This window comes from Roseateles sp. Mitsp63 (assembly GCF_059491535.1).
On the sequence record NZ_CP168509.1, the window covers coordinates 5,711,852 to 5,827,194 of the forward strand.

A 115,343-nucleotide genomic window follows, 5' to 3' on the forward strand; every position below is an offset into this window, starting at 1 on the left:
GGCAAGGCCAAGGCGATGCGCGCCCGCGGCGGCCGCATCGTCGTCATCGATCCGCGCCGCACCGAGACCGCCCAGGCCGCCGATGAACACCTGCCCATCCGCCCCGGCGGCGACGTGTTCCTGCTGCTGGGCCTGCTGCACACCATCTTCGACGAGGGCCACGAGCGCCTCGGCCCCCTGGCCGCCCACGTCGAGGGCCTGGACGCGCTGCGCGCCGCCGCGGCCGGCTTCCCGCCCGAGCGCGGCGCCGCGCATTGCGGCATTCCCGCCGAGGCCCAGCGGCGCCTGGCGCGCGAGTTCGCGACCACGCCCAAGGCCGTGCTCTACGGCCGCTTCGGCACCTGCACGCAGCGCTTCGGTTCGCTGAACAGCTGGCTGATCGACGCGCTGAACATCGTCACCGGCCACTTCGACGTCGAAGGCGGCCTGATGTTCCCCAAGGCCGCCGCCTTCGCCGCCAACACGATGGGCAGGCCCGGCCAGGGCAAGGGCGTGTCGACCGGCCGGCGCCACAGCCGTGTCGGCAAGGCGCCGGAGGTGATGGGCGAGTTCCCCATCAGCTGCCTCGCCGAGGAAATCGAGACCCCGGGCGAGGGCCAGGTCCACGCGTTGATCACGGTCGCCAGCAACCCGGTGCTGTCGGCGCCCAATGGCGCCCGCCTCGCCCGCGCGCTCGACCAGCTGGACTTCATGGTCAGCCTGGACCCGTACATCAACGAGACCAGCCGCCATGCCGACCTGATCCTGCCGCCGCCCTCGCCGCTCGAGGACTGGCATTACGACATGGTGTTCGCGCAGCTGTCGTGGCGCAATCACGCGCGCTGGTCGGGCCCGGTGATGCCGGCGGATCCGGACGCGGGCGACGCGCCTCGCGCCGAATGGCAGACGCTGCTGCGCCTGGCCGCGATCGCCGCGGGCCAGCCCGCCGGCGCGGACCTGCAGGCGATCGACGACGCGGCGCTGCGCGCCGAACTCAAGCGCTCGGCGGGCGATCACGCCGACGCCGTCTTCGCGATGCTCGAGGGCGGCGCCGGGCCGGCGCGCTGGCTCGATCTCGCGCTGCGTTCCGGCCCCTATGGCGACGGCTTCGGCGCGAAGCCGGACGGCCTCACGCTGGCCAAGGTGAAGGCCGCGCCGCACGGCATCGACCTCGGCGAGCTGCAGCCGCGGATTCCCGAAGTGCTGCGCACGCCCTCGGGCCGCATCGAGCTGGCGCCGCAGGCGCTGCTGGCCGACCTGGCGCATGCCGACACCGCGCTGCGCCATCCGACCGGCGACGAGCTGCTGCTGATCGGCCGCCGCGAGACCCGCAGCAACAACAGCTGGATGCACAACCTGCCGGTGCTCGCGAAGGGCCGCGAGCGCTGCACGCTGCTGGTCCATCCCGAGGATGCGGCGCGCGCCGGCCTCGCGGACGGCGGTACCGCGCGGCTGAGCAACGCGCGCGGCAGCCTGCTCGCGCAGATCGCCATCACGGCGGACATGCGGCCCGGCGTGGTCAGCCTGCCGCATGGGTGGGGCCACGACCTGGCGGGCAGCCAGCTCACCGTGGCCGCCCGCCACCCCGGCGTCAACATGAACCTGCTGCTCGATGACGAGGCGCGCGATCCCATCTCCGGCACCTCGGTGCTGAGCGGGATCCCGGTGCGGCTGAGCGCCGCGGAGGCCTAGCGGCGCCGCGGCACCAACGCCTCATCACCGCCGCATCACCGCCGCATCGGGTCGAGCTCCAGCAGGCTGCGCGGCCCGTCACCGGCCGGCGCCGGCGGGAAGCGCCCCGCGAGCATCCCGCTGACCAGTTCGAGGTGATGCATCACCTCCCACTGCTTGCTGAGCGCGCGCGAGGGCGTCGAGCCGTCGATCAGGCTGGTGAGGTAGCGCCGCGCCGCCTCGGTGGGACCGAAGCAGGCATCCTTGCGGTCGAGCGCCGCGTGGAACGCATGCAGCGCGTAGCGGAAACGCGCGTCGGCGCCGGCGCCCTCCGCGAGCTTGCCGTTCATGAAGTGCTCGAGCCAGACCGCCCCGCCCGCGGCCTGCGGCCGCAGGAAGCTGAGCCGGAACGCCACCGAGCGCGAAGGCAGCTCGGGCGCCTCGGGCCGCGAGGGCAGCGTCGTGTAGTCGGAGAACCCGGCCAGCCCCTCCTCGCGGAAAGTCGCGGGCCGGTCGGTGAACAGGTGCCGCTCGCTGGCCCGCAGGTCCTGGCTCTCCGGCAGGCGCCGGTTCTCGACCCACACGCAGCCGGCGCCGTTCAGCGCGGCGCGCGCCAGCGGCGCCGGCTCGGCGTCCTTGAAGAACACGCGCCGCACCTGCACACCGGCCAGCAGCGCCATCACGTCGGGCAGCGGTGGCGCGTCGCGGCCCACCACCAGGCCCATCGGCCGGCCGCCGAAGAGCTGCACGAAGCGCCGCACCACGTCGGGCGTCAGCGCCGGCCCCAGCATCAGCGTCGGATGGATCCACTGGCGCCGCGGCAGCGACGTGAACAGCTGCCGGCCCCATTCGAGCGTCTGCGCCGGGCGCAGCAGTTCGAAGTCCTGCCGCACCGGGTTGACCACCAGCCAGGTCTGCAGCCGGTGCGCCTCGCAGGCCTCGAGCGTGTGCCGCAACGAGGTCGCCGCCTGGCGCACCGGCTCCAGCACCGGCTGCACTTGTCCTTCCGATCCCAGCAAGGCCGCGAGGTGCCGCAGGGCCAGCACCTCCTTCTGTTTGCCATGGAGATAGGGGTAATACATCGTCTCCGCCTCCGCAGTGTCGATTGAGGGAGGCGGGATGATGGAGAGCGATGGTCGATCCGTCAGCAGCGATCGCCTTCATGTGTGAGGCGCGTCAAAGGATCCGCAAAAAAGGCTGAAAGCGCCGAGTTGACTTCGCACCGATCCGCGCGCTCGCCCACACTGATGCGCCCCTTTTCCGGGCCCTGTGCGGCCAATGAAAAAGGGGACCGCGATGCGGTCCCCTTCGAGGAGGAATGGCCCGGGCCGGCGCGCGCTTACTGGTCGCTCCTGGGCTTGCTCTGCTGCGGCGCCTGGCCCATGGCGGCGAGTTCGGCCTCGCTGATGATCTCCATCGCGCGCACAACCTTCTGCACGCCGCGCACGCCACGCGCGATGTCGGTGGCGCGGGCGGCCTCGCGTTCGGTCACGCGGCCCATGATGTAGACGTTGCCGCGTTCGACCACCACGTAGAACGCATTCGAGATCAGGTCCTTCGCATCGACCAGGCTGGCCTTGACCTTGGCCGCGATGGCGACGTCGTTGGCGCGGCTGGACAGCGAGCTCAGCATGCCGACGCCCACTTCGTTGAGCACGCTGTTGACGTTCTCGACGCCCTGCGCGATGCGCTCGACGCTGGCGCGGTCCTCGTCGTTGCGGGTCTCGCCGGTCAGCAGCACCATGCGGTTGTAGCTGTTGACGTTGATGTGCACGCGGTCGCCGAGCTGCTCGCGGATGCGGTTGCCGGTCTTGAGCTCGATGCCCTGGTCTTCGAGCTGCGTGCCGGAGGTGCGGCGGTCGGTCGCGACCAGCGCGCCGCCCACCGCCGCGCCGCCGACGATCAGCGGCACGCACGCGGTCTGCAGCAGCGCGCCGCCCAGCGCGGCGGCCAGGATCACGAGGCGGGTGCGGGAAGTCCAGCGGGTCTTGGTCATCATCGGGAAGTCCTTCATGGTCTGAAGTGGAGGCCGCGGAAGGTCACCGCGGCGCAGCCGCGGGCGTCATTCGCTCGCGCCGAGGAGTTGGAGGTCGATCGCGTCGCCCAGGCAGTGGGTGAGCAGCCGGTGCGCCTCGGCCACGCGCGCGAAGCGGCTGTGCGGCACGCGCAGCTGCACGTCGGTGTCGAGCAGCGTGGCGCGCCAGTCGTCGTCCTGCGTGCCGCTGAGGACGATGACGCTCATCTCCTGGCCATGCGCGACCTGCAGCAACGCGGCGGCGGCGCCGCTGGCCTGGGCCTCGAACAGCAGCAGCAGGTCGCCGGGATGGCCGAAGGTCTGGATCTGGCGCATCAGCGCGGAGGCCGGGTCGGCATAGCCCTGGGCTTGGGCGTCGAGCGCGATCGCGGCGAGGCCGGGACGTTCCTGTTCGAAACGGCCGGACAGCAGCGAGGCCATGTAGGTCGCGTCGGCGTGGGAGGGTCCGAGCCCGGCGGTCAGCACGCGGCCGCCGGCGGTGAGCGCGTCCACCATCATCTGCGCCGCGACCGCGAGCGGGCGCGAAAGCCCCTCGGCGACCTGGTACAGCAGGTCCGCGCTCTCGAAGAATTGTTGTTGTATGCGTTGTTCCAACATGAGCGCGGATGATAAAGGCTGCTGCACGGCCATCGCCGCTGGCCGTTGCCAACCTCAATGCCCGGCCGGCACGTCGAACGCGCCTTGCAGCCACTCGATGCGATCCCCATCGATGGCCACGACGTCGAACCGGCAAGGCGGCAGCACCCGCTGCGTGCGCAGGAAACATTCCGCCGCGAAGATCACCTTCCGTTGCTTGGCCCGCGTCACGCTCGCCGCCGCGCCGCCATGCGCGTCGTGTTCCCTCGAGCGCACCTCCACGAACACCAGCGTCCCGTCCGGCGCCCGCAGGATCAGATCGACCTCCCCGCCCCGGGCCGACGGCCCGCGCGCGACCCGATAATTGCGCGCCACCAGCCGCAGCCCCTGCCGCCCGAGGTAGTCCAGGGCGCGCTGCTCGGCGCCGGCGCCTCGTGCCAGCGCCTGCGCGCCGTCCCGTCCGATGGAGAGTTTCTTGAACATTCCGACGTCCCCGTCCGCCTCGCTGACTGCCGCCGCCGCGGCCGCGGCCGGGCATCAGCAGTATCCGGCCGGCACGCTCTACGTCGTCGCGACCCCGATCGGCAATCTCGCCGACCTCAGCCTGCGCGCGATCCACCTGCTCGGCCTGGTCGACGCGGTCGCCTGCGAGGACACGCGCGTCAGCGCGCAACTGCTGCGCTGGCTCGGCCTGCACAAGCCCCTGGTCGCGCTCCACCAGCACAACGAACAGCAGGGCGCCGAAGGCCTGGTGACGCGGCTGTTGAATGGCGAACGCATCGCCTACGTCAGCGACGCCGGCACGCCGGCGATCTCCGATCCCGGCGCGATCCTGGTCGCCGCCGCCGCGAAGGCCGGCGTGCGCGTCGTGCCGCTGCCCGGCGCAAGCAGCGCCGCGGCGGCGCTCAGCGTCGCCGGCGACACGCGCGCGCAGGGATTCCGCTTCATCGGCTTCCTGCCCACCAAGGCCTCGGAGCGCCGCGCCGCGCTTCAAGCGCTGACCGGCGCGCCCCACAGCCAGGTGCTGTTCGAGGCGCCCCATCGCATCCAGGAATTGATCGCGCTGCTGGCCGAGCTCGCCCCGGCGCAGACGCTGACGGTGTGCCGCGAGGTCACGAAGCAGTTCGAGACGATCCACACCGCCCCCTGCGCGACGCTGCCCGCGTGGATGGCCGAGGACAAGCAGCGCGAGCGCGGCGAGTTCGTGCTGGTGCTGCACGCCGCCGAGGCGCCGTCCGGCGCCGAGGGACTGCCCGACGAGGCGCTGCGCACGCTGCGGGTGCTCGTGCGCGACCTGCCGCTGAAGCAGGCGGCGGCACTGGCGGCCGAGTTGACCGGCGAATCGCGCAAGGCGCTGTATCAGCAGGCGCTGGACTGGAAGCAGGATTCAGCCGCCGGCGGCGAAGACGCCACGGACGGCGAGGATCGCTGACCATCTCGAACCCGATGCGGTGTTGAGCCCCGAACGACGAACGCCCCGAGGGGCGTTCGTTCATTCAGCGCGGATGTTCAGCGCGGATCACTTGCCGCCGGCGGTGCGCTTGTTGTGCTTCGCGCGGCGGATGTCGGCACTGGCGACATCCTGTTCCTTCTGCAGCTTGCGGCGCTCCTGGGCGGTGACCACGCCATCGGACTTGGCCTTGGCCTCGGTCTTGTCGACGCGGGCCTGCTCCTTCTCCAGGCGCTGGGTTTCCTTGGCCGTCAGCTGGCCGGAGGCGGCGCCGTTGGCGATGCGCTGCTGCTGGTTGGCCTCGCGCTGATCGACGCGCGGCGTGGCGGTCGAGGGCGCGGCGGCCGGGGTCTGGGCGAAGGCGGAGACCGCCATCAGGCTGGACACGAGGGCGATCGACAGGGACAGGCGCTTCATGGAGGTTCTCCTTGGGAGGGTTGGGGCGGTTTGTTTGCCGCTGGGGAGACAACGAATGTCGAACCGGACACGGCGACCGGGTGGCGGTAAAGATCGGTGAAGCGATTGCTACCGCCGGTCACCGCCCCCGGCGCCCGCTGGAAAAGACCGCGGTCCCCCTGCCAGGCCCAGGGTCGCGATGCGCTGCCTACAATCGCCCGATGATTTCGCGCGAACCCACCCTCGCCCGCCTGGTCACCGCCCGTGCCCAGCTGCTCGAACCCTTCGGCCTGACCGACGCCTCGCTGTCGCAGGCGCTGCGGCTGATCACCGAGCACCGCGTCGACGACGCCGACCTCTACTTCCAGACCACCCGCGCGGAGGGCTGGAGCCTGGAGGAAGGCATCGTCAAGAGCGGCAGCTTCTCGATCGACCAGGGCGTGGGCGTGCGCGCCGTCGCCGGCGAGAAGACGGCCTTCGCGTATTCGGACGACATCTCCGAGGCCGCGCTGCTCGACGCCGCGCGCACGGTGCGCGCGATCGCGTCGGCCGGGCAGAGCAGGCGGGTCAAGGTGCCGGCCGAGCCGGTGGTCTCCGGCAGCCGCGCGCTGTATGGCGACGCCGACCCGATCGCCAGCCTGGACAGCACCCAGAAGGTCGCGCTGCTGGAGCGCGCCGAACGCATGGCCCGCGCCAAGGACCCGCGCATCGCGCAGGTGATGGCCGGCCTGGCCGCCGAGCACGAGGTGGTGCTGATCGCGCGCGCCGACGGCACGCTGGCCGCCGACGTGCGCCCGCTGGTGCGCCTGTCCATCACCGTCATCGCCGAGAGCAACGGCCGCCGCGAGGTGGGCTCGGGCGGCGGCGGCGGCCGCTTCGGCCTGGCCTATTTCACCGACGAGATGATCGCGTCCTACGTCGAGCAGGCGGTGGGCGCGGCGCTGACCAACCTCGAGTCGCGTCCGGCCCCGGCCGGCGAGATGACCGTCGTGCTCGGCCCGGGCTGGCCCGGCGTGCTGCTGCACGAAGCCGTCGGCCACGGCCTGGAGGGCGACTTCAACCGCAAGGGCTCGTCGACCTTCTCCGGCCGCATCGGCGAGCGCGTCGCCGCCAAGGGCGTCACGGTGCTGGACGACGGCACCATCCCCGACCGCCGCGGCTCGCTCAACGTCGACGACGAGGGCTGCGCCTCGCAGCGCAACGTCCTGATCGAGGACGGCATCCTCAAGGGCTACATCCAGGACGCGATGAACGCGCGCCTGATGAAGGTCGCGCCCACCGGCAACGGCCGCCGCGAAAGCTACGCCCACGTGCCGATGCCGCGCATGACCAACACCTACATGCTGGGCGGCGACAAGGATCCGAAGGAGATCATCGCCAGCATCGACAAGGGCCTGTACGCAACCAACTTCGGCGGCGGGCAGGTCGACATCACCTCCGGCAAGTTCGTGTTCTCCGCCAGCGAGGCCTTCTGGGTCGAGAAGGGCAGGATCCTGTACCCGGTCAAGGGCGCGACCATCATCGGCAACGGCCCGGACGCGATGACGCGCGTCAGCATGATCGGCAACGACATGCAGCTCGACACCGGCGTGGGCGTGTGCGGCAAGGAAGGCCAGAGCGTCCCGGTGGGCGTCGGCCAGCCGACGCTGCGCATCGATGGCCTGACCGTCGGCGGCACGGCCTGACCCCATGGAAACCGGCGAGGCCCGTGATTCCGCGAAGGCTCGCTTGTCCGATGCCGTCGCGCGACACCCGCGTCGGTTCCCTCGCGGCGCTTGACGCGCCGCGACCCGCGCAGGCACTATTGCTCCTTATGCGTTCCGCACCGAAGTTCTACTTTGCTTATTTTTGGTTCTCGCACCGCCCCGGCGGAGGAGAGGCGAACGCATAAGCAAGCGTGCCAAGAATCCTCAAGAAACCGCCGGGCCCACAAGCCCGGCGGTTTTTTTTTGGCCGGGGCCCGAGCAGCACCACCACCAGCCCACAACGAAAGCGTGATCCCCATGAATGCCAAGTCGACCCCTTATCCCAGCGCTCAACAGGCGGAGCGCTGGTATTCGCCGCAGGACAAGACCTCCCAGACCGACGACGAACGCATCCTGGACATCACGCCCTTGCCGCCTCCTGAACACCTCATCCGCTTCTTCCCGATCCGTGGCACGGCCATGGAGCAACTGGTCGTCGGCACGCGCCAGCGCATCCGCGACATCATGCAGCGCAAGGACGACCGGCTGCTGGTGATCATCGGCCCCTGCTCGATCCACGACCCGGTCGCGGCGCTCGAGTACGCCAAGCGCCTGACCACGCTGCGGGAGCGGCACGCCGACACGCTCGAGGTCGTGATGCGCGTCTACTTCGAGAAGCCGCGCACGACGGTGGGCTGGAAGGGCCTGATCAACGATCCCTACCTCGACGAGAGCTACCGCATCGACGAGGGCCTGCGCATCGCGCGCCAGCTGCTGCTGGAGATCAACCGCCTGGGCATGCCGGCGGGTTCCGAGTTCCTGGACGTGATCTCGCCGCAGTACATCGGCGACCTGATCAGCTGGGGCGCGATCGGCGCGCGCACCACCGAGAGCCAGGTCCACCGCGAACTGGCTTCCGGCCTGTCGGCGCCGATCGGCTTCAAGAACGGCACCGACGGCAACATCAAGATCGCGACCGACGCAATCCAGGCCGCGGCGCGGCCGCACCACTTCCTGTCGGTGCACAAGAACGGCCAGGTCGCGATCGTCGAGACCAAGGGCAACCGCGACTGCCACGTGATCCTGCGCGGCGGCAAGGCGCCCAACTACGACGCCGACAGCGTGGCCGCCGCCTGCGCCGACCTGGAGGCCTCGAAGCTGGACACGCGGCTGATGGTGGACTGCTCGCACGCGAACAGCAGCAAGAAGCACGAGCGCCAGCTGGACGTGGCGCGCGACATCGCGGCGCAGATCCGCGGCGGCAGCACCCGCATCTTCGGTGTGATGGTGGAGAGCCACCTCAAGGGCGGCGCGCAGAAGTTCAGCCCGGGCAAGGACGATCCGTCGCAGCTCGAGTACGGCAAGAGCATCACCGATGCCTGCCTGGCCTGGGACGATTCGATCGAGGTGCTGGACGTGCTGAGCGAAGCGGTCCGCGCAGCCCGCGCGGAGACCGTCGCCCGCTGAGCTCGCTCACCCCTTGGCCGGAGGCCGGAACTCAGCGCACGCGGTTCCGGCCTTCGCGCTTGGCGGTGTAGAGCGCGTCGTCGGCCTGGGCGATGAGGCTCGCGAGGCTGTTCTCCTCGCCGGGCACGCAGGCGGCCACGCCCACGCTGACGGTCACCACCGGCCCGGCCGGCGAGGCGGGATGCGGCATCTCGAGCGACTCGATGCCGGCGCGGATGTGCTCGGCGACACGGGTCGCCGCTTCGAGGTCGGCGCCGGGCAGCAGCACGACGAACTCCTCGCCGCCATAGCGCGCGGCGAGATCGCCCGCGCGGCCGATCGACGCGCCAAGCACCGCGCCCACGGCGGCCAGGCACTCGTCGCCCTTCAGGTGGCCCATCTGGTCGTTGTAGCGCTTGAACGCATCGACGTCGGCCAGCACCAGCCCCAGCGAGCCGCCGCTGCGGCGTGCGCGGCGCCATTCCTCGTCGGCGGCCTCGTTGAAGCGGCGCCGGTTGGGCAAACCGGTCAGCGCGTCCAGGAAGGACAGCTGCTTCAGGTGCTCGTTGGCCTGACGCAGTTCCTCGGTGCGTTGCGCGACGAGGCGCTCCATCTCGATCTGGCGCCGGCGCAATTGCCGCATGCGCAGCGCCACGCCGCCAGCGAACAGGCCGATCGCCGCCAGCGCCACCAGGAAGTGGAACCAGCCGGTCTCGTGGAAGCGCGGCCGCACGGTGACGGGCAGCGGCGTCTGGGACTCGCGCCAGCGCTGGCCATCGGCCGAGGCCGCCAGGCGGAGCTTGTAGCGGCCATGCTCGAGCGCGGGGAAGGTCAGTTCGCGGTCGTTGCCGACGTCGGTCCAGCCGCGCGACAGTCCTTCCATCCAGAAGCGGAAGCGCACGCGGTCGGCTTCACGCAGGGTCGAGGCCGACAGGCTCACCGACAGCGCCACCGGTCCCGGCGGCAGGTCCAGCGGCTGGCCATCCATCGGCACCGGCTCGCCATCGACCTTGATCCGGTCGATGCGCACGGCGGGCGGCTCGCCGCCGCCCGGCAGCCGGGCCGGATCGACGACCACCAGTCCCGCCGAGGACGGCAGCCAGGCGCGCCCTTGCGCGTCGATGGCGCCGGCGGCCTGCAGGTTGCCGGCGAAGCTGGTCGCGCGCAGCGTGTCGCCAGGGCCGAAGCCGACCGAGCGCACCTGCTTCACGCGGCCATCGAGGAACGCGTCCAGGTCCTCGCGCGAAACGCGATAGAAGCCGCGGTTGCAGGTCATCCACAACTGGCCGGCGCGATCCTCGAGGAAGACCTGCGAGAGCCCGTCCCACAGCCCGTCGGCGGGCCGGATCGCGCCGATGCGGCCATCCTTGATCCGGTTGATGCCCTCGCCATTGGTACCGATCCAGAGCTCCCCCTTCGCATCCTCCTTGAGGGCGATGATCCAGTCGGAGAGCAACCCGTCGGCGGTGGTGAAGTGCCTGGCCTTGCCGTCCTGCCAACGCACCAGCCCTTGGCCGGTGGTGCCGAACCACAGCGCGCCGGACCGGTCCTGCAGGATCGCGGCGACGCCTTCATTGGGGAGTCCGGGCGCGGTGACCACGTCGAAGCCCTGGCCGTTGAAGCGCGCCAGCGCCGTGCGAGTCCCGACCCACACGGTGCCGGCCCGGTCCTCGAAGATCGACCGGACCTCGACGCCCGGGAGTCCCCGCTCGGCGCCGAAGGTCTCGAGGCGGCCATCGGGCAGCCGGCGCGCGACGCCGGCGGTGTAGGTGCCGATCCAGAGCGTGCCGTCGCGCGCCTCGTGCAGCGTCGAGATCTCGTCCGTCGGCAGCCCGTCGGCCTGGCGGAGGACGTCGATGCGGCCGTCCTTCAAGCGGTTGAGCCCGCCGCCGGAGGTCGCCGCCCAGATCGCGCCGTCGCGCGCGGCGAGCACCGAGCGGACGTTGTCGTGGCTCAGGCCCTCGGGGGTGCCCAGCACGGTGAAGGGACGGTTGCGCAGGCGGTTCAGGCCGTCGACCCAGGTGCCGACCCAGACGCTGCCTTCGCGGTCCGCCATCAGCGTCCAGATCTGGCTGCCCGCCAACCCCTGGCCGGTGGACACGGTGCTGAAACGCCCTTCGCGGAAGCGGCTCACGCCCGCGCCCCAGCTGCCGACCCACAGATCGCCGCGGGTGTCGCGGGTCAGCGCGGTCAGGTGATCGCTGGGCAGGCCGTCGGCGGTCGTGTAGATCCGCATCGCCGGCTGATCGGCCGCGTGCATGCGCACCAGTCCGCCACCCGCCGTCGCGGCCCAGATGCCGCCCTCGGGGTCCGGCACCAGGAAACGCACCTGGGCATGCGGGAAACCGTTCGAGGCGTCGAAGATCCTGACCTTGCCGTCCGGCGTTCTCGCGAACAGGCCGGCGCCGGTGGTCGCAAGCCACATCGTGCCCGCGGTATCGAAGACGACGGTCCTCAAGCGCGCGGCCGGCAGGCCGTCAGCCGGACCGAAGACCTTGACCTCGCCTTCCTTCCAGCGGACGAGACCTCCGTCGCCGGCGGCCCAGATCGCGCCGTCCTTGTCCTCGGCGAAGGACCAGACCCGGCGGTTGCCGGCCTGCGCCTTGGTGATCGCGGTGCGGAATCGGCCCCGCTCGTAGACGGCGGCGCCGGCGGGATGGCCGATCCAGACCCGGCCCTGGCGATCCTCGAGCAACGCGAAGATCGGCTGCGAGGCCGCTTCCGGCGATTGCGAGGCCCCGAAGGTCACGAAGCGCTTGCCATCGAAGCGCGCGAGCCCGCCGGCGGTGCCCACCCACAGGCCGCCATCGCGTGATTGCATCAGCGCCTGCACGGTGTTGAGCGGCAGGCCCTGTTCGGTCTGCCAGAGATCGATCTTGTACTGGCTGACCGCGCGCACCGGGTCGGCGAGATCGCCCGCGTCGACGGCGGCCCGGAATGCGGGCGCGGAGGCCGCTGACGCCGCGGACACCGCTGGTGCCGACCGGGCCGCGGAGGCCGCCGCCGCGGCGCCCGTCGCGCCCAGCGCGGCCGCGGCCAGCAAGGCCAACGCCCCCTGGCGCGCAAGCGTCGTGGGCAGGCGGGTCATGCGCGGCGGGGTGGACCGGTCGGAAGTCATGGGCGGAATCGTCGATTGTGACCGTTCCTTACGAGTCCACCTCTGCCGTACGGGGCACGGGGGCGGTTCGCGGGAAGGCGGGAACAGCTCATCGGACCGCCGCGATCCGATCCCAGGACAGCCCGAATTTCAGGAGGTATTTGCGCAGGCGGTCGGCATCGTTGACGACGCTGCGCGCCTGCCGGCTCGCCTGGAACAGGCGCCGGCCCGCCTCCGACAGCGAGGACGCCTCGCCGCACACGCGCAGCACGCTGGCGAGCTGCATGCGATCGAACAGGTCCAGGGTCTCGAGCGCCTGCGCATCGAACAACGCCGCCAGCAGTGCGTCCTCGCGCACGGCGGCGGCCCCGGCGCCGGTGTCGCGTTCCCACAGCCATTCGAGGCGGGAGATCTCGGCCTCGACCAGCGGCAGGCCGATGCGGCCCCCTTCGGCCAGCGTCACCAGCCGCGTCACCGACGCCGACAGGTCGCGGAAGTTGCCGCTCCACGGCGCGCGCGAGGACTGCGCGAATCCCAGATAGCGCGCCTTCGCCTCGGCGTTGAAGCGAACCGCGCGGCCGCTTTCGCGCCCGACCTGTTGCACCAGGTGATCGACGTTGGGCTCGATGTCCTCGGGCCGGTCACGCAGGCCGGGCAGGCTGTAGGTCCACAGGTTGATCCGCGCGAACAGGTCGTCGCGGAAGCGCCCGGCCGCCACCTCGGCGCGCAGGTCGCGGTTGGTGCCGGCTATGAGCTGGAAGTCGCTCTCGACCTCGCGGTCCGCGCCCACGGGCAGGAAGCGCTTCTCCTCGATCGCCTTCAGCAGCATGGCCTGCTCGTCCAGGCCGAGCTCGCCGATCTCGTCCAGGAACAGCAGGCCCCGGTCCGCGGTGCGCAGCAGGCCGGCGCGATCGGCCATCGCGCCGGTGAACGAGCCCTTCTTGTGGCCAAACAGCGTCGAGGCCGCGCCGTCGCCGCGCAGCGTCGCGCAGTTCACCTCGACGAAGGCGCCTTCGAGCTGATGCCGCGTCTGCTTGAGCTCGTACATGCGGCGCGCAAGGAAGGACTTGCCGGCGCCGGTGGGCCCGGCCAGCAGCATCGGCGCGCGCGAGTGCACGGCGACGCGCTCGATCTCCTCGATCAGCGCGTTGAAGCGCCGGTTGCGCGTCGCGATGCCGCTCTTCAGGAAGGCGACGGCATCGTGCTGCTCGGCCTCGAAGCGCCGGGCGATGCGGTCGTAGCGCGACAGGTCCAGGTCGATCAGCGTCATCGAGCCGGGCTCGCCCTCGCGCTGCTTGCGCGGCGGCGAGGTCTGCAGCAGCACGCCGGGGATGAAGCGCGCCTCCACCATCAGGAACATGCAGATCTGCGCGACGTGCGTGCCGGTGGTGATGTGGGCCCAGTACTGCTCGCGCGCCGGGTCGAAGCGGTAGGCGCGCACCCAGTCGTAGAGCGTGGCGTAGACCTCGCCGAAGTCCCAGGGATCCTCGACCGCCATCTCGACCAGACGGACGTCGGTCTCGGGGGAGAGCTTGGCGATGTCGCCGCGCAGCAGCTCCGCGACCGCCTTGTGCTGGGGCGCGTGGAACAGCTCCAGCCGATGAACGACCACGTCCGGCTGCATCACGAGCGAGATCGTCGGCCGCCATTTCTCCCAGCGCCCCGCGCCCAGCCCGCCATCCAGCTGGGAGCCGATGAATCCGATCACGACATTCTTCTTGGCCATGGCGCAGTCTATCCGCGCCGCAGCGGCGCCTATCCATATTGCTAGTCACATATCTTTTGAGATATCAGATAGCAGCGCCATGGATGAATGGCGGGCCGGCCCACACGGCTCGGAGCGAGAATTTTTCCTTTACGCATCAAGAAGTTATTCGACAAAGAGGCAAGACCTGGCACGGGCTGGCATGGGCGTTGCAATGAAGAAGGGGCGGCGCGTGTGCGCCGCCCCCGGGGAGCCGTGGCGGGAGCTCAACAATCACCGCCAAGACAATGATTCGCAACGAATACCGACAGGCCGCGAGCGCGGCTCTGGAGCTCAGCATGAAGAACTACAACGAGATGGAAGTCACCGGCGGCGTGCCGGTGAAGATGTGGACGCAGGGCGTGCCCGTCGAGGACGAGGCCCGCAAGCAGCTGGCCAACGCGGCGAAGCTGCCGGTCGTGTTCAAGCACATCGCGGCGATGCCCGACGTGCACGTGGGCATCGGCGCGACGGTGGGCTCGGTGATCCCGACGCTCAAGGCGATCATCCCGGCCGCGGTCGGGGTGGACATCGGCTGCGGGATGATGGCCTGCAAGACCACGCTGCGCGCCGAGGACCTGCCTGACAACCTGGCGCCGCTGCGTGCCGCGATCGAGGCCGCCGTGCCGCACGGACGCACGCCCAAGGGCCGCGACGTCGGCGCGTGGGAGAACCCGCCCGAGATGGTCGACCACGCCTGGGCCGAGCTGGCGCCCGACTTCGCCGAGCTGTGCCGCGACTACCCGAAGCTGAAGAACACCAACAACCACAAGCACCTGGGGACACTGGGCACCGGCAACCACTTCATCGAGGTCTGCCTGGATGAACTGGGCTTCGTGTGGTTCATGCTGCATTCGGGCTCGCGCGGCGTGGGCAATGCGATCGGCACGATGTTCATCGAGCTGGCCAAGAAGGACGCGATGCAGCACCAGGCCAACCTGCCCGATGCGAACCTGGCCTACTTCGAGGAAGGCGCGAAGTACTTCGGCGACTACGTGCGCGCGGTGAGCTGGGCGCAGAAGTACGCGGCGCTGAACCGCGAGGTAATGATGCGCCGCGTGATCTCGGCCGCGAAGAAGGTGATCGGCAAGCGTTTCGAGAGCCACCTCGAAGCGGTGAACTGCCACCACAACTACGTGCAGAAGGAAACGCACTTCGGCCAGGACGTGTTCGTGACCCGCAAGGGCGCGGTGAGCGCGAAGAACGGCCAGATGGGGATCATCCCCGGCAGCATGGGCGCGCGCAGCTACATCGTGCGTGGCAAGGGCAATGCGGACAGCTTCGACAGCTGCTCGCACGGCGCGGGCCGCACGATGAGCCGCACGGAGGCCAAGCGCCGCTTCACGCTGAAGGACCAGCGCGCCGCGACCGAAGGCGTCGAGTGCCGCAAGGACGCGGACGTCATCGACGAGATCCCGATGGCCTACAAGGACATCGACGCGGTGATGGCGGCGCAGCAGGACCTGGTGGAAGTCGTGCACACGCTCAAGCAGGTGGTGTGTGTGAAGGGATGAAGGGGATGAGGGGATGGACAACAAGAACAAGCTGATTGAACTGGACGGCTCGCAGGGCGAAGGCGGCGGGCAGATCCTGCGCACGGCGCTGGCGCTGTCGATGTGCACCGGCACGCCGCTGCGCATCGAGCGCATCCGCGCCCGCCGCCCCAAGCCCGGCCTGATGCGCCAGCACCTGACCTGCGTGCTCGCCGCGCAGGAGGTCTGCGGCGCCACCGTGGTGGGCGCCGAGCTCGGCTCGCAGGCGCTCGAATTCCGCCCCGGCCGCGTGCACGCCGGCGACTACCGCTTCGCGGTCGGCACGGCCGGCAGCTGCACGCTGGTGCTGCAGACGCTGCTGCCGCCGTTGATGCTGGCCGACGCGCCCAGCCGCCTGCATCTGTCCGGCGGCACGCACAACCCGATGGCGCCGCCCTTCCATTTCCTGCAGCGCAGCTTCGCGCCGCTGATGCGGCGCACGGGCGCGGGGCTGGACCTGACGCTGCGGCGTCACGGCTTCTTCCCCGCCGGCGGCGGCGAGATCGAGGCGCTGATCACGCCGGCCGACGGCGGTCTGCGTCCGTTCGACCTGCTCGAGCGCGGCGCGCCGCTGGACGCCTTCGCCGAGGTGATCGCGCCCGCGTTGCCGCGCGGCGTCGCGGAACGCGAGCTCGAAGCGCTCGCGCGCCTGACCGGCTGGGACGCCTCGCAGATGCGCACGCTTCCTGCCCGCCAGAACGAGGGCCCCGGCAACGCGCTGATGATCACGCTCGCCCACGAGCAGCTGACCGAGGTCTTCGTCGCCTTCGGCGAACGCGGCCTCGCCGCGGAGGACGTGGCGCGCCTGGTCTTCGCCGAGCTGCGCGCCTATCAGGCTTCGGCCGGCGCGGCGGGGCAGCACCTCGCGGACCAGCTGGCGCTGCCGCTCGCGCTGGCGGTGGCGGGTTCGGGCCGTCCCGCGGCGTTCACCTGCACCGAGCTGACCGAGCACAGCCGCACCAACTTCACCGTCATCGAGCGCTTCCTCGACGTGCGCTTCGATTCGCGGCTGGAGGTCTCCCGCGCCGGCAACGCGTGGCGTGTCGACGTGCTGCCCGGCTCCGCAGGACCGGCGTGAAACCGCGTTGAAACGCGGCGCCCGCGCGCCGCGTCACAATCCCGCCGCTCGGGTCCGCCCGCGTGCGAGCTTCCACGGCGCGCCCTTCAACGGGCGCGCCGTCCATTTCCGATCAAGGTCCCCTCCGCCATGAGCCACGCCCTTCCGCTGCAGCAGCACTTCCCGACCGTCAGCCCGCTCGCCTATGGCTGCATGGGCCTGGGCGGTCACTGGGACGACTCCCCGTGGACCGGCGCCCATGTCGACCACGCGCAGGCCGCCGTCGAGGCCGCGCTCGAGATCGGCATCACGCTGTTCGACCACGCCGACATCTACACGCGCGGCAAGGCCGAGTCGGTCTTCGGCGAACTGATGCGCCGCCAGCCCTCGCTGCGCGAGCGCATCGTGCTGCAGAGCAAGTGCGGCATCCGCTTCGCCGAGGGCGACCTGCCGGGACGCTACGACCTGTCCGGCGGCTACATCGTCCAGGCGGTCGAGGCCAGCCTGAAGCGGCTCGGCACCGAGCGGCTGGACATCCTGCTGCTGCACCGCCCCGACCCGCTGATGCAGCCCGCGGAGATCGCGGAGGCCTTCCAACGCCTGCGCGGCGCGGGCAAGGTCAGCCACTTCGGCGTGTCCAACATGAACGCCGGCCAGATGGCCTGGCTGGCGCGCGCGCTGGACCAGCCGCTGGTGGTGAACCAGCTCGAGCTGGGCCTGGGCCACCTGGAGCCGCTGGACGCCGCCACCTGCTTCAACGACCGCCAGGCCGCGGCCCGTCCCGGCGCGCTGGCCTGGACCGGCACGCTGGAGCACTGCCAGCAGCACGGCATCCAGCTGCAGGCCTGGGCCGCGCTGGCCCGCGGCCGCTTCAGCGGCGAGACCACCCGCGACCCCGCCGACGAGGCGGCCCGCGCGCTGGTCCAGCAGTTGGCGCAGCGTCACGGCGTCAGCGCCGAAGGCATCCTGCTCGCCTGGTTGATGAAGCATCCGGCCCGCATCCAGCCGGTCATCGGCTCGGCCAATCCCGATCGCATCCGCGCCTGCGGCGACGCGCTGCGCATCGAGCTCAGCCGCGAGGAGTGGTACGCGCTCTACGTGGCGGCGCGCGGCGCCCGCCTGCCCTGAGCGGCGCCCATCCCGCGGCCGGCCGCGCTCAGGCGGCGTCGAAGTCGGTGCCGCGCGCGACCGGCTCCCACTTGGCCATCTCGGCCAGCAGCGCCTGGGCATGGGCGCGCACCGCGTCGACCGAATCCCCGCCCAGCTGCAGCCGCAGCGGCGTGTCCGGCGCGGCGATGGCCTGCTCGATCGCGGCCGCGGCCTTGCGCGGGTCGCCGGGCTGGGTCTCATGCATGTTCCTCGCGAACTCACGCGTGCCGCCGATCGCCTCCTCGTAGACGCCCAGGATCGGCATGTGGCGCATCGCGCCGCCCGCCAGCTGCGTGCGGAACTGACCCGGCTCGACGATCAGCACCTTGATGCCGAAGGGCGCGACCTCCTGCGCCAGCGCCTCGCTCGCGCCCTCGATCGCGAACTTGGTCGCCGAGTAGGCGCTGAAGCCACCGAACGACAGCTGCCCGCCGAGGCTGGAGATGTTGACGATCGCGCCGCCGCGCTGTTCGCGCATCACCGGCAGCACCGCGCGGGTCACGGCCATCGCACCGAAGAAGTTGGTGTCGAAGATGGCCCGCAGCTCGTCATCCGGCGTTTCCTCGAGCGCCCCGAAGACGCCATAGCCGGCGTTGTTGATCAGCACGTCGATGCGGCCGAAGCGGCCGATCGCGGCGGCGACCGCGGCTTGCGGCGCACCGGCGGCGGTGACGTCCAGCGGCAGCGCCAGCACGCGGTCCGGCGCCAAGGCGACCAGGTCGGCCAGCGCCTCCGGCCTGCGGGCGGTGGCGACGACGCGGTGGCCCTGCGCGATCGCGTGCTCGGCGAAGGCGCGGCCCAGTCCGCTGGAAGTGCCGGTGATCAGCCAGGTCTGCACGGCGGCGGCGCGGGTCGTGGTCGAAGCGTTCATGTCGGTGTCCTTGTCGCGGTGGGTGATGAGGGATGGGTTTGGAGGCCCATGGCTGCACTGTCGCCGCGAACGACTCATCGATAAAGGTGACAGGACCGCAAACATCATTCGATACCATGCATGAATGGATCGATCGCTGCTCGCTCATCTGCCTGTGGTCCTGGAAGTCCACCGGCGCCAGGGATTCGCCGCCGCGGCGAACGCGCTCGGCATGAGCGCGTCGGCGGTGAGCCATGCGGTGCAGGCGGTGGAACGCGCGCTGGGCGAGCCGCTGTTCACCCGCACCACGCGCAGCGTGCGCCTGACCGCCAGCGGCGAGGCCTTCGTCGCCGCGCTGGGGCCGGCGCTGGACGAGATCGCCGAGGCCGTCGACCACGTCGGCGCGCAGCGCGGACGCGTGTCCGGCGTGCTGCGGCTCAACGTGCCGCGCATCGCGCTGCCCATCGCGGTCACGCCGATGCTGCGGCTGCTGACGGCGCGTCATCCGGCGTTGATCGTCGAGATCGCCACCGACGAAGGCCTGGCGGACATCGTCGCCGCCGGCTTCGATGCCGGCGTGCGTCTGGGCCACACGGTGGCGCAGGACATGGTGGCGGTGCGCCTGACGCCGCCACTGAAGATCGCGCTGGTGGCCTCCCCGGCCTATCTGGCGGCGCATGGCGAGCCGGCCACGATCGCGGAACTCGCGGCGCATCGCTGCATCGGCTACCGGTTCGTGAGCTCGGGCGCCGTCTACGACTGGGACCTGAAGGAACACGGCAAGCCAGTGAGCGTCGCCGTGCCCGGGCCGGTGCGGGTCACCGATTCGCTCTATGCGAAGGAGTTGGCGCTGCTGGGCGAGGGCATCGCCTATCTGTTCGAGCCGCTGGTGCAGGACGAACTGCGCGACGGCACGCTGCGGCAGGTGCTGCCGCGCGCCGGCGTCGAGGAGCCGGGCCTGTTTCTCTACTTCCCGCAGCGCGCGGGGCAGCAGACCAGGATGCGCGCGCTGATCGAGGTCGCGCGCGAGGTGGAGGCCGCCTCGCGGCCGGGCGCGAAAGCGGCGAAAGGCCCGGTCAGAACGCCGCGCTGAGCTCGTTCACCAGCGCGGCGGCGCCGATCTCGCGCACCGCCGAGAAGTTCTGCCCCGCCCATAGCGGCGAGAAGTCGCCGCTGCCCTGCGCCTCGGCCTTCGCGCGCAGCGGCGCGACGCCGGAGGTCGCCAGCGGGAACTGCGGCGCGGCATCGCTCAGCGGGCCGACCTCGCGCATGAGGCGGTTGACGATGCCGCGCGCCGGCCGGCCGGTGAAGAGATTGGTGACCGCGGTGTGGTGGCTGGCCGGGTCGCGCAGCGCCGCGCGATGGGGCGCGCTGGTCGTCGCTTCGTCGCAGAGCAGGAACGCGGTGCCGAGCTGCACCGCCGAGGCGCCGAGCGCCAGCGCCGCGCGGATGCCGCGCACGTCGGCGATGCCGCCGGCCGCGATCACCGGCACCTTCACCGCGCGCACGATCTGCGGCAGCAGCGCCAGGGTGCCGGGCTGGCGCGTCAGGTCGTCGCTGAGGAAATGGCCGCGATGGCCGCCTGCCTCCCAGCCTTGCGCGATCACCGCGTCCACACCTCGCGCCTCGAGCCAGCGCGCTTCGTCGACCGTCGTCGCATTGCCCAGGACCAGGCTGCCCCAACCCTTCACGCGCGCCAGCAGATCCGCCGGCGGCAGGCCGAAATGGAAGCTCACCACGGGCGGACGGAACGGCTCGACGAGGTCGGCGATCTCCGGCGTGAAGGGCTGACGGCCCGGGCCGGCCTTGATCTGCGCGGGGTCGATGCCGAACTCGGCGTAGTACGTGGCGAGCCGGTCGCGCCAGCGCGCCTCGCGGGCTTCATCGATCGCGGGCGGCGTGTGGGCGAAGAAGTTGACGTTGAATGGCTTGTCGGTGCCATCGCGCAGCGCCTTGAGTTCCTGGACCAGCGCCTCCGGCGCCAGCAGCGCCGCCGGCAACGAGCCGAGCCCGCCCGCGTTGCTGACCGCCAGGGCCAGCCGCGCGCCCTGCACGCCGGCCAGCGGCGCCTGGATCAGCGGCAGCCGGGTGCCGAGGAAGAACGGAGCGAAGGGCGCGCTGGACGTGGGCATGGCGGCGGATCCTGGTCTCGATGAACGAGCGGCCATGATCGCGCAAGGGCAAAGCCCCTGTCAGGCCTTCTCCATCTCGAAGGGCGGAATGCGGCGGCCGTCGACATCGGTGAAGCCGTATTCGGCGGCAAGGTCGCCGGCGCGCAGCACCTGGCCGCTGCGGTCCATGATGCGCGGATCGGCCGCGAGCGCGGCCACCGCGCGGCCGACGTAGCGGGGGGATTCGGTGGCGGCGAGTTCGGGCCGGGACTGCCAGTGCTGCTCGTCGGTGTGGTGGCCGGCGAGGACGAATTCAGTCCGCATCCAGCCGGGCGAAACCGCGACCGAGGCAACGCCGTGCGGCTTCAGGTCCTGCGCCATCCCGCCCGCGAGGCGCGTCATCGCGGCCTTCGCCAAGTCGTAGAGGAGGTTGCCCTTGAGGAAATGGCCGCGATCCCAGAACGTCGTCGTGACGATCAGGCCGGCGCCGCGCGCGATCAGCAGCGGCGCGGCGGCACGGCTGGCCAGCAGGTGGTTGCGCACGCCGCGATCCATCATCGCGTCCCACTCGTCCAAGGGGCGCTCCCAGAACGGGGCGTCGAACACGCCGCTGAAGACCTCGTGACCGCCCCAGGCGTTGTTGACCAGCAGGTCCAGGCGGCCTTGCTCGGAGTGCACGCGCTGGAAGAGTGCCTTCACTTGGGACTCGTCGGTGTGGTCGCAGCGCGCGGCGATGCCGCGACCGCCGAGCCGGGTGACCTCGTCGGCGGTGTCGTCGATGGTGCCGGGGATGGTGGGGAGGTCCGCCAGCGCCTGCAGGCGGGCGTACTGCGTGGCGGGGTGGGCGCGCGTGCTGCGGCCGGTGACGTAGACGGTGGCGCCCGCGGCGCCCAGCTCCAGCGCGATGCCGCGGCCGGCGCCGCGGCTGCCGCCGGTCACGACCGCCACGTGGCCGGCCAGCGGCCGGTCGGTTCGTTCGGTGCTCATGTCGTCTCCCGTTGGTGTTGAAGGGAAACGATACGCGGCGCTTGCGGGGAAGCGGGTCAAGTCCTGTCAGCAGACAGGGAGCATTCGAGACGCGTCGGAGGTCCTGCGAAGAGCCCCTCTCCCCTACCCTCTCCCCCTCTGGGGGCGAGGGAGTTGGTAAGCAGCGCTTGACACGTTGCTTCCCCCCCCCGGGCGAAGGAAAGCGACTCACGAGACCGACGCCTCAACTCCCTCGCCCCGCCTTGCGGGGAGAGGGCGGGGGAGAGGGGTCTCCCCGGCGGGAGCGACGCCTCAACTCCCTCGCCCCGCTTTGCGGGGAGAGGGTGGGGGAGAGGGGTCTCCCCGGCGGGAGCGGCGCTTCAACTCCCTCGCCCCGCTTTGCGGGGAGAGGGTGGGGGGAGAGGGGTCTCCCCGGCGATTCACTTGCAGGTGAAGCTCTTCGCGTTCACTTCCTTGACGTTGCCCGTGCCGCAGGTGGCGGCCGCCTGGTCGCTCATCTTGCGCACGTCGTCCATGCGCTGGGTGCTGGCCTCGGTGGTATTGGGCGCGATGACGCAGCCGGTGGACAGGATCGCGGCGGCGGTGGCAAGCAACAGGGCGGCGGGACGGATGGTCATGGAATGTTTCCCTCGAGGGTTGGTGTGATCGCGGCGCAGTCTAGGCGCTGCCCGCGCCCTTGATCCGCGTTCCGACGAACTGCATCCGCGCCGGCATGAACTGCATTGCCAGCCGACCCGCCGTGGACCTGCCCCGCGCCACCTCCCCTTCCCCGCTCAAGGCCTGGCCAGCGCCTCCACCGGATCGAGGCGCGCCGCATTGCGCGCCGGCAGGAATCCGAAGATCACGCCGATCAGCGACGACACCGCGAACGCGCCCGCGATGGCCGTCACCGACACCAGCATCCGGAACCCCGCCGCTCCCGCGAAGTGGTTGAAGACCAGGCTCGCCCCGACCGCCAGCGCCACGCCCAGCCCGCCGCCGATCAGACACACGAGCACCGCCTCGATCAGGAACTGCCGCAGGATGTCCGTCTGCCTCGCGCCCACCGCCATGCGCACCCCGATCTCCCCGGTGCGCTCCGTCACCGACACCAGCATGATGTTCATCACCCCGATCCCGCCCACCAGCAGCGAGATGAACGCGATCGCCGAGATCAGCAGCGTGATCGCCCCGGTCGTCTGCTCGACCGTCTTGCGGATGCTGTCCGTGTTGAACAGGAAGAAGTCGGTGGCCCCATGGCGCTGCGCCAGCAGCGTGCGGATGCCCTGCTCGGCCGCCGCGTTGGGCACCGCGTCGCTGACCCGCACGGTGATGCTGCTCACATAGTCCTGGCCGCTCATGCGGTTCATCGCGGTCGTGTACGGCACCCACACGTTGATCGAGTCGTCGTTGCCGAAGGCGCTGGACTTCTTCGCCGTCACGCCGACGATGCGCACCGGCACGCTGCCCAGCAGGATGACCTCGCCCAGCGCCGGCTCGCCATTGGGGAACAGCCGCTTGCGCGCGTTCTCGTCGATCACCGCGTCCTGCGCCCGCGCCCGCACCGCCGCGGCATCGAAGGCCCGCCCCTGCGCCAGCGTGTAGCCGCGCACGCGGAAGAACTGCTCGCCGACGCCGCTGACGCTCGCGCCCACGTCGACGTTGCGATAGCGCAGCCCCGCGCTGACCGCGACCGACGGCGTCACGCTGTCGACATAGCCGAGCTGCGCCAGCGCGTCCGCGTCGCCCGCGCGCAGCGTCCGGATCGCACCGGCGCGCCGGTCGCCGAAGCCCTCGCCCGCCATCACGTCGATGGTGTTGGTGCCCATCGCGTTGATGTCGGCCAGCACCTTCTCCCGCGTCCCCTGCCCCAGCCCGACCACCGACACCACCGAGGCGATGCCGATGATGATCCCCAGCATGGTCAGCAGCGTGCGCAGCCGGTGCGCCAGCATCGCCTTGAGCGCCATGCGCGTGGCCTCGGCGACGCGCGCCAGCACCGCCGCCCAGGCCGGCCCCGACGGCGCCGGATCCGGCTTGGCGAGCACCGCCGGCGGCGCCGCGTCCGGACGGCGCCGGTCGGCGACGATGACGCCGTCGCTGATCTCGATCACGCGCTGCGCGTGCCCGGCCACCTGCGCGTCGTGCGTCACCAGGATCACGGTGTGACCGTCGGCATGCAGCTCCTCGAGGATCTTCATCACCTCGCGGCCGCTGGCCTGGTCGAGCGCGCCGGTCGGCTCGTCGGCCAGGATCACGTCGCCGCCGTTCATCAGCGCCCGCGCGATCGACACGCGCTGCTGCTGACCGCCGGACAGCTGGCCCGGCCGGTGATGCAGCCGCTCCGCCAGCCCCAGCCGCGCCAGCAGCGCCTTCGCGCGCTCATGGCGGTGCTCGGTGCGGGCGCCGGCGTAGATGGACGGGATCTCGACGTTGCCCACCGCGTCCAGGTCGCCCAGCAGCTGATAGCGCTGGAAGATGAAGCCGAAATGCTCGCGCCGCAAGCGGGCGAGTTCATCCGGCCCCATCGCGCCGGTCTCCTGGCCGGCGACGCGGTAGCTGCCGCGGGTCGGCCGGTCCAGGCAGCCGAGGATGTTCATCAGCGTCGACTTGCCCGAGCCCGACGGGCCGATGATGGCGACCATCTCGCCGGCCTCGATCGTCAGGTCGACATCGCGCAGCACCGCCACGGTGCCCTCGCCGGCCGGGTATTCGCGGACCAGGCCGCGCAGTTCGAGCAGCGCCGCCATGGTCACATCTCCGGCGGCGGGTGATGCTCCTCGCCGGAGGCGCCGGCGCGCGGCGGCGCGGCCTCGGCGGTGACGACCTTCTCGCCCTCCTTCAGGCCTTCGAGCACCTGGACGCGCACGCGGTTGTTCAACCCGATGCGGACCTGGCGATCCTCCAGCCGGCCCTGGGCGCCGACCACGCGGACCTTGTAGCGGTCGGTCCTGCCCTCGCGCGCGCCGAGCGCCGCGACCGGGATCGACAGCGTCCCCTTGGCCTGCGCCAGCACGATGGTCGCCTGCGCCGTCATGTTGATGCGCAGCGTGCCGTCCGGATTGGGCACGTCGAAGATGCCGTTGTAGTAGATCGCGTTGGCCGTGGCGGAGGTGCCCGAGGTCGACGAGCCCGTGACCGCCGACGCATCCGCCAGCGTCGTGTCGCCGGGCTCGACCGCGCGCAGCGTGGCCTCGATGCGGCGGTCGGGCTCGCCCAGCAGCGAGAAATGCACCGGCATGCCGGCCTTGACGCGCGGCACGTCGGCCTCCGAGATCCGCGCCTTGATCGTCATCGTGTCCAGCCGCGCCAGCTTGATGATGGTCGGCGCCGTCTGCGCCGCGTTCACCGTCTGGCCCTGCTCGGTGACGATGGCGACGACGGTGCCGTCCATCGGCGCCAGCACCTTCGCGTAGCCGAGGTTCAGCCGCGCCGTATCCACCTTGATGCGGGCCTGCGCGACGATCGCCTGCTGCGACTCGACATCGGCGCGCGCGGTGTTGAGCGTGGCTTCCGCGGTCTCCAGATCGGCGCGGGCCCCCGCATCCGCCGAGGCCAGTTCGCGCTGACGCTTCGCGGCCAGGTCGGCCTGCGCCAGCGTCGCCCGCCGCGCGGTCAACAGCGCCTCGGCGCTGCGCAGCGAGGCCTCGGCGTCGCGCAATTCGTTCTGCTGCGTCAGCGCGTCGATCTCGGCGATCAGCTGACCTTCCTTGACCTTGTCGCCCAGCGCCACCGCGAGCCGCTTCACCTCGCCGGTCGCCCGCGCGCCGACGCTCACCAGCTTGAACGCGTTGATCGTGCCGGTGGCCAGCACGCTGACCTCCAGGTCGCCGCGCTCGACCGCGGCCGACGTCACCTGCGGCGGCGGCGGCGGGCTGAACCAGACCGCCTTCGCCACCAGGCCCGCCACCACGAGTCCCGCCACGGCCAGCGCCAGCCGGCCCGGCCTCATCCACTGCTTCATTCGAACTCCCTCGATCCCTGAACCCGCGGCCATCAGCGCGCGGCGGCGACCGCGCCGCCCCCGCTCCAACCGCCGCCGAGCACCTTGTAGAGCGTGATGCGATTGAGCTGCTCGCTCAGCCGCAGCGTCACCAGCGCCTGCTGCGCGCCCACCAGCGAGCGCTGCGCGTCGAGCAGGTCCAGCTGCGTCGTGCTGCCGGCGCGGTACTGCGTCTGCGCCAGACGCAGCTGACGCTCGGCCGAGGCCAGCAGCGCCTGCTGCGCCGCCAGCCGGTCGGCCAGCGTCGCGCGCACGGCGAGCGCATCGGCGACTTCGCGGAACGCCGTCTGCACCGTCTTGTCGTAGGTCGCCAGCGCGATGTCGCGGCCGGCCTCGGCCTGGCGCACCGCCGCGTCGCGCGCGCCGCCGTCGAAGACCGGCAGCGACGCCGACGGGCCGAAGCTCCACGAGCCGCTGCCCGCCTTGAACAGGCCCGACAGCGCGCTGCTGCCGGTGCCCGCGCTCGCGGTCAGGCTGATGGACGGAAACCGCGCCGCGCGCGCCGCGCCGATGTCCGCGTGCTTCGCGATCAGCGCATGCTCGGCCGCGAGCACGTCGGGACGGCGCTGCAGCACGCTCGACGGCACGCCGGCCGGCAGCTCGACCAGCAGGCTCACCGAGGCCAGCGCGTCGTCGGCACGCGGCTCGAAGTCCGCGGGCAGCGCCGCGCCGAGCAGCAGCTCCAGCGCATGGCGGTCCTGCGCGATCGTCGCGGGATAGGCGGCGGCCTCGGCGATCGCGCTCTGCACGGCCGTCTCCGCCTGCGCGAGCACCAGGCCCGACACCGCACCCGCCGCATGGCGGTGGCGGGTCAGCGCCAAGGAGCGCTGCTGGCTCTCCAGCGTCTGCTGCGCGAGCCGCTGACGCTCCAGGTCCGCGGCCCAGGTCAGCCAGGCGCTCGCGGTCTCGGCGACCAGCGTGATCTGGACGCTGCGGCGCGACTCGGCGGCGCCCAGCAGCGACTGCTCGGCCGACGCGCTCAGGTTGCGCACGCGGCCGAAGAAGTCGAGCTCGAAGCTGGACAGCGCCAGTTGCATCGAGACCTGCTGCGTCACCTGACCCGCCGCGCCGCCCCGCGTGGCGCCGGCGGATATGCCCAGCGCCGGCAAGCGCTGCGCGTCGGTCTGACGGAACGCGGCGCGGGCCTGCTCGACCTGCAGCGCGGCGACGCGCAGGTCGCGGTTCTCGCGCAGCCCGAGGGCCACGGCGCCGCGCAGCCGCTCGTCGACGAACATCGAGTCCCAGCCGGGTAGGGACACATCCGCGGCCGCCGTCGATGCCGCCGCCGATGCCGGCACGGCGGGCTCGGGACGGCGGTAGTCCGGCGCCAGGTTGACGCAGCCCGCCAGCATGAGCGCCAGGGTCAGGACTTGCGGCAGCCAGCGCACCGGTGACGGAAGGAGGCGCGCGGGTCGCGGGCCCGGGATCGGCATTCGGATCATCGGCGGGGAGTCTAAGGCTGATGCAGGATGCGTGCCCGCACTGCCGTCCGGCGTACGGCCGGCGCAGCCATGGCTTGGGCCGATACTCGCGCATCGCCTCGACTCGGGAACCTTCTTGGCCGCCTCCTCTGACGCCTCCGGTGCCGCCCCGCCTCCGGACCCGACCCCGTTGCCGCCCTTCCTCTCGGGCGGCGGCGAGATCGCGCGCCGGATCGCCGACTTCGACTGGAGCCGCACCGCGCTCGGCCCGCTGGCCAGTTGGCCGGACCACCTGCGCCATGCCACCGCGCTGATGCTGCGGGCGCGCACGCCCATCGTGATGCTGTGGGGCGAGTCCGGCGTGATGATCTACAACGACGCCTACGGCGTGTTCGCGGGCGCGCGCCATCCCCAGCTGCTCGGCACCAACGTGCGCGAGGGCTGGCCCGAGGTGGCCGACTTCAACGACAACGTGATGCGCGTCGGGCTGGCCGGCGGCACGCTGCACTACGAGGACCAGGTGCTGGTGCTGCATCGCCATGGCCGGGCCGAGCAGGTGTGGCTGAACCTCGACTATTCGCCACTGCTGGACGATGCCGGCCAGCCGGCGGGCGTGATGGCGATCGTCGTCGAGACCACCGCCAAGGTGACCGCCGAGCGCCGCGTGCGCGGCGAACGCGAGCGCCTGAGCAAGCTGTTCGAGCAGGCGCCCAGCTTCATGGCCGTGCTGGCCGGGCCGGACCACCGCTTCGAGTCGATCAACCCCGCCTACCAGCGCCTGGTCGGCCATCGCGACGTGCTGGGCCGCGGCATCGCCGAGGCGCTGCCGGACGCGGCCGCGCAGGGCTACGTCAAGCTGCTCGACGCGGTCCGCGCCACCGGCCGCGCCTACACCGCGCAGTCGGCGCTGTTCGTGTCCGCGGGCGAGGACGGCACGCCGCAGGAGCACTTCCTGGACTTCGTCTACCAGCCGATCCGCGATGACGCCGGCGCGGTGTCGCACATCTTCGTCGAGGGCGTCGACGTCACCGCGCGCGTGCGCGGCGAGCAGCGCCGCGCCGCGCTCGCCGGCCTGAGCGAGCGGCTGCGCGAGGTCGGCGCGCCGGCCGACGTGGGCTTCGCCTCCGCGCAGATGCTGGGGATGATGCTGTCGGCGACACGCGCCGGCTACTGCACCGTCGACCACGAGGCGGAGACCGTGCGCATCGAGCGCGACTGGATGCGCGGCGGGCTGGACAGCCTGGCGGGCACGCGCCGCTTGCGTGAGTACGGCAGCTTCGTCGAGGCGCTCAAGCGCGACGAGGTGGTCGCGATCACCGATGTCGCCGAGGATCCGCTCACGCGCGAGCATCGCGCCGCCTTCGACGCGATGCGGGTGCGCTCCATCGTCAACGTGCCGGTGCTGGAGCAGGGCCGGCTGGTGGCGCTGCTGTTCGTGCACGACGAGTCGCCGCGCGCCTGGAGCAACGATGACGTCGCGCTGATCCGCGAGGTGGCGCATCGCACGCGCGTGGCGGTCGAGCGGGCGCGCAACCAGGCGATCGCGCAGGACCGGGAGGAGCGGCTGCTGCGCTCGGACCGGCGCAAGGACGAGTTCCTGGCCACGCTCGCGCACGAGCTGCGCAATCCGCTGGCGCCGATCCGCAACGCGGTGCACCTGCTCGGCGCCGCCGATCGCGAGGGGCGCTTCGGCCAGATCCGGGATCTGCTCGAGCGCCAGGTCAATCACATGGTCCGGCTGGTCGACGACCTGCTGGAGGTCTCGCGCATCAGCCGCGGGCTGATCACGCTGCGCCACGAGCCGGTGAGCCTGAGCAACATCGCCGATGCCGCCGTCGAGAGCAGCCATCCGCTGATCGACCGCGAGCATCACAAGCTGACGCTGCGCTTCGACGGGCCGGCCCCGTGGGTGCAGGGCGATCCGGTGCGGCTCACGCAGCTGCTGGTGAACCTGCTGAACAACGCCGCGCGCTACACCGACCCGGGCGGCCACATCGACGTCCACGTCACGCGCGAGGAGACCGACGCGGTGATCACCGTGACCGACAGCGGCATCGGCATCGCGCCGGAGCAGCTGCCGCAGCTGTTCGAGCTGTTCTCGCAGCTGGACCGCTCGCACAGCCGCTCTCAGGGCGGGCTCGGCATCGGGCTGAGCCTGTCGCAGACGCTGGCCCGGCTGCACGGCGGCCAGCTGACCGCGTTCAGCGAGGGCCTGGGTCAGGGCAGCCGGTTCCAGCTGCGGCTGCCGGAGATCCCGGCGCCGGCCGCGAGCGCGCCGGCCGAGGCGCGCCAAGACGGGCCGCTGGAGGCGCGGCTGCTGCTGGTCGACGACAACCGCGATGCCGCCGACACGACGGCCGAGCTGCTGCGGCTGATGGGCGCCGATGTCGAGGTCGCCTACGACGGCCGGGCGGCGCTGGACACGGTGCGCGCGCTGCGGCCCGACGCGATCCTGCTCGACATCGGCATGCCCGACATGGACGGGCATGAGGTCGCGCGGCGGCTGCGCGAGATGGGCGACGAGATCGGCCGGCCGCGCCTGATCGCGCTGACCGGCTGGGGCCAGGAGCAGGACCGCGAGCGCACGCGCGCGGCGGGCTTCGACGACCACATGGTCAAGCCGGTCGACGTCGACGCGCTGAAGACCGCGCTGATGGCCGGCCGCAGGCCGGCGACGAACTGATGGCTCCGACCGGAGCAGGAGAACGGATCCCCATGCTGCTGCGCATCCACCACGCCGCGATCATCTGCTCGGACTACGAGCGCTCGCGCCGCTTCTACACCGAGGTGCTGGGCCTGCGCGTGATCGCGGAGACCTATCGCGAGGCGCGCCGCTCGTACAAGCTGGACCTGGCGCTGCCGGACGGCGCGCAGATCGAGCTGTTCAGCTTCCCGGGCGCGCCGCCGCGGCCGTCGTATCCGGAGGCGCAGGGCCTGCGCCATCTGGCGTTCGAGGTGGACGACGTCGAGCGCAGCAAGGCGGCGCTCGAGGCCCGCGGCGTCGCCGTCGAGCCGGTGCGCGTTGACGAGCTCACCGGCAAGCGCTTCACCTTCTTCGCCGATCCGGACGGATTGCCGCTCGAGGTCTACGAGCGCTGAGCGACGCTCAGTTCAGCCGGTAGTTGAGCCGCAGCCAGGTGACGGTGCCCTCGGGGCGGTTGCGCACCGAGAACTCCTTCATCACCTTGAAGTCGACGCCCCAGTCGCCGCTCTCCGACAGGTAGGCGACCAGCGGGCCGGCCGACAGCGCCTGCACCTTGTTGGCGCCGGCCGTGCCGCCCTGGTCCGCCGTGAACTGCTTGAGCACGTAGCCCTGCACGCCGACCTTCCACTGATCGTTCAGCTGATACGTGCCGGACCAGTCCGCATGCAGGTACTGGCCGGAGCGCACGCCGGTGTCGTCATTGCGGGTGTTGAACGAGTAGGTCGCGCGCAGGCCGACGGCCAGGCCGTTCTCCCACACCCGCGAGGCCACCAGCAGCGGCTTGAAGGTCCAGAACTTGCCCGCGCCCGGATTGACCGCGCGGCTCGCGTCGTACGAGCCCAGCGGCGGGTTGAACGCGACGCCCAGCGCCACGCGCGACTCGTCCTGCTGCCAGTCGAGGTAGGCGGCCAGCTCGGGATCGGCCAGGCCGCTGCGCTTGCCCGAGAGGGCGGCGCCGGCGCCGGCCAGCTGCGCGTTGATCTGCGCGGCCGCCGCTGGCGGCACGGCGGCGGGGATCACCGTCGTCAGCGTGAAGTCGTTGGTCTGACGGACCATCGGGAATGCGGCGGAGAAGCCGAGACGCCCGTCCATCACGATCTTCTCGGTCACCCAGGTCAGGCGCGGCACGAAGACGTCCGCCTTGATCGAGCCGTTCACCGTCAGCGGCAGCGTGCCGACGCCAGGCACGGCCAGCGCGCGCGTCGGCGTGTGGCCATCGGCATCGCGCAGCTTGTCGGCCTCGTAGTGCTGGACCCAGAACTGCGCGTACAGGCCCGGGAACTGCGGCGTCGAGATCTCGTAGGACGGTGCGCCCAGCAGCGCGCGGACCTGGCTGTTCTCGGTGGCGTGGGCGGCACCCGCGGCGGCGAGCAGGGCGGCGGCCACGGCAAGCGCGCGCGGCATCAGGCGGAAACAGTCGATGGACACAGGGATCTCTCCGGAGGACTTGGAATTCTGGGGCGAGGCGTTCATCGCCGCGGCAACCGGTCTTGCTGCGGTCCGCAACTGGTTTGCGGCGCTGGCGACGGGGGCGTGATGAAGCGGCGCGCATCGTGCCAGCGGATGCGCGGGGGTGCCGTGGTAAACGTCACATCGACCCGCCGATTAGAGGCACGGCCCCAGTTTCCGGGGCTGACGCGCCACAGCCGCTCGCGTTTAATCCGCCCCCACCGCGATTCGAGCGGAGGAGACACCCATGCCATTCAAGATCAAGACCGCCTTGCGCAACGCCCTGTCCATCGGCCTCCTGGCCGCTTCCAGCCTGTCCTTCGCCGCCGAGGTGGAGGTCGAAGGCTTCAAGTTCCAGGACACCACGGTGCTGCACGGCCAGACATTGCAGCTCAACGGCGCGGCGACATCGAGCATCCTCTCGACGCGCTCGACGGCGGTGGCCTTCTACCTGCCGCGCAAGCAGTCGACGATGGAGGCGGCGGTGGCCGAGAAGGGGGCCAAGCGCATCACCTTCTACATGATGCGCGACGTGTCCTCGCGCGACCTGGCCAACGCGATGCTGGACCGCATCCGCCAGAACGCGGCGGAGGAGTTCAACAAGAACATCATCCAGACCTCGCAGCTGGGCGTGATCTTCGGCAACCGCGCCAAGCTGCTCAAGGGCGATCAATGCACGATCGACTACGACCCGGCGAAGCAGACCACCGAGTTCAGCCTCAACGGCCAGAAGATCGGCGACACCATCCAGGGCGAGAGCTTCTTCCCGATGATGATGAAGGTCTGGATCGGGCCGAAGGTGCGCGGCAGCACCCGCGACGGCCTGCTGGGCATCGCTCCGCCGAAGTGAGCGGCGGAGCGCCGGCTCAGCGGCCCAGCTGCTTGAGCGCGGCTTGCAGGCCGGTGACGCCGCCGACGCGCTGGTCGTTGATGAAGACCTGCGGCATCTGGCGCACGGACGGGCCGCACTTCTCGTAGAAGGCCAGGCGCTCGGCCTCGTCGTCGATCAGGATCTCCTGGAATTCCATCCCGCGGGACTTGAGGAGGCTCTTCGCCGTGTCGCATTGCGGGCAGGCGGACTTGGAGTAGACGACGATCTTGAGCTGCATGGGGCGGGAGTGTATGCGGCGCCTGCGGCCCCAGTCCGCGCGGGGTCTCCGGGCGCCTTGCGCTTAAGCTGCGTCCCCATGGACGCCCTGATCACCGCCGCCGCCCGCTTCCTCGCCGCCGGCGACGCGCTGAGCGCGCTGCAGCGGGTCGCGCTGCGCGATGACCCGCCGGCGCTGGCGCTGCGCGGGATCGCGATGGCGCAGCTGGGCGAGCATCCGCGCGCCCGCGAGCTGCTGCGGCGCGCGGCCAAGGCCTTCGGCCCCAAGGAGACCGTCGCCCGCGCGCGTTGCGTCGTCGCCGAGGCGGAGGTGGCGCTCGCGATGCGCGATCTCGGCGATCCGCCGCGCGCGCTGCTGAACGCCGCCGCCGTGCTCGAAGCCCATGAGGACCGCGTCAACGCGCTGCAGGCGCGCGTGATCGCCGCACGCCGGCTGCTCCTGATCGGCCGGCTCGACGAGGCCGCCGCCGCGTTGCCCGCATTCGATCTCTCCGGCGCTGCGCCGCTGCTGGGCGCCGTCGCCGCGCTGGCGTCGGCCGAGCTCGCGATGCGCTCGCTGCGCAGCCGCGACGCGCTGGCCGCCGTCGATCGCGCGCTCGACTCCGCGCGGCGCTCCGGCGTGCCGGCGCTGATCGCCGAAGCGGCCGAGCTGCGCGCCCTCCTCGATCGTCCCGTCGCCCGCCGCATCGATGCCGGCGCGCCAACGCCGTTGCGCCTGCGAGAGGTCGAGGACCTGCTCGCCTCGCCCGCGCTGGTGGTCGATGCCTGCCGGCGCGCGATCCGCGGCGCCGGACTCGACGTCGATCTCGCGCGCCGGCCGGTGCTGTTCGCGCTCGCGCGGGCGCTGGCCGAGGCCTGGCCCGGCGATGTCGGCCGGCACACGCTGATCCTTCGCGCCTTCCGCACGCGCCATCCGGACGAAACGCATCGCGCGCGGCTGCGCGTCGAGCTCGGCCGGCTGCGCGCGCTGATCGAGCCCGTCGCCGCCATCGAGGCGACACCCAAGGGCTTCGCATTGCGCGTGGCCGCGACGTCGCAGGCGCCTGAGCGCGCCGTGACCGTGCTCGTGCCCCCCATCGAGGGCGAACTCGCCTCACTGCAGGCGCTGCTGGCCGATGGGGCGGCCTGGTCGACGTCGGCGCTCGCGCTGGCGCTCGGCGCGAGCCAGCGCACGGTGCAGCGCGCGCTGGCGGAGCTCGAGGCCGCTGGGCAGGTCCGGGCGCTGGGCCAGGCGCGCGCCAAGCGCTGGCTGGCGCCGGCCATGACGGGAATCGCGACGATCTTGTTACTCCCCGCCTTGCCGCCGGCTGGATAGATTGGCATCCATGCGGCGGCGTCCCGCCGCACAAGGAGAGAACGATGTCCTGTACCGATCAGACCGCCGGCGCCAGCGCCTGCGACCCGAAGGCCGAGGCGCTGATGGCCTCCAACGCCGGACTGCCGCCCGCCCATCCCGCGGAGATCGTCCGCGAATACGGCCCCTACCCCGGCGCGCCCGCCGTGCATGGCGTGAGTCATGACGGCGACCGCGTGTGGGCCGCGACCGCGCTGGGGCTGCTGGCGATCGACCCGGCCAGCGGCGAGGTGCGCCGCACGCTGCCTTGCGCCGCCGACGCGGGCACCGCCTTCGACGGCCGGCTGCTGTACCAGATCGCCGAGTCGCGCATCGACAAGATCGATCCCGCGAGCGGCCGGGTCGTCGGGTCGATCCCGGCGCCGTCCGGCCAGGGCAGCGACTCGGGCCTGACCTGGGCCGAGGGCAGCCTGTGGGTGGGCCAGTACCGCGATCGCAAGATCGTGCAGATCGATCCCGACACCGGCGCGGTGCGCCGCACGATCGAGTCCAACCGCTTCGTCACCGGCGTCACCTGGGTCGACGGCGAGCTCTGGCACGCGACCTGGGAAGGCGACGAGAGCGAGCTGCGGCGCGTCGATCCCAAGGACGGCCGCGTGATGGAGCGCCTCGCGATGCCCGACAACGTCGGTGTCAGCGGGCTGGAGTCGGATGGCGCCGGCCTGTTCTATTGCGGTGGCGGCGGCAGCGGGAAGCTGCGCGCGGTCCGGCGTCCGGCACGCGCGTGAGGAGCTCGACATGAACCCGCTCATCGACTCCCAAGCCCTCGCCCAGCGCGAGGTCGTCACCCGCGATCGCTGGATCGCCGATCGCAAGCGTCTGCTGGAACGCGAGAAGGCGCTGACCCGCCTCGGCGACGAAGTCGCCCGCGAGCGCGGCGCGCTGCCGTGGGTCCGCATGGACAAGGCGTACGTCTTCGAGACCGCGGCCGGACCGCGCCGGCTGGGCGAGCTCTTCGGCCCGCACCGGCAACTGGTGATGCAGCACATGATGTTCTCGCCGGGCTCGGCGGAAGCTTGCAAGAGCTGCTCGTTCATGGCCGACCACACCGATCCGGCGCTGCCGCACCTGGCGGCGCGAGGCGTCGCCTTCGTGGCGGTCTCGCGCGCGCCGCTGGCGGACATCGCGCGCTTCAAGGCCCGCATGGGCTGGCGCTTCGACTGGGTGTCGTCGTTCGGCAGCGACTTCAACCGCGATTTCCATGTCTCGTTCACCGACGAGGAACGCGCCCGCGGCGAGGTCTTCTACAACTTCACGATGCAGCCCTTCCCGCAGGGCGAAGCGCCCGGCATCAGCGTGTTCGTCAAGGACGGCGACGGGACGGTCTACCTGAGCTACTCAACCTTCGGCCGCGGCGTCGAGCTGATGATGCACACCTACCGCTTCCTGGATCTGCTGCCGGAGGGCCGCGACGAGGGCGGCCTGCCCTACACGATGGCATGGGTGAAGCATCACGACCGGTACGAGGAGACGCCGCGCGCGCACGGCGCCGGTGGGGGCTGCTGCGGCTCGCAGGCCTGAACGCGGGCCCGCCCCCTTGGACCGGAGGCCGCGATGGACAGCTTCTGGCCCTGGCTCGCGGTGGCGGGCGCTGGCGCGCTGCATGGATTGAATCCGCTGGCGGGCTGGGGACCGGCTGCCGCGCTGGCCGTCCGCGATGGCAGCGACGACCGCGATGGCCGCGACGGTCGACAGCGACGCTGGTTGAGCGCCTTGGCATCGATCGCGGCGGGCCACCTCGTCTCGGTCGGGCTCACGGCGATCGTGATTGCTCAGGGGCTCGACGACGGACGGTGGTGGCTGACAGGTGTCGCGATGGCCGGATTCGCCGCCATGGCGGCCCGGCATGTCCGGCGCCGATCGACCGCGCCGTTGCGCGCGATGGCGGCGGGCACCGCGATGGGCGGCTGGGGGCTCGGCCTCTGGTCCTTCATCGCGGCGACGGCGCATGGCGCCGGGACGATGCTGCTGCCGGCGCTGGCGCCGTTGTGCCTCGGCACGGCGGTGGGGCGCGACCTCACCGCGTCCGGTTCGCTGACGCTCGCCCTGTTGGTGGTGATGGTGCATGCCGCCGCGATGGTCGCGACGGCGGGGATGGCGGCGTTGCTGGCGACGCGCGGATGGCGCGCCTTGCGCCGCCCTTGGCGCTGAAACGGATCAGCGCTGCTTGCCCAGGTCCATGACCCAGTACTTGCTGTAGGCGTTCGACGAGGAGGCGGCGGGCCGGCAGGCGACGCCCATGTCGGCGAAGTTCGCGGACATCAGGTTGGCGCAATGGCCGGCGCTGTTGCGCCAGGAGCTCATGACGGATTCAACGGTCTCCTGACCGCCGGCGATGTTCTCGCCGACGGCGGCCCAGCTGTAGTTGACCGCGTTGACGCGGTCGACGAAGGTGCGGCCGTCCTGGCTGTTGTGGCTGAAGTAGTTCTTCGTCGCCATGTCCAGCGCGTGGCCGTCGGCGGCCTGGGTCAGCTTGTCGTTCCAGACGACGGGCGGCACGGCGGGGTAGTTCGTGCCGCCGCAGTTCGCGCCCGCGGCGCGCAACGCGTTGATGCGGTCCAGCAGGTCCTGCTTGAAGTTGGGCAGGTCACAGGTGCCGGCGACGACGGGAGGCGTCGTCGGACCGGGCTGGCCGGGAGTGGTCGGGGTGGGCGAGGTCGGGGCGCCGCCGCTGGCCGGTGCATCGCTGCCTCCGCCGCCGCAGGCGCCCAGGCCGAGCGCCAGCAGGGCGGCGACGAGCATGGAGAAGGGGAACTGCCGGTGGGCCGGCCTGTTGGAAGTGGCGTCCATCCGGGAATCTTAGGAAACAGATGGAAAGAAAGCTGGAACGAAACGTTCCAAAGGCGCCCCAACGTGGCCGGTGTGCCGACGCTGTAGCCAATTTGCCTACAGCGTAGCCAATCCGCCTACGGTCACCGAGCCACCGCCCGGGGGACCGGCCGCCTGCCCAGGCGCCGGCCCTGGGTGGATCACATCAGGTCGTAGCGATCCAGGTTCATCACCTTGGTCCACGCCTTGGCGAAGTCACGGACGAACACCTGCTCGCCGTCCTTGGAGGCATAGACCTCCGACAGCGCCCGCAACTGGGAGTTCGAGCCGAACACCAGGTCCGCCGCCGTGCCGGTCCACTTCAGCGCGCCCGACGTCCGGTCGCGGCCCTCGAGCACGCCCTCCTCGCTCTCCGAGCGTTGCCACTTCGTCCGCATGTCCAGCAGGTTGACGAAGAAATCGTTGCTCAGGGTCTCGGGCCGCGTGGTGAAGACGCCGTGCTTCGTGTGGCCGAAGTTGGTGCCGAGCATCCGCATCCCGCCGATCAGCGCGGTGAGTTCCGGCGCGCTCAGCGTCAGCAGCTGCGCCTTGTCCACCATCAGCTCGGCGGCGTGCTTCACCAGGTCCTTGCGGATGTAGTTGCGGAAGGCATCGGCCGCCGGCTCCAGCACGCCGAAGGACTCGACGTCCGTCTGCTCCTGCGTCGCGTCGGTGCGGCCCGGCGTGAACGGCACCACCAGGTCGTGCCCCGCCTTCTTCGCCGCGGCCTCGACCCCCGCGGAGCCGCCCAGCACGATCAGGTCGGCCAGTGAGATCTGCTTGCCGCCGGCCGCCGCGCCGTTGAACTCCTTGCGCACCGCCTCCAGCTTGGCCAGCACCTTCTCGAGTTCGCTCGGCTGGTTGACCGGCCATTCCTTCTGCGGCGCGAGGCGGATCCGCGCGCCGTTGGCGCCACCGCGCTTGTCGCCGCCCCGGAACGTGGACGCCGACGCCCATGCCGTCGTCACCAGCTGAGACACGGTCAGTCCGCTGGCGAGCAGCTTGGCCTTCAGCGCCGCGACGTCCTTGTCGTCGACCAGTGGATGCGAGACCTTGGGCACCGGGTCCTGCCAGATCAGCTCTTCCTTGGGCACCAGCTTGCCGAGATAGCGCGACACCGGCCCCATGTCGCGGTGCGTCAGCTTGAACCAGGCGCGCGCGAACGCGTCCGCCAGTTCCTCGGGATGCTGCATGAAGCGGCGCGAGATCTTCTCGTAGGCCGGATCGACGCGCAGCGCGAGGTCCGCCGTCGTCATCATCGGCGCGTGGCTCCGGCTCTTGTCGTGCGCGTCGGGGACCGTGCCCGCGCCGGCGCCGCCCTTGGGCGTCCACTGGTGCGCGCCGGCCGGGCTCTTCGTCAGCTCCCATTCATAGCCGAACAGCGTCTCGAAGTAGCTGTTGTCCCACTGGGTCGGCGTCGGCGTCCAGGCGCCCTCGATGCCGCTGGTGATGGTGTAGACGCCCATGCCCTCGCCGAACGCGTTCTTCCATCCCAGGCCCTGCTCCTCGAGCGCCGCGCCTTCGGGCATCGCGCCGACCTGGCTCGCGTCGCCCGCGCCATGCGCCTTGCCGAAGGTGTGGCCGCCGGCGACCAGCGCGACGGTCTCCTCGTCGTTCATCGCCATGCGCTTGAAGGTCTCGCGGATGTCGCGCGCCGACTTGGCGGGATCGGGATTGCCGTTGGGGCCTTCCGGGTTCACGTAGATCAGGCCCATCTGGACGGCGGCCAGCGGGTTGGCCAGGTCGCGATCGCCGGCATAGCGCTCGTCGCCGAGCCAGGTGGTCTCGGGGCCCCAGAAGACGTCGGTCTCGGGCTCCCAGACGTCGGCGCGGCCGCCGGCGAAGCCGAAGGTCTTGAAGCCCATGGACTCCAGCGCGACGTTGCCGGCCAGGATCATCAGGTCGGCCCAGGACAGCTTGCGGCCGTACTTCTGCTTGACCGGCCAGAGCAGGCGGCGGGCCTTGTCGAGGTTGCCGTTGTCGGGCCAGCTGTTGAGCGGCGCGAAGCGCTGCGCGCCGGTGCCGGCGCCTCCGCGGCCATCCTGCACGCGGTAGGTGCCGGCCGAGTGCCATGCCATGCGGATGAAGAACGGGCCGTAGTGGCCGTAGTCGGCGGGCCACCAGTCCTGCGAATCGGTCATCAACGCATGCAGGTCCTTGACCACGGCATCGAGGTCCAGGGTCTTGAACTCGTGGGCGTACTTGAATTCCTCGCCCATCGGATTGGTCTTGGGCGAGTGGAGCGAGAGGAGGGAGAGATTGAGCTGATCGGGCCACCAGTCGCGGTTGCCTTTGGCTCCAGCCACCGTGTGCTTGTGTGACACGCCCGTGAAGGGGCACTTGGATTCGACTGACATGTCTGTCTCCTGGGTTGAGCCTTGGGGAACCGTCCGCAGGTCCGCAACGTGCGAGCGCGGACGAGTCTAGGACCCGGCAGGAGATCGGAGCAACAGGCGTCGCCTATCGGGGCGATAGCTTTCCCAGCGGACTCCGGGCCGTTCGGCTCAGGCCGCTTCTTCAACGAGCTTCATCAGCGGTCTCGCCGGCTCTTCGTCAGGCCGCCGACGCCGCCTGGCGGTGGAGCGGAGACCGTCGATGTGCTCCTGCAGACTTGCGGAGACGGGCTGCCACATCGGGTCGAGAATGAAGTCGATACCCTCCCGGCGCGCCATCTTGGCTGCCGGCACAAAGTCGGCATCTCCCGCGACCAGCACGATCTGGTCGACGTGTTTGCGAAGCGCGAGCGTCACGATGTCGACGCCGATGTTCATGTCGACCCCCTTCTGCCGCACATCCGGTACCACGTCGGAGTCGGTCAGATCTTCAAGCCGCAGTTGCCCCTTCAAGAGGGATTGGATGACATGAGGCTTGATCGTCCAGGGATTTGCTGAAGCCAACGTCCCGAGACGCAGCGCGACCTTGCGCTTGGTCTTGAGGCGTTCGTGGAGCTGCAGGCGAAAGACCGCTTCCTCACTGCTTCCGAAACTGACGCCCTTCCCACTGATGGGATTCTGCAGGCGCTTCATCAGCGGCGGGCAGTCGTAGAAGTAGATGCGGAACAGGTCCCTCACACGTCGAGCCCTGCCCCGGCCATGTTCGACAAGATGGGCCACCGCCCATCGAAATGCACAGTCCGCAGCACGCTCCGCATTGAAGGCATTGTCGGGATCCAGGCCCCGAAACCGCTTCACGAAGTAGGCGCCGTCAATGAGGATGGCCGTTGGCATGTCGTCTCCTGCACTACCGGAGAAATAACGCCCCAGGGGCACAGCCCGTCCAGGATCGATGAGGACGGGGGGCAGCCTGGGGCGAGGAAGCGAAGTCTATCGGCGCGCGATGACTTCGTGAACGATTTTCAGATGAACCCAGGGCCATTCGCGAGTGGCACTTGTTGCCCCTTTCCGACGACTCACCCGTCGCGATCGTTCGCATCCCCCATCGTCATCACCCGGTCCCATTTGCGAGACCACACTCCCCCACAGGAGATCCCCCCATGCCCCTCTTCCTGCTGGTTCTCCTGGCCAGCCTGCTGCTTCCCTTCCACTGCCTTGCCGCCGGCGGCCATCACGCCGTCGACGACGCCGTCATCGCCGTCCCCGGCCAGTGCACGCTCGAGCTCTGGGCCGAACGCTCGGACACCGACCGCCGTCAGCTTCAGCACGCGGGCGTCGGCTGCCACGTCATGGGCCTGGAGGCCGAGATCAATGGCGATCGCGAGACGACGCGCTCAGCCTCCGCCCTCCACCTCCACGCCTTCCAGCTGAAGTGGGCCACCGACCTGCAGCCGCGGTTGTCGATCGGCCTCGCCGGCGCGCTGCGCTGGCAAGACCAGACCCCGCGCGCGCAGCGCGCGCTGCTGGTGCCGCTGAGCTGGACGCCGCGCGACGATCTCGCCTTTCACCTGAACCTCGGCCGCACGTTCGCGAGCGGCGCGCCCGATCGCACCCAGCGCGGCGCGGCCATCGAGTGGCAGATGATGGCCGGCTGGCAGCTCCTCGCCGAGGTCTTCCACGACGGCACGCGCCCGCTCAAGCGCCTGGGCCTGCGCCACGACATCAACGAGCGCCTGTCGCTCGATCTCAGCGTCGCGCGCGGCGACGCCGCCGGCACGGCGCCTCGCGAAACCTGGTGGACCGGCGGGCTCAACTGGACCTTCGGCCAGTGAGCCGCGCGGGGCTCGCCACCCCGTCCGGCATGCGTTGGGCGCATGAGTAAAGTCGCGGCCCGAGCAAGGGCATCGTGCAGACTTTCCGCGTCGTCGATTTGAAGGACAAGAATGTCGCCTCACGGCCGTTCCGCGTCCGATTGACGACGAGAATCGTCCGGCCTTCACGCCTTCACGCCCTCACGCCTTCACGCCGCCCCGCCTCGCGCGGGGCGGCGGCCCCTCAACCTGGAGCCCACCATGTCTCTGCGCATCAACGACACCGCCCCGAATTTCACCGCCAAGACCACGCACGGGGAGATCGACTTCCACGACTGGATCGGCGACAGCTGGGCCATCCTGTTCTCGCACCCGAAGGACTTCACCCCGGTGTGCACGACCGAGTTGGGCTACATGGCGAAGATCGAGCCGGAATTCACCAAGCGCAATGCCAAGCTGATCGGCCTGTCCATCGATCCGGTCGAGAACCACTCGAAGTGGGCCGCCGACATCGAGGAGACCCAGGGTGCCGCGGTGAAGTACCCGATGATCGGCGACACCGACCTGAAGGTCGCCAAGCTCTACAACATGCTGCCGGCCGACGAGGCGGGCACTTCCGACGGCCGCACCGCGGCGACCAACGCGACGGTGCGCTCGGTGTTCATCATCGGCCCGGACAAGAAGATCAAGCTGATGCTGACCTATCCGATGACGACGGGCCGCAACTTCGACGAGATCCTGCGCGTGCTGGACTCGATGCAGCTCACCGCCAAGCACCGCGTCGCGACGCCGGTGAACTGGAAGCACGGCGACGACGTGATCATCGCGGGCTCGGTCTCGGACGACGAAGCCAAGACGATCTATCCCGAAGGCTGGAAGGCGCCCAAGCCCTATCTGCGCATCGTCAAGCAGCCGAAGTGATCCCTGCCCGCCGCGCGGCGTTCATCGCCGGTTCGTTGATCGCCGCGGCGGCGATCGCCTACGTCTGGACCCGACCCGCCGGCGGCGAGCGGGCGACGCTCGCGACTCGGATGTCTCCAGACGCGGCGGGACCGGCCCTCACGGCGTCCGGCATCCCCATCGCGATGCCTGCCGGAGCGGCCTCCACAGCCCGGGTCCCAGCGTCGGCGCCAGCGGGTGTCGGCGCCGAGGCCGCGATCGCGGACTACGGCCAGTTCGTGCTCGCCGCGCTCAATGGCGGGACGGCGCAGCAAGCGGGCCGGGCCGCTCAGCTGATCTCCAACTGCGGCGTGGTCGACCTCACGCGCACCTCGATCGAGACCTTGAAATCGGCAGGGCAGATGGACGAGCGGATCGCCAACCGGGTGATCGACGAGACCGATCAACGCGGCCGCCGATGTCAGTCCCTGACCGACGACATGAAGTCGCGGGCGAAGGAGCTCGCCGAGCGAGCCGTCGCCGGCGGCGCGAAGGGCGTCGGGACGATCTACGGCGAGGCCGTCCACTTCGACCCGCCGGAGCCGATGCGCCAGCCGCTGATCGACGCGCTGCGAGGGGACTTCCTGGACGGCGATCCCTACTCCGCGCGCACGCTCGGCCTCCGCGGCCAGGCGCTGGGTCTCTCGAAGGTCGAGGCGCACGCTTATCGAATCGCTTACGAGACGCTGGCCCCGATCATTCTTCCGGCCATTGATGGCGACAATCCGCCGCTCACGGGTCAGGAGCAGCGCGAGGCAGCAGCGCTCGCCGCCGCCTGGGTGGATCAGGTCAGGAAGGCGCACCCGCCAGCCGGCGGATGACGCGCCTAGCCCGGCGTCATCAGCCCCGGGTCGTCCGCGCCGTCGGCCTGGTAGCTGCCAAGGCCGATCATCACCCGCCGCGTCGCATCGCCGCGCGGCGCGTCGAGCGCCTCCCGCTCGACCACCAGCCGGTTCAGCCGGTTCATGAGCTGCACGCCCTCGGTCTGCGCGGCCGCGCAGATCAGCTGGGCCGACTCGTCGCTGAGCCCATGGCCGTAGACCACGTGGAAACCGAAGCCCGGCACCGCCTGCTCATGCAGATAGACCCGCTCGAAGCCGTTGAGCAGGTCCGAGACCATCTCGCCCAGCAGCAGGCCGGTGCCGGCGGCGCCCTCGACCACGCCGGTCGAGCGCCGCTGCACGGGCACGACACGGTCCTGCTCGTCCAGCACGACGAAGCCCTTGCGCAGCCATTCATCCAGCAGCGAACGCGCGCGGAAGTCCTTGCTGACGCTCTCCACCAGCGCCTCGAAGGAACGCGCGCCGCCTTGCCGCTGCGTCCGCGGCAGCGGCAGCATGCGGCCGTTGGCGTCGAGCAGCTCCAGCGACGAGGACCAGGCGTCCAGCACCAGTCGCTCGATGTTGGGCCGCGGCGCGACCGGCGTGTCGAAGCTCTCCCGCAGCGCGCGCACGTCACGGCGCGGCAGGCCGGTGAGCAGGCTCACCCGGCTGTCCGAGTTGGGCTTGCCCTTGACCGGCTCGAACTCCGAGGCCATTTCGAAGTAGACGGATCGCGCCAGCTTGCAGAACGCCTGGTAGGTGATGCCGCTGGAGATGGCGATGCGGATCAGGCGCCGCAGCAGGTAGCGCAGCAGGGGCGAGAAGTCGAAGGGCATGATGATGAGATGACGCGGCGCCCCGACGGGGGCGCCGCATTGTCGAGCCCGGTCCGGCTTCGCGTCGCCGGATCAGAACTCGTAGCTCGCCGCCATGGACAGCAGGCGGCCCGCCGGAGAGTACCAGTTGCGATTGCCCAGCGGCATCGTCGGCGTGAACGGCATGCGCGTGTCGGCCGCGTTGATCAGGTTGCCGCGCAGCGTCAGCGCCTTGGTCCAGTGGTAGGCGGCGCCCAGGTCGAGCGTGGTGTAGGACGCGATGTCGCACACGCCCAGGAACGCGGTGCCGGTGCAGTCCTGCTGCGCGTTGGTCGCCCGGAAACCGCCCACGTGATTGACCGCGGCGTTCAGGTCCCAGGCCCCCGGCGACCAGCCGAAGGTCAGCGTGCCCCGCACGCGCGGATTGCCCAGGCTGCCGGTCATGACGATCCACGGCTGGTCGTCGGTGTTGCGCACGCGGAAGCGGTCGACATAGGTCGCGTTCAGCGAGACCCGCAGCGGCGCGGTGCCGGGCAGCGGCAAGGTCGCCTTGGCGCCGACGTCGACGCCGCGCACTTCGGTGCGGCCCCGGTTCATGTAGAGCTGGTCCACCGTCGTGATGCGGCCCGGGATGCTCTGGCCGGGCACGCTGTCGGTGTCGGCGGGCAGGCGGTGGACACGGCCGGCGTAGAGCGGATCGCTGCTGTCCTCGTTGTCGATCAGCAGCTGCTGGTCGACGAAGGTGATCTCGTTGCGGCGCCGGAACTCCCAGTAGTCCAGCGTCAGCGTCAGCGCCTTCATCGGCTCCACCACCAGGCCCAGGCCGTAGGCCGTCGAGCGCTCCGGCTTGAGGTTGTGGTTGGCCTGCACCACGCCGCTGTTGTTGTAGCCGTCGCAGTCGATGTTGAACTGCCCGCAGCGCTTGGGGTCGAAGCCCACGCTGGAGAACAGCGGTGTGTCGGAGCTGGCCGCTTCGTTGAGCGAAGGCGCCCGGAAGCCCTGCGACACGCTGCCGCGCAGCTTCACGCTGCTCACCGGCGTCCAGGCCAGGGCCGCCTTGGGCGTGACGGACGAGCCGTAGTCCGAGTAATGGTCGGCGCGCAACGCCAGCTGCGCCTGCAGGGATTTCGTCAACGGCAGGCCCAGTTCGCTGAAGGCCGACATCACGTTGCGGCTGCCCTCGGTCCGGCCGGCCACCTGCAGGTAGACCTCGCCGGAGTAGATGCGGTCATCGGGGTGATAGGCGCGCTGCTCATGCCGGGCCTCCAGACCGGCGGCGAATCCGATCGGCCCGCCGGGCAACTGGCCGAACTCGCCGCTGAGCTTCGCATCGACGAGGGTGAACGACGCTCGGCCATGGTCGATGGGATTGATGCGCAGCTGGTCGGCGGTGACCGGTCCGGCGGACGGCTGCTCGAAGTTGTAGGTGCCGGCCAGCACCGCGTCACGCAGCACCGGCAGGCTGACGCGGTTGCGATAGGAGACCTCGGTGGTGTCCTGCGCATGCATCAGCGCGGTCTCCCAGGTCCAGTCGTGGACGCTGCCGCGCGCGCCCACCAGTACCCGGCCGGTGTTGTTGGTGACGTCCGTGCCCTGCATGCCCACGTCGGAGAACAGGTAGGTGATGCCCGCCGGCTGGTTGGGGAACGGATTGTTGGGATGGCCCGCGGGCAGGAACTGCGGCACGTAGGCGACGCCGCCATCGCGGCCGTCCGGCGTGGCGCCCAGCCCGGCGCCGAAAGGCACCGGCCAGTCGCGCTGGCGGTTGGTGAGCCGCGACAGGGCGAGTTCGCCGAACACCGACACGCCGCCGCCGAGCAGCATCTCCCCGCGGCTGAACAGGCTCTGACGCTGCTGCGGAGAGAAGTACTGCGCGGCGTCGTTCCAGTAGCTGTAGCCGCACAGGTTCAGCGCGGGCGTGAAGTTGCCGTTGAAGGCCCAGCGCTGGTCGGCGGGGCAGTTCGGCGATGCCTGTCCGCTGCGCGTGCTGACGAAGGAGGCGCCCGAGGCCGGATCGACCGAGACGCCGCGGTAGTAGTTCGGCGTGGGCGTGAACCGGTTGTTGCCGGGCCGGCCGGTGTAATAGAAGCTGCTGTCGCGATGGCGGGGGTCGATCACGCGGTCGGCGACGTCGCGCAACATCACCTCGTCGCGATGGAAGACGTCGACGGCGGCCAGCCAGTTCCAGCCGTCGCGCTGCAGGTCGCCGCGCCCGGCGGTCACGCCGGCCCATTGGGTGCCGAAGCCGCCCTCGGTGCTGCGCCGCGCGTTGGCCTCGACCACGGCCCCCTGGTAATCGTCCCGCAGGATGATGTTGATGACGCCGGCCATTGCGTCCGAGCCGTAGATCGCCGAGGCGCCGTCCTTGAGCACCTCGACGCGCTTGATCGCGGCCAGCGGGATGGCGTCGACGTTCACGAAGTTGGTCAGGCCGTTGTTGATGTCCGGCACGCTGTAGGGCACGACGCGGCGGCTGTTGATCAGGATCAGCGTGGCCGTCGGTCCCAGTCCGCGCAGCGATACGCCCGATGCGCCATAGGCGAAGCTGCTGAAGGAGCCCGAGTCGGTCAGGCCGTTCGGCCCGCTGGCCGACAAGGACTGCAGCACCTCCGTCACCGAGGTCTTGCCGCTGCGCCGGATGTCCTCCGCGCTGATCACCTGCAGCGGCAGCGCCGTCTCGAGGTCCAGTTGCCGGATGTTGGAGCCGGTGACAGTGATGCGTTCCAGGACGGACGGGTCGGCCGGCTTGTCCTGGGCCAGGGCCGTGCCGCCGAGCCCGCCGCCACAGCACAGGGCTGCGGCCAGGGCGAGTTGCCGGGGAATCAAGCGATGAAGGGAGTCGCTGGTCATGATGCTGTCTCCGCCCTGAGGGCGCCTGTGCTGAGGGGGCCGCGAGTCGCCGGCACGGCGACGGATTTGTGAGACAAATTACCCACGCACAAAGTGTGAGACGAACACCCTCGTCGAGTTCGTCGTAGGAACCCTGAGACGACCGGAGCCAGGCCGTGGCCGGTGCGGAGCGATCGATCCGCGGTGTTGGGATGCCGTTGGAACTTCCCCATCTCGGGCGATTCCATCGGCGTTCGGGCGATGGAATCGCCCACCGCTGGTGCACGCGGCGGCGATTGCGCCCTCGCACGGCGCGCGAAAGGCCCATGAGGGCGCGCGCTCTCCGCGTCAGGGAGAGGATGGCTTCTTGTGAATCGAAATGTCCACAATGTTGGCGCAGCGCCACATCAGGACGACGCGTCCGCGGCGGGACGGCGACGGTCCGTCGCCGGACCTAGAGCACGGCGTAACGCCCCGGCTTGTGGTTGACCGCGATGAAGAGGTTCATCACGACGGCCGCGAGCACGGAGTACGCGACCCGCTCCGGCTCCACGACCGTGAGCGCGAGCAGCACGATGGCGCAGTCCATGCCCATCTGCACCTTGCCGGCGCGCCAGCCCTTGGCCTTCTGCAGGTAGAGGGAGACGATGGTCGCGCCGCCGAGGCTGGCGCGATGCCGCGCCAGGAACAGGCAGCCCGATCCGAGCAGCAGGCCGCCAAGGATGGCCGCATAGGCCGGATGGATGCGGTCGATGGCGAACAGCTTGGGCGAGAACTCGGTCACCACCGACAGGAACGCGATCGAGATGAAGGTCTTCAGCGTGAACTCGCGGCCCATGCGGGTCCATGCGAACCAGTAGAACGGCAGGTTGATCAGGAAGAACAGCTTGCCCAGGCTCACGCCGGTGGCGTAGTGCAGCACGAAGGCGGCGCCCGCGGTGCCGCCGGTCAGCAGCCCCACCTGGGCGAACAGGATCAGCGCCAGCGATACGAACAGCGTCCCGGTGAAGATCGCCTGCGCGTCCTCGAAGGCCGAGTGCGAGCGGATGGCCAGGTCGGCGAGCGGCTCGCCATCGGGGGTGCCGGCCGGCGCGGCGGGCGGCGTCGGATCGGAAGGGGCGGCGGTCATGCCGAACTCGCAGCAGGAAACATGCCCGGAAGTGTCGCAGCACTGCCGGGCGGGGTCAGCGGCGCGTCCGGCTCAGCGCTTGGCCTTGGTCTTCGGCGCGCCGTCGCCGAGTTCCTTGTGAAGCCACGCGATGCGCTTGTGCAGTTCGTCGACGAGGCAGGTGCCGGTCCAGGCGGACATCCACGCGCTTGAGCCGCCTTCCGTCGCGCCGTGGAGCTCGCATTGCGCGTTGGCGTACTCGCGCCAGACGCGGTTGAGCTTGAGCGCGGCCTCGCGGGTGTAGTCGGGGGAGGTGGTGTTCTCGGCCAGCAGGTCGGCATGGCGGATGACCAGCGGGGCCCATTCGCGCTCGAGCACGGCGACCTTCATGTACTGGCACTTCGCGTTGCCGATGCCCGAGCCGAGCGACTGGCTGGAGAACTTGTCGTCGCAGTACAGCTGGGACAAGCGCAACTCGTACTGCTGCTTCACGCAATCGGCGCCGTTGCAGGCGTTGCGCCTGGTCACCCAGGCGCGCTGCGCGACGCGTACCGGGTCGTTGGCCGGCAGGTCGGCGGCGGGCTGGAAGACCTCGCCGAGCTCGTCATCCATCTGCGACAGCGCGCGGTCGTCGCAGATCAGGTGCTCCACGCGGGTTGAAGCCTGCTTGCAGTCGAAGCTGGCCGCGCTCGCCCAGAGCGGCGCGGCCAGCGCCAGGGCGATCCAGATCGGCCGCACCCATGTCCGGCGCGGGGCCGGTGCCTCATTCCTCATCGATGTACTCCCTCGTGACGGCCGGGGCCTCGCGCCCGGCCGGATCGGCGCGGAGGGTACGCGAGCGGGCGTCAAGATGACGTTAGCGTGCGGACTTCTCGCACGGCGCGCGCGTATCGGACAGGCCGCCGCCCGAGCCGGCGCGGCTCATGCGTTAAGCTCCCGCGCCCGCCGCAGCGGCTGGGCAGGCAATCGAAGCAAGATCGAAGGGAAGCAGTTGTGCAGGACACGCGGGAAGTGCGGGACACCGATGTCGTGATCGTGGGCGCGGGCGCCGCGGGGCTGTTGTGCGCGGCGCTGGCGGCGCAGCGCGGCCGGCGCGTCCTGCTGCTCGACCACGCCAACAAGGCCGGCAAGAAGATCCTCATGTCCGGCGGCGGCAACTGCAACTTCACCAACCTCTACACCGAGCCGGCCAACTTCCTCTCGCAGAACCCGCACTTCTGCAAGTCGGCGCTGGCGCGCTTCACGCAGTGGGACTTCATCGCGCTGGTCAGCAAGCACAACATCCCGTATCACGAGAAGAAGCTCGGCCAGCTGTTCTGCGACAACAAGTCCATCGACATCCTGCGCATGCTGCTCGCCGAATGCGCCGCCGTCGGCGTGACGCCGATGCTCGAGACCTCGGTCGAAACGATCGAGAAGACGGATGAGGGCTACGCCCTCGCGACCTCCGCCGGCCCGATGCGCTGCCAGTCGCTGGTGATCGCCACCGGCGGGCTGTCGATCCCGTCGATGGGCGCCACCGGCTTCGGCTACCAGGTCGCGAAACAGTTCGGCCACCACCTGCTGCCGACGCGCGCGGGGCTGGTGCCGTTCACGATCACCGACCAGCTGAAGGACCTCTGCAACGAGCTGAGCGGCACCTCGGTCGACTGCCTCGTCAGCTGCAACGGCAAGAGTTTCCGCGAGAACATCCTGTTCACGCATCGCGGACTCAGCGGCCCGGCGATCCTGCAGATCTCGTCGTACTGGCTGCCCGGCCAGGCGGTCGAAATCAACCTGCTGCCCGACCTCGACATCCCGGACTGGCTCGCGCGCCAGCGCAACGACCGGCCCAACGCCGAGCTCAAGACGCTGCTGGCCGAGCTGTTCACGAAGAAGATGGCGACGCTGATCGGCGAGCAGTGGTTCGTCTCCAAGCCGATCAAGCAGTACACGCACGCGGAGCTGGAGCAGATCGCGGCGAAGCTCGGCGCCTGGCAGGTCGTGCCGGCGGGCACCGAGGGCTACCGGACGGCGGAAGTCACGCTGGGCGGGGTGGACACCAAGGAGGTGTCGTCGAAGACGATGGAATCGCTGAAGTCGCCGGGGCTGTATTTCATCGGCGAGGTGCTCGACGTGACCGGCCATCTCGGCGGCTTCAACTTCCAGTGGGCCTGGGCGTCGGCGCACGCGGCGGCGCAGTTCGTCTGAGCGGCTCGACGCCGGAAAGACAGACGGCCCCCGAAGGGGCCGCCGCGATGCGGGGTTCTCTATCGCCGTGAGGCGAACTCCCATTCCAGCTGGGACCCGATTGCTCGGGCGGCTCTACCCATCACACTCCGCCCAGGTAGATCTTGAGGCGCGAAGTCTAGCGAGGCCCCGAAGCGCACGCAAGATTTCCATTCGACAACCACACTTCACCGCCAGCGTCATCGCTCGCTCTGAAACCCCGTCCGGCTCGGGTCCCATCCGCCAGGGAATGACGAATGGCGGATACGCTCGCGGCCGTTTCAATCGACGTTTCGTCGATCAGGGAGACCACATGAGCAAGACGATCCGAACCGCCCTGCTGGCCGCAGGGCTGGGCGGCCTGTTGGCCGTCGCACCGGCGACGGCCGCAACCCCAGCCGTCACCGCCGCCGCCGCCAAGGCCGCCGCTTCCGACTTCAGCCCCGCCGGCTTCGACGCCTGGGCCGACGGCGCCGCCGCCGAGCGCATGCGCGCCGCGCCCGAACACGCCACCCGCATGCAGTACTTCGAAGGCGACACCCAAGCCCGCCTCGACGGCCTGTGGGATCCCCTCTCCAAACGCGACCAGCTCGCGGCCATCGCACGCGACCGGCAGGCGCTCGCGGAACTCGGACGCTTCAAACGCGACGCGCTCACCCCCACCCAGCGCGTGTCCGCCGCGTTGATGGACTGGTCGATGCGCCAGAGCATCGCGAGCGCCGACTTCCTCGACCAGCAGTACGTGTTCGAGCACATGTCCGGCGTCCACGTCGGTCCGGTGACCTTCCTGGTCCAGGAGCATCCGCTGCGCAACGCGGCCGACGTGCAGAGCTATCTCAAGCGCATGGCGGGCCTGCCCGCGCTGATGGACCAGGGCATCGCCCGCGCCCGCGCCGCGCAGGCCAAGGGCGTGCTGATGCCGCGCTTCATCACCGCGACGGTGATCGGCCAGATCGAGCAGTTCGTCGGCGCGCCGCCGGCAAGCAATCCGCTGGTGCTGTCGCTGACCGAGCGCATGGCCCATGTCGACGGGATGGACGCGCAAGCGAAGCAGCGCGCCCGCGCGCAGGCCGAGGCGCTGGTCACCAGGTCCATCGTGCCGGCGTGGAAGCGCGGTCTCGCGCTGATGCGCGCGCAACTGCCGCTGACCACCGACGACGCCGGCGTCTGGCATCTGCCGGATGGCGACAAGTTCTACGCCGCGCGGCTGCGCGCCAACACGACGACCGACCTCACGCCCGCCGAGATCCACGCGATCGGCCTGAAGCAGGTCGCCCGCATCGAGGCCGAGATGGACGGCCTGCTGCGCCAGCTCGGCTACACCGACGGCACCATCGAGCAGCGTTTCCGCAAGATGGACGCCGACCGCCAGCCCAAGGACGCCGCGCCGCAGGTGGAGCTGCTGGACCGCTACACCCGCTACCTGCGCGATGCCGAGGCCCGCGCCAAGCCGCTGTTCGACGTGCTGCCGAAGGCGCCGGTCGAGGTGCGCCGCGAGCCCGCGCTGACCGAGCCCACCGCCGCCGCGCACTACACGACGCCCGCTCCCGACGGCTCCAAGCCCGGCGTGTTCTGGGCGCCGCTGGCGGGACCGACCTATGACATCGCGGACATGCGCACGCTGGTCCATCACGAGGCCGTGCCCGGCCACCACTTCCAGCTCGCGATCCAGATGGAGGCCAAGCAGCTGCCCTACTTCCGCCGCCGCTACGCCTACATGGCGGGCTCGGCCTATGTCGAGGGCTGGGCGCTCTACGCCGAGCAGCTGGCGGTCGAGAACGGCTGGTACGAGGGCGATCCGGTCGGGCATCTCGGCCAGCTCTACGGCGCACTGTTCCGCGCGCGGCGGCTGGTCGTCGACACCGGCCTGCATGCGATGAAGTGGACTCGCCAGCAGGCGATCGACTACGGCATCAGCCCGCAGGAGGTCGACCGCTACATCGTCTGGCCGGGCCAGGCCTGCGCCTACATGCTGGGCCGGCTCCGCATCGAGGCGCTGCGCGACCAGGCGCGCGCGCGGCTCGGCGACCGCTTCGACATCCGCCAGTTCCACAACGTCGTGCTGCTGACCGGCGACGTGCCGCTGACGGTGCTCGGACAGGTCGTCGACGACTGGGTGGACAGCCGCCGCAATGCAGGCACTGGCGCGGCGAACGCGGCGCCTTGAGTCAGCTGAGGGTGGCGTCGGGGGACGGACGGAGCGGCGCATGCCGCGCCATCAGTTCCTCGATCCATTCGATGAACACACGCAGCTTCGCGCTGACCTTGCGATTGGGCGGATAGGCCAGGTACATCGGCATCGCGTCCAGCGACCAGTCCTCGAGCAGCGGCCTGAGCTCGTCGCGCGCCACGTGCGGCTCCGCCATGTAGCGCGGCAGCCAGAGCACGCCCAGACCGGCGAGCCCGGCCGCCAGATAGGCGTTGCCATCGTCCGCGGCCACGACGTAGCGGCCTCGCACGTTGATGGTCTCCTCGCCGCGGCGCATGGGCACCGGTGCGACCTTGCCGGTGCTCGAGCGCAGGAAGCCGACGATGCGATGCGCGGGGCTGTCGATCTCGCGCGGATGCGCGGGAATGCCGGCGGCGTCGAGGTAGGCCGGCGCGGCATAGACGCCGAGCGGCAGGTCGCCGATCCGCCGCGCGATCAGCGAGGGCACCGTCACCTCGCCCCCACGCAGCACCGCATCGACGTTGTCGCCAATCACGTCGACGATGCGGTCGCTGACGCCCATGTCGATCTGGATCTCCGGATGGCGCGCATGGAAGGCCGGCAGCGCCGGCATCAGGATCATCCGCGCGAAGGGGGTCGGCACATCGATGCGAAGCCGGCCGCGAGGCGACGCGGTCGCGCTCGACAGCGCGGTGTCCGCGTCGTCGAGCTCGGCCAGCACGCGCACGACGCGCTCGTAGTACGCGGCACCGTCCGGCGTGACCCGCACCTGGCGCGTCGTGCGATGCAGCAGCTGCACGCGCAGCCGCGCCTCGAGCTGCTGCACCAGCTGCGTCACCGTGGTCTTGCTCATGTGCAGCGTCTGCGCCGCCTTGGTGAAGCTGCCCGCCTCCACCACGCGCGCGAAGGCCTGCAAGGCATCGAATCGGTCCATGCTGCCTGGGATTGTTTGGGAACTCCAAACAGTCATTGTGCGACCTGCCTGTTTATCGCCGGACTACCGCTTCCTAAAGTCCCTGCATCGTTTCCCGATTCACGCTGACTTCAAGGAATCCCCATGTCCGCACGCGATGTCGTCTTCCCTCCCGGCCGCCAGGCGCTGTACGAGCGCAACCGCTACTCACCGGCGATCCGCTCCAACGGCTTCCTCTTCGTCTCGGGGCAGGTTGGCAGCCGGCCCGACGGCTCTTCCGAGCCGGATCTTGAGGCGCAAGTGCGCCTGGCCTTCCAGAATCTCAACGCGATCCTCGCCGCGGCGGGCTGCCGCTTCGAGGATGTCGTCGACGTGACGGTGTTCCTCGTCGATCCGGCCAAGACCTTCGAGCGCATCTGGCCGATCGTCGGCGAGTTCTGGGGCGAGGCGCCGCATCCGACACTCACCGGCATCGGCGTCACCTGGCTCTACGGCTTCGACTTCGAGATCAAGGTGATTGCGAAGTTGCCGGAGGGACAGGGCTGAACGTCGGCTCCCTGACCCATCGCAGGCCCGGCACGCGGCATGCCCCAAGTCCGAACGGAGGTCACCATGGATCGATTCACCGGCGGCTGCCTTTGTGGCGCCGTGAGGCTCGTGGCCACGGGCCGGCCGTATCGCGTCGGCGTCTGTCATTGCCTCGACTGCCGCAAGCATCACGGCGCGCTGTTCCATGCATCGGGCATCTTTCCCGAGAACGCGGTGTCCATCGAGGGCGACACGCGCGCGTACCGCGGCCGCCACTTCTGCCCGCGCTGCGGGTCCTCCGTGTTCGGGCGCAGCGGGGACGAGATCGAGGTGAACCTCGGGGCGCTCGACGCGCCGGATCAACTGCAGCCCACGTATGAGCTGTGGACGATCCGGCGCGAGGCCTGGCTGCCGCCATTCCCGCTCACCAGGCATTACGAGCGCGACCGAGAGGGCCTCAGCCGGTTCGAGGACGCCAGGAACGAGCCGCCGGATTCCACGCCAGAAAATGGCAGCAGCCCATCCGGCGGCGGTTGATCGATTCAATAAGCCCGCATACGATAAGTCCACTTATCAATAGCGGGAGATCGATTTGAATACCTGGAACCACTCGTACAGCCGCGACATCGCCGCCACGCCCGAGGCGATCTGGTCGGCATTCGCGGACACCGCCAACTGGAAGCGCTGGAACGCGGGAGTGAAGGAGATCCATCGGGACAGCGCCTTCGCCACCGGCGGACGCTTCACGATGGAGATGCCCGATGGCGACAGCATCGACAGCCTGCTCGTCTCAGTCTCCACGTGTCAGCACTTCATCGACGAAAGCCGCCTGGGCGATATCGTCGTGCGGGTCGAGCACCGCATCGAAGCCCTCGAGGATCGTCGCAGCCGCGTCGTCTACACCATCAGCGTGCAGGGACCGCAAGCGCGCGAAGTGGGCGAAGCCGTCAGTGCGGATTTCCCCAGCGTGCTGGAAGGGCTCGATCAATACCTCGCCGAAGCCGCCATCGCCTGAGACCGACCGCCATGGCCACCAAGCCCCTGCCCACTCAGTTCTCCGGCCCCTACGAAAGCCCCGGCTTCCTGTTGTGGCGCATCGCCAATGCCTGGCAACGGGAACAGCGCAACGCGCTGCAGGCCTTCGGGATCACGCACACGCAGTTCGTCGCGCTGGCCGTGGCGAGCTGGTTCAGCCGGCAGGAGCCGATGACGCAGGCACGGCTCGCCCAGATCACCGGCAGCGATCCCATGACGACCTCACAGGTGGTGCGGGCGCTGGAGAAGCTGGGCTACTTCGAGCGTTCGCCGCATCCGACTGATACCCGCGCGAAGCTCATCTCCGTCTCGGCCGCCGGACGCAAGGTCGCCGCCAAGGCGACCAAGGTCGTGGAAGCGACCGATCAGGCGTTCTTCGCCCCCCTGGGGGATCAGACCGGTGAGCTGGTGCGGCTGTTCCAGTCCTTGCTCGCGGCGGCGACCGGCACCTCGGCAGAGGACGAGCGCTGGCCGGACTGAGGCGCAGCGGGCGACATGACCAGGCTCACGCATCGCTTGGCGAGCAGGTCGGTCGGATCGACGACACGGATCGCCCGCCCACGCACCGGCAGCGCCTCGTCGGCGGCGATCACCAGCGGCAGCTCGGTGCAGCCCAGGATGATCGCCTGCGCGCCCCGATCCACCAGATGCTCGAGCGCGGCATGCAGCTCCTGCGAGCACCGGCCGCTCGTGAACCCCGCCTTCACGCCTTCCGGTCCGTAGATCGCCGACATCACCAGCGCCTGATGCCGCGCATCGGGCAGCAGCAGCGCCAGCTGCGCGTGCTCGAGGGCTTCGGCATAGATGCCGCTCTGGACGGTCCCGGACGTGGCGAGCAATCCCACCTTCGCGCCGGGCGCCAGGTGGCCCCGCAGATGCTCCGCCGCCGTCTCCAGCATGCTGACGATCGGAATCGACAGGTGCGGCTGGATGCGCGCGACGAAGGCGTGGGCCGTGTTGCACGGGATCGCGATCAGCGCGGCATCCGCCGCCTCCAGCCGCTTGCAGGTCGAGTACAGCGACACCGTCGGATCAACGCCGTCGCCAATCAGGTTGGCGGTCCGGTCGGGGATCTGCGGGTTCTGCTCGACCACCACCTTGATGTGGTCCTGGTCACGCGCCGCCGGCGTGTTGCGCACCAGCTTGCCGAGGAAGTCCACGGTGGCGGCAGGCCCCACCCCGCCCACCACGCCGACCTTCACCGGCGCCGTGCCGCTCTGCTCCTGCGCCGTCGCCGCCCGGACGTAGGCCAGGTTGGAGTCCAGCACCGGAAAGCCGCGGCTCCTCAGCGCGTCGATGGCGACCGGGATCTCCGAGAAGCCCGGCACGATGAGATCGACCCCTTCATCCATCAGCGCCTGACAGGCGCTCGCGAGCAGATCGACCGGACCGGCGCGCAGATGGCCGCTCTTGAGCCCCTCGGCGCCGTAGATGGCCGCCATGACGCACTCGTCCTGCGTCCGCGCGTCCGGATACACGAGCTCCCAGCGGTCATCGCCGAAGTAGCGCTCGAACAGCCGCTTCGCACGCACGTGGTCGGAGGTCAGCACGCCGATGCGGCGCGCCTTCACATGGCGGCGCTCGATGTCCGCCTTCAGCGCCGCCATCATGTCCACGATGGGCACCTTCACCTCCGCCTGCAGCTCGGCCAGGAAGGTGTGGCTCAGGAAGCAGGGCAGCAGCACCGCCTGCGCGCCACGCGACTCGAAGGAGCGCACCAGGTCGAACACATAGAGCTTGCGCCCGCTCTGGGACGCGTCGGCCGCTCCCGGATCCAGCCCCTCGTGGAACGGGCGCTGCTCGAAGATCAACCCGGCCTGCCCTTCCCCCGGCGAGGCGGGAAGCGCCTGCGTCAGCTTGAAGAACAGATCGGCGGCGCCCAGCATCCCGAGGCCGCCAACGATGCCGAAGCGGTACGGCGCGTGGGTGTACTGCATGAGGAAGCTTTCGGCTTCAGCGTCGCGCCGCGCTCAGACCGCCTGCCCGGCCACGCGCGCGTGACGAGGCCGATCCATCGCGTGAGCCGCCGTGGCCGCTTCGCCCGCGCGCGCGGCGCCGGCGCCCTCGTCCGCGTCGATCTCCTCGCTGCCCAGCTTGCCTTCCCACTTCGCGATCACCGAGGTGGCCAGGCTGTTGCCGATGACGTTGGTCGCCGTGCGGCCCATGTCGAGGAACACGTCCACGCCCATGATCAGCAGCAGGCCCGCCTCGGGCAGCCCGAACATCGGCAGCGTCGCGGCCACCACCACGAGCGAGGCCCGCGACACGCCCGCCATGCCCTTGCTGCTGATCATCAGGAACAGCAGCAGCGAGAGCTGCGCGGCGAAGGACATCTCGACGCCATAGGCCTGCGCGACGAACAGCACCGCGAAGGCCTGGTACATCATCGAGCCGTCCAGGTTGAAGGCGTAGCCCAGCGGCAGCACGAAGCCGGTCACCTCGCTCTTGACGCCGAACTTCTTGAGCTGCTCCATCGTCTTCGGATAGGCGGCCTCGCTGCTGGCGGTCGAGAAGGCGATCATCGTCGGCTCCTTCACCAGACCCAGCAGCCGGAACACGCGGCCCTTGAGCACCAGATAGCCCGCCAGCACCAGCACCAGCCACAGCGACGACAGCCCGAGGTAGAAGCTCGCGATGAACCTGGCGAAGGTGCCCAGCACGCCCAGTCCCTGCACCGTGATCGCCGCGGCCACCGCCGCGAACACGCCGACCGGCGCGAACAGCATGACGTAGTCGGTGACCTTGATCATCACGTGCACCAGGCCATCGATCGCCGACACCATCGCCTCGCCGGCGCGGTCCCGCACCGCGCGCAGCGCGAAGCCGAAGAACAGCGAGAACACGACGATCTGCAGCACCGAGTTCGAGGCCATCGCGTCGAAGATGCTCTTCGGGAAGACGTTGGTCAGGAAGTCCTTGAAGTTCAGCGACGCCGTCTTGAGGTTGGTCGCCGCATGCGCGTCGGGCAGCGGCAGGTTCATCGCCTTGCCCGGATGCAGCAGGTTGGCCCACATCAGGCCCAGCAGCAGCGACACGAACGAGGCGGTCACGAACCAGCCCATCGCGCGGGCGCCGATGCGGCCGACGCTCTTGCCATCGGACATGCCGACGATGCCGGCCACCAGCGTCGCGAACACCAGCGGCGCGATGATCATCTTCACCAGCCGCAGGAAGATGTCGGCCACCATGCTGAAGTAGCCGCCGAGCTCCTTGGCCGCCGCCGCGTCGGGCGCGCTCGCGTGACAGACGGCGCCGGCGCCGATGCCCAGCACCAGCGCCACGCCGATCCAGGTGGTGAGTTTGTTGAACTTCATCGCTTGTCTCCTGCCCGCGCCGCGGGCGAATGGGGAAGCGGCGTCTGCGCGCCGCCCTGTTTACTGAAGCTGCAGCTGCGCCCGCGGCTGCGTGAGCACGTCGGGCCGCAGGATCTGGTCGAGCTGGCCGGCCGTCAGCAGTCCCTTGTGGATCACCAGGTCGTACACGCTGGCGCCGCTCAGCAGCGCCTCCTGCGCGATGAGCGTGGCGTTCTCGTAGCCGATGTACGGATTCAGCGCGGTCACCAGGCCGATCGAGCGCTGCACGCTCTCGCGCAGCGCGTCGCGGTCGACGGTGATGCCGCGCACGCAGCGCTCGGCCAGCGTCAGCAGCGCGGCGCGCAGGTGGTTCACGCTCTTGAAGAGGCTGTGCGCGATGATGGGCTCGAAGGCGTTGAGCTGCAGCTGCCCGGCTTCAGCCGCGAAGGAGATCGTGAGGTCGTTGCCGATGACCTCGAAGGCCACCTGGTTCACGACCTCGGGGATCACCGGATTCACCTTGCCCGGCATGATCGACGAGCCGGCCTGCATGGCCGGCAGGCGGATCTCGCCGAGCCCGGCGCGCGGGCCGGACGACAGCAGCCGCAGGTCGTTGCAGACCTTGGACACCTTGATCGCCACGCGCTTGAGCACGCCCGAGAGCTGCACGAAGGCGCCGCAGTCCTGCGTCGCCTCGACCAGGTTGGGCGCGGTCAGCACCTCGATGCCGGTGATGCGCGCCAGGTGCGCGCAGACCTTGGCCGCGTAGTCCGGATGCGCGTTGATGCCGGTGCCGATCGCCGTCGCGCCCAGGTTGATCTCCAGGATCAGGCGCGAGGCCTCGCGCAGGCGCTCGATGTCCTCCTCCAGCATCACCACGTAGGTGGAGAACTCCTGCCCCACCGTCATCGGCACCGCGTCCTGCAGCTGCGTGCGGCCCATCTTCAGCACGCCGGCGAATTCCAGCGCCTTCTCATGGAAGGCCGCGCGCAGCACCGCCATCGCCTCGATCAGGCGCTGCACGCCGGCGTAGCCCGCCACCTTCAGCGCCGTCGGGTAGACGTCGTTGGTGCTCTGGCTCATGTTGACGTGCTCGTTCGGATGCAGCTCGGCGTAGCGGCCCTTCGGATGGCCCAGCAGCTCCAGCGCGAGGTTGGCGATGACCTCGTTGGCGTTCATGTTGGTCGAGGTGCCGGCCCCGCCCTGGATCACGTCGACGACGAACTGGTCATGCGCGCGCCCCTGCCGCACCAGCTCGCAGGCCTGGTCGATGGCGCCGGCGATCGCGGGACTGAGCAGCCCCAGCTCCAGGTTGGCGCGGGCGGCGGCCTGCTTGATCGCGGCCAGCGCGTTCACCAGATCCGGATAGACCGAGACCGGGATGCCGCTGATCGGGAAGTTCTCCACCGCGCGCAGCGTGTGGATGCCGTAGTAGGCGCCGGCGGGCACCTCCCGGTCGCCGAGAAGATCGTGCTCGATGCGTGTGGTCGCCATGCCGTTGCCTGCGGGTGAGTTGCAGAAAGTGCATGGATGCTAGGAGCGAGTGGCCTGAATCCAATCCTATGATTCACATTTCGCATGACGGAGTGCGAAAAACCGGATCACGCCAGGAGGCGGCATGCAGATCAGATGGATCGAGGATTTCCTGACGCTGGCCGACGCGAAGGGCTTCGCCCGCGCCGCCGAGCGGCGCAACGTGTCGCAGCCGACCTTCAGCCGGCACATCCAGTCGCTGGAGGAATGGGTGGGCGTGGAGCTGGTGGACCGGCGCGGCTCGCGCATCCAGCTGACGCCGTCGGGGCGCATCTTCCGCGAGTTCGCCAACGACCTGCTGCGGCGCACCTACGACATGCGCGCGCTGCTGCGCGGGCAGACCTCCACGGCACAGAACTCGATCCGGTTCTCGGTGGCGCACACGCTGTCGCTGACCTTCTTCCCGCAATGGCTCAACGAGCTGCGGGCGGCGCTGGGCAACGTGCTCGCGCATGTCAACGCGGTCAACGTCGCCGACGGCGCGCGGGCGCTGACCGAGGGCGCGACGGACATGCTGCTCGGCTACCACCATCCGCAGCTGCCGGTGCTGCTCGATCCCAAGCGCTTCCCGCACCTGCGGCTCTCCACCGAGCGCATGGCGCCGTTCTCCGCGCCGCTGGCGAGCGGCGCCCCGAAGTTCAAGCTGCCCGGACGCGTCGATGGCGCGGTGCCCTTCCTGTCGTACTCGGCGGGCACCTACCTCGGCCAGGTGGTCGAGATGATCCTGCTCAACGCGGGCGAGTCCTTCCACCTCGCCAGGACCTTCGACACGCACATGGCCGAGGCGCTCAAGGCCATGGTGCTGGCCGGGCACGGCCTGGGCTGGCTGCCGGTCAGCGCGGTGACGCGCGACGTGAAGGAAGGCCGGCTGGTGGTGGCCGGCGCGGCGCGCTGGACCTGCGAGCTGGAAGTGCGCCTGTATCGGCAGGCGGATCGCGGCAACGAGATGGTCGAGCGGATCTGGGAGCTGCTGGCGGCACGCGCGTGACGAGGCGCCCTCGCCCGGGAAACCTTCGTATGGTTACCGGCGATCGAGGCGCTCCCTACATTGATGGCTTCTTGCATCCGCAGAAGGCATCGCCATGCTGAAAATCACCCACAGCTACATCGACGGCCGCTTCACGCCGACAAGGGGCAGCGAGACCGTCGAGATCGTGAATCCCGCCAATGAGGCCGTCATCGGCCGCGCCACGCTGGCCAACCGCGAGGACGTGCGATCGGCCATCGACGCCGCCACGAGGGCGCAGCCCGCCTTCGGCCGGACCTCGAAGGCCGAGCGCATCGCCCTGCTCGAGCGCTTGCAGGCCGCGATGCTCGCGCACGCCGACGCGCTGTGCGAGTCCTCCATCCTCGAGTACGGCGGCCCCTTCTCCCGCTCCCGCTGGGTCTCCCGGTACGCGTCCGACTGCTTCGGGCAGGCGGCGCGCACGCTGGAGCACTACGTGTTCGAGCGCCCCGCCGGCGTGGACGGCGTCTCGACGCTGCGCATGGAGCCCGTGGGCGTGTCGGGCCTCTTCGCGCCATGGAACGCGGCGAGCGGGACGATGGCCAGCAAGCTCGCCGCCGCCTTGGCGGCCGGCTGCGCCACCGTGGTGAAGCCCAGCGAGCTGAGCCCCTGGCAGGCGCAGGTGATGGCGCAGGCGATCCATGAGGCCGGCCTGCCGCCGGGCGTCGTGAACATCGTGACCGGGCGCGGCGCCGACGTCGGCGCGGAACTCGCCAGCCACGGCGCGGTCGCCAAGCTGTCCTTCACCGGCTCGACGCCCACCGGCAAGCTCATCGCGCGGGCCGGCATCGACGGAATGAAGCGCGTCAGCCTGGCGCTGACCGGCAAGTCCGCATCGCTGCTGCTGGATGACGCGAATCTGGATGCCGCCGTGCCGCTGGCCGTGGCCGCCGCGTTCATGAACAGCGGCCAGGCCTGCGTGGCGGGCACGCGGCTGCTGGTCCCGCGGCACCGGATGGCGGAAGTGGTCGAGCGCGTGCGCGCCGCCGTGGAAGCCATGCAGGTCGGAGACCCGCGCGATCCGGCGACCAGCGTCGGTCCCATGGTCGGCCGGGCGCAGCTCGAGCGGGTGCAGTCCTTCATCCGCGGCGGCCTCGAGCAAGGCGCCACGCTGGTGACCGGCGGACCGGGCCGCCCGGCCGGCCTCGAGCGGGGCTGGTTCGCGCGGCCCACGGTGTTCGCCGATGTCCGCGGGGACATGCTCATCGCGCGCGAGGAGATCTTCGGCCCGGTGCTCTCCATCCTGGCCGTCGACGACGAGGACGACGCGGTGGCGGTGGCCAACGACTCGCCCTACGGGCTCCAGGCCTACGTCTTCTCGGAGGACCTCGACGCCGCGCGCCGCATCGCCGGCCGCCTGCAGGCCGGCACGGTGCTGATCAACCGCGTGGCGCCCGATCTGCTGGCCCCGTTCGGCGGGGTCAAGCAGTCGGGACTGGGACGGGAGTTCGGGGTGATGGGCCTGGAAGCCTTCCTCGAGCCCAAGACCATCACCACCGGCTGAGCCGCCCGGCGTCAGCGCAGCGCGCGGAAGGCCGCGCGCATCTCCGCGGCGAAGAGTTCGGGCTGTTCCCACGCGGCGAAGTGCCCGCCGCGATCCACTTCATGGAAGTAGGCCAGGGACGGATAGGCCCGCTCGGTCCACGAGCGCGGCGCCCGATAGATCTCGCCCGGGAAGACCGTGACGGCCACCGGCAGCCGGATCTGAGCGGTGCGCTGGTGTGCGGCGCTGAAGTTGTTGTTGTTGTTCTCCCAGTAGAAGCGCGAGGCGGACGCGCCGGTGTCGCTCAGCCAGTACAGCGTGATGTCGTCGAGGATCTCGTCCTTGCTCAGCACCCGCTCCGGCTGGCCGTCGCTGAAGGTCCATTCGGCGATCTTCTCGTACATGAACGCGGCCAGCGCGGCCGGCGAGTCGCACAGCGCATAACCGATCGTCTGCGGCCGCGTGACCATCAGCGCGCCGTAGGCCGCGTTCCTCGCGAAGAACCGGCTCAAGGTCTCGAAGGCCAGGCGTTCGGCCGCGGACAGACCGGCCGGCGGCGGATCGCCGGCGTTGATCGGCTTGACGAGTTCAGCGGGCACGGTCGGCGGCATGCTGACGTGGATGCCCGCGAGTCCCGGCACCTGGAGCCGCGCCATCGCGTTGGAGATCACCGAGCCATGGTCGCCGCCCTGTGACACGTAGCGCGTGTAGCCCAGCCGCTCCATCAGCACCGCCCAGGCGCGCCCGACGCGTTCCGGGCCCCAGCCCAGTTCCGCGGGCCGGCCGGAGAAGCCGTAGCCCGGGATCGACGGGATGACCACGTCGAAGGCATCCGCCGCCGTGCCGCCATGCGCGGTCGGATCGGTCAGCGGGCCGATGGTCTTGACCATCTCCAGGATGGAGCCGGGCCAGCCATGCGTGATCAGCAGCGGCATCGCGCCCGGATGCCGCGACGTCACATGCAGGAAGTGGATGTCGACGCCATCGATCTGCGTCACGAACTGGGGCAGCGCATTCAACGAGCGCTCCAGCCGGCGCCAGTCGTAGGCGCCGCCCCAATAGGCGCACAGGCCGCGCAGCGTGGCCAGCGGCACGCCCTGCGAGGTGTCTCGCACCGTCTCGCGGTCCGGCCAGCGCGTGGCCGCCAGACGCCGCTTCAAGTCGTCCAGCGCGGTCTGCGGGACGTCGATGCGCAAGGGCCGGAGGCTGGTGTCGCCGGGCGCGGCCTGCGTCGGGCCGGCGGCGAGGGCGCCGGTCCAGGCCGGGCCGGCGCCGGCCTCGGCGGCGCGGGCCAGCAGGCTCAGCCCGGAAGCGCTCACCAGCGCCGAGGCGGCGAGGAAGTGGCGGCGCGCGGCATTGGCGCGCGGCGGATTCAAGTCGGACATGGGGATGCTCCTGAGAGTGTGTGGATCGAGGCGTCGCATCACACCAAACCCGGCGCTCGCGGCCCATAGCACCCTCGTTCAGCGGGGCGCAACCAAGGTATGGGAGGCAGGCGCCCATCGCCAGCGGCAGCCCCGGCCGCAGCGCCCGGCTTGCGAACCGAAGCATCAGATCCTATGATGCAATTTCATGTAGTGTTCCCTACATCAAACAGCATGCCGCCACTCTCGGATCTGCCCTTTCCATCCGCTCGCCGCCTCGACGCGCGGTTGCATCGCGTCTGGCTGGAGGATGGCTCCTCCCGGCTCCTGATCGGGAGCCGGGACGACTCCGCGGCGCTGCTGTCGCTGCTGCAGCGGGAGTACGCCTTGCGCGAGGCGCTGAGCGGCAGCTGGGCCGCGACGCCTGAAGCGCTGGTCCCGAGCGGCCAGCGGCTGCTCCTGCTGGCCAGCGACCCGGGCGGGCTGCCGCTGCGGCAGCTGGCCCAGCCCGGCCTGCCCGTGCGCCGCTTCCTTCGGCTGGCCGGCGCGATCACGGCGGCCGTCGCCGGCATGCATCGATCGGGCGTGCTGCATCGGGCGCTCACGCCGGACCGCATCCTGGTGGACGAGCGGACGGGCCACGCGCGTCTCCTCGGCTTCGGCATGGCGTCGCGCCTGGACGCCGGCATCGACGCGCAGCCGCCCGCGGACGACGCCGCCGAATGGGACGACGCGAGCTTCGACTACCTGGCGCCGGAGCTCGGCGCGCGCATGAACCTCAGGCCCGATGTCCGCGCCGACCTGTATGCGCTGGGCGCCATCTTTCATGAGCTGCTCGTGCATGCGCCGCTCTTCGAGGCCGCCGACGCCGCCGCCCGGCTGCATGCGCACGCGACCCGGCGCCCCGCCCTGACCCATCGCCTGAGACCCGATGTGCCGATGCAGCTGTCCCGCATCATCGGCCGCCTGCTCGAGAAGCCGCCCGAGCTGCGCTATGCCGACGCGGCCGCGCTGCTCGCCGACCTCACCGCGTGCGAGGAGCTCCTGGACGAGCACGGCGGCATTCCGACCTTCGCGCTGAACGCCGGCTCCGCGATGGCGGATTGGGACCATGCGATGCCGGTGCTCGGGCGAGACGCGGAGCTGCGCCAGCTGCAGGCGCTCTATGAGGCGGTGAGCGCGGGAGGCGGCGCGCGCACCGCCTTCATTCATGGAGACGCCGGCATCGGCAAGTCGCGGCTGTTGCGTGAACTGGTGACGCGCCTGGAGGGCGGTCACGCGCCGCTGGTCGCCACGGCGAAGTGCATGTCCGCCGGCAGCGCCCTGCCCTTCGACGTGATGACGCGGGCGCTGCGTCCCTTGCTGCAGGTGGCGCTCAGCAGCGACGAACGCGAGTTCGCGCGCTGGCGTCAGCGCCTGCGCGAGGCCGCGCATCCCGTCTCCGGCACGGTGGCCGGCCTGCTGCCGGAGCTGCGAGCGCTGCTGGACCTGCCGGCCGACGGGGGCTCGCCGCAGATCACCGACCTGGCCCTGATCTTCGAGCGTGAGCTGGTGATGCACGCGATGGGCCGGCTGATCGCCGCCTTCGCGCGGCCGGAGCGCCCGCTGGTGCTGGTCCTCGACGATCTGCAGTGGGCGGACGACGAGACGCTGCGGCTGCTGGACCGCCTGCTGGCCGATCACGCGCAAGCCCCCCTGCTGGTGCTCGGATCGATCCGCTCGCCGGTCCCTGGCCAGCTCCCGCCGCCCTCTCCCGCGCCCAACGCCCGGGTCGCTCCGCTGCACCTGGACCTCACGCCGATCGACAGCGCGTCCACGCGCCAGCTCATCGCCGGGGCGCTGGGACAGGTGGAGTCCGACACCACGGCACTCGCCGAGCTGCAGCAGTTGGTGGAGAAATGGACCGGCCGCAATCCCTTCTTCATCCGCCGTCTGCTGACGCGGCTGCTCGCGGGCCGGCTGCTGCGGCACGATCCGGCGCGGCGCGCCTGGACCTGGGACCTGCGCCGCATCCGCGCGGAGCCGGGCCTCTACGACGTCGGCGGCCTGCTGGCGCTGGACCTCGAGGAGCTGCCTGGCCCCACGCAGTCGCTGCTGAGGATGCTGGCCGCGCTCGGCGACCGGGTCGCGACACCGCTGCTCGCGCTGGCGGGCGGCGTCGCGCCCGAGGCGGTGCCGCCGGCTTTGGCCGCCGCGGCGGAGGCCGGCTTCGTGAGCGCCGACGGCGATGCCTGGGGCTTCACCCACGACCATGTCCGCGACGCGGTGCTGGCGTCGCAGCCCGCCTCGACGAAGACAGCGCTGCATCTGTCCATCGCGCGGCGGCTGCGGTCGGCGCCGCCGTCGAGCGTGCCGGTCTACCTGCTCGCGACGCAGGCCAACTTCGCGGCCCCTTCGCAGAGCCCGGGGGACGAGCGGCGCGCCTTCGCGCGGGCGAATCTCGAGGCGGGCCGGCGCGCCAAGGCCGCCACCGCGCACGCGGCGGCGCTGGTGTACTTCCGCCAGGCGCTGCGCTGGTTCGACGGCGACCGCGGCGAAGAGACGCTGCAGGCCGCCCTGCTCTGCGGCGAGGCCGAGTTCATGACCGGCGCGCTGGCGCAGGCCGAGGAGCGGCTTGCCGGCCTGGCCGATCTGGCGGGCGACGGCGTGTTCGGCGCCGAGCTCGCGCGGCTGCGCGCCGCGCTGTACACCGCGCTGGGGCGCTATGACGACGCGCTGGACGTGGGGCTGGGCTTCCTGCGGCAAGCTGGCTTCGAGCTGCCGCGGCGCCCGGACGATGCGCAGGTCGATGCCGAGTACCGCGCGGTGCGCGCGTGGATCGACACGCACGGCATGCAGGCGCTGCGCGATCTGCCGAGCGACACCGATCCCCGGCGCCGCGCCATGGTCGACGTCTTCGCCGACCTGCTGCCGCCCGCGCTCTATTCCGATCAGCGTCTGGTGGACCTGATGCTGCTGCGCATGGTGCGGCTGGCCATCGCGCACGGCCACGCGGATGCCTCGGCCAACGGCTACGTCTGCATGATCCAGGTGCTGGGCGCGCGCCACGGCGACTTCGCCACCTCGCGCGCCTTCGGCGAGCTGGCCCTGCACCTGGTGAACGAGCGCGGCCTGAGCCGCTACCAGGCGCGCGTCCTTCACACCTATGCCACCTTCGTGGTGCCGTGGACGACGCCGGCGCGCAGCGCCCGGCCGTATTTCGATCGTGCCTTCGACGTCGCCACGCGCGTCGGCGACCACACCTTCGCGCTCTACTGCGGCCGCAACCGGGCGACCGGCATGCTCTTCGCCGGCGAATACCTGGCCGACGTCCGCCTGAGCGTGGAGCCCGCGCTGGCGCGCGCGCGCGACGCCGGCTTCCAGCTGGTCGTCGATGCGTTGCTGGCGCAGCGCACGCTGCTGAACGAGCTTCAGGGGGTCGAGCTCGCGGGGCGGGGCGAGGGCGCGGGCCGCGCCTCGACGGACGAGACGATGGCGGAACCGCTGGCGTCGGCGACGCCCACGCTGGTCGACCTCGCCTACTGGGTCTACCGCCTGCAGGCCGGCGTCCTGTTTGGTGACTTCGCCGCCGCGCGCAGGGCGCGGCGGCGCGCCCAAGCCTGCCAGGGCGCCGGCCGGGCGTTCGCCGAGTACGGCGACCTGCCGTTCTACGGCGCGCTGGCCCTGCTCGCCGACGCGGGCGGCGCCATCCCGGACGAGGACGCGCAGGCCCTGCGGCGCCACATGGCCGATCTGGCCGCGTGGTCGTCGCACTGCCCGGAGAACTTCGGCGCGCGATGGGCGCTGGTCCGTGCCGAGCACGCGCGCAGCGAGGGCCGCCATGCCGAAGCGGCCGAACACTATGCCGACGCGGTGGCGCAGGCCCGGCGCCATCAGCTCACGCAGGTCGAGGCGCTGGCGTCGGAGCTCGCGGCGGAGTTCCATCTGGCGCGGGATCGCGGCATCGAAGGGCGCGCCTACCTGCGGCATGCGGTGGCCGCCTGGCAGCGCTGGGGCGCGGCGGCCAAGCAGCGCGAACTCCAGGCGCGCCATGCCGATCTGCTCGAGCCCGAAGCCACGAGCTTCCCGACCACGCGGCTGCACAGCCTCGATGTCCAGGCGGTGCTGCGGATCAGCCATGCGCTGGGCGGCGAGCTGGTGCCCGAACGCGTCGTCGACACGACCATGCGCACCGCGCTCGAGAGCGCGGGCGCCGAGTACGGCGCGCTGGCGCTGTTGCGCGGCGGCTCCTGGCTGGTCCGCGCCACGGCGCGCGTGCAGGCGGGCGTCATCGCCGTGGCGCAGCAGCAGGCGCCGGTGTCCAGCGAGGTGCTGCCCCTGTCGGTGCTCCACGCAGTGGCGCGCGCGCAGCAGGCCGCGCAGCTGGACGACGCGCGCGAATCGCAGGCCCTGGCCCAGGACGAGTACGTGAAGCGTCATCGCCCACGGTCGCTGCTGTGCGTGCCGATGATGCGGCGCGGCCAGCTGATCGGCGTGCTTCATCTGGAAAACAACCTGGCCCCGCGGGTGTTCACCGCGGCCAAGGCCGAGCTGCTGGAGGTGATCGCGTCGCAGGCCGCCTTCGCGCTCGAGAACACCCGGCTCTACGAAGAGGCGGTCGATCAGAACCGGCAGCGCGCGGCCGCCGAGGAGCGTCTGCGCGCCGCGCTCACGGAACTCGAGCGCGCCAGCCGGCTCAAGGCGATGGGCGAGCTGGTGGCCTCCATCGTGCATGAGATCGGTCAGCCGCTGAGCGCCATCGACACCTCGGCGAGCGCCGCGGGCCGCTGGCTGGACCGCGCGCAGCCGGAGGTGGGCGAGGCGCTGGCCATGGTGCGCCACGTGGGACTGAGCGCGCGCCGCGCCAAGACCATCATCCAGGGCCTGCGGGCGATGACGCGCAAGGTCGAGCCGCGGCTGGCCGAAGTGGACCTGGGCGAGGCCCTGCGCGAGTGCGCCACGCTGGTGGGCGGCTCGCTCGCCGAGCTCGGCGTGACGCTCGAGCTCGCCGGCAGCGACACCGTGACGCGGGTGATGGGCGATCGCGTGCAGCTTCAGCAGGTGGTGATCAACCTGGTGATGAACGGCGCGGAGGCCATGGCCGGCACGCCGGCCGATCAACGCCGGCTGTCGCTCTCGTGGGGAAGCGATGGCACCGGCCGGGTGCGGGTCGTGGTCGAGGACCGCGGCGAAGGCATCTCGCCGGAGGCGCTCGGCCAGATCCTGGAGCCGTTCTTCACCACCAAGGCCTCGGGCATGGGCATGGGCCTGGCGATCTGCAAGTCGATCGCGAGCGCCCACGGCGGGACGCTGGTCTTCTCGGCGGCGTCGCCGCGCGGCACGCGGGTCGCGCTGGAGCTGCCCGCCGCCGGGGAAGCCGGCGGCATGCCCGGCCCTGACCAGACGGACACCGTCGCCAGCCCGGCCATAGCAGCCCGCAGCGCCAGCGATCTGACCGAGCCCCAACCGTCGTAGGGGGCGCGCCATCCCTTGGTCGGATTGGTCGGCGCCCGCGGCCCTGGTCCCATGGAGGCATCGCGGATCGAGGCCGACGGCCCCCCGCGATCCGCCACCCCGGCGGCGGGCATCGCATCCTGCGCCGCCCGCGTCGCCGGGGGCACCGATGCACGGAGCTTCCCATGATCAACCGCACCTCCCCGTTCACCCCCTCCTCCGGCGCCACGAGCGCTACCCCGCAGCGCCTGCTGCTCGCGATCACGCTGAGCGGCGCCCTGCTGGCCGGCCTGATGTCCGTCGCGTTCGCGGCCGAGCCGGCCGCCTCCACCACCTCGCCGACGACGCGCGCCGCGGTGCTGCAGGACCTCAAGGCCTATCAGGACTCCGGGCTGGCCGCCCTGGAGCGCGACGACTCCCAGTCGCAGGTCGGCACCGAGGCCTGGAAGCAGGCGCGCCGGCGCTATCTGGCGCTGACCCACATGGCCATCAACGGCGCCAAGCCGTTGACACGCGAACAGGTGCTGGAGGACCTGCGCCGCTACGAAGCGTCCGGTCTGGCGCAGGCACAGCAGCGCGATGGCGAGCAGTCCACCATCTCCGAGGAGCAGCGGCAGGCCCTGGCGCGCTACGAGCAGCTCAGCATGACCTCGATGAACGACAAGCCGCTCAGCCGCGCGGAAGTGCTGGCCGATCTGCAGATCTACCGCGAATCCGGCCTGGCCGCGTTCGATCGCAGCGAGGGCGACTTCTCGCGCAGCTCGCCCGACTACGTCGCGGCGCGCCAACGCTACGAGACGCTCAAGCGCGGCGACCGCTACCAGACGCTGGTCTCGGCGCTGGGCACGGCGACCGCGCAGGCCCACTGAGGCGGGCGGCCACCCGATATCCCTTCGTATAGGAGGCGCCGGACGGCGGGCTCTGCTACCGTTCGCGCCTGATGTGATCCCGATGTCCAGCATGCAGCACGCGTACGCCTCGACCGCCCGATCGGCCTCCATGCCGGAGGCCGCGTCGCGGACCGATCCTCCCCGCACCGTCTACGTGGTGGATGACGAACCGCTCGTGCGCACGGCCCTGGCCGGGCTGCTGCGCTCGATGGACCTGCAGGTGCTGGACTTCCCTTCCACCGAAGCCTTCCTCGCGGCCCCCAGGCCGGCGGGTCCGTCGTGCCTCGTGCTGGACGTGCGCCTGCGCGGCGAGAGCGGCCTGGCGTTCCAGCAATCGCTGTCGGGCCACGGCCTGGGCCATCTGCCGGTCATCATGATGACGGGCCATGGGGACGTCCCCATGACGGTCCGCGCGATGAAGGCCGGCGCGCGCGATTTCATCGAGAAGCCCTTCCGCGACCAGGACATGATCGACGCGGTCGTCGCCGCGCTGGCGGCCGACGCGCGCCGGCTCGCGCTGGACCAATCGCTCGGCGGCCTGCGCGAGTGCTGGTCCAGCCTCACTGCGCGCGAGCGCGAGGTGCTGGGCCTGGTCGCGACTGGACTCATGAACAAGCAGATCGCCGACCGCATGGGCATCGCCGAGATCACCGCCAAGATCCATCGGGGCCAGGCGATGCGCAAGATGCAGTCCCGCTCGGTGGCGGAGCTGGTGCGCAAGATGCAGTCGCTGGGCCTGCTGGACGCGGCCGTCTGAGCGAGCCCATGCTGGCCGACCCCGCCTCGATCGCCGACCCGGCGCCGCCGCCGGCGCTCGTCGTCATCGTCGACGACGACCCGTTCGTGCGCGCCGCCACCAGCAGCCTGGTGCGCGCCTTCGGCTGGCAGGTGCGCAGCTTCGCGTCGGCGTCGGAGTTCTTCGCCGCCGATGTGGCGCCCCGCATGCACTGCCTGGTCTGCGACATCCACATGGATCAGCTCGATGGCATCGGGCTGCTCGCGCGGCTGCAGGACGGCGGCTGCCACGTGCCCACCGTCTTCATCACGGCGCTGACTTCGGAGTCCGTGCGCCGCCGCGCGCTTCATCAAGGCGCGCTGTGCGTGCTCGACAAGCCGATCGACGCGGCGGAGCTGGAAGACTGGATGCGGCGCGCGCTCAAGGAGACGGCCGCGGAAGGATGAGCGCCGGCCGGCGCCTGAGCCGGCTCGACGCCAGCATGACGCTGGCGTTGAGCACCAGGCCGACGAAGCCCGGATGCAGGTCCTGCAGCCAGGGGGGCGCCCACGGCATCAGATCGCGCAGCGTCAGGCCGCCGATGGCCGTGGCGATGACGAAGCCCACGCCCGTGACGATGCCGGCCATGGCGCCCGCGTGATTGGCCGCCGAGGGCGCGATGAGCGCGGTGAGCAAGGCCGGCGCGAGCTGGGCCACGACGGCGAAGCCGATCAGCAGCAGCGCGACGATGCTCGCGCCGCCGCCCAGCGTCAGTGCCACGGTCACGCCCATCAGCAGCGGCACGGCCAGGCGCGACACGCGCATCAGATGCGCGTCCGAGCTGTTCGGCCGCAGCGGGCGGTACAGGCTGCGCGTGAGCAGCGTCGACGCGGAGATCAGCATGATCGAGCCCGGCACCAGCGCCGTCAGCATGCCCGCCGCGCCGATCACGCCGACGAACCACGGATCGAAGGCGCGGATGGACAGCTCGAGCAGCGCCAGGTCGATCCGCCCGCCGCTCAAGCCGGGCACGTTGAGCACGGCGGCATAGCCGGCGAACATCGAGAACAGCATCACCAGCGCGTAGAGCGGCATCACCGCCGCGTTGCGGCGGAAGATGCGCGGCGACTTCGCGGTGAAGACGGCGCTGAACGCATGCGGCCAGAGATACATGCCGATCGCCGACATGGTCACCGTCGACGCGAACCAGGCGGCGTTGCGGCCGGTCTCCGGCAGGGCGAGGAAGCCGGGGCGAGCCGCCTCGATGCGCTCGAACATCGCGCCCACGCCGCCATGGAAGTGCGCCGGCAGGTAGAAGCCGAGGAAGGCGCAGACCGCCAGCACCAGCACGTCCTTGACCACCGCCGTGACGGCCGAGCCGTGCATGCCCGAGACCATCACGTAGGCCGTCATCGCCACCGCGCCCACGATGACGGCCACGGCGGGCGACAGCACGCCATGGGACGTGACCTGCACGATCAGGCCCAGGCCCTTCATCTGCACGACCAGGTAGGGCACCAACGCGAGCAGCGCCACCGCGGACACCAGCAGGCCGAGCGCGGGACTGCCGTAGGCGGCGGCGAACACCTCGGGCTGCGTCATCGCGCCATGGCGCCGGGCCAGCCGCCAGATCGGCGGCAGCAGCCAGTACGACATCACGAAGGCCAGGCAGGTATAGACCAGGACATAGAGCGCCGCGCCGCCATGGCCGTAGGCGAAGCCGCTGGCGCCCAGGAAGGTGAAGGTGGTGTAGAGCTCGCCCGCCATCAGCACGAAGACCAGCACGGTGGAGAAGCCGCGGCCGCCGACGCTCCATTGCGCCAGGTCCATGCGCACGCCGCGCCGGGCCCAGAGGCCGGCGCCCAGCGCGAACAGCAGTGCGATCAGGATGACGGCCAGCGCGGCGTTCATTCCTCCTCCCCTTGCGGCGCGCGGTTGGCCGGATCGAGCCGGTACACGCAGGCCATCACGAGCGCGCTCAGCAGCACGCCGCCGATGATCCAGGCCATGAAGAAGGGCAGGCCCAGCACGAAGGGCTTGACGCGGTTGGCCACCGCCAGGCCGAGCGCCGCGTGGAGGAAGGGCAGCAGCCCGAGCCAGTGATGAAGTCGCATCGCGTCAGTCCTTGTCGGTGGCGGGCGGCGGAGGCGGCGAGGCCTGCGCCAGCGCGCGCAGCACGGCGTCCGGCGTGGCCGGCGCCTCGCGCACGCGCACGCCGGTGGCGTGGTGGATCGCGTTGAGGATGGCCGCGGCGGTCGGCACCAGCGCCGGCTCGCCGATGCCCTTGGCCCCATACGGCCCCAGGGCCGTGGGCGCCTCGATGAACAGGGTCCGTACCTCGGGCACGTCCCGGACGGTGGGGATGAGGTAGTCGTGCAGGTTGTTCCCGGAGCCGGGCTCGTAGCGCTCCATCAGCGCCATGCCGACGCCCTGGGCGACCGCGCCTTCGATCTGGCCCTGCAGCAGCGTCGGATTGACCATGCGGCCGACGTCGTGGGCCGCGACGACGCGCCGCACCCGCACGCGCCCGGTGTCCAGGTCCACGAGGACCTCGGCCATCTGGGCGCCGAAGGCATAGGCCGCGTAGGGCCGTCCCTGGCCGTCGTGGTCGAGCGCGGTGGTGGGCGGATCGAAGCGCTCCTCGCTCATCAGCGCGTAGCCGTGCTCGTTCACCGGCAACCCGGCGAGGTCGATGCGAACGTCACCGACGCTCACCCAGCCCGCGCCGAAGCGCACCGGCGCGGCGTCGTCCGCGTCCGCCATCCGGCGAAGCCGGCCCAGCAGCGCCTGCCCTGCGAGGAAGGCGGCCCGGCCGGTGACGAAGGTCTGGCGCGAGGCCGAGGTGCGTCCGCAGTCCGGCGTCAGGTGCGTGTCCGCGCCGACGATGCGCAGCGTCGCCAGCGGAATGCCGAGCGCATCGGCGGCGATCTGCGGAATCACCGTGTTGGCGCCCTGGCCGGCATCCACGGCGCCTTGATGCAGCACCAGCGTGCCGTCCGGCCGCAGGCCGATGCGCACGGTCGAGGGGTTGGGCAGCGCGGTGTTGCCGCAGCCATAGAAGAACGCGGCCAGGCCCACGCCCCGCTTCTCGCGCGGTCCGGCGTCGGCGCCGCTCGCGCGCGCCGCCTGCCAGTGGGGGCGGAGCGCTTCGAGGCAGGCGACGAGGCCGACGCTGTCGTCCAGCACCTGTCCGGTCGGCAGGCTGTCGCCCGGCCGCAGCGCGTTGCGCAGCCGGAACTCCAGCGGATCCCAGCCGCCGCGCACGGCGAGCTCGTCGATGAGCTGCTCCTGCGACATGGCCGTCTGCGGCACGCCGAAGCCGCGGAAGGCGCCCGCCGGCGTGATGTGGGTGTGGCGAGCGCGCGCGCGGGCGCGGTAGTCGGCGATGCGATACGGGCCGCCGGCATGCACCGGCACGCGGTTCGCCACGGCGGTGCCCCAGGACGCGTAGGCGCCGGTGTTGTAGTCGCCCTCGAAGGTCACCGCCAGCAGCCGGCCCTGCGCATCGGCGGCCATGCTCGACGCGATGCGCGCGGGATGGCGCTTGGTCGACGTCGCCATGGATTCCTCGCGCGTGAACACCAGCGCCACTGGCCGGTCCATGTGCCAGGCGGCGATCGCCAGCAGCGGCTGCACCGTCATGTCCAGCTTGCCGCCGAATCCGCCGCCCACGGCCGTGGGCACGACACGGACCCGCTCCGGCGCCACGCCGAGGATGCGGGCCAGTTCCTCGCGGTGGGGATGCGGCGCCTGCGTGGACGAGTGGACCTCGATCACGTCCCCCACGCGGCGCGCCCATCCGGCTTCCGGCTCCAGATAGGCATGCTCGACGAAGCTGGACTCGAAGCGCCCGTGCACGACCAGCGCGGCATCACGCAGCGCGGCGTCCGCGTCGCCCCGCTGCACGGTGCCTTCGATGAGCAGATTGCCCGGGCGGTGCTCGTGGAGCAGCGGACTGTCCGGGCGGGCCGCGATGTCCACGTCGAACAGCGCCGGCCTCGGCGTCCAGGTGATGGGAAAGGCCGCCAGATCCAGCGCGGCCACGGCGTCCGGCTCGCCCACGATGAGGGCCACCGCCTCCATGTGATGGCGCGCCTCGTCGGTGGGCAGCACCGGCTGATCGGCATAGGGCGTGGCCACGCCATGCAGGTTGCGGCCGGGCACGTCGGCATGGGTGAGCACGCGCGCGACGCCGGGATGCGCATCGACGAAGGCCTGCAGATCGCCGAAGACGAAGCCGGCGCGCGGATGGGGACAGCGCACCGCGCGCAGGTGGAGGCTGTCCGCCGGAATCCCGTCCGCGCCAAAGCGCTCCGTCCCCGTGACCTTGGCCTCGCCGTCCAGCCGTGTCAGCGGGCGGCCGACGGCGCGGCTCTCGTCGGGCAGCGTGAGCGGACGCGGTTCCGCGCCGATGGCCACCTCCAGCACGGCGTCGACGATCTTGCGATAGCCGGTGCAGCGGCACAGCACGCCGTCCAGTGCCTCTTCGACATCGGCACGATCACGCACGCGCCCGGCGTCGATCGCCGCGCAGGCCGACATCAACATTCCCGGAATGCAGAACCCGCACTGCACCGCCTGGTGAGCCAGCAACGATTGCTGCAGGCGCCGTCCGCACGCGCTGCCCGAGGCCAGCCCTTCGACGGTGAGCACCCGGCGCGATCGCAGCTGAGCCACCGGCGTGATGCACGCATACACGGGCTCGCCGTCGACGACGATCGTGCAGCTGCCGCAATCGCCCTGTCCGCAACCGACCTTGGTGCCAGTCAGTCCCAGGTCCTCGCGCAGGAAATGCGTGGCCGGCCGCGAGAGGTCCTCGGGCAGCGGGTGCCGCTCGCCGTTGACCTCGATCCACTCGGACATGGCGTCGGGCTTGGCCGTCATGCGGGCACCTCGCACCGCGCGCATGCGCGCTGCACCGCGACGCGCGCCCAGTGGTGCCGCAGCGCGGCAGAGCCGCGGCGGTCATCGATGGGCGACAGCTCGGCCATCGGTGTCGCGGCGATCAGGGAGGGAATCGCCTCGCGCGACGCGCCTTCCAGCAGCGACTCAAGCGCGCACAGGCGCACGGCGGCTTCGGAAGCACCGCCCACGGCGATGGCCGCGCTCGCGAGCGTCCGGTCATCGCGCCAGCGCAGCCGCACGGCGGCGGCGACCACCGCGATGGCCGATGCATCGCGCTGTGCGAGCTTGATGAAGGCCGTCCGTTCACTGGGTCCCGGCGACTCCACCAGGATCGCGGCGAGGAGCTCATCCGGCAGCAGCGCGGTGCGCTGGCGGCCGAGCACGAACTCCGGCAGCGGCAATTGGCGTACGCCGCGCGGGCCGGCAAGCTCGACGCGCGCATCGAGCGCCAGCAGCGCCGGGATGCCGTCAGCGACGGGGGATGCGTGGCACAGGTTGCCGCCAAGGCTGCCCCGCAAGCGGATCTGCCTCGATCCGACGGTGCGCGCGGCCTCGCGCAGCACCCCGGGCATCTGCTCGCAGCGGTCGATCCGGTCCCAGGTGACGGCCGCGCCGATGCGCAGCATCGATCCGCTCGCCGTGATGCCCTGCAGCGCGTCGACGCCGCTGATGTCCAGCCACGGCACGGCCGATGGCGCGGCCTCGCCCTGCGCGTACGCGTCGGTCGCGCCGCAGACGATGCGGTGCGCACCGCGGGCCAGCGCGGCCAGCGCGTCGTCCAGCGATCGGGCGCAGAGGTAGTTCATCGGCGGAGGTCCGGCGGTCAGTCCTGCGCGCGCAGCGCGCGAAGCACGCAATCTACGACGAAGTCGGCCCATTCTTCCAGCGCGCCCGGCCCGTCCAGCGACTCGCCCAGGAAGGCCGAGAGGGTGAAGCGGTTGGAGGTGAAGAAATAGGCCGTCGAGACGATCAGCAGATAGACATCGCGCGGCCGCAGGCCGGGCCGGAAGCAGCCCTGCGCTTCGCCGCGCTTGAGGATGTCGGCGATCAGGTCGAGCGCGTTGGAGGAGAACTCCCGCGCCTTCTCCGACTTCGCGACGTGGCGTCCCTTGTGCAGGTTCTCGGTGTTGAGCAGGGTGACGAACTCCGGATGACGCCGGTAGTAGGCGACCTTGAACCGGATCAGCGCCGTGATCGCCTCGATCGGGTCCGCCCGCACGGGGGCCTTGGCCTCGGCCTCGTCCATGCGCTGGTAGATGCCCTCCAGGACCGCGATGAACAGCTGCTCCTTGCTGCCGAAGTAGTAATAGATCATCCGGTCGTGCGACTTGGCGAGGCTGGAGATCTTCTCGATGCTGCCGCCGTCGTAGCCGTGACGCGCAAAGATGCGGGTCGCCGCCTTGAGGATGTTGTCGCGCGTCGCCTGCGCGGAAGCCTCTCGCGCGCCGGTGCCGCGGACTGCCTTCGTCTTCGTGGTGTTTGCCATGGGATCCGATGTAGCAATCGCTACATTTTGCGCGAGGTTCGCATCATAAGCGTGGCCCTTCAACCAAACGAAGGTATGAGCCTGGTGGCCCGCTCGTTCAATTCCCGCGCGGCCCGGCCGCTGCTCTGATGGATCCCGAGCCGCTGGAGGTTCGCTCCAGCGCCGATTCCCATGCCAATCAGAGGCCCTCATGACCCCATCCTTCCTCCGCCCGTTCGCCGCGTTCGCCTTCGCGGCCGCCAGCTTCGCCGCGCCGGCCTTCGCCGCCGATGCGCCGGCGGGCAAGCCCACCATCGTGCTGGTGCACGGCGCGTTCGCCGATGCCTCGAGCTGGAACGGCGTGGCCGCCGAGCTGCGCGACAAGGGCTACCCCGTCGTGGCGGTGGCCAATCCGCTGCGCTCGGTCGCCGGCGACGCACGCTACACCGCCGGGCTGATCGACCGCATCGCCGGCCCGGTGGTGCTGGTGGGCCACTCCTACGGCGGCTCCGTCATCAGCGTCGCGGCCGAAGGCCAGCCGCGCGTCAAGGCGCTGGTCTACGTGTCCGCCTTCGCGCCGGAGCGTGGCGAATCGGTGGCCGAGCTCGCCGGCAAATTCCCCGGCAGCACGCTGGGTGACGCGCTCGCGGCGCCGGTGCCGCTGCCCGAGGGCGGCAACGACCTCTACATCGATCAGCAGAAGTTCGCCGCCCAGTTCGCGGCCGATGTGAAGCCCGCGCAGGCGCGGCTGATGGCGATCGGACAACGGCCGGTGACCGAGGCCGCGCTGTCGGAGCCCAGCCAGGGCACCGCCTGGAAGGCGCTGCCGGTGTACTGCCTCTACGGCGACAAGGACAAGAACATCCCGCCGGCCGCGATGGCCTGGATGGCCGAGCGCGCGCATTCGCGCAGCACCGTCGTCATCCCCGGCGCTTCCCACGTTCCGCAGGTCAGCCATCCCCACGACGTGGCCGCGCTGATCGAGACCGCCGCCCGCGCCAATCGATGAACCCTTCGAAGGAGACCGCCATGTCCATCTTCAGCAACGACACCCGGGACGCCACCGGCATGCACGATGCCGGCGCAGCCCCCGGCGCCGCCGGCACCGCCGGTGACTCCCGCCGCCACTTCCTGGCCAAGACCGCCATCGCCGGCGCGGGTCTGGCGCTGGCCGGGCTCCCCGGCCTGCTGCGGACCGCCGCCGCGGCGACGCCCTCGGGCGGCGCGGGGAACGCGGGCTTCGGCCCGCTGCGGCAGATCGATGCGGGCCCGCTGAATGTCGGCTACGTCGACATCGGGCCGCGCGACGGCCAGCCGGTCCTGCTGTTCCACGGCTGGCCCTACGACATCCATTGCTACGAGGAAGTGGCGCCGCTGCTGGCCGCGCAAGGGATGCGCGTGATCGTGCCCCACCTGCGCGGCTACGGTACGACGCGCTTCCTCTCGGATGCGACCTTCCGCAGCGGCCAGCAGACGGCGCTGGCCGCCGATGCAATCGCGCTGATGGATGCGCTGGGCATCCGCCGCGCGGTGGTGGCGGGCTGCGACTGGGGCGCGCGCAACGCCTGCGTGATGGCCGCGCTGTGGCCCGAGCGCTGCCAGGCGCTGGTATCGGTGAGCGGCTTCCTCGTGCTCGACCGCGCGACGGCGCTCACGCCGCTGGCGCCGGCCGATGAGCTTACGTGGTGGTACCAGTACTACTTCGCCACGGAGCGCGGCCGCATCGGCTACCAGACCAATCTCAAGGCCTTCGCGCGGCTGATCTGGCGCCAGGCCTCGCCGCGATGGCAGTTCGACGACGCGACCTTCGAGCGCTGCGCGCAGAGCCTGGTGAATCCCGACCAGGTGGCGCTGGTGGTGCACAACTACCGCTGGCGCATCGGCGCCGCGGACGGCGATCCGCAGTACGACGCGCTCGAGCGCCAGCTGTCGCAGGTGAAGACCGTGGCGCTGCCGGCGATCACGCTGGAAGGCGACGCCAACGGCGCGCCGCATCCCGCGCCGGCCGCCTATGCCTCGCGCTTCACCGGCCGCTACGAGCACCGCGACCTCACCGGAGGCATCGGCCACAACCTGCCGCAGGAAGCGCCGGCCGCGTTCGCCAAGGCCGTGCTCGACGTGAGCCGGTGGTGAATCGCCCCACCATAGGAGAACGCAGATGAAGACATTCCTTCTGGCGCTGGCGGCGACGGGGATCGCCGTGTTGATCGGCCTGTCGCGGCCGTATGCCGCGATGTCGACGGCATCCGCCGCCGAGAGCGGACCACCGAAACCGGCGTCGCCGATCTACGGCGTGACGGTACCGGAGGGCTATCGCGACTGGCAGTTGGTGGGCGTCGCGACCGAGGACGCGCCGCTCGACGAGCTGCGTGCGGTGGTGGGCAACCGCATCGCGATCGACGCCTATCGGCTCGGCAAGCTGCCCTTCCCCGACGGCGCGATGCTGGTCAAGCTCGCGTGGAAGCGGCAGCGCTCGACGGAGTTCGCGGCCGCGACGGTGCCGGGCGCGCCGACCACGGTCCAGGTCATGGTCAAGGATTCGAAGCGCTATGCCGACAGCGGCGGCTGGGGCTACGGGCGGTTCGTCAACGGCCAGCCGGTGGACCAGGCTCAGCATCAGACCTGCTTCGCGTGCCACAACGCGCTGGTGAAGGCGCGGGACGACGTGTTCACGAAGTTCGCGCCGTGAGGCGGGGCGGTCGGTGGCCTCAGCGCCGATCATCGAACGGCGCGAACACCTCCGCGACCCAGTCGACGAACAGCCGCAGCTTCGCGCTGAGGTGCCGCGAGGCCGGGTAGACCACGTGCAACGGATGGCGCGGCCGGGTCCAGTCGTCGAGGACCGTGCGCAGCGCGCCGGACGCCAGGTGCGGCGCCACCGCGAAGCGGAAGGTCTGACCCAGCCCCATGCCGGACAGCAGCGCGCTCAGGTGCGCGGTGCTCTCGTTGACCGCCATCGCCGTCTCGCCCGCGATCTGAAGACGCTCGTCGCCGCGATGGAACTCGAGCGGGAACGCGCGCCCGGTCAGCGACGAGAAGTAGCCCGCGATCGCATGTCCCGGCACACGCGCGCGGTCGTCCGGCCCGTGCGCCCGCGCGATCAGGTCGGACGGATGCTTGGGGACGCCGCGCGCCTTCAGGTACACCGGGCTGGCGCAGGTAACCCAGTCGAGATCGGCGATACGGCGCGCGACCAGCGTCGTGTCGGCAAGCTCCCCGCCGCGGATCACGCAGTCGACGCCTTCTCCGATCAGATCGACTGGCCGGTCGCTGACGCCCAGGTCCACGTGCAGCTCGGGATGGCGCGCGCGGAAGTCGGGAAGCGCGGGGATCAGGATCATGTTCGCGAGCACCGATCCGACGTCGACACGCAGACGCCCTCGAGCCTGCGCCCGCGATTGCGCGGCGAGCTCATCCATCTCGGTCAGGTCTTCGATCAGGCGCCGCGCGCGCTCGTAGTAGGCGGCGCCCTCCGGCGTCACGCTGACGCGCCGCGTCGTGCGCTGCAGCAGGCGCGTGCCGAGGTGGCGCTCCAAGTCCTGCACGAGCTTCGTCACGGTCGGGCGCGGGATGTTCATCGCATCGGCGGCCTTCGAGAACGCGCCCGACTCGGCGATGCGCACGAAGACGCGCAGCGCGAGCAACTGGTCCATCGATCAATCTCCTTTTCCGCAGGCGTTCCCAATGAAGCGCGGCACGCCAGCTGTCGATTATTCATCCTTGGGAAAAAAGATATCGAGTTCGTCGGCTTTATTCGAACGTGGTGAATTTTTAAGCTTCGCTCACCTCTTCACCACTTCACGAATGGAGCGAATCATGAGCAAGCAACTCGAAGGCAAGGTCGCGGTCGTCACCGGCGGCACCACCGGCATCGGCCTGGCGGCGGCGAAGGCCTTCGCCGCGGAAGGCGCGTTCGTCTACATCACCGGCCGGCGCAAGGCCGAACTCGATGCCGCCGTCGCCGCGATCGGTCCGAACGCCGCCGGCGTGCAGGCGGACTCGACCCAGTTGGCCGATCTCGACCGGCTGTACGCGGAGGTCGGCGAGCGTCACGGCCGTCTGGACGTGCTCTACGCCAATGCCGGCGGCGGCACCATGGCCGCGCTGGGGGAGCTCACCGAGCAGCATGTGGACGAGACCTTCGACCGCAACGTGAAGGGCGTGATCTTCACCGTGCAGAAGGCCTTGCCGCTGCTGGACAAGGCGGCCCACGGCGCGTCGGTGATCCTGGCGGGATCGACGACGAGTTCGATGGGCACGGCCAACTTCAGCATCTACAGCGCGACCAAGGCGGCGGTGCGCAACCTGGCGCGCAGCTGGATCCTCGACCTGAAGGGCCGCGCGATCCGCATCAACACGCTGTCGCCCGGTCCGATCCACACGCCCGGCCTGGTGGAGCTCGCCGGCCCCGATCCGGCCAATCAACAAGGCCTGCTGGACTACCTGACCTCGCAGCTGCCGATCGGCCGCATCGGCCAGCCGGAGGACGTGGCGAAGGCGGCGGTATTCCTGGCGTCGGACGCCTCCGCCTTCGTCACCGGGGTCGAGCTGTTCGTCGACGGGGGCATGGTGCAGGCCTGACCGGACGGCCCGCTGCGACGGGCATCCGCGGCGCGGTCAACCGCCACAATGCGCCGCATGGAACTCCTGAAGACATTCGGCCTGTTTGTCGCCACGGCGCTGGCGGAGATCGTTGGCTGCTATCTGCCCTACCTGTGGCTGAAGCAGGACCGGTCGCCCTGGCTGCTCCTGCCTGCCGCGGCGAGTCTGGCGCTCTTCGCCTGGCTGCTGTCGCTCCATCCGACAGCAGCCGGGCGCGTCTATGCCGCCTACGGCGGCGTTTACATTGGCGTGGCGGTGCTGTGGCTGTGGCTCGTGGACAAGGTGACGCCCACCGCGAGCGACTGGATCGGCGTCTCCGTCTGCTTCGTCGGCATGGCCATCATCATGTTTGGCTCGAGGGCGCAGGGCTGAGCGCCTTGCGAGCCCCGCCCTTCAGCGGTTCCCGCTCCCACCGCCAGCCGGTGGGCGAGTCAGGTCGCGGATCGTCGTGTTGAGCACGGAAAACTCCACCGGCTTGACGAGGTGGGCGTCGAAGCCCGCCGATGCCGTGGCCATGCGGTCATTCGGCTGACCCCAGCCCGTGATCGCGATCAGCACGACGTCCTGCCCGGCGAGCCGGCGCAAATGGCTGGCGACGTCGAGTCCGCTCAAGCCCGGCAGCCCCACGTCCAGCAGCACGACTTCATGGCGCCCCGCGCCGTACGCCTCGAGCGCCGCTTCGCCGCTATAGGCCACCTCCGTCTGGAATCCCACGTCATCCAGCGCAGCGGCCAGCGTATCCGCGCCATCCTTGTTGTCGTCGACCACCAGGACGCTGGTCCCCCGTCCGTCCGGAACCGGCAGTGCCTCCTGCGACGCCGCCCGCGTGCGCTCATCGGCCTCGGCGGCGATCGGCAGGCACACGACGAACCTGCTGCCGTGGCCAGGGCCGTCACTCGACGCGGAGATCGTCCCGCCGTGAAGCTCGACGAGCTGCTTGGAAACGGCCAGCCCGATGCCCAGCCCCGTCGGCGCCGCGCCGGAACTGTCCACGCGCGAGAACAGCTCGAAGACCCGCCCCTGGTGCTCGGGCGCGATGCCGATGCCGCGGTCGATCACCGAGACCTTGCCATGGACGCCCTCCACCTGCAGGTCGACCCGCACTTCGCCTGGCACCGGGCTGTACTTCGCCGCGTTGCTCAGGAGGTTGCCCAGGACCTGCTGCAGCCGCGTGCTGTCCCCGTTCACCATGACGGGCCGCGGCGGAAGCGAGAGCGCCACCCGGTGCTGCTTCTGGACGTAGAGCGGCTCGACCGCGTCCAGCGCCTGCTTCACGACCGTCCTCAGATCGACCAGCTCCCGCTTGAGCTCGATGGCGTTGCGCGTGATGCGGCTCATGTCGAGGAGATCGTCCAGCAGCCGCGCCATGTGCGCGGACTGCCTCGCGATGACGTCGAGCACCTTGAGACTGTCGCCGTCGTTCGTGCGGCGCCTCAGCACGTCCACCGAGAAGCGGATCGGCGCCATGGGATTGCGCAGCTCGTGGGCGAGGGTCGCCAGGAAGGTGTCCTTGAGCTGGCTCTCATGCTGAAGGCGCGCCTGGGCCTGCGTCAGTTCCGTCACGTCGACGGTCGCGCCGAGCACGCGGCGGACGACGCCGTCGTCTCCGGCCACAGGCCTCATGGAGGTCAGCAGCTGCAGCTCTTCACCCAGGTAGGTGGCCGTCTGGGACACGGTGAGCGGGCTGCGGGTGCGGATCGACTCCAGCACCCTCTTCGCGAACTCCGGTTGCCGCGCAATGCTGCCGACCTCGGCACCGATCACGGCGTCTCGATGGATGCCGAACGGCACGTTGACCGCCCAGGTGTAGCGGGCCTGCGTGTCCGCTTCCCATGCCATGACCTTGCCGCTGTGCAGCGCCAGCTCGAAGCGCTGCTCGGCGGACTGGCTTGCGCGCAGCGCCTCCTGCTGGACCGTGATGTCGACGACGACGCCGTAGGCGTGGAGCGCGCGCCCCTTCGCATCCAGCACCACATGCCCGTCGAACTGGGCCCAGACGTCCTGCCCTTCGTCCGGCGTGTGGATCAGGCCGACCAGGCTGAAGCGCCCGCCGGCCTCCGAGGCATAGCGGTAGCGCTCGAGGAAGCCGGCCCGGTCGGCGTCGGACAGCCCGGCCAGCATGTCCTCCATCGTGGCCCAGTCCCGGCCGAAGATCTCCTTCGGCGCGCCGGCCGTGGCCGCATAGCCGTCATGCCGGCTCCAGTCCCAGGTCACCATGCGGCCCGCGGCCACTGCAAGGCTGAGCCGCTGACGCCCGAGCTTCTCCTTCCTGGTCAGATGCCGGGCGCGCGCGGAAACCGCCGCGACCAACGCACCGCTGCCGATGAACAGCGCGATGAGTTCCACGTCGGCGAGGCGGGTGATCGGAAGGATGGCGCCGATGGGCTCGATCCAGAAGTACAGGACGGCGAGCACCGAGGCGATCAGCAGGACCGCCGCGGGACCGATCCCGCACAGCAGGCCCACGATCACGAGCGCGGGGAAATAAGGCAGCAGCGGCGCCCGGCCGTCGAGCTGCGGCTGGAGATGCATGTTCAGCCAAGTGGCCATGACGAACACGCACGCGGTCACCGGCCATCGCAGCGCGGCTCTTTCGATCACCATGGCGGTCTCCCTTGCATGGGTGCGGACGTGCGGAGGGGAGCTACTGTAGCGCTGCCGGCCAGGCGGCCCGTCAGCGTGCCAGCCGAGGCTCCGTCGATTCAAGTCCCGCTGCCCCCCGGCACCTCCTCCGCCAGCCACCGATTCTTCCCGCTGCGCTTGGCTCGAAGCATGAGATGGTCGGCGCGCGCTATCAGTTCATGCGGCGTGGCGTCCTCGCCGTCGCGGGTCAGCGCCACGCCGACGGTCACACCGACGCGCACCAGCGTGCCGCTCCCCAGCGGCACGTCCTCGCCGATGGCGCGCATCACCCGATCGACGATCCCCTTCCATTCGACGCCCTCGATGGGCGCGAGCACGAGCACGAACTCGTCCCCGCCCATCCGCGCGGCGGTGTCGGACGGCCGGATGGACGCCCGCATGCGCCCGGCGATGACCTGCAGCAACTGGTCGCCGGCCTCGTGTCCGTACCGGTCATTGACGGCCTTGAATCCGTCCAGGTCCAGATAGCAGACCGCGACCTGCGCCCCCAGGCGGCGCGCGACGGCTTGCGCCTGTCCGGTCCGGTCGAGCAGCAGGACCCGGTTCGGCAACTGCGTCAACGGATCGTGGAAGGCCGTATGCGCGAGGCTCTCGTTGGCCGCCTTCAGCGCCGTGATGTCCACCAGGATGACGAAGATCTCCGTCGCCGAGAGCGGCACCGCGCCGAAGTCCACCCACACCAGCTCGCCGGACTTCTTGCGCATGCGCAGTTGCGCGTGGTAGTAGCCCTCTTCGCGCAGCGCCTTGTAGCCTTCCACGCCCACGCGCCGGTACTCCTCGTCGTCCCAGTAGAGCTGCCGGACCTGCAGGTCCTGGAGCTCGCCAGGTCCGTAACCCAGCAGGCGCTCGGCGGCCCGGTTGCGCCAGGTGATGACGCGGTCCTTCACCCGGGCCATGCCCACCAAGTCGTTCTCGAGCATCGCGACCTGCTCGCGCATGAGCCGCCGCTGCTCCGTGACGTCCCGGGCGGACGAGAACACGAACAGGCGATCCGCGATCTCGGCGATGCTCAGCTGCATCTCCACGTCGAGGATCTGCCCGTCGTCGCAGCGATGCTGGACGTCCACGCGCTGGCGTTCGCCGGGCTTCACCTTGGCGAGCCAGGCATCGATGGCGGCCCTGTCCTGGTTCACGTCCCAGCTGGAGATGTGCCGGCCCAGCAGCTGCTCGCGCGAGGACTTCAGCATCTGGGCGAAGGAGTCGCTCATCTCCACGAGATGCCCGGTCGCGTCGGTAATGTGGATGCCGTCGCCCGCGGTGCGCAGCAGCGCCTGCAGCCGCTTGCCCTGATCGAGCAGGGCGCGCGCGAAATCGGCCTCGCGGCGGCTGGCGCGGTGGATGACGAAGCTCGCCCCCAGGGCCAGCGCCCAGACGCAGCCGGACAGCGTGACGACCAGCCAGACCTGCCGCCGCCAGGGCTCGAAGAAGCGATCGTTGCTGATGCCCACGAACACGGTGAACGGCCAGGGCTGGAGCGAGCGATAGGCCGTGGTCCGCTTCTCCCCGTCGAGCTGCACGCGGGACACGAAATGTCCGGCATCGGGCTGCTTCGCCGTCGCCGCGAGGAGCTCGGGCGAGACGGCGGTGTCGCCGGGCTGGCCCTGGATCGCGCTGCCCGGGGAATAGCGGGCCACCAGGCGGCGGTCGTTGCGCCGGAGCGCGACCGAGTCGAGCGGCTCCAGGTCGTAGCGCTGGAAGTTGCGCTGGAAGTGCTCGGCGTTGATGCTCGCGTAGAGCACTCCGGCGAAGCGCCCGTCGAGCCGCAGCGGATGGACGAAGGCCACGACCCAGCGGTTGGAGACCCGGGAGGTGAGCGGTCCGCCGATGACCGTCAGCCGTTCAGCGCTGGCGCGTGCCTGGCGGAAATAGTCGCGATCGGAGACGCTCACCGGCGGGCCGTCCGGCAGGTCCGTGCCCCAGCGGACGACGCCCGAGGCGTCCGTGAGGCGGAAGGCCTCGATCCCCTCGAGCAGGGTGAAGCGGCCGCGCAGCACGTCGTTGATGACGGCGTCGGGCGATTGCCGTCGCTCCGCCAGCAGGCGCTCGAGCTCGGAGGCGGTGGCGCGGATCACGCCGTCCACGCGCTCGATCTCGCCGCGGACGTTGAGCTGGGCGATCGCCGCGAGACTCTCCGCCCGGCTGGTGGCCTGAAGCTCCAGCGTGCGGTGGCTCTTGTGCAGCACCAGCCAGGCCAGCGCCACCAGCATGGCGGCGATCGCGCAATTGATGCCGACCAGCCACGCAACCACCTTGCGGCGGCTTTGCGCGTTGGCATCGAGCAGGGCTTGTTGGTCGCGGAGCGGCATTGGTCCAAGGGTGGGTGGCACTGATCAGACCATCCCGGGCGGGATCGGACAACCTCCCGGTGTGGTGGCCCGGGAACGTCACGCCGCGGCCTTGTTCGCTTTGTTTAGTAAATTCTGATAAAGATCACCCAGCTCCATGGCGTTTTATGGACCACGCGCCAGCGGCCATATATAACTGCGCCCAGCTGTCATCGATGTCCGGCAGCCCAATGACGGCCTTCGACCGCGAGGTCGTTTCTGTTTAGTAAATGGTCTTCCACGAACCACCCCTCCATCGCTGCACGGCGCAGGCAGATCCATGAGCCAAGTGACCATTCGGGACATCGCGACCGCGACCGGACTGTCGGCCGGCACGATCTCCCGCGCGCTCAAGAACCAGGAGGGCATGACCGAGGCGACGCGCTGCAAGGTGCGCGACGCCGCGCAGCGCCTGGGCTACGACCTGTCGCATCTGCGCAAGGTGCGCATCCGCCGGATCGCCTTCCTGCTGCACAGCCAGCACAACACCCTGGCGTCCAGCCCGTTCTTCTCGACGGTGCTGCACGGCGCCGAAGAGGCCTGCCGCCGCGAAGGCGTGGCCCTGTCCTTCAACGTGGTCGGCCCCTCGACGCCGGTGATGGACCAGATCAAGCTGCACCAGCCCGATGCGCTGCTCTGCGCCGGCTTCTTCGAGCCCGAGGTGCTCGCGGCGCTCAAGCTGACCGGCAAGTCCATGGTGCTGATCGACATGCAGCAGCGCGGCTTCACCTCCGTCAATCCGGACAACGCCATGGGCGGCTACCTGGCCACCCGGCACCTGCTGCGCAGCGGCCGGCGGCGGATCGCGATGCTGTCCGGGTCGCTGGCCCACTTCAGCATCGAGCAGCGCAACCGCGGCTTCCGCCGCGCGCTCTTCGAGTCCCGGGTGCTGGCCGATCCCGATCTCGAGCTCATCGTTCCCCGGCTGGGCGACGGCGACAGCGGCGTCGTCGAAGCGATGCGCCGCCTGCTGAGCCTGCCCAAGCCGCCCGACGCCGTGCTTTGCTACAACGACAGCACGGCGCTGGTGGCGATGGCGTACTGCCGCGGCCAGGGCCTCAAGGTGCCGCAGGACATCGCCATCGTCGGCTTCGACGACATCACCGGCGCCGCCACCAGCGTGCCGCCGCTCAGTACGCTGCGGGTGGACATGGAGGCGCTGGGCGCCGCCGGCGTCGACCTGCTGCTGCGGCTCAAGCCCGAAGACCCCATCGAAGAACTCGTCCTGCCGGTCGAACTGATCGTGCGTGAAAGCAGTTGCGACGACTAGCGCGCAACGGCCCCCCTCTCTCCCCTCCTGCGCCATGTCCGACTTCCCCGACTTCCGGTCCCCCGCCGTGCTGCTCGCCCACGCCCGGCACAGCATGGACTTCTACCACCCGCGCTGCATCGACCCCAGCGGCGGGATGTACCACTTCTTCAAGGACGACGGCACCGTCTACGACGCCCATCAGCGGCATCTGGTCAGCAGCACGCGCTTCGTCTTCACCTACGCGATGGCCTATCGCCACTTCCGCGATCCGGCCCATCTCGACGAACTGCGCCACGCGCTGCGCTTCCTGCGCGAGGCGCACCGGGACCCGTCGCATGGCGGCTACGACTGGCTGCTGGACTGGCGTGACGGCCGGGCCGAGGTCCTGGACGGCACGCGGCACGCCTACGGTCACGCCTTCGTGCTGCTGGCCTATGCGCACGCGGTGATGGCCGGCCTGGACGAGGCCCGCCCCTGGCTGACCGAGACCTTCGAGCTGCTCGAGCACCGCTTCTGGGATGCCGCCTCGGGCCTCTACGCGGACGAGGCCAGCGCGGACTGGGAACAGCGATCGAGCTATCGCGGCCAGAACGCCAACATGCACGCTTGCGAGGCCATGCTCGCCGCCTTCGACGCGACCGGCGAGCGCCGCTACCTGGCGCGCGCCCGCGAGCTCGCCCACAACATCACGCAGCGCCAGGCCGAGCGCTGCGGCGGCCTCATCTGGGAGCACTACGACGCCCAGTGGCAGCCGGACTGGCAGTACAACATCGACAACCCGGCCCACCTGTTCCGGCCCTGGGGCTACCAGCCGGGCCACCTCACCGAGTGGGCCAAGCTGCTGCTGCAGCTGGACGCGCGCGCCGGCGCGCTGGACGCGGACCTGGGCTGGGCGCTGCCCACCGCCCAGCGCCTGTTCAAGGTCGCGATGGACAAGGGCTGGGACCGCGAGCATGGCGGCCTGCATTACTCGCTGGCGCCCGACCTCAGCGTGTGCGACGCTGACAAGTACTTCTGGGTCCAGGCCGAGAGCGCCGCCGCGGCCGCGATGCTGGCGCTGCGCGCCGGCGGCGACGCCGCCTTCTACTGGGACTGGTACGAGCGGCTGTGGGCCTACAGCTGGACGCACTTCGTCGACCACCAGCATGGCGCCTGGTATCGCATCCTGGATGGCGGGAACCGCAAGCTCAGCGACGAGAAGAGCCCCGCCGGCAAGGTCGATTACCACACCATGGGCGCCTGCTACGACATCGTGCGCGCGCTGCGCGAGGCCGCCCATGCATGACGCGCCGCTGATGCTCTGCGCCGGCGAGGCGCTCACCGATCTCCTGCACCAGGGCGGGGACCGCTGGCTCAGCCGTGAAGGCGGCTCGGTGTGGAACGTCGCCCGCGCGCTGGCCGCGCTGGGCGAGCGCACCGCCTTCGCCGGCGCCGTGAGCCGCGACCATTTCGGCGACGCCCTGTGGGCCGCCAGCGAGGCGGCCGGCCTGGACCTGCGGCTGATGCAGCGCGTCGATCGCTCGCCGCTGCTGGCCGTGGTCCAGCGCAGCGAGCCGCCGTCCTACTTCTTCGTCGGCGACGACAGCGCCGACCTGCACTTCGACGACGAGGCGCTGCCCGGCGGCTGGCCGGACGCGCTGCGCTGGGCGCATTTCGGCGGCATCAGCCTGGCGCGCCCGCCGCTGAGCGGCCGGCTCGTGGCCCTGGCCGAGCGGCTGAAGCGCCAGGGCGTGGCCATCAGCTACGACCCGAACTTCCGCAACCTGATGGACGCCCGCTACACGCCGACGCTGCGGCGCATGGCCGCGCTGGCCGATGTCATCAAGGTCTCCGACGACGATCTGCGCGGGCTGTTCCCCGGCGTGCCCCTGGACGAGGCGCTGCGGCAGCTGCGCGCGATGAGCCCGTCGGCGCTGTGCCTGTTCACGCGCGGCGGCTCGGGCGCGAGCCTGCTGCGCGACGGCCAGCGCTGCGACGCGCTTGCGCCGCGCGTCGAGGTGATCGACACCGTCGGCGCCGGCGACGCCAGCGTCGCGGGGCTGCTGCACAGCCTCACCCGCCATCCCGATCGCGGCTTGCAGGCGCACCTGCACGCGGCGCTGGCCAGCGGGTCGGCGGCCTGTCAGCACGCGGGCGCGGCGCCGCCATCGCGGCAGGCGGTCGAACGGCTGTACGAGCAACTGCAGGCCGGCGCCACCGCCTGACGCCGCGGCGCCATGACGCCATGACGCCATGACGCCATGACGCCATGACGCCATGACGCCAATCACGCGCCGCGACGGCGCGGCGGCGATCCCATACCGAGCGAGAGAGACAACATGGAACACGTATCCCCCCGCCCCGCGGCGGCCGCCTCGGGCGCGGCCGCCGGCTCCGCCGCCAGCGACGGCGGTCACACCGGCGCGCTGGTCGTCGTCACGGTGCTGTTCTTCATGTGGGGGCTGATCACCTCGCTGAACGACATCCTCATCCCCCACCTCAAGGCCATCTACACGCTCAGCTACGTGCAGGCGATGATGGTGCAGTTCTGCTTCTTCGGCGCCTACTTCATCGTGTCCCTGCCCGCGGGCGCGCTGATCCGGCGCCTGGGCTACCAGCGGGGCGCGGTGGCGGGACTGCTGATCGCGGCCGCGGGCTGCGCGCTGTTCTACCCGGCGTCCTTCGGCGGCTATGGCCTGTTCCTGCTGGCCTTCTTCGTGCTGGCCTCGGGCATCACGGTCCTGCAGGTCGCCGCCAATCCGTACGTGACGGTGCTCGGCCCGGCCCGCACCGCCTCGAGCCGCCTGAACCTCACCCAGGCCTTCAACTCGCTGGGCACCACCATCGGCCCCGCCGCCGGCGGCCTGTTGATCCTGTCCATCTCCGGCGCCGCCGCCGGCGCGGCGTCCACCGTGCGCGGGCCCTATCTCGCGCTGGCCGCCGCGCTCGCGCTGCTGGCGCTGTGCTTCCTGAAGGCCAGGCTGCCGCGCATCGAGGACGGCGAGGACCTCGCCCTGGACGGCGAAGGCCACGGCTCGGCCTGGGCGCACCGCCACCTGGTGCTGGGCGCGATCGGCATCTTCCTGTACGTGGGCGCGGAGGTGAGCATCGGCAGCTTCCTCATCAACTTCCTGGGCGAAGGGAACATCGCCGGCCTGGCGCATGCCGACGCCGCGCGCTACGTCAGCCTGTACTGGGCCGGCGCCATGGTCGGACGCTTCGTCGGCTTCGTCGTGATGCGGTCGGTGAGCCCGGGCAGGACGCTGGCCTTCAACGCCCTGGTGGCGATCGCGCTGGTGCTGACCGCCACCTTCGGGCACGGCAGCGTCGCGATGTGGGCCATCCTGGCCGTCGGCCTGTGCAACTCCATCATGTTCCCCACCGTCTTCAGCATGGCCCTCCACGGCCTGGGCCGGCACACCGGCCAGGGCTCCGGCATCCTGTGCATGGCCATCGTCGGCGGCGCCGTCGTGCCCTTCGCGCAGGGCGCGCTGGCCGACGGCCTGGGCGTGCAGCTGTCCTTCCTGCTGCCGGCCGCCTGCTATGCGTTCATCCTCTACTTCGGGATGCGATACGCCGCGATGTACGTGAAGCAGTGAGGAGTCAGACGGCCGCGGGCGGCCGCGATTCCAGCGCCGCGCCGAAGCCGGGATTGGGCTGGGGCCCCATCGTGAACACCAGCCGGCCGCCCTGCATCAGGCTGGCGTGGTCGATCCAGCTGCGCGTGTGCGGCTGCCCCCGCCAGCTCACCGACTGCACGTAGATCCGATCGGGGCCGTTGTCGCGCGCCTCGATCTCCAGCGTCCTTCCGCCCGGCAGCGCCAGCTCGGCCCGCTCCACCAGCGGGCTGCCGAAGACATAGCGCGCGCTGACCGGATCCACCGGGTACAGCCCCAGCGCGCTGAGCACCAGCCAGGCCGACATCTGCCCGCAGTCCTCGTTGCCGGACAAGCCGTCGGGCCGGTCGCTGTAGAGCGTGTCCATGATCTGCCGCACGCGGGCCTGCGTCTTCCAGGGCTGGCCCGCGTAGGCGTAGAGATACGCGATGTGGTGGCTGGGCTCGTTGCCATGGGCGTACTGGCCGATCAGCCCCGAGATGTCGGGCGGCGCGCCCGGCAGTTGCTCCGAGCTCGTGCTGAACAGCGCGTCGAGCTGGGCGATGAAGGCCGCCTCGCCGCCGAACAGCTGCATGTAGCCGGCCACGTCGTGCTGGTTGAGGAAGGTGGCCTGCCAGGCGTTGGACTCGGTGAAGTCATGCCAGCGCGCCGAATGGCCCAGCGCGCGCGGGTCGAAGGGCTCGGCCCAGCGGCCGTCGGCCAGGCGCGGGCGCACGAAGCGCAGCGCCGGATCGAAGACGTGGCGGTAGTTCAGCGAGCGCCGGCGCAGCAGCTCCGCGTCCGCTTCGGCGCCCACGCCCCGCGCGAGACGGGCCAGCGCCCAGTCGTCATAGGCGTATTCGAGGGTCTTGCTGGCCGCCTCCTCCTCGCGGTCGGACGGGATGAAGCCCAGCCGCCGGTAATCGGGCAGGCCGCGATACGCGTCGTCCATCGCGCGCTGGCGCCATAGCGGCCAGGCGCGCTGGAAGTCGATGCCGGCGAAGCCCTTGGCCTGGGCCTCGGCCAGCACCACGGCCGAGTGGTAGCCGATCATGCAGCCGGTCTCGCGGCCATGCAGCGGCCAGACCGGCACGCCTTGATCGCTCTGCTCCGCCATGCGGATGAGGCTGTTGACCAGGTCCGGCACGCGCGCCGGCGTGAGCATCGTCAGCAGCGGATGCAGGCTGCGGTAGGTGTCCCACAGCGAGTACTGCGTGTAGTTGCGCTCGCCCGGCGCGAGCTGATGCACGCGCAGATCCATGCCGCGGTACTGGCCGTCCACGTCGCTGAACAGGGTCGGCGCGAGCAGGCTGTGATACAGCGCGGTGTAGAGCATGCGCTGGTGCCGCTCGTCGAAGGTCCGCAGCCGCAGCGCGGCGAGTTCGCGCTCCCAGGCCGCGCTCGCCGACGCGCGCACCTGCTCGAAGTCCCAGCCGGGCAGTTCCTCGCGCAGGTTGCGCAGCGCGCCCTCGGCGCTGACGTAGGAGATGCCGCACTTGACCAGCAGCGGCTCGCCCGCCTCCGAGCGCCAGTGCAGCGCCGCGAGCAGCTGCGTGCCGCGCGAGACACGCGCCGCCGCGCCGTCCGCGCCGTTGCCGTTGAACACCTCGAAGCGCTCGAAGGGCCGCGAGAACTGCATCGCGAAGAAGACCTGCCGGCCCTGCGCCCACTGGTCCACCGCGCGGCCGCCGAGCAGCGTGTCGTCGCCGACCACCTCCAGCTCGGCCCAGGGCACGCGCGTGGGGACGCCTGGCTTGTCCTGCATGCCATGACGCAGGTCCACCATCAGATGGCCGCGCGTGTGCTGGCCGAAGCGGTAGCGGTGCAGGCCGACGCGCTCGGTGGCGGTGAGCTCGACGGTGACATCGCGATCGCGCAGCGCGACGCGGTAGTAGCCGGGTTCGGCGGACTGGTCCCGATGCGTGAACGGCGCGCGCCAGCCCAGCTCCGGATTGCCTGGCGGTCCGGGCTGCCGCCGCACCTCGCCGACGCAGGGCATCACCAGCACGTCCAGCAGGTCACCGATGCCGGTGCCGCTGAGGTGCGTGTGGGAGAAGCCCATGATCGAGCGGTCCTTGTCGTGATAGCCCGAGCAGGCGTCCCAGTCCGCGTTGTAGGTGTCGGGGCCCAGCTGCACCATGCCGAAGGGCCGCGTGGCGGCCGGCGTGGTGTGGCCGTGATCGCCGGTGCCGATGAACACGTCGACATGGCGGGTGAGGCGGTCTTGCGCGGCGGCGCCCGGGGACGCGGCCTGGCGCGAGGGGCCGGCGCAGCCGGTCAGCGGCAGGCCGGTGACGAGCGCCATCTTGAGCAGGTCGCGGCGTGAGGTCATGGATCAGCTCGATTGCAGCAGCGCGGGCCGATGCCGCGCCAGGTTCAGGATCAGTTCGCCGAACAGGCCGTTGGCCCAGGCAAACCACGGGCGGGTGAAGTGCGTGGCGTCGTCCTGGTCGAAGGCCTCGTGCATGAAGCCGGTGCCCGCATGGCTGGCCTTGAGCCAGCGCAGGCACTGGCGGACCTCCGCGTCCCCCGCGGCCGTGGCCGGCGCGGTCAGGGCCTTCATCGCGACGGACATCGGCCAGATCATGCGCAGGCCCTCGTGCGGCCCGCCGGTGCCCTCGGCCACGCGGCCGCGGAAGAAGTAGGGGTTGTCCGCGCTCCAGGCCCGCGCGCGCGTGCGGCGGTACAGCGCGTCGCCCACCGCGCAGACGCCCAGGTAGGGCAGGCTCAGCAGGCTGGGCGCGTTCGCGTCGTCCATGAAGAACTGGTTGCCGAAGCCGTCGACCTCATAGGCCCAGACCTCGCCCGCCGGGGTGCGCAGCCGCGCATGGCGATGCAGCGCGGCCGCGACCTCATCGGCCAGGGCCTGGGCCTCGGTGGCCAGCGCGGCGTCGTGCAGCACCGCGTCCGCCATGGCCGCGAGCTGACGCAGCGACACGACCGCGAACAGGTTGGCCGGCACCAGGAAGGGAAAGACGCAGGCGTCGTCCGACGGCCGGAACATCGAGTGGATCAGCCCCACCGGCCGACCCGGATGGCCGTAGCCATCGAGGACCAGCGTCTCGGTGGCGGCCTCGGCCTTGCGCTGGAAGCGGTAGGGACCGGGGCCGGTCTTGCGCTGCTGCTCGCGCATCGTGCGCAGGACCGCGCGCATCGCCTCGGCCCATTGCGCATCGAAGGGCGCGGTGTCGCCGGTGGCGCGCCAGTAGCCATGGGCCAGGCGGATGGGCCAGCACAGCGAGTCCAGCTCCCACTTGCGCTCGGACACGCCGGGCCGCATCTCCGTCAGGTCGCCGATGGCCCACTTGAGCTGCGTGCGGGCCTGGGGATCCTCGAGGAAGGCGTTGGCATAGGGGTCGATCAGCAGGCAGCGCGCGTGGCGATGGATGACGCCGCGGATCAACCGGCGCAGTGCATCGTCCTCGCGCGCGAAGGCCAGGTAGGGCCAGACCTGCGCCGACGAGTCGCGCAGCCACATCGCGTCGATGTCGCCGGTGATGACGAAGGTGTCGGGCTTGCCGTCGACCGTGCGCTCGGTCACCGTGGTGTCCAGCGTGTTGGGCAGGCAGTTGCCGAACATCCAGGCCAGCTCCGGATCGCCGATGCGGCGCTGGAGGTCCGCGATGGCCGCGTCGACGGCAGGGCTGACGAAGCGTCGCTGACCGGGCGGAGGCCGGGCACTGGCGAAGCGGTCGTCCGCCGCCCGCGCGCGACCCATGCCCAGACCGCTCAGCCCAGCGGCGAGGCCGAGCCCGAGCAGCGCGCGCCGCGCCGGTGAATCGATCATGTCCGGCCCCGTCATCGCGGCAGCTCCTGGCGGCCCTGGATCGCGAAGCTGGCGCGCAGCACCTCGGCATGGCCCGGTTGACCGCCGCCCACCGCGAACCGGTAGCGGCCCGGCAGCACGGCCCGCACGCCCGCCGCGTCGACCTGGCTGAGCGCGCGGGCGTCCAGCTCGAATCGCAGCGTGCGGCGCTCGCCGGCCTTCAGCGGCACGCGCTGGAAGGCCACCAGCGCGTGCGCCGGGGCCACGGCCAGCGGCGTCTCGGGCTCGAGGTAGACCTGCGCCACCTCGTCGCCATCGCGATCGCCGGCGTTGGCCACCTCGACCTCGACCGTGATCGCCTCGCCCGCGTTCAGCACCGCGCTCGACACGCGCGCAGCCTGGTAGGCGAACCGGGTGTAGCTCAGGCCGTGCCCGAAGGCCCACAACGGCGAGCCCTTGAAGTAGCGATAGGTGCGGCCCTGCATGCCGTAGTCGGCGAAGGGCGGCAGGTCCTGCGCCGAGCGGTAGAAGGTCACCGGCAGCCGGCCTGCCGGGTTGTTGAGGCCCAGCAGCGTCTCCGCGATCGCCTGCCCGCCGGCCTCGCCCGGATACCAGGCGGCCAGCACCGCGTCCGCGTGCTCGGCGGCCCAGCGCAGCGCCACCGCGCTGCCCGACTGCAGCACCACCACCAGCGGCTTGCCGGTGGCCCGGACCGCCTGGAGCAGGCGCTCCTGCGCCGCCGGCAGGTCCAGCACACTGCGGTCCCCGCCGTCGAAGCCGGGCACCTCCACCTGCAGCTGCTCGCCCTCCAGATCGGGCGACAGGCCGACGAAGGCGACGACGGCATCGGCCTGGCGCGCGGCCTTCACCGCCTGCGCCAGCTGCGCCTCGGCCGGCGCCTGCCATCGCAGTGACAAGCCTTGGTCCTCGCCCGTGTGCAGCCACTCGACGCGCAGCGTCCGGGGACGCCGGTCCGTGACCTTGACGGTGACCGCCGCCTGGTCGCCGTCACCGTCCTGCAGCAGCTGGCCGTCGAGATAGAGACGGACGCGGTCATGGCCGTCGCAATCGAAGCAGCGCTCCACGCGCAGGCCCAGGCGGTACTCGCCGGGCGCCGGCGGCAGGAACTGCCCGCGCCAGCGCACCGAGTACCCGCGCGGCGGCAGGCCGGCCGCGGGTGGCGCGCGGTTGAAGTCGAGGTTCAAGGTGGCGTCGTCGCCGACGGCGGCGGGCCGGCCCGCGAGAGTCGCGTTGGCGAAGACCTCGCGGCGCAGGCCGGGGCGCCCCTGCGGCGTGCGCAGCGCCGCCTGCGGCACGGCCACCAGCACGCCCTCGGCCAGCGCGGAGCCCTGGGCCGCGATCACGCGCGCGGGTCCGAGCGCCTGACGCAGTCCGGCCAGCGGCGTGATGGGATCGACGGCCACGCCGTGGTAGTTGGCGTGCAGGTCCTCCAGCAGCTCGGCGGTCGGGCCGACGACGGCCACCCGGCCGCGCGGCGACAGCGGCAGCACGCCGTTGTTCTTCAACAGGACCATGGACTCGCGCGCGGCGCGCAGCGCGAGCGCGCGACCCGCCGTCCAGTCGATGGACGGCGCGGCGCGCGCGGGCGAGAACAGGCCCAGCCGCAGGCGCGCCTCGAAGAGACGCCGCAGCGCGCGATCCAGCTCGGCCTCGCTGACGCGGCCGCTCGCCACCGCCCGGCCCAGCGCGGCGAAGCTGCGGCCGCAGTTCAGGTCGGTGCCGGCCTGCAGCGCGCGCGCCGAGGCCTCCGCGTCATCGGGCGTGGTCTTGTGGAAGAGGGTCATGTCCTCGACCGCGTCGCAGTCGGTGACGACGAAGCCCTGGAAGCCCCAGTCGCGGCGCAGGCGGTCCTGCAGCAGGGCCGTGCTCGCGCAGGCGGGCGTGCCGTCCAGCGCGTTGTAGGCGCACATGACCGAGCCGGCATGCGCCTGCGTCACCGTGGCCCGGAAGGCCGGCAGATAGCTGTCTTCCAGGTCGTGGGCGGAGGGATTGACGTTGAACGCATGGCGATCCTTCTCCGGCCCGCTGTGCACGGCGAAATGCTTGGGCGTGGCGATCACCAGCGGACGGCGCTCGTCGGGGCCCTGCAGCCCTTGCACGAAGGCCACGCCCAGGCGCGCGGTGAGGACCGGATCCTCGCCATAGGTCTCCTGCCCCCGTCCCCAGCGCGGATCGCGGAACAGGTTGATGTTGGGCGACCAGATCGTCAGGCCGCCATAGCGGGCCGAATCGCGCGACACGCCCGGCGGCGGCGGCGCGGTCTTGGCGCGCGCCTGCGTGGCGATCACGCCGCCCACCGCCTGCAGCAGCGGCGCGTCCCAGCTGGCGGCCAGGCCGATGGCCTGCGGGAAGACCGTGGCCCGGCCATTGCGCGCCAGGCCGTGCAGGCCCTCGCTCCACCAGCCGTAGGCCGGCACGCCCAGGCGCTCGATGGCGGGCGCGCCGTCCTGCAGCTGGGCGATCTTCTCGGCCAGGCTGAGCCGGCGCACCAGATCGGCGGCGCGCTCGGCGTCGCCCAGGCGGTCGTCGAGATAGGGTGGCACCGTCGGCGAGGTTCGCGATGACGGCGCCGGCTCGGCGGCCGTTGCCGTCGAGACCATCGATGCCATCGATGCCGGCAGCAAGGCCGCGAGACACAGCCACGGCATCGCGCGCATGCCGCGGCCCCCGCGGCGCTTCGGCACTGCCGGTGAAAGGGAGAGCGCGCGCCTGACGGCGTCAGCCCAGGCGGCGCGGGTCCAGTTGCACATGCCGGATGTGGCTCCGTTGGTAGGTGTAGGTGAGATGCACGAGACCATCGCGTGCCTGGATCGCGGCCGGGTAGGAGAACTCCTGGCCCGGCTCGTCCTCCAGCGTCGCGACGGTGCGCCACGTGTGTCCGCCGTCGCTGGACAGCGCCAGGTCCAGCCGGTCCCGGCCGGCCCACCAGTCCCGCCCCTGCTCGCGCGGATTGAAGACCATCAGGATGCGCCCGTCGGCCAGGCCCAGGGCCTCGATGCCGGCATTCGGATTGGGCAGCGGGGTCAGCAGGGGCGCCGACCAAGTGCGCCCGCCATCGCGCGAGCGGGTGACGGCGATGCGATTCGCGCGGCTGCGCGCGAAGGCCAGCACGCTGCCATCGGGCCGGGCAACCAGGCTGGGCTGGATCAGTCCGTCGCCGCGCGGATCGTCCACCGGCGAGTTGGGCAGCCAGCTCCGGCCCAGGTCCCGGCTGCGCTCCATGTGCAGGCGCCAGTGGCCGTCCTCGTCCTCGGTGCTGGACGGACACAGCAGCGTGCCGTCCGCCAGCATCAGCGGCTTGCTGCGGATCGGTCCCAGCACGCCCGCGGGCAGGCGGCGCGGCGGGGACCAGTGGTCGCCGCCGTCGTCCGAGGTGATGAGTTCGCCCCACCACTGCCGCGGATCGGGGCCGACCTTGTAGAAGAGCAGCAGCCTGCCGCCGCGCGCGGCGCTGGCCTGGAACAGGACCGGGTTCCAGGTGGGCAGCGGACGGCCGTCCGGCTGCACGCCGTCCGCGACCGCGCGAGGCGGACTCCAGGCACCGGCCCGCAGGCGCGAGCACCAGATGCGCACGTCGGGCGCGCGCTCCGCGGTGCCGCCGAACCAGGCGGCCATCAGGCTGCCGTCCGGCAGTTCCACGAGCGTGGACGCATGCACCTGCGGCGTGGCCGGCGGGTCGTCGATGAAGCGCTTGTGCAGCTCGAGTTCCGCGCTCCAGGCGCGCGGCGCCGCCGCGCCCGCCAGCGCCGCGCACAGCAGCCTCCGCCGGGACAGGCCGGGCGCTCGCGGCGTCATAGCGCCTGCCGCAACGCGGCGATGCGCCCGGCATCGATGCCGGCCGCGAAACTTCCGCCGGCTCGCGCGCCGCTGCCCACGTGGTACTGCCGCGCGCCGATGCGGCGATGCAGCGCGGCCAGGTTGCCCGCGTGCACGCCCGAGCCCACCAGCGGCTCGACGCCCTCGCCCAGGCGCCAGCGCGTCACCAGTTGCGCGAGCAGCTCGGCGCCCTCCTCCGCGGTGGGCGCGGCGCCTGAGCTCAGCAATTGCGCCACCGCGCCGCGATAGGCGCTCAGCTCGCTGAAGGCGCGGACCGGATCGCGCGCCTCGTCGAAGGCCCGATGGAAGGTCAGCGGCAGTCCATCGGCCCAGCGCAGCACCTGGTCCAGGGCCGCGCGGTCGATGTCGCCATCGGCCGTCAATGCGCCGAAGACCAGGCCGTGCGCGCCAGCGTCGCGCACCATCGCCACGCCCTCGCGCACCTGGCGCATGTCGGCCTCGTCGTAGCTGAAGGACCGGGCATGGGGCCGCACCATGACCATCACCGGCAGACGGCACTGCCGCACGACCTCGCCCACCACCTGCGCGGCGGGCGTGAGGCCGCCCTGGGCCATGTCGGACACCAGCTCGATGCGGTCGGCGCCCGCGGCCTCGGCCTCGCAGGCGTCCCGGGCCGACAAGGCGATGACCTCGATGCAGGCGGGCTTGACGCTCATGGGGCGGCGAACAGCTTGAACTCGCGGATGGCCGCGACACCGACGCTGTTGGTGATGCGCAGCCGCACGCGGCGCGCGCTCACCGGCGCGAAGCGGTCGATCTTCATGTGACCGACCGCCTGCGCCTGCGCGAGCGTGATCCAGCGGCCGCCGTCCCAGGCCTCGATCCGGTAGCCGCGCACGTGCTGGCCGTCCTCGAGACGCTCCATCGTCAACGCCCGGTCGATGGTGACGGTCTTGCCGAGGTCCACCTCCAGCACGCCGCGGTTGGCCTCTGTGACGGTCCAGGAGGTGTCGTCGTCGTTGTCGAGCGCCGCCTCCGCGCGCGCATCGGCCTTGACGTGTCGCGCCGCCAGATTGGCGGCATTCCCATAGCGTTGCTCCAGCGCCTGCCCGAATTCGGCCAGGCGCTTCACGTCCTCGTCGGGCAGCAGCCCGTGCCGGTCGGGCGCGATGCCCAGCACCAACTGGCCGCCGCGGCCCACGCTGTCCTCGTAGTTGCGCATCAGCTCGTCCACCGTCTTGAGCGACGCGGCGAACTCCGGCTTCGAGTTCCAGAACCAGAAGTCCTTGTGCAGCGGCGTGTCGACCTCCACCGGCCGCCAGCGCAGCTGCCCATGGCGGTCGATGACGTTCCAGTTCTCGCCCTCGATGACGCCGACCTCGTTGCCGACCCAGCGGATGTCGCCGTACTCGAACAGCGCGGTGTCGGCGAACACCATGGCATTGGGTTGATAGGTGCGCAGCTTCGCCACGTAGCGCTCGAAGTCGTAGACGTGGCCGTCGCTGCCCGCGCCGTCCAGCCACCATTCGACCAGCGGGCCGTAGCCCGAGGCCAGCTCGACCAACTGGCCGGTGTAGAAGACGTCATAGGCCTTGGGCTCGGCGTAGCGCGGCTCGTGCCGGTCCCAGGGCGACAGGTAGACGCCCATGCCCATGCCTTCGCGCCGGACGGCGTCGGCGGTCAGGCGCACCAGGTCGCCCTGGCCGTTCAGCCAGGGGCTGGACTTGACCGAGTAATCGCTCTGCTGCGTCGGCCACAGCGCGAAGCCGTCATGGTGCTTGGCCACCAGCACCAGGTAATTCGCGCCCGCCGACCTGGCCGCGCGCGCCCACTGGCCGGGGTCCACGCGGTCGGGATTGAACACCGTGGCCGGGGCCTGGCCGTCGCCCCATTCGCGGTCCAGGAAGGTGTTGGTGCCGAAGTGCACCAGCACGCCGAAGCCGCGGTTCTGCCACGCCACCTGCTGCGGCGACGGGGTCGTCGCCGAGAACGAGTCCGCGGCGCAGGCGCCCGTCCAGGGCGCCGCCAAGGCCATGCACAGCGCCGGCAAGCGCTTGATCAACGATCGGTACATCTCAGGATCCATCACGGTCACAGGAAAGGGCCGGCCGGCTCCCGCGAGCCGGCCAGCCCCCGATCACGCCCCGTTCAGAGCTTGAAGTTCATGCCCAGCATGATGGTCCGGCCGTTCTTGTAGAAGCCGGTGGGCGCGTCCTTGTTGCCGCTGAACTGGTAATAGGTCTGGTCCAGCAGGTTGGTCGCGCTCAGGCTGATGCCGATCTTCTTCGTGATCTCGTAGGAGGCCGACAGGTCCAGCTGCTTGTACTGGTCGGTGAAGTCCTGCGAGTTCAGGCGGCCGATCTGCGTGAAGTACTGCGAGCGCCAGCTGTAGACCAGGCGCGCGGTGAAGCCCGCGTATTCGAAGTACGGAATGATGTTGACCGTGTTCTTCGACAGGTAGGGCAGGTTCAGGCCTTCGCCGGTGTCCGCCTTGGCATAGGTGTAGTTGGCCTGCAGACCGAGGCCGTAGCCCAGGTTCTGCTGGTACATCAGCGACAGGCCCTTGACCTTGGCCGAGCTGGCATTCACCGGCGAGCTGATCGAGAAGGTCCGGTTGTTGATGACGCGGTCGTTCGTCACGTTGACGACGTAGTTGCTGACGTCGCGGTAGAAGAACTCGGCGCCCAGCATGCTCTGCGGCGCGAAGTACCACTCGCCGGCCAGGTCGAAGTTGGTCGACTCGTAGGGCTTCAGGTCGGGATTGCCGCCGCTGCCGGTGCCCTTGACCAGGTCCAGGTTGGTCGCGCCGGCCAGGTCCGAATAGCGCGGACGCGCCAGCACCTTCGCCACCGAGAAGCGCAGCACCTTGTCGGAATCCAGGTCGTAGGCGGCGTTGAAGCTGGGCAGCAGCTTGTTGTAGCTGGTGTCCGTGGTGGTCGGCGTGTAGGTCGTGCCGCCGTCGCTGGAGAGGTAGTAGTTCGAGTTGTCCTTGGTGTGCACGTAGCGCAGGCCGAAGTTGCCGCGCACGCCAGCGACGTCGTAGTTGAACTGGGTGTAGAGGTTGGCCGTGGTCTCCCGCACGCGGAAGGTCGAGCCGTAGTCGATGTTGAAGGGTCCCTGCGGCTGATTCAGCAGGTAGTTCTTGACCTGCCCCAGATCGGCGGTGGGCCAGTTGCGGATATCGCCGCTGACATCCAGCCCATCGTACAGCCCGGACGGCGCGTTGGAGTTGCCGAACTGGTCCAGCGAGACATCGCTGGTCGTGTTGATGCGATTGCCGCGCGCGTTGACACCGTTGTCGTGCTTGATGAACTTGGCGCCGACCAGCACTTCGTTGATGGGCCCCAGATCCAGCTTGTGGGACAGGTCGACCTGGCCGTAGCGTTCGCGGTCGCTGCTCTCGGCGTAGTAGATGCCGCCGGCCTGGTACTTGCCGTCGATCGACGCGCCCGGCGCGGAGCCCGCCGGCGCGCCCGGCAGGCCCCAGTTGGACCGGCTGCCGTCGTCATAGACGATGCCGGCCTGCTTGGGGCCGTAGTTGAAGGAGTAGCCGCCGGACTTCAGCAGGTACTTCATCAGGTATTCCGGCGACTTGCCGCCGGAGGCCGAGGTGTAGCCGACCTGGCTGGAGAGCTTCCAGTCGTCGGCCTTGTACTCGTGCTGCAGGTTCAGGCTCTTGGTGACGACGGTGGACTCGCGATAGTTCGCGTCCAGCTCGGCATAGGGCTGGTTGCCGTTGCCGGCGCCGGCCGTCACGGTCGCCGCGGTGATCAGGCCGTTGTTGACCGTGGCCTTGGTGATCTTGTCGACGTCGCCGCAGCCGGGGCAGGCATAGCGCGCCTCGCTGTAGTTGTTGTACTTGCCGTGGACGTAGATGCCGGTGAGGTTGAGCTCGTTGCGGGCATCGGGCTTCCATTGCAACGCGCCCTGCAGGCTGTCGCGCTGGCGCGTCTGCTGGAAGAAGTCGCTGTCGATGGCCACCGGCATGCGCGCGGTCTGCGGGTCGCCGCTGCCGGAGATCTGCGCCGTGGGGCTGATGCCGCTGCCGGTGGTGTAGCCGAAGAACTCGATGCCGGCCTGCGACAGCGTCTGCTTGTCATGCGACACGGCGATCAGCGCGCCGAAATCGTTGCTCTCGTTCTTCCAGCTGTACAGCACCGAGCCGCGCGGGTTGCCGTCCTTGGAGCGGTCGTTGTAGCTGTAGCCCAGCGAGCCGCGCAGCGTGTTGGCCGGCAGGTCCAGCGGCTTGCGGGTGTGGATGATCACGGTGCCGCCGATGCTGCCCTCGTCGATGCGGGCCTCGGGCGACTTGTAGACCTCCATCGTCCCGATGATCTCCGGCGACAGCAGCGTGTAGTTGAAGGTGCGGCCGCTGGTGTCGCTGGGGTTGCCGCCCCAGTCGCCCGAGGCGATGGTCTGGCCATTGACCAGCACGCGGTTGAGCGCCGGGTCGGTGCCGTTGATGCTGACCTTCTCGCCTTCGCCGTAGAGGCGGTCCACGGCGATGCCGGGCAGGTGCGCGAGCGATTCGGCCGCGTTGGTGTCGGGGAACTTGCCGATGTCCTCGGCGCTGATCGCATCGACGATGGAATCGGCGTTGCGCTTGATGTTCATCGCGCGCTGCAGGCTGGCGCGGTAGCCGGTCACGTTGACCGTATCGAGCGTCTCGGCCTTGGCCTTGGCGCCGCGCTCGGCGTCGGGCGCGGGCGCGGCGGCGGAAGCGGCGGCGGAAGCGGCGGCACTGGGCGGAGGCGCCGCCTGCGCGAAGGCGGCCGGGCCGTAGATGGCCGCGATCGCGGTGACCAGGGTGGTTTTCAGGAGGAGTCGATTCGGTTTCATGATCGCAATCTTCTTGGGGTGAGGGCCGTGGATGAGGGGTCGGTCAATGCCGCGTCTTTGAATTGCTCTTGTCCCTGGATATCGAACTAGCTACTGCACGCATGCGTCGATCCGCTTTTTGAGCGGACGATCTGTTTCCTGGCTTCCGTTCATCGCAATCGCGAGTCGGCCAGGGAACGAAGATTCAGGTGGGCCTGCAAGTCGCCCGGCGAGGCCGTGGCGCGCAGCGGGATCAGGACTTCCTCGCCGGCCGGGATGTCGAGCGCGTTGTCCGCCAGCTCGACCTCCAGCGGCCCGAAATCGATCCACACCGCGCGGGCGAAGGACTGGGTCCTGATGGCGAGCCGCCACGCGTCAGGACCGCCGGCGGGATCCCGCTCCAGTCGCGTCTGGAAGCGCGGATCGTCCAGCTTCAGCTCACGGGCGGGCACGAAGTACACGGTCTGGCGGGCCACCGGCAGGCCCTGCACCCGCAGCTCGACCTCGGCCACGGTGCGCGCCGGGTCCGCGCCTTGCAGCAGCTCGGCATCGGAGCGATGCCAGACCGGCGTGACGGCCAGCGGCCGCGCGACCAGGGCCGCGCGCTCGGCGCGCAGCACGCGGCCGTCCAGGTCCGAGACGCGCAGGCGCAGCTCGGCGTCGTGCGGCTGGGTGTTGTCGGAGACCACCGCAATCTCGGTCCCGTCGGCGCGGCGCAGCGCCGTCACCGTCGTGTCCGCGTAGAAGCGGCGTGCGTGGAACTGCAGCGCCTTCCAGCGGCCGGAGACATCCACGCTGGACCAGGACGCCCCCGGCCAGACATCGTTCAGCTGCCAGTACAGCGAGCCCATGGACCGCGGACGCCGGCTGCGCAGATGGCTGGCCGCCAGCGCGATGCCCTCGGCCTGCATGACCTGGCTGAGGTAGACGAAGGACGCGAAGTCCTTGGGCTCGCCATAGCCCTTGCGGATGTAGAAGAGCAGGCGGTCGTTGCCCACGTCGGGCCCCGCGGCCACGCCGAATTTCTGATGCGCGCGGATCACCGGCGAGTCCAGCCGCAGGTCCTGCGGACCGGCGAAGCTGGCGATGGTGCGCATCTCCGGGTAGGACTGCAGGCCGTACTCCGACATGAAGCGCGGCGTGGTGTCGAGGAAGGTCTCGACCGGCGCGGAGCCGCCCCACACGCGCCAGAAATGCACGTCGCCATCGTCCATCTGGCCGGACGGCCCCTCCAGGTCGACGCCGGGCGAGGTGGCCCAGTAGGGCACCTCGGGCGCCTCGCGCTGCACGACGCCGCGCAGCACGTCGCCGAAGAGCTTGAGGTTGGCGCTCCACAGGCGCTCGCGCTCATCGGGGGAGAGCCGGTTCTTGAAGGCCAGCGTGGCGTCCCAGGTCTCCCAGTCGGCCTGCACCTCGTTGCCGCCGCACCAGAGCACGATGCTCGGGTGGTCGCGCAGCCGGCGCACCTGCTCCACGGCTTCCTGGCGGACGTTCTCCTGGAAAGCCGTGTCGGCCGGCAGGATGGCGCCGCCGAACATGAAGTCCTGCCAGATCAGCAGGCCCAGCGCATCGGCCTCTTCGTAGAACGCGTCGCTCTCGTAATAGCCGCCGCCCCACAGGCGCAGCATGTTCATGTTGGCCCGCCTGGCGCTGAGCAGCAGCGCCCGCTGGCGCTCGCGCGTCACGCGGTTGGGGAAGCTGTCCAGCGGGATCATGTTGGCGCCCTTGGCGAACACCGGAATGCCGTTGATGACGAAGGCGAAGCTCCGGCCCCAGGCATCCTTCTCGCGCCGCAGCTCGACGCTGCGCAGACCGGTGCGGCGCTCGGCATGGGCACGCTCGGCGCCGTCCTGCGTCAGGCTGGCGCGGAAGCGGTACATCGGCTGCCCGCCGTAGCCGGCGGGGAACCAGCGCTGGGGCCGCTCGATGCGCACGGGCAGGCTCAGCGCGTTGCGGCCGGGGTCCAGCACCACGTCGCGGGTCAGCGTGAAGGGCTCACCCTCGGGCGGCGTCACCTCCACCTGCAGCCGGGCGGCCCCGCCGCGGCCGGCCTGCACGTCGAGCTCGGCCGCGAGCTGCGCCACGCCTTCATCCACCCGCGGCTGGCGCACGTGGAAGTCCTCGATGCGCAGGCGATCCCAGCTCTCCAGGCGCACCGGCTGCCAGATGCCCAGCGTCACGAAGCGCGGACCCCAGTCCCAGCCGTACTGGTACTGCGCCTTGCGGACGTAGGTCGCGGTGGCCACGCCCTTGGGCTCGTCGCCGAACTGCGAGTCGTAGGCGCCCGGCAGCGCATAGGGCTGCTTCAGCAGCCAGGGCTGCATCTTCCTGATCGGCGATTGCAGCCGCACCAGCAGCGTGTTGCGGCCTGGCTTGAGCAGCGCCTTGGCGGGCAGGCGCCAGCGGCGGAACATGTTGTCCGTGGCAGCCAGCGCCTGCCCGTTGAGGCTGACCTGCGCGAAGGTGTCCAGGCCGTCGAAGACCAGCTCCACCTGCTCGCGCGCCAGGGTCGCGGCATCGACGTCGAACGCGAGCCGGTACTCCCAATCCGACAGCCCGATCCATTGCAGGCGGGCTTCGTTCTCGCCGTGGAAGGGCTCGGGGATCAGACGGGCGTCCAGCAGGTCGGTCTGCACCGTGCCGGGCACGGTCGCGCCGCGCCAGCCGGCGGCCTCGGGGTGCGCCTTGGCCGCCTCGGGATCCGCAAGGCGGAACTGCCAGCCGCCGTCCAGCGGCTGCGTGTGCAGCTGCGCCAGCGCCCAGGGCGCGGCACTGCCCAGCAGCGCCGCCAGGCCCAGCCCGCGCAGCGCGCGGCGCCAGCCAACGAGGAGGGAAGAGGGATGCATCTTGGGGGCGTCCTCGATCAGGGCCGGGCCGGCTCGGCGGCCAGCAGGCGCGCCGCGTCGATCGCGTACAGCGGGCCGTGGATGGGTGCGGTGAAGCGCAGGCACAGGTCCTGCACGCCGGTCAGCGGTGGCAGCGGCGCCTTCAGCGTGAAGGCCTCCGGCGCGCTGCCGGCGGGCAGCGGCAGCGACGCGAGCAGCGGCCCGGCGCAATCGCCCTGCCGCACCTCGAGCTCGCCCGCCGGCGTGCGGGCCGGATGCTGGACGACCTTGACGGCGTCCTGCGCCAGACCGTAGTTGCGCGCCAGCCGGCCGGCGTCGACCGCGATGCCCTGCACGCCGTCCAGGCGCGCCCGCGGATAGATCCAGCAGGCATCGAGGAGGTTGACGTTGAAGACGGGCGCCCACTGGGTCGCCTCGGTCCGCAGCGGCACGCGCAGGCCCATCTCTCCGGACGGGCAGGCCTGCAGCTGGTTGCTGGAGCGGGTCAGCAGCGTCGCGGTGTCCAAGCGCTGCTCGCGCACGGCCGCGAGCGGCCGGCCCGCGGCATCGAAGGCGGTCGCGCGCAGGCGCGCGGGCAGCGTGACGATCAGCGGCTTGCCATCGGCGTCCAGGCCCGGCGACGCCGGCCCCGGATCGGAGCCATCCAGCGTGTAGCGGATCTGTCCGTAGCCCAGCTGATTGACCAGCCGCACCGGCGCCTGGCCGGCGGCGAGCATCGCGGCCGCGCCGCCATCGATGTCGAACCGCACCGCGAAGGCGCTGTCCGCGGCGTTCACGCCCTGGCGCAGATAGCGCGCCCGCTGCAGCGCCAGGCGCGGCACGAAGCCGCGCCAGTCGCGCAGCGCGGCCGGCGACCAGGCCACCTCCGCCACTGCGGCCAGGCGCGGGAAGATCGCGTGCTCCCGGTGCTGGCGCGACGGCATGTACTCGGTCCACAGCGCGGCCTCCAGGCCCAGCACATGCCTGGCGCGGTCGGTGTCCAGGCCGGCCGGCATGGCCTCGAAGGCATGGACCTTCTCGATGGGCAGCTGGGCCAGGCGCCCTTCCGGCTCGTCGTCGCCGGCGCTCTGCAGGTTGTCGAGGTAGAGCGAGCCGGCCGGCGCCAGCACCACGTCGTGGCCCAGGTTGGCGGCGGCGACGGCGCCCTCGGTGCCGCGCCAGGACATGACGGACGCGCCCGCGGGCAGGCCGCCCTCCAGGATCTCGTCCCAGCCGATCAGCCGGCGGCCGCGGCTTTCCAGGTAGCGCCCGATGCGGCCGATGAACCAGCTCTGCAGCGCCTCCTCGTTGGCCAGGCCCAGCGCGCGGATGCGGGCCTGCACGCTCGGCGAGGCCTTCCACTGGTCCTTGACCGCCTCGTCGCCGCCGACATGGATGAAGGACGACGGGAACACCGCCATCACCTCGTCCATCACCTGCTCGATGAAGTGGAGGGTGGATTCATCGGCGTTGTAGAGATAGGGATTCACGCCGTAGTCGACCGCCACGGCGGGGCGCGGATTGCGGCCCGGGCCGTCGCCGATGTCCACGCCCACGCGCGGATAGGCGGCGACCACGGCCTGGGCGTGGCCGGGCATGTCCAGCTCCGGCACGACGGTGATCTGGCGCTCGGCCGCATAGGCCACCAGCTCGCGCATCTGCGCCTGCGTGTAGAAGCCGCCGTAGCGCGCCGGCTCGCCGCCGGGCGGCGCGCGCCAGCCGCCGACGCGGGTCAGGTCGGGGTAGCGCTTGATCTCCAGGCGCCAGCCCTGGTCGTCGCTCAGGTGCAGGTGCAGCACGTTGAGCTTGTGCAGCGCCATCTGATCGACCAGCGCCTTCAGCTCGTCCAGCGGCGCGAAGTGGCGCACCACGTCCAGCATCAGGCCGCGCCAGCCGAAGCGCGGCTGGTCGACGATGCGCAGCACCGGCACGTCGATGCCGCCCCGCGCGTCATCAGCGTTGGCGTTGGCGTTGGCATCGAGCAATTGCCACAGGCTCACGCCCGCATACAGGAGACCGGCGTCATCGCCCGCCTGCAGCGTGGCGCCGCCGGGCGTCACCGCCAGTTCGTAGGCGCCCTTGGCATCGGTGGCGATGCGCGCATCGCGGCGCAGCACGATCGCGCCGCTGGCGCCCTCCCGCACCTGCAGACGCAGGTGGTGATCTCGCCAGGCCATGGCCGCGAGGAAGCCCGCCGCGCGGCGCGCCCCGCGGTCGCCAGCCGGCACCGCGATGACCGCGCCCGGCGCCAGGCGCAGCACGCCCTCGCCGCGCGTGAGCTGCGCCGGCAGCGGCACCAGCGGCAGCACGTCCGCCGGCATCGGCGGGAGCACGGCGGGCTGGGCGGGCTGGGCGGGCGCGTGGGTGCCGGCCTGCGCGGCACCGGCCGCCGCCAGCGCAAGGCCCAGCGGCAGCGCTCGCAGCAGGCGCGGCAGGCGCGCGATGACCGGATGGCGGGTTCGCATCGACCGGGTCCTCAGCGCCGCGACAGCGGCAGTTCGTCCCAGACGGCCGGGTCTTCCGCGCCGATCACCCAGGCGCTGAAGCCGTCGATGCCCGCGGCCTTGACCAGCGCGTAGCGCTCGCGGAAGCCGCGCGCGTCGGGCATGAACACCCATTCGCGCATCTGGTCGCGCTCGAACCAGTAGTAGGAGGTGCGATCGACCTCGTCCCAGCGGATGGTGGCGCCGTAGGTGGCGGCCAGCGGGATGGACTCGTCGGCATCGATGTAGTCGCCGACGATGTTCGGCGCCTCCTTGCCGTCCTCGCGCACCGGGTTGCCGGTCGACCAGCGGTAGCCGTACAGCGCGATGCCCAGCGAGAGCTTGTGCTTGGGCACGACCTTGAGCGCGTAGTCCAGGTGCTCCTTCATCCAGGGATAGCCATCCACCGGGCCGGGCGCGGTCCAGCGGGTGTGCTGGTCATAGGTCATCAGCGACACCAGGTCGGTGACCTTGCCCAGCGCCTCCAGGTCGTAGGCGCCGCGCCAGAACTCCCACATCCATTTGGAGAAGGGACCGCGGCCCGACGCGCCGGGCGCGTTGGGCACGACGGCGACGCTCAACTGCAGGCCCGCCTTGTGCAGCGCATCGGCGGTGCCCTTGGCCATGCGCGTGAAGGCGTCGCGATCGGTCCAGGCGATGTTCTCGAAGTCGTACTGGAAGCCGATGAAGCCGTGCTCCTTGGCCGCGCGCAGCAGCGACGCGTTCATGCGGGCCTGCGCCTGCTCGTCGTGCAGCAGCTTGTGGAAGCCCTCGCGGTTGGTCGTCATCGACAGGATGGGCATCACCGGCACGCCCTTGCCCTTGGCCAGCGACAGCACGAAGGGATTGGGCGCGCCGTTGACCAGGCCGGCCGCGTCGACGCCGTACCAGGTGGGCACCAGCAGGTCGACCTTGTCGGCATGGGCGACGAAGGCGTTGACCGACTTCTGCGTCTCCATCATGTAGAAGAGCGCGCGCGGCGCGGCCAGGGCCTGCTGCGCGAGCCCCGCCAGGAGCAGCAGCAAGGGGGCGGCGCACAGCCGCAGGCACCGGAGGAAGGGGGATTCAGACATGGGGGGATCGGTGGTTGGGTGTCCGGAGGTGTCGCGGTCAGGCGCTGCTCAGCGCGACTCGATCTTGAAGACGTAGGCATGGCGGCCCACGGGGTCCTTGGGCACGCGCAGGTGCAGGCCCGCGGCGTCTTGCGTGAAGGGGATGTCGCTGCGGTTGGCGAGCAGCGTGACGCGCTTGACCGGCGCCGCCAGCGCGCTGGGCGCCAGCGATCGGATCAGCAGCTCCTGCCGTCCGTCGGCGCGCGCGGCCGGCCAGCCCAGGCCGATGGCGTAGAGCACCGGGCCTTGCGTGGTGAAGCGGAAGTCCTCGGGCGTGTAGGGCTTGGCGTTGCGGTCCTGGAAGGTGCCGCCGACCACTTCCGTCGGGCCTTCGCCGAAGCGCGTCCAGGGCCGGCTGCCGTAGATGGCCTCGCCGTTGAGCTTGAGCCAGTCGCCCATCTCCAGCAGGATGTCGCGCGCCGGCTCGGGGATGCTGCCGTCGCCGCGCGGGCCGATGTTGAGCAGCAGGTTGCCGTTCTTGGACACCACGTCGATCAGCTGATGCAGCAGCTGGCCGGCCGGCTTGTAGGTGTCGCCGTCGATGTAGCCCCAGGAGGCGTTGCTGATGGAGGTGTCGGTCTGCCAGGTCTGCGGCTGGATGCCGACCATCTGGCCGCGTTCGACGTCGTAGGTGCCCGCGCCCTGCGGGAAGGCGTCGAGCTTGAAGTCGATGACGGTGGCCTCGCCGCGGCGCGCGCCCTGGTTGTAGTAGTACGCGGCGAAGCTGGGCATGGTGTGCGCGCGCATGCTGGCGTGGCCGATCCACCAGTCGAAATACATCAGGTCCGGCTTGTACGTGTCGACCAGCTCGGCGGTGCGGGCGAGCCAGTCGTCCAGCCAGGCCTGGGACACGTAGGTCCAGTCGTGCGGCAGGTCGCCGTCGTCCTTGCCGTGCAGCTCGCGCAGCTGCGCCGGGCCGTAGAGCGCGGCGTAGCGCGGGTCGTTGACGTCGGAGGCGATGCGGCGGCCGCCGTCGAAGAACCAGTCGTGCTCGGCGCGGTGCGACGAGGTGCCGAAGCGCATGCCCTCGGCGCGGATGGCCTGGGCCAGCTCGCCCAGCACGTCGCGCCGGGGGCCCATGGTGGCGGCCGTCCAGTCGCTCAGGCGCGAGCGGTACATCGCGAAGCCGTCATGGTGCTCCGCCACCGGCACCACGTAGCGTGCGCCGGCCTGCGCGAACAGCCGCGCCCAGCCCTTGGGGTCGAAGCGCTCGGCCTTGAAGCGCGCGATCAGGTCCTTGTAGCCGAAGACGGCCGGCGAGCCGTAGGTCGCCAGGTGATGCTCATGGGGCTTGCTGCCCTCCTGGTACATCTCCCGCGAGTACCACTCGTTGCCGAAGGCCGGCAGCGAGAACACGCCCCAGTGCACGAAGATGCCGAACTTCGCGTCCGCGTACCACTGCGGCGTCTTGTAGCCCTGCAGCGAGGTCCAGTCCGCGCGGAAGGGCCCGGCCGCGACGCCGGCCTGCACCTGACGCAGCACGCGGGCGCGTTCGCCGTCGAACTTGCTGACCGACTGGCGCCAGATGGCGTCGATCTCGGCCGGCGAGCGCGTGGCCGCGGTGGGCGCGGTCGGGTCGGCGGCCGGAGCGGCCGGCGTGGCCGTGGCCGTGGCCGTCTGCGCGTGCACGGACGCCGGTCCGAAGGCGGCCATCGTGGCGCCGAGCGTGGTCAGGGCGCTCGCGATGGTCACGGCGCTCAGGCGGCGGTAGCGGGAGGCGGACATACGGGGAGGACTTCCTGTGGGAGTTCAGCGGACCGCCGACGCGGCGACATCAGGGGCGAGGGCGGGAGCGGGGGCGGGTCTTGCCTCACCGGGGAAGGGCGCGGCGCCCAGGCGCAGCGCGGCCTGGTCCAGCCGGCTCTCGAGCGCGAGCGCGCCATCGGGCGCGATCACGCGCAGGCGCAGCGTCGCGGCCACCAGGCCCTTCTCGGCGGGCCACCGGCCTTGCAGCGTGAACGGCGCGGCCAGGTCCGGCAGGCCCTGGGCGCCCTGCCCGATCAGCCGGCCGTCGCGGTCCGTCATGCGCCACTCGACCCGGTAGTCCAGCAGCGGATAGGACGGCAACTGCGCCGCGCCATTGGCCTGCAGCACGGCCTGGAATCCCGACAGCCCCTCGCCTTCCCAGGCCCAGCCCATGCGGGCCGTCAGCGGCGCGTTGCGCTGCTGGTAGGCGGCATACGAGGGCTTGCGCTGGCGATACTCGTCGACCACGCCGTGGTCCACGTAGCCGGCGGTCTCGCCGGCGGCCAGGTTGCGATGCGACTTGTAGTCCTGGTAGATCCAGAAGATCGCGCCCGCGACGAAGTCGCGCCGGGCGAAGGCATCGAGCTGCTGGCGCAGGTTGGCGATGCGCTGGCGATCGGCCTCGGCGGCGTTCGGCGCAAAGGGGCCGACGAAGCCGTACTCGGAGATGACCAGCGCCTTGTCCGGGTAGGTCTTCTGGATGAAGTCCAGCCAGGGCTCGACCTGCTCGGCGGCGCCGCTCCAGCTGCCGAAGTAGGCGTTGGCCATGAGGAAGTCGGCCTCGTGCAGCGCGGCGTTGTCGCGCCAGGGCGCGATGCTCACGTCCGAGTCCGCGAAGGTGAAGAAGCGCGTCGGATCGAGCCGGCGCACCGCCGCCTTCATGCGCCGCACGTAGTCCAGCCCGCCGGGCAGGCGCGTGTCGCTTTCGTTGCAGACGCTCCACGCGAAGATGCTGGCGTGGTTGCCGTCCACGGCGATCATCTCGCCCAGCATCCGCTCGGCCAGCGCCTGCACGCGCGGGTCCTTCAGCTGGGCCTCGCTGAACTGCCACACCGGGATCTCCGGCACCAGCAGGATGCCGTGGCGGTCGGCGTAGTCGAGCACCGCGGGCGGCTGCGGATAGTGCACCGGCCGCGTCAGCGTCGTGTGCAGCGCGCGCAGGTCGTCCCAGTCATGCAGGATGCTGCCGCGGGTCTCCGCCAGGCCTTCCCACGGCGTGTCCTCGTGGCGCGTCAGACCGGTCAGCCGCACCGGCCGGTCATTGACCCAGAGCTTGCGGTCGCGCAGCTCGATGCGGCGCAGGCCCAGCGTGTCGGTGCGCGTGTCCAGCACCTGGCCTTGCTCGTCCTGCAGCTCGGTGACCACGCGGTAGAGCTGGCCATCGCCGATGTTCCACAGCCGTGGCCGGGCGATGGACAGGCGCAGGTCCGCGCTGCCCTTGCTCCCGGCCGGCAGTTGCAGCGGCTGGCGCGCGGCGGCGGCCGTGGCGCCGTCCGGCGCGAAGGCGGTGGTGACCACCTGCAGGCGGCGCGCGCGGGCGCTGGCGTTCTCCAGCTCGACGCGGGCATCGACTTGCGCCGGTGCCTCGCCGATGCCGCGGCCGGCCAGGGCGCCGCTCAGCGTGGCGCGCAGCGTCTGGCGGCGCACCAGCGCGCCATCGCCGACGCTCAGCCACACCTCGCGCACCAGGCCGCCGAAATGCCACCAGTCGTACCAGACGCTGCCGCTGCCCGCCAGGCGCATCGCGTGGCCGGGAATGCTGCTCGCGGACGGCCGGTTGTCCACGGCGACCACCAGCAGATTCGGCTGACCGCGCCGCAGCAGCCCGGTGATGTCGAAGGCATGGGCCGTGTGGCCGCCCTCGTGCTGGCCGACCTCCACGCCGTTGAGCCAGACGCGGCTGCGATAGAACGCGGCGCCGAAGTTCAGCTCGACATGCGCGTCCTGCGCCAGCGGCAGCGTCAGGTCCAGCCGCCGGAAGTACCAGCCGGTGCCCTCGAAGTCGGTGTCCGCCTCGGTGTCGGCATTCCAGGTGTGCGGCACGGCCACGCTGCGCGTGTGGGCCGGCACGGCGCCGGTCCAGCCGGCGGCCACGCCCTCGTCCTTTGGATCGGTGCGGAACTGCCAGCCGTCGTTGACGTCGATGCGCGTGGCCGCGCCGGCCAGCGCCGGCAGGCCAGCCAGCGCCAGCACGAGGCTCGCCAGCAGGGCCGGCCGGGCTGACGTCGCGCGCAGGAGGGGGAGGCGTCGCATGAGACGGTCTCAGCGGCGGCGCGGGGGCGCGGCGGAGCCCCGCACCACGAGCTCGGGCGTGAACTGCTCGGCGCCCAGGTCCAGCGGTCGGCCGGACTGGGCGTGGCGCACGCGCTCGATCAGGCGCAGCGCGGCGCGGCGGCCGATCTCGACCGTGTCCTGCCGCGCGGTGGTCAGCGGCGGCCAGGTGAGCTGCGAGAAGGGGCTGTCCTCGAAGCCGGCGATGGCCAGGTCGCTGGGCACGTCGAAGCCGACCGAGCGGGCCGCGGCCAGCACGCCGGCCGCGATCTCGTCATTGCTGCCGAACACGGCCGTGGGCGGCGCGCTCATCGCCAGCAGCTTGCGGGCGCGGCGGAAGCCGGAGTTGAAGTTGAACTCGCCTTCCAGCACCAGCTGCGGATCGACTTCCACGCCGTAGTCGCGCATCGCGTCCATGTAGCCGGCGTAGCGCTGGACGCTGGACTCGTAATAGCCCTCGCCCCAGAGGAAGCTGATGCGGCTGTGGCCCAGCTGGATCAGGTGCTCGGTGACGGCATGGGCGGCGCGCCGGTCGTCCACGCGCACGCAGTCCTGCATGTCGCGCGGGTCGTCGCCGGCCGAGACGATGCGGATCACCGCCACGCCGTGCGCCGCCAGCGCCTGGACCAGATCGCGCTGCTCCGACATCGGCGGCGCCAGCACCAGGCCCGCCAGGCGCGAGCGCCGCACCAGGGCGAGCAGTTCCTCGATGGAGCCCAGGGCCGGCGTGCCGCAGGGATGGATCTGCAGGCCGTAGCCCTGCTCGCGGCACGCGGACAGCACGCCGTTCTGCAGGCTGACCAGGTAGTGCGCGTTGGGGTTGCTGTAGACCAGGCCCAGGGCGAAGGAATGCGTGCCGCGCAGGCTGCGCGCCAGCGGATCGGACTGGTAGTTCAGCGCCGCGATGGCCTGACGCACGCGCTCGCGCATCTCGGGACGCACGGCCGCGTCCTCGTTGATCACGCGCGACACGGTCTTGAGCGACACGCCCGCGGCCTCGGCCACGTCGCGGATCGAGGCGCGCGCGGGCGCGACGGCCCGGGGCTCCCCGGCGGCATCGATGCGCGCGGGCGCGGGTTCAACGGCCTCGGCGATCTCGGCGATCTCGGCGGTCGTGGCGGTCTTGCGGGGCCGGGCGGCCTTGGTGACCTTGGCGGCTCTGGCGGTCTTGGCCGGCGGGGGCGCGGCGGTCTTGGTCTTGGGTGCTGGCTTCATTCGGCCTCCCCTTCGCGCAGGCCGACGCGATAACCGGCCAGGCCGTAGAAGAGGATGTACAGATAGCAGGGCGCCATCAGGCCCAGGAACACCAGCTGGAAGTCGTGATGTTGCTTGAGCACCGCGAAGGCCTGCGGAATGATCGCGCCGCCGGCGATGCCCATGATCAGCAGCGCCGCGCCGCGCTCGGTGGCCTCGCCCAGCGAGCGGATCGCGAGCGGGAAGATGGCCGGCCACATCATGGCGTTGGCGAATCCCAGCGCGGCCACGAAGCCCACCGAGACATAGCCTTGCGTGGCCCAGGCGCACAGCGACAGCACGACGCCCAGCGAGGCGGACACCGCCAGGTAGCGCTGCTGCGAGATGTACTTCGGGATCAGCACCAGGCCGGCCACGTAGCCCAGCAGCATCGCCACCAGCGTGAACGAGGTGAAGAACTTGGTCTGGTCGGCCGGCAGGTTGAAGCCCGCGCCGTAGGTGCCGATCGCGTCGCCGGCCATCACTTCCGCGCCGACGTAGACGAACAGGCAGAGCACGCCCAGCCACAGGTGCGGGAAGGCGAACACGCCGCGCCTGGCGCCGGCGGCGGCGGTGGCCTCGCCGCGGTTGGCCTCGGCCGCGCGGATGTCCGGCAGCGGCGAGCGCAGGATGCCCACGGCCAGGACGGCCAGCACGCCGGCCATGATCATGTAGGGCGTGTGGATCTTCTGGGCGAAGGCGTTCAG

The 115,343-nt window shown here is 70.9% G+C and carries 89 protein-coding genes (2 of these 89 running past the window's edge); 39 read left to right on the plus strand and 50 right to left on the minus strand.

The window, feature by feature from the left end; translation table 11 throughout:
- Positions 1-1,671, plus strand: the 3' portion of a protein-coding gene (locus tag ACEN96_RS24810; RefSeq protein ID WP_495585684.1) for a molybdopterin-dependent oxidoreductase. The gene continues 591 nt to the left of window position 1, outside the view; only the last 1,671 of its 2,262 coding nucleotides appear in the window; its start codon lies beyond the left edge, outside the window; the stop codon is at positions 1,669-1,671.
- 35 nt (positions 1,672-1,706) lie between these two features.
- On the opposite strand, the gene ACEN96_RS24815 is transcribed toward ACEN96_RS24810, so the two are convergent.
- The 4 genes from ACEN96_RS24815 to ACEN96_RS24830 all read right to left on the minus strand — a co-directional run bounded on the left by ACEN96_RS24815 (position 1,707) and on the right by ACEN96_RS24830 (position 4,744).
- On the minus strand, positions 1,707-2,732 hold the full coding sequence (locus ACEN96_RS24815) for a sce7725 family protein (protein WP_495585685.1): 1,026 nt from the start codon (positions 2,730-2,732) through the stop codon (positions 1,707-1,709).
- 257 nt (positions 2,733-2,989) lie between these two features.
- Positions 2,990-3,646: a BON domain-containing protein gene (locus ACEN96_RS24820; protein WP_495588681.1), complete on the minus strand. Its 657-nt coding sequence runs from the start codon at positions 3,644-3,646 to the stop codon at positions 2,990-2,992.
- 66 nt (positions 3,647-3,712) lie between these two features.
- The gene (locus ACEN96_RS24825) at positions 3,713-4,282 is read right to left on the minus strand and encodes an SIS domain-containing protein (RefSeq protein ID WP_495585686.1); all 570 of its coding nucleotides are present in this window, start codon (positions 4,280-4,282) and stop codon (positions 3,713-3,715) included.
- A 54-nt stretch (positions 4,283-4,336) separates the two neighbouring features.
- Positions 4,337-4,744 (minus strand): YraN family protein, encoded by a 408-nt coding sequence (locus ACEN96_RS24830; protein WP_495585687.1) that lies wholly within the window; start codon positions 4,742-4,744, stop codon positions 4,337-4,339.
- Between ACEN96_RS24830 and rsmI the strand changes: the two genes are divergently transcribed.
- Positions 4,743-5,693 carry a 16S rRNA (cytidine(1402)-2'-O)-methyltransferase gene (rsmI, locus tag ACEN96_RS24835; protein ID WP_495588682.1) on the plus strand — a complete coding sequence of 317 codons (951 nt, stop codon included), beginning with the start codon at positions 4,743-4,745 and terminating at the stop codon, positions 5,691-5,693. The genes ACEN96_RS24830 and rsmI overlap by 2 nt on opposite strands.
- 87 nt (positions 5,694-5,780) lie before the next feature.
- On the opposite strand, the gene ACEN96_RS24840 is transcribed toward rsmI, so the two are convergent.
- The gene (locus ACEN96_RS24840; RefSeq protein WP_495585688.1) at positions 5,781-6,128 is read right to left on the minus strand and encodes a hypothetical protein; all 348 of its coding nucleotides are present in this window, start codon (positions 6,126-6,128) and stop codon (positions 5,781-5,783) included.
- A 200-nt stretch (positions 6,129-6,328) separates the two neighbouring features.
- On the opposite strand from ACEN96_RS24840, the gene tldD reads away from it, so the two are divergent.
- Complete coding sequence (gene tldD / locus ACEN96_RS24845; protein WP_495585689.1) at positions 6,329-7,792, plus strand: metalloprotease TldD; 1,464 nt, start codon at positions 6,329-6,331, stop codon at positions 7,790-7,792.
- 318 nt (positions 7,793-8,110) lie between these two features.
- Complete coding sequence (locus ACEN96_RS24850) at positions 8,111-9,259, plus strand: 3-deoxy-7-phosphoheptulonate synthase (RefSeq protein ID WP_495585690.1); 1,149 nt, start codon at positions 8,111-8,113, stop codon at positions 9,257-9,259.
- Between the two features lie 31 nt (positions 9,260-9,290).
- Here the strand turns inward: ACEN96_RS24850 and ACEN96_RS24855 are convergent, their stop codons facing one another.
- Positions 9,291-12,356 (minus strand): ligand-binding sensor domain-containing diguanylate cyclase, encoded by a 3,066-nt coding sequence (locus ACEN96_RS24855; RefSeq protein WP_495585691.1) that lies wholly within the window; start codon positions 12,354-12,356, stop codon positions 9,291-9,293.
- A gap of 88 nt (positions 12,357-12,444) precedes the next feature.
- Complete coding sequence (gene rtcR, locus ACEN96_RS24860) at positions 12,445-14,061, minus strand: RNA repair transcriptional activator RtcR (RefSeq protein WP_495585692.1); 1,617 nt, start codon at positions 14,059-14,061, stop codon at positions 12,445-12,447.
- A 317-nt stretch (positions 14,062-14,378) separates the two neighbouring features.
- Between rtcR and ACEN96_RS24865 the strand changes: the two genes are divergently transcribed.
- From ACEN96_RS24865 to ACEN96_RS24875, 3 genes are all read left to right on the plus strand, one after another.
- Positions 14,379-15,593 (plus strand): RtcB family protein, encoded by a 1,215-nt coding sequence (locus tag ACEN96_RS24865; protein WP_495585693.1) that lies wholly within the window; start codon positions 14,379-14,381, stop codon positions 15,591-15,593.
- 13 nt (positions 15,594-15,606) lie between these two features.
- Positions 15,607-16,689, plus strand: coding sequence for an RNA 3'-terminal phosphate cyclase (rtcA, locus tag ACEN96_RS24870; protein ID WP_495585694.1), 1,083 nt, complete (start codon positions 15,607-15,609; stop codon positions 16,687-16,689).
- Positions 16,690-16,818: 129 nt separating this feature from the next.
- Entirely contained in the window at positions 16,819-17,796 is a 978-nt protein-coding gene (locus ACEN96_RS24875; protein WP_495585695.1) for an aldo/keto reductase, read from the plus strand.
- Between the two features lie 28 nt (positions 17,797-17,824).
- Here ACEN96_RS24875 and ACEN96_RS24880 read toward each other — a convergent pair whose 3' ends face one another.
- Positions 17,825-18,688, minus strand: coding sequence for an oxidoreductase (locus ACEN96_RS24880; RefSeq protein ID WP_495585696.1), 864 nt, complete (start codon positions 18,686-18,688; stop codon positions 17,825-17,827).
- Between the two features lie 124 nt (positions 18,689-18,812).
- On the opposite strand from ACEN96_RS24880, the gene ACEN96_RS24885 reads away from it, so the two are divergent.
- On the plus strand, positions 18,813-19,760 hold the full coding sequence (locus ACEN96_RS24885) for a LysR substrate-binding domain-containing protein (protein ID WP_495585697.1): 948 nt from the start codon (positions 18,813-18,815) through the stop codon (positions 19,758-19,760).
- On the opposite strand, the gene ACEN96_RS24890 is transcribed toward ACEN96_RS24885, so the two are convergent.
- The 6 genes from ACEN96_RS24890 to ACEN96_RS24915 form a co-directional block, all read right to left on the minus strand.
- Complete coding sequence (locus tag ACEN96_RS24890; protein ID WP_495585698.1) at positions 19,744-20,799, minus strand: NAD(P)H-dependent flavin oxidoreductase; 1,056 nt, start codon at positions 20,797-20,799, stop codon at positions 19,744-19,746. The genes ACEN96_RS24885 and ACEN96_RS24890 overlap by 17 nt on opposite strands.
- 60 nt (positions 20,800-20,859) lie before the next feature.
- On the minus strand, positions 20,860-21,765 hold the full coding sequence (locus tag ACEN96_RS24895) for an SDR family NAD(P)-dependent oxidoreductase (protein WP_495585699.1): 906 nt from the start codon (positions 21,763-21,765) through the stop codon (positions 20,860-20,862).
- A 419-nt stretch (positions 21,766-22,184) separates the two neighbouring features.
- Positions 22,185-22,382 (minus strand): hypothetical protein, encoded by a 198-nt coding sequence (locus tag ACEN96_RS24900; protein ID WP_495585700.1) that lies wholly within the window; start codon positions 22,380-22,382, stop codon positions 22,185-22,187.
- 156 nt (positions 22,383-22,538) lie between these two features.
- Complete coding sequence (locus ACEN96_RS24905; RefSeq protein WP_495585701.1) at positions 22,539-24,494, minus strand: MacB family efflux pump subunit; 1,956 nt, start codon at positions 24,492-24,494, stop codon at positions 22,539-22,541.
- Positions 24,495-24,496: 2 nt separating this feature from the next.
- A complete protein-coding gene (locus ACEN96_RS24910) occupies positions 24,497-25,708 on the minus strand; it encodes an efflux RND transporter periplasmic adaptor subunit (RefSeq protein WP_495585702.1) in 1,212 nt (403 codons plus the stop codon).
- A 32-nt stretch (positions 25,709-25,740) separates the two neighbouring features.
- On the minus strand, positions 25,741-27,189 hold the full coding sequence (locus ACEN96_RS24915) for an efflux transporter outer membrane subunit (protein WP_495585703.1): 1,449 nt from the start codon (positions 27,187-27,189) through the stop codon (positions 25,741-25,743).
- Positions 27,190-27,358: 169 nt separating this feature from the next.
- Between ACEN96_RS24915 and ACEN96_RS24920 the strand changes: the two genes are divergently transcribed.
- Complete coding sequence (locus ACEN96_RS24920; protein WP_495585704.1) at positions 27,359-29,851, plus strand: hybrid sensor histidine kinase/response regulator; 2,493 nt, start codon at positions 27,359-27,361, stop codon at positions 29,849-29,851.
- Positions 29,852-29,883: 32 nt separating this feature from the next.
- Positions 29,884-30,267, plus strand: coding sequence for an SMU1112c/YaeR family gloxylase I-like metalloprotein (gloA2, locus tag ACEN96_RS24925; protein WP_495585705.1), 384 nt, complete (start codon positions 29,884-29,886; stop codon positions 30,265-30,267).
- Positions 30,268-30,274: 7 nt separating this feature from the next.
- On the opposite strand, the gene ACEN96_RS24930 is transcribed toward gloA2, so the two are convergent.
- Positions 30,275-31,300: a SphA family protein gene (locus ACEN96_RS24930; RefSeq protein WP_495585706.1), complete on the minus strand. Its 1,026-nt coding sequence runs from the start codon at positions 31,298-31,300 to the stop codon at positions 30,275-30,277.
- 268 nt (positions 31,301-31,568) lie between these two features.
- Between ACEN96_RS24930 and ACEN96_RS24935 the strand changes: the two genes are divergently transcribed.
- Positions 31,569-32,171 (plus strand): chalcone isomerase family protein, encoded by a 603-nt coding sequence (locus tag ACEN96_RS24935; RefSeq protein ID WP_495585707.1) that lies wholly within the window; start codon positions 31,569-31,571, stop codon positions 32,169-32,171.
- A gap of 16 nt (positions 32,172-32,187) precedes the next feature.
- Here ACEN96_RS24935 and ACEN96_RS24940 read toward each other — a convergent pair whose 3' ends face one another.
- Entirely contained in the window at positions 32,188-32,430 is a 243-nt protein-coding gene (locus tag ACEN96_RS24940; RefSeq protein WP_343639786.1) for a glutaredoxin domain-containing protein, read from the minus strand.
- 78 nt (positions 32,431-32,508) lie between these two features.
- On the opposite strand from ACEN96_RS24940, the gene ACEN96_RS24945 reads away from it, so the two are divergent.
- The 4 genes from ACEN96_RS24945 to ACEN96_RS24960 all read left to right on the plus strand — a co-directional run bounded on the left by ACEN96_RS24945 (position 32,509) and on the right by ACEN96_RS24960 (position 35,934).
- Positions 32,509-33,744 (plus strand): helix-turn-helix domain-containing protein, encoded by a 1,236-nt coding sequence (locus ACEN96_RS24945; RefSeq protein WP_495585708.1) that lies wholly within the window; start codon positions 32,509-32,511, stop codon positions 33,742-33,744.
- Between the two features lie 104 nt (positions 33,745-33,848).
- On the plus strand, positions 33,849-34,511 hold the full coding sequence (locus ACEN96_RS24950; protein WP_495588683.1) for a Vgb family protein: 663 nt from the start codon (positions 33,849-33,851) through the stop codon (positions 34,509-34,511).
- Between the two features lie 10 nt (positions 34,512-34,521).
- Positions 34,522-35,304: a DUF899 domain-containing protein gene (locus ACEN96_RS24955; RefSeq protein ID WP_495585709.1), complete on the plus strand. Its 783-nt coding sequence runs from the start codon at positions 34,522-34,524 to the stop codon at positions 35,302-35,304.
- 33 nt (positions 35,305-35,337) lie between these two features.
- Entirely contained in the window at positions 35,338-35,934 is a 597-nt protein-coding gene (locus ACEN96_RS24960; protein WP_495585710.1) for a hypothetical protein, read from the plus strand.
- 6 nt (positions 35,935-35,940) lie between these two features.
- Here the strand turns inward: ACEN96_RS24960 and ACEN96_RS24965 are convergent, their stop codons facing one another.
- The 3 genes from ACEN96_RS24965 to ACEN96_RS24975 all read right to left on the minus strand — a co-directional run bounded on the left by ACEN96_RS24965 (position 35,941) and on the right by ACEN96_RS24975 (position 39,818).
- Positions 35,941-36,573 (minus strand): CAP domain-containing protein, encoded by a 633-nt coding sequence (locus ACEN96_RS24965; protein WP_495585711.1) that lies wholly within the window; start codon positions 36,571-36,573, stop codon positions 35,941-35,943.
- Between the two features lie 179 nt (positions 36,574-36,752).
- Positions 36,753-38,948 (minus strand): catalase/peroxidase HPI, encoded by a 2,196-nt coding sequence (gene katG / locus ACEN96_RS24970; protein ID WP_495585712.1) that lies wholly within the window; start codon positions 38,946-38,948, stop codon positions 36,753-36,755.
- A 147-nt stretch (positions 38,949-39,095) separates the two neighbouring features.
- The gene (locus ACEN96_RS24975; RefSeq protein WP_495585713.1) at positions 39,096-39,818 is read right to left on the minus strand and encodes an NYN domain-containing protein; all 723 of its coding nucleotides are present in this window, start codon (positions 39,816-39,818) and stop codon (positions 39,096-39,098) included.
- Between the two features lie 266 nt (positions 39,819-40,084).
- Between ACEN96_RS24975 and ACEN96_RS24980 the strand changes: the two genes are divergently transcribed.
- The 3 genes from ACEN96_RS24980 to ACEN96_RS24990 all read left to right on the plus strand — a co-directional run bounded on the left by ACEN96_RS24980 (position 40,085) and on the right by ACEN96_RS24990 (position 42,495).
- Positions 40,085-40,756 carry a PA4824 family protein gene (locus ACEN96_RS24980; protein ID WP_495585714.1) on the plus strand — a complete coding sequence of 224 codons (672 nt, stop codon included), beginning with the start codon at positions 40,085-40,087 and terminating at the stop codon, positions 40,754-40,756.
- 240 nt (positions 40,757-40,996) lie between these two features.
- The gene (locus ACEN96_RS24985; RefSeq protein ID WP_495585715.1) at positions 40,997-41,656 is read left to right on the plus strand and encodes a peroxiredoxin; all 660 of its coding nucleotides are present in this window, start codon (positions 40,997-40,999) and stop codon (positions 41,654-41,656) included.
- Positions 41,653-42,495 (plus strand): hypothetical protein, encoded by an 843-nt coding sequence (locus tag ACEN96_RS24990; RefSeq protein ID WP_495585716.1) that lies wholly within the window; start codon positions 41,653-41,655, stop codon positions 42,493-42,495. Before ACEN96_RS24985 ends, ACEN96_RS24990 begins: the two co-directional genes overlap by 4 nt.
- A 5-nt stretch (positions 42,496-42,500) precedes the next feature.
- On the opposite strand, the gene ACEN96_RS24995 is transcribed toward ACEN96_RS24990, so the two are convergent.
- From ACEN96_RS24995 to ACEN96_RS25010, 4 genes are all read right to left on the minus strand, one after another.
- Positions 42,501-43,331: a DUF6502 family protein gene (locus tag ACEN96_RS24995; protein ID WP_495585717.1), complete on the minus strand. Its 831-nt coding sequence runs from the start codon at positions 43,329-43,331 to the stop codon at positions 42,501-42,503.
- Between the two features lie 72 nt (positions 43,332-43,403).
- Complete coding sequence (locus tag ACEN96_RS25000; protein ID WP_495585718.1) at positions 43,404-46,160, minus strand: TonB-dependent receptor plug domain-containing protein; 2,757 nt, start codon at positions 46,158-46,160, stop codon at positions 43,404-43,406.
- 433 nt (positions 46,161-46,593) lie between these two features.
- A complete protein-coding gene (locus ACEN96_RS25005) occupies positions 46,594-47,268 on the minus strand; it encodes a YitT family protein (protein WP_495585719.1) in 675 nt (224 codons plus the stop codon).
- 72 nt (positions 47,269-47,340) lie between these two features.
- Complete coding sequence (locus tag ACEN96_RS25010) at positions 47,341-48,021, minus strand: lysozyme inhibitor LprI family protein (protein WP_495585720.1); 681 nt, start codon at positions 48,019-48,021, stop codon at positions 47,341-47,343.
- Between the two features lie 237 nt (positions 48,022-48,258).
- Here ACEN96_RS25010 and ACEN96_RS25015 point away from each other — a divergent pair, with 237 nt between their 5' ends.
- Both ACEN96_RS25015 and ACEN96_RS25020 read left to right on the plus strand, forming a co-directional pair.
- Entirely contained in the window at positions 48,259-49,437 is a 1,179-nt protein-coding gene (locus ACEN96_RS25015) for a BaiN/RdsA family NAD(P)/FAD-dependent oxidoreductase (RefSeq protein WP_495585721.1), read from the plus strand.
- A 331-nt stretch (positions 49,438-49,768) separates the two neighbouring features.
- Positions 49,769-51,622 carry a DUF885 domain-containing protein gene (locus ACEN96_RS25020; protein ID WP_495585722.1) on the plus strand — a complete coding sequence of 618 codons (1,854 nt, stop codon included), beginning with the start codon at positions 49,769-49,771 and terminating at the stop codon, positions 51,620-51,622.
- 1 nt (position 51,623) lies between these two features.
- Here the strand turns inward: ACEN96_RS25020 and ACEN96_RS25025 are convergent, their stop codons facing one another.
- Entirely contained in the window at positions 51,624-52,559 is a 936-nt protein-coding gene (locus ACEN96_RS25025) for a LysR family transcriptional regulator (RefSeq protein WP_495585723.1), read from the minus strand.
- 123 nt (positions 52,560-52,682) lie between these two features.
- On the opposite strand from ACEN96_RS25025, the gene ACEN96_RS25030 reads away from it, so the two are divergent.
- The 4 genes from ACEN96_RS25030 to ACEN96_RS25045 all read left to right on the plus strand — a co-directional run bounded on the left by ACEN96_RS25030 (position 52,683) and on the right by ACEN96_RS25045 (position 54,581).
- Entirely contained in the window at positions 52,683-53,084 is a 402-nt protein-coding gene (locus ACEN96_RS25030) for a RidA family protein (RefSeq protein WP_495585724.1), read from the plus strand.
- A gap of 66 nt (positions 53,085-53,150) precedes the next feature.
- A complete protein-coding gene (locus ACEN96_RS25035) occupies positions 53,151-53,603 on the plus strand; it encodes a GFA family protein (protein ID WP_495585725.1) in 453 nt (150 codons plus the stop codon).
- Between the two features lie 55 nt (positions 53,604-53,658).
- Positions 53,659-54,081 carry an SRPBCC family protein gene (locus ACEN96_RS25040; protein ID WP_495585726.1) on the plus strand — a complete coding sequence of 141 codons (423 nt, stop codon included), beginning with the start codon at positions 53,659-53,661 and terminating at the stop codon, positions 54,079-54,081.
- Positions 54,082-54,092: 11 nt separating this feature from the next.
- On the plus strand, positions 54,093-54,581 hold the full coding sequence (locus ACEN96_RS25045; RefSeq protein WP_495585727.1) for a MarR family winged helix-turn-helix transcriptional regulator: 489 nt from the start codon (positions 54,093-54,095) through the stop codon (positions 54,579-54,581).
- Here the strand turns inward: ACEN96_RS25045 and cuyB are convergent.
- From cuyB to aspA, 3 genes are read right to left on the minus strand one after another with little or no spacing between them, the layout of a single operon-like run.
- A complete protein-coding gene (cuyB, locus tag ACEN96_RS25050) occupies positions 54,494-56,038 on the minus strand; it encodes a cysteate racemase (protein ID WP_495585728.1) in 1,545 nt (514 codons plus the stop codon). The genes ACEN96_RS25045 and cuyB overlap by 88 nt on opposite strands.
- Positions 56,039-56,071: 33 nt before the next feature.
- Positions 56,072-57,415, minus strand: coding sequence for a dicarboxylate/amino acid:cation symporter (locus tag ACEN96_RS25055; RefSeq protein ID WP_495585729.1), 1,344 nt, complete (start codon positions 57,413-57,415; stop codon positions 56,072-56,074).
- A 60-nt stretch (positions 57,416-57,475) separates the two neighbouring features.
- The gene (aspA, locus tag ACEN96_RS25060) at positions 57,476-58,888 is read right to left on the minus strand and encodes an aspartate ammonia-lyase (protein ID WP_495585730.1); all 1,413 of its coding nucleotides are present in this window, start codon (positions 58,886-58,888) and stop codon (positions 57,476-57,478) included.
- Positions 58,889-59,012: 124 nt separating this feature from the next.
- Here aspA and ACEN96_RS25065 point away from each other — a divergent pair, with 124 nt between their 5' ends.
- Both ACEN96_RS25065 and ACEN96_RS25070 read left to right on the plus strand, forming a co-directional pair.
- Positions 59,013-59,915, plus strand: a complete 903-nt coding sequence (locus ACEN96_RS25065; protein WP_495585731.1) for a LysR substrate-binding domain-containing protein — start codon at positions 59,013-59,015, stop codon at positions 59,913-59,915.
- 94 nt (positions 59,916-60,009) lie between these two features.
- Positions 60,010-61,437, plus strand: coding sequence for an aldehyde dehydrogenase family protein (locus ACEN96_RS25070; protein WP_495585732.1), 1,428 nt, complete (start codon positions 60,010-60,012; stop codon positions 61,435-61,437).
- 11 nt (positions 61,438-61,448) lie between these two features.
- On the opposite strand, the gene ACEN96_RS25075 is transcribed toward ACEN96_RS25070, so the two are convergent.
- Positions 61,449-62,735 carry an epoxide hydrolase family protein gene (locus ACEN96_RS25075; RefSeq protein ID WP_495588684.1) on the minus strand — a complete coding sequence of 429 codons (1,287 nt, stop codon included), beginning with the start codon at positions 62,733-62,735 and terminating at the stop codon, positions 61,449-61,451.
- A 279-nt stretch (positions 62,736-63,014) separates the two neighbouring features.
- On the opposite strand from ACEN96_RS25075, the gene ACEN96_RS25080 reads away from it, so the two are divergent.
- The 4 genes from ACEN96_RS25080 to ACEN96_RS25095 all read left to right on the plus strand — a co-directional run bounded on the left by ACEN96_RS25080 (position 63,015) and on the right by ACEN96_RS25095 (position 70,285).
- A complete protein-coding gene (locus tag ACEN96_RS25080) occupies positions 63,015-68,234 on the plus strand; it encodes an AAA family ATPase (RefSeq protein WP_495585733.1) in 5,220 nt (1,739 codons plus the stop codon).
- A gap of 164 nt (positions 68,235-68,398) precedes the next feature.
- Positions 68,399-69,082, plus strand: a complete 684-nt coding sequence (locus ACEN96_RS25085; protein ID WP_495585734.1) for a hypothetical protein — start codon at positions 68,399-68,401, stop codon at positions 69,080-69,082.
- 130 nt (positions 69,083-69,212) lie between these two features.
- Entirely contained in the window at positions 69,213-69,860 is a 648-nt protein-coding gene (locus tag ACEN96_RS25090) for a response regulator transcription factor (RefSeq protein WP_495588685.1), read from the plus strand.
- An 8-nt stretch (positions 69,861-69,868) separates the two neighbouring features.
- Positions 69,869-70,285, plus strand: coding sequence for a response regulator transcription factor (locus tag ACEN96_RS25095; RefSeq protein WP_495585735.1), 417 nt, complete (start codon positions 69,869-69,871; stop codon positions 70,283-70,285).
- On the opposite strand, the gene ACEN96_RS25100 is transcribed toward ACEN96_RS25095, so the two are convergent.
- The 5 genes from ACEN96_RS25100 to ACEN96_RS25120 are packed head-to-tail and all read right to left on the minus strand — an operon-like array spanning position 70,260 to position 76,209.
- On the minus strand, positions 70,260-71,729 hold the full coding sequence (locus ACEN96_RS25100) for a sodium:solute symporter family protein (protein ID WP_495585736.1): 1,470 nt from the start codon (positions 71,727-71,729) through the stop codon (positions 70,260-70,262). The genes ACEN96_RS25095 and ACEN96_RS25100 overlap by 26 nt on opposite strands.
- Complete coding sequence (locus ACEN96_RS25105; RefSeq protein ID WP_495585737.1) at positions 71,726-71,932, minus strand: DUF3311 domain-containing protein; 207 nt, start codon at positions 71,930-71,932, stop codon at positions 71,726-71,728. The genes ACEN96_RS25100 and ACEN96_RS25105 overlap by 4 nt, the downstream gene beginning before the upstream one ends.
- A 4-nt stretch (positions 71,933-71,936) precedes the next feature.
- Complete coding sequence (locus ACEN96_RS25110) at positions 71,937-74,702, minus strand: molybdopterin-dependent oxidoreductase (RefSeq protein WP_495585738.1); 2,766 nt, start codon at positions 74,700-74,702, stop codon at positions 71,937-71,939.
- A complete protein-coding gene (locus ACEN96_RS25115; protein WP_495585739.1) occupies positions 74,699-75,529 on the minus strand; it encodes an FAD binding domain-containing protein in 831 nt (276 codons plus the stop codon). Before ACEN96_RS25115 ends, ACEN96_RS25110 begins: the two co-directional genes overlap by 4 nt.
- A 17-nt stretch (positions 75,530-75,546) precedes the next feature.
- Positions 75,547-76,209, minus strand: coding sequence for a TetR/AcrR family transcriptional regulator (locus ACEN96_RS25120; protein ID WP_495585740.1), 663 nt, complete (start codon positions 76,207-76,209; stop codon positions 75,547-75,549).
- A 190-nt stretch (positions 76,210-76,399) separates the two neighbouring features.
- Here ACEN96_RS25120 and ACEN96_RS25125 point away from each other — a divergent pair, with 190 nt between their 5' ends.
- The 3 genes from ACEN96_RS25125 to ACEN96_RS25135 are packed head-to-tail and all read left to right on the plus strand — an operon-like array spanning position 76,400 to position 78,877.
- Positions 76,400-77,197 carry an alpha/beta fold hydrolase gene (locus ACEN96_RS25125; RefSeq protein WP_495585741.1) on the plus strand — a complete coding sequence of 266 codons (798 nt, stop codon included), beginning with the start codon at positions 76,400-76,402 and terminating at the stop codon, positions 77,195-77,197.
- Positions 77,198-77,256: 59 nt separating this feature from the next.
- On the plus strand, positions 77,257-78,321 hold the full coding sequence (locus ACEN96_RS25130) for an alpha/beta fold hydrolase (RefSeq protein ID WP_495588686.1): 1,065 nt from the start codon (positions 77,257-77,259) through the stop codon (positions 78,319-78,321).
- A 25-nt stretch (positions 78,322-78,346) separates the two neighbouring features.
- Positions 78,347-78,877 (plus strand): cytochrome P460 family protein, encoded by a 531-nt coding sequence (locus tag ACEN96_RS25135; RefSeq protein ID WP_495585742.1) that lies wholly within the window; start codon positions 78,347-78,349, stop codon positions 78,875-78,877.
- Between the two features lie 19 nt (positions 78,878-78,896).
- Here the strand turns inward: ACEN96_RS25135 and ACEN96_RS25140 are convergent, their stop codons facing one another.
- Positions 78,897-79,841 (minus strand): LysR substrate-binding domain-containing protein, encoded by a 945-nt coding sequence (locus ACEN96_RS25140; protein ID WP_495585743.1) that lies wholly within the window; start codon positions 79,839-79,841, stop codon positions 78,897-78,899.
- A 163-nt stretch (positions 79,842-80,004) separates the two neighbouring features.
- On the opposite strand from ACEN96_RS25140, the gene ACEN96_RS25145 reads away from it, so the two are divergent.
- Both ACEN96_RS25145 and ACEN96_RS25150 read left to right on the plus strand, forming a co-directional pair.
- Positions 80,005-80,769: an SDR family oxidoreductase gene (locus ACEN96_RS25145; RefSeq protein WP_495585744.1), complete on the plus strand. Its 765-nt coding sequence runs from the start codon at positions 80,005-80,007 to the stop codon at positions 80,767-80,769.
- A gap of 57 nt (positions 80,770-80,826) precedes the next feature.
- Complete coding sequence (locus ACEN96_RS25150; RefSeq protein WP_495585745.1) at positions 80,827-81,162, plus strand: YnfA family protein; 336 nt, start codon at positions 80,827-80,829, stop codon at positions 81,160-81,162.
- A 21-nt stretch (positions 81,163-81,183) separates the two neighbouring features.
- On the opposite strand, the gene ACEN96_RS25155 is transcribed toward ACEN96_RS25150, so the two are convergent.
- A complete protein-coding gene (locus ACEN96_RS25155) occupies positions 81,184-83,394 on the minus strand; it encodes an ATP-binding protein (protein ID WP_495585746.1) in 2,211 nt (736 codons plus the stop codon).
- 98 nt (positions 83,395-83,492) lie between these two features.
- Positions 83,493-85,739: a bifunctional diguanylate cyclase/phosphodiesterase gene (locus ACEN96_RS25160; protein WP_495585747.1), complete on the minus strand. Its 2,247-nt coding sequence runs from the start codon at positions 85,737-85,739 to the stop codon at positions 83,493-83,495.
- A gap of 298 nt (positions 85,740-86,037) precedes the next feature.
- Here ACEN96_RS25160 and ACEN96_RS25165 point away from each other — a divergent pair, with 298 nt between their 5' ends.
- From ACEN96_RS25165 to ACEN96_RS25180, 4 genes are all read left to right on the plus strand, one after another.
- Positions 86,038-87,027 (plus strand): LacI family DNA-binding transcriptional regulator, encoded by a 990-nt coding sequence (locus tag ACEN96_RS25165; protein ID WP_495585748.1) that lies wholly within the window; start codon positions 86,038-86,040, stop codon positions 87,025-87,027.
- A gap of 34 nt (positions 87,028-87,061) precedes the next feature.
- Entirely contained in the window at positions 87,062-88,294 is a 1,233-nt protein-coding gene (locus ACEN96_RS25170; RefSeq protein WP_495585749.1) for an AGE family epimerase/isomerase, read from the plus strand.
- The gene (locus tag ACEN96_RS25175; protein ID WP_495585750.1) at positions 88,287-89,213 is read left to right on the plus strand and encodes a carbohydrate kinase family protein; all 927 of its coding nucleotides are present in this window, start codon (positions 88,287-88,289) and stop codon (positions 89,211-89,213) included. Before ACEN96_RS25170 ends, ACEN96_RS25175 begins: the two co-directional genes overlap by 8 nt.
- A 114-nt stretch (positions 89,214-89,327) precedes the next feature.
- Positions 89,328-90,587: a sugar MFS transporter gene (locus ACEN96_RS25180; protein WP_495585751.1), complete on the plus strand. Its 1,260-nt coding sequence runs from the start codon at positions 89,328-89,330 to the stop codon at positions 90,585-90,587.
- A 4-nt stretch (positions 90,588-90,591) separates the two neighbouring features.
- Here ACEN96_RS25180 and ACEN96_RS25185 read toward each other — a convergent pair whose 3' ends face one another.
- The 14 genes from ACEN96_RS25185 to ACEN96_RS25250 form a co-directional block, all read right to left on the minus strand.
- Positions 90,592-92,916, minus strand: a complete 2,325-nt coding sequence (locus ACEN96_RS25185; protein ID WP_495585752.1) for a GH92 family glycosyl hydrolase — start codon at positions 92,914-92,916, stop codon at positions 90,592-90,594.
- 3 nt (positions 92,917-92,919) lie between these two features.
- On the minus strand, positions 92,920-94,386 hold the full coding sequence (locus ACEN96_RS25190) for a glycoside hydrolase family 125 protein (protein ID WP_495585753.1): 1,467 nt from the start codon (positions 94,384-94,386) through the stop codon (positions 92,920-92,922).
- Entirely contained in the window at positions 94,383-97,028 is a 2,646-nt protein-coding gene (locus ACEN96_RS25195) for a glycoside hydrolase family 3 C-terminal domain-containing protein (protein ID WP_495585754.1), read from the minus strand. The genes ACEN96_RS25190 and ACEN96_RS25195 overlap by 4 nt, the downstream gene beginning before the upstream one ends.
- 61 nt (positions 97,029-97,089) lie before the next feature.
- Positions 97,090-98,166, minus strand: coding sequence for a sialidase family protein (locus ACEN96_RS25200; RefSeq protein WP_495585755.1), 1,077 nt, complete (start codon positions 98,164-98,166; stop codon positions 97,090-97,092).
- Complete coding sequence (locus ACEN96_RS25205) at positions 98,163-98,864, minus strand: copper homeostasis protein CutC (protein WP_495585756.1); 702 nt, start codon at positions 98,862-98,864, stop codon at positions 98,163-98,165. Before ACEN96_RS25205 ends, ACEN96_RS25200 begins: the two co-directional genes overlap by 4 nt.
- Positions 98,861-100,222, minus strand: a complete 1,362-nt coding sequence (locus tag ACEN96_RS25210; RefSeq protein WP_495585757.1) for an alpha-L-fucosidase — start codon at positions 100,220-100,222, stop codon at positions 98,861-98,863. Before ACEN96_RS25210 ends, ACEN96_RS25205 begins: the two co-directional genes overlap by 4 nt.
- 74 nt (positions 100,223-100,296) lie before the next feature.
- Positions 100,297-102,987, minus strand: coding sequence for a TonB-dependent receptor (locus ACEN96_RS25215; protein WP_495585758.1), 2,691 nt, complete (start codon positions 102,985-102,987; stop codon positions 100,297-100,299).
- 149 nt (positions 102,988-103,136) lie between these two features.
- Positions 103,137-105,812 (minus strand): beta-mannosidase, encoded by a 2,676-nt coding sequence (locus tag ACEN96_RS25220; RefSeq protein ID WP_495585759.1) that lies wholly within the window; start codon positions 105,810-105,812, stop codon positions 103,137-103,139.
- 17 nt (positions 105,813-105,829) lie between these two features.
- A complete protein-coding gene (locus ACEN96_RS25225) occupies positions 105,830-108,256 on the minus strand; it encodes a family 20 glycosylhydrolase (protein ID WP_495585760.1) in 2,427 nt (808 codons plus the stop codon).
- 11 nt (positions 108,257-108,267) lie between these two features.
- Positions 108,268-109,347, minus strand: a complete 1,080-nt coding sequence (locus tag ACEN96_RS25230; protein ID WP_495585761.1) for a glycosyl hydrolase family 18 protein — start codon at positions 109,345-109,347, stop codon at positions 108,268-108,270.
- 48 nt (positions 109,348-109,395) lie between these two features.
- Positions 109,396-111,111, minus strand: coding sequence for an alpha-L-fucosidase (locus ACEN96_RS25235; protein ID WP_495585762.1), 1,716 nt, complete (start codon positions 111,109-111,111; stop codon positions 109,396-109,398).
- 24 nt (positions 111,112-111,135) lie between these two features.
- On the minus strand, positions 111,136-113,385 hold the full coding sequence (locus ACEN96_RS25240) for a glycoside hydrolase family 2 protein (RefSeq protein ID WP_495585763.1): 2,250 nt from the start codon (positions 113,383-113,385) through the stop codon (positions 111,136-111,138).
- Between the two features lie 9 nt (positions 113,386-113,394).
- Entirely contained in the window at positions 113,395-114,618 is a 1,224-nt protein-coding gene (locus ACEN96_RS25245) for a LacI family DNA-binding transcriptional regulator (protein ID WP_495585764.1), read from the minus strand.
- On the minus strand, positions 114,615-115,343 hold the 3' portion of the coding sequence (locus ACEN96_RS25250; protein WP_495585765.1) for a sugar MFS transporter. It continues 570 nt past the right edge of the window; 729 of the gene's 1,299 nt are visible here — the last part of the coding sequence; its start codon lies off the right edge, out of view — the gene reads right to left on this strand; its stop codon occupies positions 114,615-114,617. The genes ACEN96_RS25245 and ACEN96_RS25250 overlap by 4 nt, the downstream gene beginning before the upstream one ends.

Bases quoted from the DNA above. Each gene is read 5' to 3' on its own strand.
- ACEN96_RS24905 (WP_495585701.1), bottom strand. From the start codon at position 24,494: ATGGCGGCGCTGCTCGAACTGCGCGGCCTGGTCCGCGAATACCCGGCC.
- ACEN96_RS25090 (WP_495588685.1), top strand. From the start codon at position 69,213: ATGCCGGAGGCCGCGTCGCGGACCGATCCTCCCCGCACCGTCTACGTG.
- ACEN96_RS25140 (WP_495585743.1), bottom strand. From the start codon at position 79,841: ATGGACCAGTTGCTCGCGCTGCGCGTCTTCGTGCGCATCGCCGAGTCG.
- ACEN96_RS25215 (WP_495585758.1), bottom strand. From the start codon at position 102,987: ATGAAACCGAATCGACTCCTCCTGAAAACCACCCTGGTCACCGCGATC.
- ACEN96_RS24855 (WP_495585691.1), bottom strand. From the start codon at position 12,356: ATGACTTCCGACCGGTCCACCCCGCCGCGCATGACCCGCCTGCCCACG.
- ACEN96_RS25130 (WP_495588686.1), top strand. From the start codon at position 77,257: ATGCACGATGCCGGCGCAGCCCCCGGCGCCGCCGGCACCGCCGGTGAC.
- ACEN96_RS24915 (WP_495585703.1), bottom strand. From the start codon at position 27,189: ATGATCCGAATGCCGATCCCGGGCCCGCGACCCGCGCGCCTCCTTCCG.
- ACEN96_RS24880 (WP_495585696.1), bottom strand. From the start codon at position 18,688: ATGAACGCTTCGACCACGACCCGCGCCGCCGCCGTGCAGACCTGGCTG.
- ACEN96_RS24910 (WP_495585702.1), bottom strand. From the start codon at position 25,708: ATGAAGCAGTGGATGAGGCCGGGCCGGCTGGCGCTGGCCGTGGCGGGA.
- ACEN96_RS25220 (WP_495585759.1), bottom strand. From the start codon at position 105,812: ATGCATCCCTCTTCCCTCCTCGTTGGCTGGCGCCGCGCGCTGCGCGGG.
- ACEN96_RS25035 (WP_495585725.1), top strand. From the start codon at position 53,151: ATGGATCGATTCACCGGCGGCTGCCTTTGTGGCGCCGTGAGGCTCGTG.
- ACEN96_RS25095 (WP_495585735.1), top strand. From the start codon at position 69,869: ATGCTGGCCGACCCCGCCTCGATCGCCGACCCGGCGCCGCCGCCGGCG.
- gloA2 (WP_495585705.1), top strand. From the start codon at position 29,884: ATGCTGCTGCGCATCCACCACGCCGCGATCATCTGCTCGGACTACGAG.
- cuyB (WP_495585728.1), bottom strand. From the start codon at position 56,038: ATGCAGTACACCCACGCGCCGTACCGCTTCGGCATCGTTGGCGGCCTC.
- ACEN96_RS25070 (WP_495585732.1), top strand. From the start codon at position 60,010: ATGCTGAAAATCACCCACAGCTACATCGACGGCCGCTTCACGCCGACA.
- ACEN96_RS24825 (WP_495585686.1), bottom strand. From the start codon at position 4,282: ATGTTGGAACAACGCATACAACAACAATTCTTCGAGAGCGCGGACCTG.
- aspA (WP_495585730.1), bottom strand. From the start codon at position 58,888: ATGGCGACCACACGCATCGAGCACGATCTTCTCGGCGACCGGGAGGTG.
- tldD (WP_495585689.1), top strand. From the start codon at position 6,329: ATGATTTCGCGCGAACCCACCCTCGCCCGCCTGGTCACCGCCCGTGCC.
- ACEN96_RS25185 (WP_495585752.1), bottom strand. From the start codon at position 92,916: ATGACCTCACGCCGCGACCTGCTCAAGATGGCGCTCGTCACCGGCCTG.
- ACEN96_RS25150 (WP_495585745.1), top strand. From the start codon at position 80,827: ATGGAACTCCTGAAGACATTCGGCCTGTTTGTCGCCACGGCGCTGGCG.
- ACEN96_RS24935 (WP_495585707.1), top strand. From the start codon at position 31,569: ATGCCATTCAAGATCAAGACCGCCTTGCGCAACGCCCTGTCCATCGGC.
- ACEN96_RS25145 (WP_495585744.1), top strand. From the start codon at position 80,005: ATGAGCAAGCAACTCGAAGGCAAGGTCGCGGTCGTCACCGGCGGCACC.
- ACEN96_RS25170 (WP_495585749.1), top strand. From the start codon at position 87,062: ATGTCCGACTTCCCCGACTTCCGGTCCCCCGCCGTGCTGCTCGCCCAC.
- ACEN96_RS25155 (WP_495585746.1), bottom strand. From the start codon at position 83,394: ATGGTGATCGAAAGAGCCGCGCTGCGATGGCCGGTGACCGCGTGCGTG.
- ACEN96_RS24850 (WP_495585690.1), top strand. From the start codon at position 8,111: ATGAATGCCAAGTCGACCCCTTATCCCAGCGCTCAACAGGCGGAGCGC.
- ACEN96_RS25190 (WP_495585753.1), bottom strand. From the start codon at position 94,386: ATGACGGGGCCGGACATGATCGATTCACCGGCGCGGCGCGCGCTGCTC.
- ACEN96_RS25085 (WP_495585734.1), top strand. From the start codon at position 68,399: ATGATCAACCGCACCTCCCCGTTCACCCCCTCCTCCGGCGCCACGAGC.
- ACEN96_RS25240 (WP_495585763.1), bottom strand. From the start codon at position 113,385: ATGCGACGCCTCCCCCTCCTGCGCGCGACGTCAGCCCGGCCGGCCCTG.
- ACEN96_RS25245 (WP_495585764.1), bottom strand. From the start codon at position 114,618: ATGAAGCCAGCACCCAAGACCAAGACCGCCGCGCCCCCGCCGGCCAAG.
- ACEN96_RS24885 (WP_495585697.1), top strand. From the start codon at position 18,813: ATGGATCGATCGCTGCTCGCTCATCTGCCTGTGGTCCTGGAAGTCCAC.
- ACEN96_RS25115 (WP_495585739.1), bottom strand. From the start codon at position 75,529: ATGAACTACCTCTGCGCCCGATCGCTGGACGACGCGCTGGCCGCGCTG.
- ACEN96_RS25010 (WP_495585720.1), bottom strand. From the start codon at position 48,021: ATGAGGAATGAGGCACCGGCCCCGCGCCGGACATGGGTGCGGCCGATC.
- ACEN96_RS24875 (WP_495585695.1), top strand. From the start codon at position 16,819: ATGAGCCACGCCCTTCCGCTGCAGCAGCACTTCCCGACCGTCAGCCCG.
- ACEN96_RS25205 (WP_495585756.1), bottom strand. From the start codon at position 98,864: ATGAGCGTCAAGCCCGCCTGCATCGAGGTCATCGCCTTGTCGGCCCGG.
- ACEN96_RS25080 (WP_495585733.1), top strand. From the start codon at position 63,015: ATGCCGCCACTCTCGGATCTGCCCTTTCCATCCGCTCGCCGCCTCGAC.
- ACEN96_RS24960 (WP_495585710.1), top strand. From the start codon at position 35,338: ATGGACAGCTTCTGGCCCTGGCTCGCGGTGGCGGGCGCTGGCGCGCTG.
- ACEN96_RS25025 (WP_495585723.1), bottom strand. From the start codon at position 52,559: ATGGACCGATTCGATGCCTTGCAGGCCTTCGCGCGCGTGGTGGAGGCG.
- ACEN96_RS25120 (WP_495585740.1), bottom strand. From the start codon at position 76,209: ATGGCAAACACCACGAAGACGAAGGCAGTCCGCGGCACCGGCGCGCGA.
- ACEN96_RS24985 (WP_495585715.1), top strand. From the start codon at position 40,997: ATGTCTCTGCGCATCAACGACACCGCCCCGAATTTCACCGCCAAGACC.
- ACEN96_RS25225 (WP_495585760.1), bottom strand. From the start codon at position 108,256: ATGCGAACCCGCCATCCGGTCATCGCGCGCCTGCCGCGCCTGCTGCGA.
- ACEN96_RS24950 (WP_495588683.1), top strand. From the start codon at position 33,849: ATGGCCTCCAACGCCGGACTGCCGCCCGCCCATCCCGCGGAGATCGTC.
- ACEN96_RS24840 (WP_495585688.1), bottom strand. From the start codon at position 6,128: ATGAAGCGCCTGTCCCTGTCGATCGCCCTCGTGTCCAGCCTGATGGCG.
- ACEN96_RS25125 (WP_495585741.1), top strand. From the start codon at position 76,400: ATGACCCCATCCTTCCTCCGCCCGTTCGCCGCGTTCGCCTTCGCGGCC.
- ACEN96_RS25045 (WP_495585727.1), top strand. From the start codon at position 54,093: ATGGCCACCAAGCCCCTGCCCACTCAGTTCTCCGGCCCCTACGAAAGC.
- katG (WP_495585712.1), bottom strand. From the start codon at position 38,948: ATGTCAGTCGAATCCAAGTGCCCCTTCACGGGCGTGTCACACAAGCAC.
- ACEN96_RS25210 (WP_495585757.1), bottom strand. From the start codon at position 100,222: ATGTACCGATCGTTGATCAAGCGCTTGCCGGCGCTGTGCATGGCCTTG.
- ACEN96_RS25180 (WP_495585751.1), top strand. From the start codon at position 89,328: ATGGAACACGTATCCCCCCGCCCCGCGGCGGCCGCCTCGGGCGCGGCC.
- ACEN96_RS25165 (WP_495585748.1), top strand. From the start codon at position 86,038: ATGAGCCAAGTGACCATTCGGGACATCGCGACCGCGACCGGACTGTCG.
- ACEN96_RS24895 (WP_495585699.1), bottom strand. From the start codon at position 21,765: ATGAGCACCGAACGAACCGACCGGCCGCTGGCCGGCCACGTGGCGGTC.
- ACEN96_RS24820 (WP_495588681.1), bottom strand. From the start codon at position 3,646: ATGACCAAGACCCGCTGGACTTCCCGCACCCGCCTCGTGATCCTGGCC.
- ACEN96_RS25065 (WP_495585731.1), top strand. From the start codon at position 59,013: ATGCAGATCAGATGGATCGAGGATTTCCTGACGCTGGCCGACGCGAAG.
- ACEN96_RS24900 (WP_495585700.1), bottom strand. From the start codon at position 22,382: ATGACCATCCGTCCCGCCGCCCTGTTGCTTGCCACCGCCGCCGCGATC.
- ACEN96_RS25160 (WP_495585747.1), bottom strand. From the start codon at position 85,739: ATGCCGCTCCGCGACCAACAAGCCCTGCTCGATGCCAACGCGCAAAGC.
- ACEN96_RS25135 (WP_495585742.1), top strand. From the start codon at position 78,347: ATGAAGACATTCCTTCTGGCGCTGGCGGCGACGGGGATCGCCGTGTTG.
- ACEN96_RS25230 (WP_495585761.1), bottom strand. From the start codon at position 109,347: ATGTCTGAATCCCCCTTCCTCCGGTGCCTGCGGCTGTGCGCCGCCCCC.
- ACEN96_RS25200 (WP_495585755.1), bottom strand. From the start codon at position 98,166: ATGACGCCGCGAGCGCCCGGCCTGTCCCGGCGGAGGCTGCTGTGCGCG.
- ACEN96_RS24830 (WP_495585687.1), bottom strand. From the start codon at position 4,744: ATGTTCAAGAAACTCTCCATCGGACGGGACGGCGCGCAGGCGCTGGCA.
- ACEN96_RS24940 (WP_343639786.1), bottom strand. From the start codon at position 32,430: ATGCAGCTCAAGATCGTCGTCTACTCCAAGTCCGCCTGCCCGCAATGC.
- ACEN96_RS24995 (WP_495585717.1), bottom strand. From the start codon at position 43,331: ATGCCCTTCGACTTCTCGCCCCTGCTGCGCTACCTGCTGCGGCGCCTG.
- ACEN96_RS25030 (WP_495585724.1), top strand. From the start codon at position 52,683: ATGTCCGCACGCGATGTCGTCTTCCCTCCCGGCCGCCAGGCGCTGTAC.
- ACEN96_RS24955 (WP_495585709.1), top strand. From the start codon at position 34,522: ATGAACCCGCTCATCGACTCCCAAGCCCTCGCCCAGCGCGAGGTCGTC.
- ACEN96_RS25195 (WP_495585754.1), bottom strand. From the start codon at position 97,028: ATGCGCGCGATGCCGTGGCTGTGTCTCGCGGCCTTGCTGCCGGCATCG.
- rtcA (WP_495585694.1), top strand. From the start codon at position 15,607: ATGGACAACAAGAACAAGCTGATTGAACTGGACGGCTCGCAGGGCGAA.
- ACEN96_RS24865 (WP_495585693.1), top strand. From the start codon at position 14,379: ATGAAGAACTACAACGAGATGGAAGTCACCGGCGGCGTGCCGGTGAAG.
- ACEN96_RS24965 (WP_495585711.1), bottom strand. From the start codon at position 36,573: ATGGACGCCACTTCCAACAGGCCGGCCCACCGGCAGTTCCCCTTCTCC.
- ACEN96_RS24975 (WP_495585713.1), bottom strand. From the start codon at position 39,818: ATGCCAACGGCCATCCTCATTGACGGCGCCTACTTCGTGAAGCGGTTT.
- ACEN96_RS24890 (WP_495585698.1), bottom strand. From the start codon at position 20,799: ATGCCCACGTCCAGCGCGCCCTTCGCTCCGTTCTTCCTCGGCACCCGG.
- rtcR (WP_495585692.1), bottom strand. From the start codon at position 14,061: ATGGCCAAGAAGAATGTCGTGATCGGATTCATCGGCTCCCAGCTGGAT.
- ACEN96_RS24815 (WP_495585685.1), bottom strand. From the start codon at position 2,732: ATGTATTACCCCTATCTCCATGGCAAACAGAAGGAGGTGCTGGCCCTG.
- ACEN96_RS25105 (WP_495585737.1), bottom strand. From the start codon at position 71,932: ATGCGACTTCATCACTGGCTCGGGCTGCTGCCCTTCCTCCACGCGGCG.
- ACEN96_RS25235 (WP_495585762.1), bottom strand. From the start codon at position 111,111: ATGTCCGCCTCCCGCTACCGCCGCCTGAGCGCCGTGACCATCGCGAGC.
- ACEN96_RS25000 (WP_495585718.1), bottom strand. From the start codon at position 46,160: ATGACCAGCGACTCCCTTCATCGCTTGATTCCCCGGCAACTCGCCCTG.
- ACEN96_RS24980 (WP_495585714.1), top strand. From the start codon at position 40,085: ATGCCCCTCTTCCTGCTGGTTCTCCTGGCCAGCCTGCTGCTTCCCTTC.
- ACEN96_RS25110 (WP_495585738.1), bottom strand. From the start codon at position 74,702: ATGACGGCCAAGCCCGACGCCATGTCCGAGTGGATCGAGGTCAACGGC.
- ACEN96_RS25100 (WP_495585736.1), bottom strand. From the start codon at position 71,729: ATGAACGCCGCGCTGGCCGTCATCCTGATCGCACTGCTGTTCGCGCTG.
- ACEN96_RS24945 (WP_495585708.1), top strand. From the start codon at position 32,509: ATGGACGCCCTGATCACCGCCGCCGCCCGCTTCCTCGCCGCCGGCGAC.
- ACEN96_RS25005 (WP_495585719.1), bottom strand. From the start codon at position 47,268: ATGACCGCCGCCCCTTCCGATCCGACGCCGCCCGCCGCGCCGGCCGGC.
- ACEN96_RS25020 (WP_495585722.1), top strand. From the start codon at position 49,769: ATGAGCAAGACGATCCGAACCGCCCTGCTGGCCGCAGGGCTGGGCGGC.
- ACEN96_RS25175 (WP_495585750.1), top strand. From the start codon at position 88,287: ATGCATGACGCGCCGCTGATGCTCTGCGCCGGCGAGGCGCTCACCGAT.
- ACEN96_RS25055 (WP_495585729.1), bottom strand. From the start codon at position 57,415: ATGAAGTTCAACAAACTCACCACCTGGATCGGCGTGGCGCTGGTGCTG.